We start from the raw sequence: 106,750 nt of genomic DNA on the forward strand, positions 1-106,750 counted from the left end.
CGCCAGACGAGCTCGCGCGGACCGTTCACGAGCCGGGTGATGCGCACGTGCGTGTCGTCGAGCAGCTCGACGCGGGTGCCCTTGCCCTCGGCGTACTCGCGCAGATCCTGCAGCACGGCGTCGATCTGGGCCATCGCCATCGTGGCGCCCTCGATCGCGCCCATCGAGATGATCTGCTCGAGCGCCTCGAGCGAGGTGAAGTGGCTGACGGTGACCATGCGCGTGCCGTCGGCGGTGGGCTCGAAGTGGAACTCCATCCGCATCGCCGGGAAGTCCTGGTTCGGGTTGCCCTCTTCATCCGCGAAGCCGTCGAGCACCTCGAATCCCTTGGGCTCGTCGATCGAGAGGAACTCCCAGTACCCCGACGACTTCTCGCCGCGCGGACCGGTCATCGAGTAGTTCGCGCGGCCGCCGACAGTGTGGTCCCAGGCGGTGAAGACGGCCGGCCATCCGGGAGGGCCCCAGAACCGCTCGAGCTGACGCGGGTCGCTGTAGGCGCTCCACACGCGCTCGACGGGCGCGGCGAAGTCGGCGGTGACGGTCATCGTCAGGTTCTCGGTGTCGGTGGTGACGTCGGTGACAGGCATTGCTCATACTCCTTCATTGGATTCAGCCAGCAGATCATCGAGGCGGGAGATGCGCGCCCGCCACAGCTCTTCGTATCGGGCCAGCAGCGCCCGAGCGCGCGCGATCATCTCGGGATTCGCGCGGACGAGCCGCTCGCGCCCCTCGGCGCGTTTGATGATGAGGCCGGCGGCCTCGAGGACGGCGACGTGCTTCTGCACCGCCGCGAAGGACATGTCGTAGTCGCCCGCGAGGGTCGACACCGACTGCTCCTCGGCGATCGTGCGGCGCAGGATGTCACGTCGTGTCGCCGTCGCCAGTGCGTGGAAGACACGGTCGATCTCCGTCTCGCTCAGTTCAGCTTGTGCAACCATTTGGTTGTACATTATGACGAGGCGGAGGGCCTGTCAAGGTGTCGGATGTCGGGAAAGTGTTCTCGTTGCACTAGCGGCCTTTTCGTTGCACTAGCTGATTTTCTCGCTGCACTAAATGCAACGAAATGCGCTGAGCCGCCGTCGCGGTGTCAATGGGAGGTACGATCGCGGTGACCCCGGACCCTGCTAGACGGTATGTAGCGACCTCCTTACTAGAAGAGGGCCACTACATATCGTCTAAACCGGCGGCCCGCGATGGACGGTCGGCGGCGCGGTCGCTCGTGTGGGCTACTGAGAGAGCTCACGATCTAGTCGGTCGAGGAGTACCTCGAGGGAGACTTCGAATTCTTCTTCACTGCGGTCCTCGCTGAGTAGAGACCGGAGCCGCTTCACCTCGGGAGCTTCGTCTAGTGAGACGTTGCCGTCCCGGTGGGGGATGGTCGCGTTACCCTCATCGAGTGGTTCTTCGACAGGCGCGGTTTGGGCTCCGCGGACGGAGGACTCGAGGAGGAGTTGTCCGAGGAGGAAGCTGCTGAAGGACCGGTAGGCGCCGACGGCCTGCGCGTCGGTGAATCCCTCCTCGATCAGTGCACTGAGGAACGTGTTGACGACTTCGATGCTGCGCAACGGCGGGCGCAGCCAGGGCGCTGCGGGGTGCCGGGTGGCGACCAGGGGGAAGGCGAGCGGGTGTTCGCTGGCGATCCGGCGCACCTCATGAGCGACCAGCTGCAGAAACGCTTGCCAGTGCTCCACCTTCTCCTTTTTCAACGTCGCGGTGAGGTCGCTCATCAGCAATGCCACCACACCCTCGAGAAGGTCTTCCTTGCCGTGCACGTAACGGTACAGCGACATCGCTTCCACGTTGAGTTGCTGTCCGAGCGCCCGCATTGACAGTCCTTGTGCGCCGGAGCGGTCGATGAGTTCGAGCGCGCTCTTCACGATCAGATCGCGGCTTAGCCGCGGTGATGACGATCCTGCAGTTTCTGTACTCACGCACGTACCTCCATGTCAATCCTCCTCCGGAATCAGCCCGCGACCACCAGCATTGTCGAACCAGAACGGCTTACGGTGTACGCTCAGACCAGGCTTACGACGTAAACACCCGATTGGCAAGTCCCACCCCTCACCTGCCGCTATCGCCGCGCGTCGGTGGGCGCACCCGAACGAGGAGACCTAATGCCGGATAGTCGCACACCCAACCCTTACGACCGCCCCGAACCGAACACGTCTTCCGGCACGGCTGGCGCTGCCGCGTACACCGTGACCGGTGGCGACACCACCCGGGAGCAGGTGCTGGCGCGGGAGAAGGAGCAGTTCGGTGGGATGAAGTTCGGTTCCGCGTTCTTCGGGTGGTTGACTGCCACCGGGACAGCGGTGATCCTGACCGCGCTGCTCGCCGCGACCGGCACCGCGATCGGTCTGGGAAACCAGGTCGACCCGAACCAGGCTGCCGACGCCGCCGCGGACAACGCCACCACCGTCGGCATCATTGGCTCCATCGTCTTGGCGGTCATTCTGCTCGTTGCGTACTTCTGCGGGGGGTACGTCGCCGGACGGATGGCGCGCTTCGACGGTGTCAAGCAGGGGGTCGCGGTCTGGCTGTGGGCGATCATCATCGCCGTGGTCCTCGCAATCGTCACCGCGATCGCGGGCGCCCAGTTCAACATCCTGGGGAACCTAAACAGCTTCCCCCGCATCCCGATCAACGAGGGCGACCTCACGGCCGGAAGCGTCATCACCGCCATCGTCGCCGCCCTCGTCGCCCTCGCCGGCGCCATCCTGGGCGGCCTTGCCGGGATGCGCTACCACCGCCGCGTCGATAAAGCCGGCCTCGGCCGCTAGCTCCCTGTCTCCATTCATCACTGATGTCCCGGGCGCCCGTCCCGGGGGAAGAGAGAACCAAAATGATTGACACCACCAACCTCAACGACCTCATCGGCGCCGACGTGTACGGCTCAGATGACCACAAGATCGGCTCCGTCGGTCAGGTCTACGTCGACTCCGAGGCGCAGACCCCCACCTGGGTGACCATCAAGACTGGCCTGTTTGGCACCTCCGAAACCTTTGCACCCCTCGATGACGCGTCCTTCGACGGCAACCAGGTCCGTGTCGCGTACACGAAGGACAAGGTCAAGGACGCCCCGCGGATCTCCAGCGACGGCACCATCAGCCACGAAGAAGAAGACGCGCTGTACGCCTACTACGGCAACGGCGCCCCCACCACCGCCTCTGACGCGCCCCTGTACGACCAAGACGCTAACCGCGGCGGCACAACCCCCGACACTCGCGAATCGACCGAGGGCTACGACGTGACAAATCCGACCACCGATGATGCGATGACCCGCTCCGAAGAGCAGCTGCACGTCGGCACCGAGAAGGTGGAGACCGGTCGGGCACGGCTGCGGAAGCACATCGTGACCGAGCAGGTCACCAAGACCGTCCCGGTCAGCCACGAAGAAGTCACCGTCACCCGGGAACCGATCACCGACGCCAACATCGGCGACGCGATGGCCGACGGGGACCTCACCTCGGAGGAGCACGAAGTGGTCCTCACCGGTGAGCGTGTCGTGACCAGCAAGGAAACCGTCCCGGTCGAGCGTGTCAGCCTCGGCACCGAGACGGTCACCGAGCAGCAGCAGGTCACCGAAGATGTGTCTCACGAAGAGATCGAGCTGGTCGACCCCGACACCGACAACCGTCCCTCGAAGTAGACCACCCCTGTCGTGCCGGTCAGTTCAGAGCGGGCTCCTGACCGGCACGGCCCCACCCCACTGAGCCCGCCCCGAGAAATGCAGTTCACTCCTGACCCCTCGAGCCCACTCGGTGTGTCAATCACCTATCTGAAAGAGAGTCATCACCGTGAATTTCCTCGAAGTGCTGCAGAACGGTTTGGCGGCAGTCGTCGCCTTCGTCCCGCTCGCCCTGCTGTTCCTGCTCATCCTGATCGTCGGCCTCATCGTCGCCAAGCTCATCTCCAAGGGCCTGGAAAAGCTACTGGAGAAGGTCGGGTTCGACCGGCTTGTCGAGCGCGGCGGTATCAAGAAGGCCCTCGCGAAGTCCAAGCTCGACGCCTCCGACATCGTCGCGAAGATCGTCTATTACACGCTGGTGCTGTTCGTGCTCCAGTTCGCATTCGGCGTCTTCGGACCGAACCCGGTCAGCGACCTCCTCGCCGGCATCATCGCATTCCTGCCGAAGATCATCGTCGCCATCATCATCATCGTCATCGCCGCCGCGATCGCCGCCGGCGCGAAGGGACTCATTCAGAACACCCTGGGCGGCCTGTCCTACGGAAAGATCCTCGGCAACATCGTCGCGATCTTCATCCTGTTCCTCGGGGTCACCGCCGCGCTGAACCAGATCGAGGTCGCTACGACCGTGACCACGCCGATCCTCATCGCGGTGCTCGCGATCATCGCCGGTGTGATCATCGTCGGTGCCGGTGGCGGGCTCATCAAGCCCATGCAGCAGCGCTGGGAAGCGATGCTGACCAAGGCGGAGGAAGAGGCCCCGAAGATCCAGCAGGAAGTCAGCAACGCGCCCAGCGTCGCTGAGCAGGCCAAGCAGGCAAAGGACCAGGTCCAGAACGCGACCCGCACCCAGCCGCAGCGTCCCCCGATGCCGCCGCGCGCCTGACCCTTTCCACACGACACCTGAGGCTGGTCCCGCCCCCCCGGCGGGGCCAGCCTCACCCCAACCGATGGGCCCCCATGCACAAGCTACTCCGCTTCCTCCCGATCCTTCTCCCGGTCGTGATGAAGTTTGTTCGTTCACGCCGCGGCGGAGACTCGTCCGGCACCACGTCTCGTCGACGCTGATGACCAGCCCGCCCGACGGTGCTGCCGGGATGGTGCGGCACGAGGAGCGCCTGGACGTCCACGTTGAGACTTTTCCGACGGAGACGGTGCGGATCGACAAGGTGGTCGTCACCGAGCAGCGCACCGTCACCATCGATGTGCGACGTGAGGAGCTGCGGATCACCCGCACACCCCTCGCCTCAGGCGGCTCCCCTCCCCATCCCGCGGCGCCGCGCACGACACCGCCGATCGTGATGATCCTGCGAGAAGAGCAGCCGGTCATCACCATGGCCATCGTTCCCGTGGAAAAAGTGACCGCGACTGTCACCGTTCACACCGCCGACCACCATCTTCGCGAATCGCTCCGCTGTGAGCGCATCGATGTGAGCACGCCACCCGCCTCCTGACTCCTTTCTCAGCTCACACGTCCCAGCGCTGCGCTCGAGCGGGAATCATCACCCCGGGTCCCCGCTCGACGCTACTTCGCGGTCGACCTGCAGCTTCTGTGCGCAAGGAGTGGGCGGACGAGTTAGCGGATGTGGAGGGCGGCCGGCTGCACGGTCACGGTGAACGCGTGGGTGTCTCCGATCTGCTCACCGTCGATCTCGAACGGGCGCGGTTCGGGGAGGGTCACTTCCAGTTTCCGGGCGCGTGCGTGGGTGACCGTGTCGGTGCTGGTGGTCTCGTCAGTGTTGCCGATCAGGCGCTTCAAACCGTTGTCCCACAGCATCGTCTTCACCGTTCCCGCCCACTGCGCGATCCCCTCCGCGCTGAGCAGCAGATAGTCCAGTTGCCCGTCGGAAGGGTCCGCGTCCGGGAGCAGGGTGAACCCGCCCTGCAGGGTGCCGCAGTTAGCGATCAGCAGTGTGTGGCCTTCCTCGTCGCGGCCGGGCTGGTCATCGGCGGTGATGTGGAACGGCACGATATCGGAGGCGGCGAGGGCGCGGCCGAGGGATTCGGCGTAGGCCAGCCAGCCGGCTTTGTCTTTGAGATCGTCGTTGGTTTCAGCGATCATGTGCGCGTCGATCCCGAATCCGACCATCACCACGAACCCGTGCCGCTCATGCCCGCCAGCGAGGTCTACGTCCACCCAGCCGATATCTACCGGGCGCGCGTGCCCTGTGAGAGCGCGGGTGAACGCGGCCGGGATGTCGTTTAACGGGATGTCGAGGTTGCGGGCCAGTAAATTCCCTGTTCCCAGGGGCACGATTCCCATCTCTAGGGAGGTGTCGATTCCGGCGAGGTGTTCGGCGACGGCGCGTACCGTGCCATCTCCGCCGGCAACCACCACCAGATCGGGATTCCATTCAACGGCCCGGCCGGTAGCGCCCCCGCCTGGGTCGTCCTCGGTGGTTTCCCACCAGAAAACCTCAGGTGTGGGGGCGTCGGTGAGGGCGGCGTGAAGGCCCTCGGTGAGGGTGTCCTGGTCGGTTTTGGAAGGGTTCCACACGATCGCCAGGCGACGCGTCATCGAGCACTCCTCTATGCGGACGACCGAGCGAGGGGCGGGACGCAAGATCGCATCCTCACCCCTCTCGTGCGGCCCGGGTGGTTGCCTATTCGGCGTGTTCGTCTTCTTCGGGTTCGAAGGTGGACGAGGTGCCCGTGTGGCCGGCGGCGACGCCGCCGGGGTGGTTAGGGATGGTGCCATCCGCACCGAGCCCGTCGGGCTTTGTGGTGCCCTCTGGGTCGTGGGTGGGCACTTCCACGTCCGGTCCCTCGAGCGAGTTCTCGTCCGAGAGTGGCTTGTCGTGGTCGGTCATGATCTGCTCCTTCGCAGGCGAGCGGGGGTGGGGTGTGGGAGGAAGGGAGCACCTTTCTCCCACGGGACGTATTACTTGACTTCGTCCTTGACGTTCTCCACGCCCTTTTTCACCTTCGCGTCGGCCTGGTCAGCGATACCCTCGGCAGCGAGCTTGTCGTTGTCGGTGGCGTTGCCGATCTTCTCCTTGGCCTTCCCGGTGGCGTCCTGGGCGGCGTTCTTGATCTTGTCGTCGAGTCCCATGAGCGGGTCTCCCTTCTTCTCGCGAGCTCGCGCCGCGGGTGCGGCGTGAGTGGTCACTTCTCGTCAGTGTCGATGACGGCGTCTTCTGCGGCGGCCATCGCCGCAGCCCCCTCTTCAGGCGATTCGGACCCGGCAGCGGCAGCGGTGTTGTCGTCCGTGGCGTCGTCGTGATCCTCGGATGCTTTTGAGCTGTTCTTGTCGTGCGATGCGTCGTGCATGCGTTCTCCTGACTAGGCGCTGTGCTATAGCCGAGGGCGGCGGATCCGCCGAGGCCGGGATTAGCGGTGTGTGAGGCGTCGCAGGAGCCCGGCGACGGGTCGCTGCTGTTCACCCTGCTGAGCGCCGAGCACGATGAGTACTCCGGTGAGGGCGGGGAGCACCCATTGCAGGATTCGCTGCTGACGCTGAACGGCAGCAAGTTCGTCCGATGCGTCCGGGTTCGGTTCGGTGACGCCTTTGCCGCCTTCGTCGGCGTGCTTGCTGATCTTCGTTCCAAGGATCCCCGCGTATAAGGTGGCGGCGGCCGCGGCGATGGTGACGGCGAGCTTCACCTTCGTGTTGGTTCGGGCTTCGGGTTGGGATGCCAGTCTGCTCTTGTTCCCGAGGATCAGGCCTGCCCCGCCGGTTCCGTGCACGAGGATCGCGGCGAGCTGGATTGGCGCCCACCGTGCCCAGCCGAGCGAGGAGAGACGGAGTCGTTCTGCGGGGTCTTTCGCTTTCGCGGTTGCACCATTCAGTCCCACCGCACCCATCAGGGTTCCGCCGAACCAGGCGGCAAGTCCGAGGTCGTGCATTGAGCGTACGAGCGTGTTGCGTCCAGCCATAGTGTGCGTCCTATCCAGGGGTGTGGGGTGTTGTGAGGTCAGGCTTTGGACTTGCGTCCGACGATGAGGCCGTAGATGAGCAGGACGAGGATCGATCCGCCGATGGCGAGCAGCCAGGTTTGCAGGGAGAAGAAGTCCTGCAGGGGGGCGTTGAAGATCAGTCCGCCCAGCCATCCGCCCAGAAGGGCGCCGACCACGCCCAGGAGGAGGGTGATCAGCCAGCCGCCGCCCTGTTTGCCGGGGAGGATGAGTTTCGCGATGGCGCCGGCGATGAGGCCGAGAAGCAGGAAGCCGAGGAATCCCATGATGTGTCCTTCGTGTAGGTGGTGGGGGTAGTTAGTTGCGGCGGGTGAGGGTGGTGATCAGGGCGAGGAGGCCAGCGAGGGAGGAGGCCGATGGTGACCGTCCGGGTGGGGTTGTGCGCGTACGTGTCCGCACCCAGCCGACCCCCGCCGCCACACCCTGCTGTGCCCGATCTACAGCTGCCGAAATGGCGGCGCTGATTTCTGCGGTCGTGGAGCCGACTGCTTCCGATGCTCGTTCCCCACTGTTGTAGTCGGGGTCGTTCTCGTCGTGGGTACTCATGGTTGTGCCTGCCTACTTGTTGAGCGCGCGAGTGAGCTTCCGGCTGCCTCGCCTACTTGTTGCGCGGGCTGTGCGGCGTGCGGAGCGCACCCCGGGGCTGTTCCACGCCTTCTTCGCGTTCTTTTTGATGGTGCGGTAGCGGCTGCGTCCGGCGCGCGCGCCGAAGGTGTACGCGCCGAACGCGATCGCCGCGACAAGCAGGATGCGTAGATAGGGCATCGGTGGTTCTCCTTTCCGGGGAGCCGAGGTCAGGCGAGGCGGCGTTCGTCGTGCGCGAGTTTGGCGCGCAGTCCGGAGTGCACGGAGATGTAGGTGGGGGTGTCTTTGCCGGTCAGGGTGGCGAGGTTGGTGACCAACTGGTCCACGTCCTTCACGACTTGCCGGGGTGAGGTGTTCTGCCTCGGGGTGACGCTGATGTGCATCACCGGCTGCTTGCGGATGTCGTTGGCGGTGACGGAGGAGAACAGGATCTCGTCCCGCTGGTTCAGGGAGTGCTTCAGCGCATCGGAGACGAACGATTCCTGCACGGTGACCCGTCCCAGAGGGGACTGGGAGCCGGTGGAGCGCAGGACCGTGTGGGTGCGGCCCCCGCCAATGCGGGTGAGAGCGACGATCAGCAGGATCACTAGGAAAACGATCAGCACCAGCGCGGCGATCGCGATCCAACTGACCGCGGTCGCACCGATCAGTGTCTGATCGACGACGCCCTCCAGCCAGGACTGTCCGGCCTCGGTCGCGCCCGTCCAGTACTCGGTCGCGGCCGGCCAGACGATGATGGTCACCAGCACGGCACCGATGGCGAGGAAGAGCAGCCCGACGATGAACAGGACAATCCTGTTCAGGGCGCGGTTGGTGCGGTTCATTGCTCGTCCTCGTTCTGTTTCGGGCGCACGACGCGGACCCGGGGCTTCAGTGTGGGGGTGAGCTCGTAACTGTCCACCTCGGTTTGCACGATCGACTTCAGCGGGGCGGCATCCAGCGGGATACCGAGGCCGGGCCGGAGGGTGACATCGACGGTGCGGTGGGACACGCCGACGGTGATGTCCTCCCGGGACAGTCCGGTCTCTTCGCTGAGGTGCTGCGCGACGGACGCGGCGATGACCCCGTTATCGACCAGGACCGCGCGTTCCCCGAACTGCATCTGGTGCTTGGAGAGACGCCCAGGGGCGAGGGCGAGGAACAGGAACACGAACCCGATGATCGCGAGGACCACACCGGCAAGGATGATGATCCAGCCGGGACGTTCGGTGGGCAGCCCGATCAGGAACCCGGCTTGCGCTGCCGGGCCGAGAAGCAGCGCCGGCTGGGCGAGGAGGTACAGGACGATCTCGGTGCCCAGGTAGGTCAGGACGAGGATCATCAGCACTACGGCGATGATCATCGCGACGGTGCGGGGGGAATGCGATTCCCGGCGCAAGACGCGCCGGAAGGCGGGGCTGCTCATCTCACTCGTTTCTGCTCGGCGATCACAGCGCCGGTGATGGTGACATTTACCCGGGTGACCTCGCGGCCGGTGATCTGCCCGATCCGGTCCCGTAGCTGCTCCTGGACCCGCGCGACACGCTCCAGTACCGGGGTGCCGGCGGTGATCGCGGCTGTGTCTTCCAGGTTCGGGATCGGAAGGGGGGTGCGGATGGTGACCGCCATCCCACCGCGCGCCTCGGCGACGTCAATGTTCACGTCGCTACGGTCCACCTTCAGGGTGGTCGCGGCGGTTTCTTCGGCGATCTTGACCAGGACGCGCTCTTTCACGGTGATCCGCCCCGGGGCCGCCCCGGCGGCGACCCGCTGGGGGTCTCCGCCGGGGTGACCGGCTCCTGCCGCGACCATTACGAGGTGCGCCGGCCGGAGAACGCGTTCGCGAGGCCGCGGACGTCGAGCTTGCCCGACACGACTCGGCCCACGAGCGCACCGATCCCCATGAACAAGGCGACCAGGAGGAATCCCCAGAACCCGAACAGCAGGATCGACACGGCAAGGATGACGCCCAGCAGGGCGCCGGTCACGGTCGGGCTCATGAGACGCGCGACTCTTCCTCGTTCTTGTCGTCCGAGGGCAGGTGCACGTCGTTGACCTCGACGTTGACCTCGACGACCTCGAGTCCGACCAGCGAGCTGATCGCGCCGGCGACTGCGGCGCGGACATTGGAGGCGACGTCCTGCACGGGCATCGGGTACTCCACGACGATGGTGATGTCGGCGGCGGCCTGGGTCTCGCCGACCTCGACCTTGACGCCCTGGGCCTTGTCGTCCGCGTTCACGACGTTACGGATCGCGCCGAGCGCGCGGGCTCCGCCGCCACCGAGCGCGTACACGCCGGGAACCTCACGGGCAGCGATACCGGCAACCTTGGCCACCACACCGTCGGCGATGGTGGTGGTGCCGGCGGCGGACTCGTCACCGGCCGGGCGGGGAGCGAAGGAACGGTCGACCCGGGAACCGGTGGCCGGCTTGGGCGCGGCGGGAGTGGTGGGAGCAGCGGGGTTCAGGTCTTCAGCCATGGGAATCCTCTAACGGTAGTGATGAGGCACACAACGGTCTGGTCGGCCGCTGTGTCAGGGCGATATGCTCGCGCTTACAATGTAAGAGTCGCCTCCGGGCACATTCGTCACAAATTGGTTGAAAGAATTTTTTGCGACATGAGTTCACGACGCGACATCCCCTCCCCCGACCTGGTCGAGGTTGCCGACGAGATCCTCGCCGAGCGGGCGATCGGCGGGGATGCGGACGCGTTCAAAGCCCTCATCGTCCGGTACGGGTCCCTAATCCGGGCGTATGTGGCGCGGATCGTGGGATCGCTCACCGACGCGGATGACGTCACTCAAGAGGCTCTCTACACCGCCTGGCGTCGACTGCCGGAGCTGCGCGACCCGGCCGCGGTGAAACCCTGGCTGATGCGCGTCGCGAGCCGGCACGCGTTCGCCCATCTCCGACACCGACCCCCCACCGAGCCACTACCGATCCTGGACGCGGCCTACCCCTCCACCACGGAGCCCGAGACCGTCGCCGTTCGCAACGCGCAGCTGACCGCGTTGTCCCAAGCCCTAGACAACCTCCCGGACCAAGAGAGACGCTGTTGGCTGCTCCGCGAAGTCGGAGAACTCAGCTACGACGACATCGCGAAAGAACTCGACATCCCTCGATCCACCGTTCGAGGCAAACTAGCCAGAGCCCGCGCGAGCATTCACGCGCAGATGGAGGGATGGCGGTGACTGATCACAGCACCACCCGCGCACTGGACTGCGGGAAAACCATCGACGAGCTCAGCGACTACCTCGCCATGGACCGGATCCCCTTCGACCCGACCATCGAAACCTGCCCGGAATGCCTCAACGCCCTACACGCCCTCGACCAGGTCGCCCAGCTCTCCCGCGATCTCCTCGACGATGATGCCGCCCACCTGACCCCACCCCCCGCAGGATGGTTGGACACGATCATGACCAGCATCCACCACGACGTCCGCGCGGGAAGATCGCTGCCCCTGCACCACCCCGACCCGAGGGTGCACCTCAGCGTCACCGAGGGTGCCGTGCGGGCGCTGCTGCGGTCTGTCGCCGACCAGATCCCCGGGACCGTGATCGGCAAAGCCCAGATCAACGGTGATGCTGAGAAACTCGGCGCACCCGTGACGATCAGTGTCACGCTCAGCATCGCCTGGGGCACCCCGATGACCCCGACCGCGCACGATGTCCGCCAGCGCATCTACAACGCGCTCAGTACGCACACCCACCTCAACGTCACAGCCGTCGACGTGACCATCGAAGACGTCCACGGCCACGACACCAGCCGTAGGGAGCAGCCATGAGCACCGAGACCCCCGCCTCTGATCACCAGCCGGCATCATTGCTCAATCCGAACGTTCTGACCGCCACCGTCCGCGACGTTGACGGTGTCACAGACCTGTTCGCGCCCGCATCAGCGATCACCCAGGTCCCACATCTGGTCAGCGCGATCGCCACCGGCCAAGACGAACGCTACAACCGTGTCGACATCGCCACCCGCGGCGTCACCACCGACATCACTGCTCGCATCGGTGTCGGAAGCAGAATCCCCGCCCCGGACACGGCACGCCGCGTTGCCGACACCATCCTCGACAGCATCGGCGACCACCCCGACACGATCATCACCGTGCAGATCTCCCGCATCGCCTGAGGGCAAACCCAGTGACAGGTACGGGCGGCGGCGCTTGCGTGCGCTGCGGGCACGACCCCGACGAACACCACAACACCTGCCGGGTAGACCTGCTCACCCGACGCCGCTGGGACAAATGCCCATGCCCTGGACACCTGGAGCTCGACGCTGACCAATAGCCACCCCAGCGGACACCTGCTCGCCCGCGCCGGTATGCGCGCGTCTATCGTGGGTGTCAAGGCCGGGATCGGCCCTCTCACATCCGGAGGTGCGCACCGTGGCGCAAACCAAGACAGACAAGAAAAAGACGGCGAAGAACGAGAAGAAGAGTTCCACGAAGGCCGCGAAAAAGGCCCTCGACCGCGCCGAAGAAGCCGTGCGGAAGGCCCGCAAGGCGGTAGCCCGATCATCCAAGAAGCTGCGCACCCGCGCCGCAGAGCTCGCCCAAGAATCCCAGGAACTCTCCGCCAAACACGCCAAAGCCCTCCGACGCAGCGTCACCTCCATCGAAGAGAAAGACACCCAGAACCCGTCACCCCCGCCGACCGCTACACCCCTGCCCCGCACGTCAACGCGAAAGGCCCGCTCCGCACAGGAAAGAACGTCTTCCACCCCCACGCTGAAAGAACTCCGCACCCAAGCAAGAGAGCAGAAAGTCACCGGGTACTACCGGATGAACAAAGCTACGCTCGTCGCCGCGCTCACCCCACCGCGCACCTAACTCACCAAGTCAGGATCCCCGACCACCGTGCCGCCATCCCGGGCCAGCAGACGACAGCTGGTGGCAAGAAGACGCCATCTCGTGACGGTGACCCGTTGGTCGCAATGGGCGCCCCCTTTCTCGCGAGTCGCAGACAATGCCCTGGAAGCAGGTTTGCTTGCAGGACTCGTCAGCTTGCGACGTGTCGAGAGATTCCCACGATGACAGTTGGCGCGGCCCCGCGTCGATCACGAAGAGGGTTGCTCGGCTTGGGGAGTTACTAGTGTTCCTTGGCGGCCCTATCGTCGATGACAAACGCCCGTCCAGGGCAGAAACATGTCACGGCAAAGTTGCCTCGGCCCGGCCGAAACCAGCCGATATGAGTGACATCTAGTGTCATCCGACGGCATTTCCGACATCGGAGGAAGATTCACCGTCTCCCGGCGCCGCCGAACACTGCGTGCGCGAGAGGCGCTGCCGAGACCGCCAGCAGCACGATCGCGAGCGGCGGAGCAGGCACGAGCAGCAGAGCACCACCGACGACGAACCCGGCGAAGATCACGGCCGAGACGGCGCGGCGACCGATGCGGATGAGCGCGTCCAGGCGTCGCTCGAGCCGCGAGGTGTCGAAGGTGAGCGTCCCCTCTTCGAGCTCGGTGACGACGGCGTCGATGCGGCCGGGCAGGCGAGCGGCCGTGGTGACCGAGTCCCAGGCCTGGTCGACCATCCCCCGCATCGTGCTGCCGCCCTCGTCGCGCAGCAGTTGAGCGGCGAACGGCTCGACGGCGTCCCACACGTTGAACGCCGGGTTCAGCCCGCTGCACATCCCCAATGTCAATGAGACGGCGCGGAACAGCAGCAGCATGCCTTCGGGCAACTGGAACGGCAGCGAACGCACGGTGTCGCCGAACTCGACGGCGAAGTCGCGGAACTCGCGCTGGTCGACCGAGGCGAGCTCGGCGAAGCCCATCCCACCGAACCGGGCGAACAGCGCGGTCAGCGCCCGCTCGAACTCCTTCGTGTCGGCCGAGGGCAGCAGCACGCCGACCTCCTGCGCGGCATCCACGAGCTTTCGCCCGTCGCGGGCGGCGACCGCGATCACCATCGCCCGCAGCCCGCTGCGCAGGCTCTGCGGAACCTCGCCCATCATCCCGAAGTCGACGAAGGTCAGCCGCCAACCACCCGCCGACGGTGTCACGAAGATGTTGCCCGGGTGCGGATCGGCGTGGAAGAAGCTGTGCGTGAACACCTGCTCGAACATGGCTGCGGCGAAGGCATCGGCCACGGCAGCGGGATCGATGCCGGCCGCTCGAAGGCCCTCGATGTCGTTGATCTTGATCGCGGTGACGTCCTCGAGCGTCAGCACCCGGCGGGTCGTGCGCTCCCACACGACGGCGGGGGTTCCGACGCGGGCGTCGTCGGCGAAGTTCTCCCCGAACCGCTCGGCGTTCTGCGCCTCGTGCAGATAGTCGACCTCCTCGAGGCTCGTCTGCGCGAACTCCTCGATGAGCGCGGGAGCGTCGACCCGGTCGGAGACGATGCGTACCCGCCTCAGCCACCCGGCCACCTTGCGCAGCGCAGACAGGTCGACCGCGACGATCTCGTCGATGCCGGGGCGCTGCACCTTGACAACGACGTCGCGCAGGCCGGTGTCGGCGGCATCGAGGTCCGCCAGGCGCGCCCGGTGCACCTGCCCCAGGGACGCCGCCGCAAGCGCCCGCTCGTCGACCCAGGCGAAGGCGCGCTCGAACGGGACGCCGAGCTCTGCTTCGGCGAGCGCCCTGATGTCGGCGAAAGGCACGGCGGGAACCTCGTCCTGCAGGCCCGCGAGCTCGTCGGTAACCTCGGGCGGAAGCACGTCGAGGCGGGAGGAGAGGAACTGCCCGACCTTGATCATGAGCCCGCCGAGGTCGACGGCGAGCGCGTGGAACCGTCGGGCGATGCGTCGCATCCGCTCGGGTCGGGTGCGCTCGGCGACCCGGTCGAGTCCGATGCGCGGCAGGAAAAGCTCGAACCACCACAGCTGCACGAGCTGGGCGGAGGCGAAGCGCATTATGCGCCGGTAGCGGGCGCGGTGCGGGTGGGGACGCGCCTCGGGCTCCCGGCCCTCGACCGCCCCCGGTCGTGACGTGGTCACTCCTGAGCGAGGATCGCGTACAGCTTGCGGCGGGCGTCGTCGAGCACCTCGATGGCGCTGTCGATCTGCGCAGAGCTGCCGCTGCGGGCGAACTGCGTGGCGGCGCCGGCGAGGTCGACGCCTGCCTTGGCGAGCGCGCGGTGCTTCTCACCGCCGAAGCGGATGCCGTCACCGGCACCCTCTGGGCCGCGGGAACCGCCGGGGCCGGAACCGGCGGCGGACTTCCACGCCGCCGGCGCCTCGGCTTCGTCGGCGACGGCGCGGCCGGCCTCGGTGAGCGCGTAGGTCTTGCGGCCGTTGTGCTCTTCAGCTTCGACGAGGCCCTCGTCGGCGAGCAGCTGCAGCGTCGGGTAGACGGAGCCGGCGCTGGGCTTCCACGAGCCGCCCGAGCGCTCTTCGATCTCGCGGATTATCTGGTATCCGTGCATCGGCTCGTCGGAGAGAAGCGAGAGGACGGCGGCGCGCACGTCGCCGCGCGGCATGCGCGGGGAGTTCGCCGGACGCTGGTCGAAGGCCCGGCGCAGCTGATCCACCGCATCGAAGAGGACGGATGCTCCGGCGCCGCCGAACCCGCCCAATCCGCCGGGTCCCCCTGAGCCGAAGCCGGATCCGCCCGAGCCGAAGCCGCCGAAGGGCGAGCCGGATCCGAAGCCGCCGCTGTGGTCTGAGCTGTTCATGATGTCCTCCTGGTTCGCGATGTGCGCCAGCCGGAATCCGCGCTGGAGTGCGTTAACGATATATCGCAATGTGTCGTTCGGGAAGGGTGAACGTCGCGATCCGGTTCGAGGCCGGCTCAGCGGCTCCGCAAGAACTCCGAGACCTCGTCCGCGGTCGGCGCCGTCGTCGGCCCACGACGGGTCACCTTGAGCGCCGCCGCCGCATTCGCCCGGCGACTCGCCTCCGCCCACCCGGTTCCGCTCGCGATCCCGGCCAGCAGCGCCCCGGTGTGCGTGTCTCCGGCGCCGTTCGTATCGACCGGCTTCTGGGGGAATCCGGGCACGTACGTCGACTCGCCGCGCGCGTGCACGGCGCATCCCTCGGCACCGTCCCGCACGATCGAGACGGCTCCTTCGCGCAGTAGCGGCGTCACCGCAGCGGCTTGCGCGACGATCTCGCGACCCGGCGACGGGGGCACCGCGATCGACGCCGCCGCCAGCAGGTCGGTGGTCTCCTCGGCGTTGCCCGTCCAGACGTCCGTGCGCGCGAGCATCGCGTCGCGCACCTCGGCGGGCAGCGTTGCGAACGCCGCGCCGGGGTCGAGCACGACGACGGCTTCCGGCGGCAGCATCGGCAGCCACCCCAGTAGCGGGTCGCGAGTCTGCTCGACGGCGAGCGAGTAGCCGGTCACGCACACGAGGTCGCCCGGAGCGACGGACGCCGTCGACAGCGACGCCGCCGTGATCTCACGCTCCGCGCCGAGGGTCGTCACGAAGGTCCGCTCCGCGGTCGGCTCGACGAGCACGACGCACACTCCGGTGTCGCCGTCCGGCACCGGAGGCGCGGATGCCGCGATCCCCTCGGCCGCGAGCGTCGACCGGATGAGGTCGCCGTGCGGGCCCGTGCCCACGGCGCCCGCGTGCACGCACGACGCCCCGAGCCGCGCGGCCGCGAGCAGCACGGTCACCGCTCCCCCGGCGTACTGCGCGTCGGAGGCGGCCATCACGTTCTGTCCGCGGGCGGGGAGCTCCGGCACCTCGATCACGAGGTCGACGAGCGCCTGGCCGGTGTGGATCACGCGTGGCTGATTCATGCGGTCAGCCTATCCAGCGCGATCGTTCGCCTGTGCGGCGCGAGCGCGTCCTCGATGACCCGGGATGCGGCATCCGTCGTCCGCGCCTGCTCGCGTGTTCCGCCCAGCATCGCCGTGGTCTGCGGGGCCGGCCCGACGCGGCCCAGGACGGGGATGCCTCTGGCGAACAGCGTCGGCGCACGCTCGGCGGTCGAGCAGGCGCGCGCGATCTGGCGGACGGTCACGCCGCGCGCGGCGGCACCGTGATGTCGAACCGCGCTCGACCGCCGAGTCGCGGCTTCTGCTCCGGGTCGACATAGGGCGGTGGGATGAACCACACCTTCGATGACGGCCCCGTGCCATCGACGCGGACTTCCCACCCGTTGTCGTGGATACGGTGGTGGCACGTCTCGCACAGCAGCACGCCGTTCGCGAGGTCGGTCGGCCCCGCGTCGCGTCGCCACCATCGGATGTGATGCGCCCTCGTCATCTCGGGCGGCAGAGCGCACATGGCGCACCCGCCGTCGCGCTCGACCAGTGCGAGACGCTGTGCCCGGGTGAACAGGCGCTTCTCGCGGCCCCACTCGAGAATCTCGCCGTCTCCTCCGAGCACGCACGGGATGACGCCCCCGTCGGCGGCCATGCGCCGGGCTGCGGCTATGCTGATCGGCTGGTCGAGGCCGTCGATCGTGGCCGCGCCGAGCCCGGACTCGAGATCCTTCACGTTCATCCGCACGACCACTGTCGCTCCGGCGAGCGGCAGGCGCTTCGCCTCGCACCCGAGCACGTGCGCGCAGAAAGCGACAAGCGCATCGGCCTGGATCATGGGAACCGTGCGCCGATCGGCATCGGGGGCGTCGGGGTCGACGGCATCCTTCCGCGCGACGAATGCGGCGCTGACCGAGCCGCGCAGCGCCGCGACGACCGGCGCAGCCGCCTCGGCGTCGAGCTTCGCATTGAGGTGCACGAACCCGTCGCGTTCGAACATCGTGAGCGAACGCTGCGAGCGCCGCTCTTCGTCGCGTGGTTCGACGCCGTCCGGGTCGAGCCACGTCTCGGCGCGCACGACGAGCCTGCGCACTTCGTCGAGCCCGAGCCCGACTGCCGACTCGACGAGCACGCGCTCACCTTCGGCCGTACGCTCGGCACCGGCTGCGATCCGGCATCGGTCGAGCATCGCGATGATGACCCCAGCCGCCCCGGCGCTGAGCTCACCCGCATCCAACGCCCGGCGCACGTGCGGATACTTCGCCGGCAGCCGCGCCCCCAACAGATCACTGCGCGATGCCGTGCTCTCGCCCACCTTGATCAGCCGCGCCGCGTCGCCGGTCGAGACGCCCATCGTCGTGGAGATCATCTTCGCGGGCGTGCGGAACCCCTGTTGCTTCGCCAGCGATTCCGCCCCGAGCTCCGGGCGCGATTCGCGCGCCAGCCCTGCGGCGACATCGACCTCGACGGCATCCAACCGGCGACGTACTGCCGCGAGCGCAGAGGCGACGAAGATCAGTTGATCCTTCGTAAATTCATTTGATTCCTCGGCATCACCCCACGCCGCGTCGAGGCTTCTGATGGCCTCGTGCAGAGCGGTGAGTTTGGACATGCCCCCAGCGTAGCGAGCAGCTCGGACATTATCGTGGCTTTGTTCGAATCTGTGGAGAGATCGGGCCGGGATCGCGCGACCTATTGCTACTCGGACGTGGATCTCCTCATCGCGCTCGGAGCTCGATGGGGCGGCGGAGCATGGGATCAGTTCGGTTCGTGGTGCACGCCCTCTGGCTGGGGATGCTGTTGTCAACCACCTTCGTGATCAACCGTGCCCGTGCCATGCTGGCGACTCGCTCACGATCGAGGAGGCAGCCATGACCGACCCCACACCGTTCCCCACCGATCCGCTCGAGCCCGAGGGCGTGGATCCCGATCTGAGCAGTGACGACGACGAGCGCCAGCAGTCGCCCGGAGCGGACGAGGAGCGCCCGGATGACCAGGCGCCCTCGTTCGACGAGCAGCAGAGCGATCGGATCGCCGCAGAAGAGCAGGCCCGCAACGAGGACTATCCGCCGGTGCCGTGAGGTCGCGCCGCATGCCTCCGACGGGTGTCAGGCCTCGAGGAGGGCGCGCACCTCGGTGAGCGACCGCCCGTAGGCGAGGCGGGCGGCGTCGGCCTGGTGGTCGGAGCGGACCTGGACGACGGTGGCGCCGTGCGCCACCCAGCGTCCGGCGGAGCGAGTGAGCTTGAGGCCCGGGAGTGGGACGGCGTCAGGGAATGCGGCCTGGCCGGTGCCGACGCGTACGACTGAACCGATCATCGCGACGAGCCAGGCTTCGCCGAGGTCGTGCGGTCGGATGGACGCGATGGGGCCGCCGGGTCCACGGAAGACCTGGAACATGGTGTCAGCGCGACGCACCGCCCAGGTCTCTCCCTCGTGGATGAAGTCGCAGGCGATGTCGGCGTGCAGGGTGATCTCGGCGCCGTAGTGACGGAGCGCCTCGATGCATTCAGGGCTCAGCAGCCGCTCGTCGATCTCACGCTCGCGCCGTCGGAGCTCGGCGCGGTGCTTCTCACGAGCGATGGGAGCGTACTCGGCTTCGAGTTCCTGCCGGTTCGCTCGCGCGCCCTCGGCCAATCGGCGGTGCAGCCACACGGGGTTGATCTGCACGAAGTAGCGGAAGTGGATGTCGACCGGCCCGCGAGTGAGCTTGCGGTCTTCGACGAGAAGCTGGACGCCGTGGTCGACCGACCAGACTGCGGCGACCTCACGGTCGACGACGGCGACCCACGACCAGCCCTGGAATCGGATCTCGGGCGAGGACTGCTCGAGCGCCGCACTGAGCAACGTGCCGCGGGGCACGGTCACCGACCGAGCGTGGGAGACGACGTCATCCCCCATCGCCACGCTGTCGCGGTCGACGCGGAGTTCGATGGGGCGGCGGAGCATGGGGTTGAGCCTAGTTTGGGCCGATCAGCGCCCTCCGGTGCTCTCTCGCACCACGAGCTTGTGCGGTGCGACGATTTCGGTCGATGGCGACTCCGGGTCTTCGATCCGCTCGATGATCCGGCGTACCGACTCGCGCGCGATGAACGGCGTGTCCAGCGAGATCGTGCTGAGCGATGGGCGCGCGAATCGTCCTTCTTCGACATCATCGATCCCGATCACTGCCACGTTCTCGGGCACGCTGAGCCCCGCATCGAAGACAGCGCGCATCGCGCCGATCGCCAGCAGGTCGGAGAAGCAGAAGATCGCGTCGGGGCGGGGGTCGAGCTCGAGCAGCGCGCGCGCCGCCGCGTAACCGTCAGTGCGACTGTAGTGCGCAGCGGTCGTGACGTAGTCCGGGCGAACAGCCATCCCGGCATCCGTCAGCGCCGCCTCGTAGCCGGCGGAGCGCTGCAGCGGAGTGGCGTACTCCTCCAGCGGCTGCGAACCGATCGCGGCGATCCTCGTGCGCCCGGTGGTGATGAGGTGGTTCACGGCATCCCGAGCGGCGGCGACGTTGTCTATCGCGACATGGTCGTAGCGGCCGTCGAAGTCGTGTTCGCCGAGCAGGATCAACGGCATCCGTGAGGCTCCGTGCATGTCGAGGAGCTCGGACTTCGTGACCAGCGGGCTGAACAGCAGACCGTCGAAGAGCATCGTCCGGTCTTCACCGGTGAGCAACTGCCGCTCGCGCTCATGATCGTGGCCGGTCTGATCGATCATCACTCGATAGCCGACCTCGGCCGCAGCTTCGATGACGTCGCGAGCGAGCTCGCTGAAGTAGGGCACGTCGATCTCGGGGACGACGAGAGCGAGCATCCCGGTGCGACCGGTCCGGAGCGTGCGGGCCACGGGGTTGGGGCGGTAGTCGAGCTCTTCGATCGCCGCCTGTACCTTTGCGCGCATGCGTTCGCTGACGTGGGTGTAGCCGCTCACCACGTTCGAGACCGTGCGCATCGACACCTGCGCCCTCTCGGCGACGTCGCGAAGTGTGGCTGGCATGTCGTCATCATACCGTTTGCAACGTATGCAAACGTCGGCTACAGTTTGCATACGTTGGCAAACACGAACTGCACCACACCCGACCGTGCCTTCTCAACACCCAGCACCGCAAACACAAAGGAGTGTCATGAACAGCAACCCGAAGCGGCCGACCCTGCGCTTGACCGCAGTCGGCGTCACCGCCGTCGCCGCATTGGCTCTGACCGCATGCGGCCCCGACATCACAGCCGGCGCCGACGACGAAGCAACGTCGGACCGCCTGCAGGCACCCTCGACTGAGCAGCCGGAAGGCGAGATCATCATCTGGGATCGCTCCGGCGATCTGTACGAGGTGTTCGACGCAGTGATCGATGACTTCAACAAGAAGTACCCCGGCATCAAGGTCAACCACGAGGCCGTCGACATCAACGCCAAGCTACAGAACACGCTGATCACCGGCACGGACGTGCCGGACGGCGTCTTCCTCGACGACGCGCTCGTCGGTGGATTCGCCGACCACCTCTGGGATCTCACCGATGTGCTCACTCCGTACGCCGACGACATCGCGCCGCAAAAGATCGATGCAACGACCGTCGGTGACGGCATCTACGGCGTTCCGTACGACCTCAACCCCGGTCTGCTGTTCTACAACGCCGCAGCGCTCGAGGCTGCGGGCGTGGATGCCACGACGATCGAGACCTACGACGACCTGCTCGATGCGGCCCGCGCGTACCAGGAGGCGAAGCCGGAGTCGCACCCGATCCATCTCGAGCAGAGCCCGTTCCTCGGCCAACTGCAGCTGGAGATGTACGCCAGCCAGCTGGGCACCTCGATCGCGGATGCCGACGGCGAGCTGCGCCTGGACAGCCCGGAGTACGAGCAGATCCTGACGTTCCTCGACACGGTGCAGTCCGATGGCCTCGGTACACGCGCCGAGTACCTGAGTCCCACGGACATCGCCGAGCTCGAGAACGGCAACCAGGTCTTCTACCCGTGGGCGATCTGGTTCGACTTCGCGCCGCAGCAGCTGCTTCCCGAGACCAGCGGAGACTGGCGTGCGATGGAGCTCCCTGCGTGGGAGGACGGCGGAGCGCGCAGCGGCGCGATGGGCGGCTCGTCGTTCGTCCTGCCGAAGGAGGGTGAAAACTCCGAGCTCGCCTGGCTGTTCTACGAGTTCCTCATGTACGACGAGGCCGGCTACAGCGCGGTCTGGGGCGAGAACGAGATCTACCCGACCGGACTGAACACGTCGATCCCCGCCTACCTCCCCGCCGCCGATCCGACCAAGCCCCTCTTCCAGCCCCTCGAAGCCCTCGGCGGACAGGACCTCTGGGAGGCCGCGACGACGGCCGGTGCCGAGATCCCGAGCGGCACGTCGATCCCGCCCTGGTGGAACGGCGCGGTCGACTACCTCGGCAACGACATCCAGAAGATGCTCGATGGCGATCTGACTCCAGCCGAGGTCATCAGCAGTTCGACCGACGCGATCCAGACCAACCTCATCGACAGGCAGTGACGGACCTTCGACGATGACGACCTCCACCCTCCCCTCCGCGGCACCACCGCGATCCGGCCGTGACGCGACCTCGTCGCGTACGCGGCGGAACGGAATGGCGAAGTTCCGACGACGCTCAGCGCCATATCTCTTCGTGCTTCCGTTTCTCGTGATCTTCGTCGCGTTCAGCGTTTATCCGCTGATCTTCACCGCGCGGCTGAGCTTCACGAACTGGCGCGGATCGGGTGCCGCGGAGTGGGTGGGCTGGGGCAACTACACGTACCTCCTCACCAGTGAGGCGTTCTGGAGCTCGCTGGGCAACTCGGCAGTCCTGTGGCTGCTGATCGTCCCGATCCAGATCGTTCTGGCGGTGATCGTCGCCGTCCTGCTCAACTCGGCGAAGCTCAAGCTGCGCGGGCTGTACCGCGTCGCGTTCATCGTGCCGTTCGTCACCCCGCTCGTCGCCGTCGCCCAGATCTGGGTGGTGCTGTTCGACCAGCAGTACGGAGCGATCAACGCGTTCCTCGGTGTGTTCGGCATCCCGGACATCGGCTGGCTCACGACCAGCGCTTGGGCGAAACCCACGCTCGCGCTGCTGTTCCTCTGGAAGACGACCGGCTTCATCATCATCATCCTGCTGTCGGGTCTGCAGTCGATCGACGGCTCCATGTATGAAGCCGCGGAGCTCGATGGCGCGTCGAAGCTCCGGCAGCTGTGGAGCATCACCGTGCCGCTGCTGCGCCGCACCATCATGTTCGCCGTCGTGCTGCAGACTCTCGCCGTCTTCCAGATGTTCGCCGAGCCGTTCGTCGTCACCCAGGGCGGGCCGTACAACTCCACGACCACGGCGGGTTACTACCTCTACAACCACATCACGCGCGGCGATCTCGGTACCGGAGCGGCGAACTCCTTCCTGCTCGTCATCCTCGTGATGGTGCTCTCGCTGTTCTTCGTCCGAATGCTGAGAGCCAAGGACTGATCATGACCGATACCTTGACCCGCCCCGAGACGGATGCCGCGGCATCCGCCCCTCGCGCCCGAGACGAGCGCCGCCCGAGTCTGCGAATCGGCTCGCACGTCTTCCTCATGCTGCTGCTGATCGCGTTCCTCGCACCCGTCGCGTGGGCGATCGTCTCGTCGTTCAAGCAGCCGAACGACATCATCCGCGACCCGCTGGGGTTCGACCCGACCACCTTCACGCTCGACAACTTCACCGCGATGTTCCAGGACGTCCCGGTCGCCCAGGGCTTCCTCAACACCGGAATCGTGCTCGTGGTGAAGGGCGGCATCACGCTGTTCTTCGCGCCGCTGGCGGCATTCGCGTTCGCGAAGTACAGCTTCATCGGCAAGAACCTGATCTTCGGCACCGTCCTCATCACGCTCATGCTGCCGACGATCGTGCTGATCATCCCCCTGCTGCTCGAGATGAAGGCGCTGGGCTGGGTGAACACCTACCAGGCACTGATCCTCCCCGGGGCGATCGACGCGTTCGCGATCTTCTGGATGCGCCAGGTGATCAGCGCCGTCCCGGACGAGCTGCTGGATGCTGCGCGCGTCGACGGCTGCAGTGAGTTCGGCATCTTCTGGCGCGTGATCGTGCCCGTGATCCGCCCGGGTCTGGCCGGCCTCGCCGTGCTCACGATCATGAACATCTACAACGACTTCGTGTGGCCGGTGATCGTCGCCAGCTCCGAGAGGATGTCGACCCTTCAAGTCGTCCTGTCGACGCTCGCGCAGAACATCACGGGCAACCGGATCGGCGCGGATTACGCGACGGTCACCGGCGAGCTCCTCGCAGCGAGCTCCATCGCCCTCATCCCCCTGCTGGTGCTCTTCATCGTGCTCCAGCGTCACTTCATCAACGGCATCCTCGCCGGCAGCGTGAAAGGCTGAATGTGTCACTCTCCATCACCGACCAGGCTCTCGTCTCCTCCGAGACCGGAGGCGTCCCGCGTCCCGAGTACCCCCGGCCCGATCGTGACCGCTCCGAGCGCTGGCTGACCCTCAACGGGCGTTGGGACTTCGAGGCCGATGGCATCCAGGCCGATATCACGGTGCCGTTCGCGTGGGAGAGCGAGGCGTCCGGCATCCGGCGCACGTGGCTCGAACGCGGCACGTATCGTCGACAGGTCGTCGCCCCGGTCGAGTGGGAGGGCCGTCGGGTCGTGCTGAGCTTCGGAGCCGTGCATCACCGCGCGGTCGTCCGCATCGATGGGTCGGTCGTCGGCGAGCATGTCGGCGGATACGAGTCGTTCGAGTTCGACGTCACCGACTTCCTGGTTCCCGGCGTCGCGTCAGAGATCGAGGTCGAGGTCGAGGCCCCGGCCGACAAGCGTGCGATCGCGCATGGCAAGCAGCGGTCGATCCCGCGCGACGACTACGACGGCGTCTCGTTCACACCGACCTCGGGTATCTGGCAGTCGGTCTGGCTGGAGGCACGCGGACGCACTTATGCCCGCGAGGTGGCGCTGCGCGGCGACAGCCTGACCGGCATCGACGTCTCGATAGCTCTGCAGGGTGACGAAGTCGACGGTGCCGTGGTGCGCGCACGGGTCGAGGGCATCGAGACCGAGCTGACGACGGATGCCGCGGGCCACGCGTCGGGCCGGATCGACCTGCCCGCGCCGCGACTGTGGTCGCCGGAGGACCCGCACCTGTACCGCGTCGAGATCTCGGTCGGCGATGACGAGTTCGCTGACCGTGTCGTCGCGACGACGGGGCTGCGGCGCATCGAGACGCGCGGCGAGGAGCTCCGGCTGAACGGGTCGCGGCTGTACGTGCGCGGCGTGCTCGACCAGGGCTACTGGCCCGACACTGGTCTCACCGCGCCCACGGTGGAGGCGCTGCGGCGCGACATCGCGCTGGCGGGTGAGCTCGGTTACAACCTCGTCCGCAAGCACCTGAAGTTCGAGGACCCGATCTGGCTGCACGAGGCCGATGTCACCGGCATGCTCGTGTGGGCGGAGCCTGCGTGCCCGAGCCGCTTCTCGGCGGCTGCAGCCGAGGCTTTCGAAGCGCAGCTGCCTTCGATGGTCGAACGCGACGGCAACCACCCGAGCATCATCATCTGGGGCCTGTACAACGAGGAGTGGGGTCTGGACTGGGACATCCCCGGCAGCGCTGCTCGCGCCGAGGCGGCCGAGCGCGCCTACGACGTGCTGCGCGCACTCGATGACACGCGGCCGATCGTGGAGAACTCCGGCTGGTCGCACGTGAAGAGCGACCTCGTCGACTGGCACTACTACGAGCCGGATCTGGCGACGTGGAAGCAGGCCGTCGCCGACCTCGCCTCCGGCGAGCGCGAGACATTCCCGGTGCGGCTCGGCCCGGATTTCACGGTCGACAAGTCGTTCTACGGTTCGGCATCGTTCCCGCGCACCGGTGTGCCGATCCTCAACAGCGAGTACGGCGAGGGTTTCACCAGCCTCGAGCGCGCCTGGCACCTGCGGTGGGAGACGCAGGAGCTGCGCCGCCACGACCGCTACGCCGGGTACGTGTACACGGAGTTCTCGGATGTCGAGCACGAGTGCGCAGGTCTTCTGACCGAGGACCGTCGGACGAAGGACTGGGGCGGACTCATCCCCTCCGACGTGAACGCCGACACGGTGCTCGTGCTGGACATGGTGCCGGCTCGGGCCGGCGCGGATGTCGCGACGCCGGTGGCCGGATTCGATCTCGGCGTGCAGATCTCGCATCACGGACGATCTGCACTGTCGGTAACTGTGCACGGCGCGTGGGTCACTGCTGGGTCGCCGACGGGCGTGGTTCCGGAACTCGGTGTCGTGTCGGCCGGGTCTGTCGAGGTTCAGCCGTTCCGGCTGTCAGATGCGGTGTCGCTCGCCGTTCCTGCCCGCACCGACGCCGGACGGTTCCTGATCTGGGCGACGGATGCCTCGGGTGACGTGGTGGCGCGCGCGTTCTTGGATGCCGCCGAGGTGGAAGCTCCGAACCGCCGCGGGGCTCGGGAAGGTGAGTTCGTCGGGGCAGAGGTTCCGGGGGAGGCATAGAAGAGGCGGGCGTCACGGCGACGGCCACCGGCCGAGCGGTGCGCACCGGTCAATGTCAAGGCCGCGGCGACGAATGCGCACGCGACGTATGGTCGAGGAGGGCGGACCGACCGAGAAGCTCTCCCGGTGCCGTGCTCGCCCTGGAGGGAGTCGTCATGGCTCAATACGACGTTTTAGACCGCTCGGCGATCGTCACAGGAGCAGGCAGTGGCATCGGCAAGTCCACCGCGCTGCTGCTGGCGCAGAACGGTGCGTCCGTGGTCGTGAATGACCTGAACGCCGAGGCGGCCCAGTCGGTGGTCGACGAGATTCGCGCCGCAGGTGGCGTCGCTGAAGCGTCCGCAGGCGACGCGACCGACGCCGAGTGGATCGCCTCATCCGTCGAGCAGGCGAACAGTCTTGCCCCTCTGCGCATCGGCGTGAACAATGCCGGCATCGGTGGTGCGGCTGCGCCGACCGCCGAGTATGCGGAAGATGACTGGGACAAGGTCATCGCGATCAACCTGAACGCGGTGTTCCGCAATATGAAGGCGCAGATCCCCTCGATCCTCGACAACGGCGGCGGCTCGGTCGTCAACGTCGCGTCGATCCTGGGCAGCGTCGGCTTCGCCACCTCTCCCGCGTACGTCGCGGCGAAGCACGGCGTCGTCGGAATGACCAAGACCGCCGCGCTGGAGTACTCGGCGCAGGGCGTGCGCGTGAACTCGGTCGGTCCCGGCTTCATCGACACGCCTCTGCTGGCGCAGATGGATGCTGAGGCGAGAGAGTTCCTCGTGTCGAAGCATCCGATCGGCCGGCTCGGGCAGGCCGACGAGGTCGCGAACCTGATCGTCTTCCTGGCGAGCGATGCCGCAAGCTTCATCACCGGCAGCTACCACCTCGTGGATGGTGGATACACGGCTCCTTGAGGGCGGGCGTACTGACAATCGTGGAGCTGTGAGAGTGGAATGAACTGAGCTCTCCCCAAGTTGGGAGACTGGTTGCTCAGGCGTACCGATCGGCAAGCCACGTCTCGCCCACGATCGGGATGCCATAGTCGCGCGCCTTCCTCGCCTTTCCTGACAGCGAATCCGGGTCGGCGGCGATGACCAATCGAGCGGCCTTGGTCACCGCCGGCTTAGGCACGATGCCGTGCTCGCGGAGCCGCTCTTCCCACTCGGAGCGAGGGCGAAGCATCTCCCCGGTGAGCACGACCACATCGCCGGCGCTGAGCGCGAAAGAGCCCATCGTCGGTGCAGTGACCTCAACCGGTCGAGCCAGGGCATCATCGACGACCGACACTGGAACCTCGAGGAGGTGCGCGACCGCGTAGAGGTCCGCGCGCTCCTCCTCGGTGGGGACCCCATCGGCCCATGCGACCGTGACGAGTGCCGACAGGTAATCGCGGTGCAGTCGCTCAACGGTCGCGCGGCCGAGCCCCGCGCGTTCGGCGAGCCCGACAAGCGCGTCCTTCTCGTGTTCTGACAAGTACCGGTCGAGAAGGCAGCGCTCGACGAGGGCGAGATACTCCGCCTGCTCATGAGTGTCGCTGACGTCGGGGACGCGGTCGATGATCCGCTCGAGGAAGCTGGGAGTATAGGCAGCCACGTCCGCACGCGGGAGCCAATCATGGCGCTCGCCTGCGTGTGGGGCGAGCATCTCCACGCTCCCGAGAAGTTGTTGCCACGATGCCTGGCCCGTGCTCCCGATATAGGCGGCGAACAGCTCCGCGGTCGCACGAGCGTCGACGGCCGCACGGTGCGCTCCGCCCAGCTCGATATCGAATGCAGCACAGCAGTCTGCGAGCGTAGTGCCGCTCCCGAGATAGGTGCGAGCCAGGCGCATCGTGCACACGCTGACCCACGGAGCGCTGCCCCAGTAGCCGGCGCGGCCGAGTTCTGCGTCGAGGAACCGAAGGTCGAACGACGCGTTATGGGCGACGATCACGCGTCCGGTCAGCAGATCTATGAGGTCACCGGCAATGCCCGCGAACTGAGGAGCGCTCAGAATCTCACGCGCGGTGATCCCGTGGATGTCCTGGCGGCCGAGGTCTCGCCCAGGGTTGACGAGCGTCTCCCACTGTCCGGTGATCGTCCCATCCGGATCCGAATGGACGACAGACACCTCGATCGCGCGATCGGTGCCCTCGGCATAGAACCCCGTTGTCTCAAAGTCGATGGTCGCAAAGCCCGGTGCGGGGGCGGGAATCGGCGTCATGCTCGCCACTGTAGCGGGCGGAAGCGACACTCCCGCCATTCCGTCTCGACCTTTAGCCAGGCCCTCTACGACCAATGTCCGAGCCCTTCTCTATGGTCTGATTCAGCCGGTCCGCACGGACCACGGAGCCCCACCCGGAGCTCCGAATCGCGCCCAGAGAAGGGCGATATTCGTCGTGCGTGCGGTCGGCGCCCTACGGCATCCGTCGTGGGGCAGGCCGGTGCTCCACGCACACTCCCAAGGGGAAAATCACATGTCCGTACCCAACCCGCCCGCAGCTCCTGCTCCGCAGCAGATGCCTCCGCCCATGCCGCCGGTCGACCAATCAGCGACGCCCGCGAAGCGCAACGTCCTGGCGCTCGTAGCGCTCATCACCGCCGCCGTCGGATTCATCTTCGCGTGCATACCGGGCGCGCTCATCGTCGGCTGGATCCTGTTGCCGATCGCCTTCGTGCTCAGCATCGTCTCGCTGTTCCTCAAGGGGAGCGGCAAGTGGATGGGCATCGTCGGCCTCGTCGCGTCGGTCGTGGGGACGATCGTCGGCTTCGTCGTGTTCTTCGCGGTGATGGCCGGCGTTGCCCAGGAGGCGTTCGAGGACGAGTTCGGCAGCGGCGACACAGTCGTGAGCGAGCCGACGGACGAGTCCGGCGAGGACGCCGAACCCGCCACCGAGGAAGGACCGGATGCCGCAGCCGAGGGCACGCGCGAGAACCCGTACCCGCTCGGTTCGACGATCAGCTCGTCCGACTGGACCGTCGTGATCAATAGCCACACGGCGGATGGCGCGGCTGCGGTCGCCGAGGGCAACCAGTTCAACGAGGCGGCGCCGGCCGGTTCGCACTACGAGATCGTGAACTACACGGTCACGTACACCGGCACGGACTCCGGGCTTGCACCCGAGGTCGGCGTGGATGTCGTCACCAGCGCCGGCAACGTGATCAACAGCTACGACGCCATGGTCGTCCTCGCGGACAACTTCATGACCGACGAGCTGTACAACGGCGCTTCGGCAACGGGCTCGCAGGCCTTCCTCGTGCCCGACGGTGAGACGGCACTGATCCGGGTGCGCCCGGGGATGTTCGCCGACGAGGTGTTCGTGCAGCCGTAGGCCGCGCGAACCGGCGGACGGCCATGGGGAGGCCGTCCATTTCGACGAGTAGCTGGGGCCTCGTCGAAGCGGGTGAGGTGCGTGCCGCACCTCACCCGCTCACGTTCGTGAAGGACGGCTTCCGCTAGCCTCAGGTCATGAGTCAGGAGTCACCAGCGGGTTGGTTTCCCGATCCGTACGGTCGATATGAACATCGATACTGGGACGCACTGCAGTGGACCCAGCATGTGGGAGCACTGCGGCCAACAGGTGATCGACGCACCTGTCGCCTCTCCCCCGTCAATGGCTACCGCGCAGACGACGGCCTCGACGGTGCCGGGAGCGGAGCCCACCCCGGCCGCTCCGGGCAACAAGAAGGTGCAACGGCAGCTCCGCAAGCTCGGCTTAACTGATCCAACACGCGTAGGCGGCGGCACATTGTTCACCGAGCGCGTGTTGGTCGTAAACCAAAAGGCAAAGCTCTTCGAGAAGAAGGCCGAGTACACGGTATTCGATCAGCACGGGCGAAGAGTCGGCGGTGTCCGAGAGTTCGGCGCGAGCATGTCATGGATCGCAGTTGGCCGCGACAACGCAACCAAGCGCCTGCAGATCGTCGACGCGGATGGCCGGCCGGTCGTGACGCTCACCCGGCCAGCGGTCGTCCTCAAGTCGAAGGTGACCGTCACGCGCGACGACGGCACGCTCGTCGGGCACATCGTCCAGGAGAGCCTTGGTGTCATGGCATCTGTGCTCGGAGGCCGGTTCAACGTGCGGTTCCGGATGGAGGCTGACGGCACCCCACTCGGCACCATCGACGCGGAGGACTGGCGAGCTTGGGACTTCAGCATTCTTGATACGAGCGGGTCCGAGATCGCACGTATCACCAAGACCTGGGCGGGCATCGGCAAGGAGAATTTCACCAAGGCGGACAACTATGTACTTGAGATGCACCGAACGCTGGAGGACCCTCTCCTGACGCTCGTCGTCTCCGCCGCACTAGTTGTTGATACCGTCCTGAAGCAGGATAGTGACGGCAACCGCCGCAATCGCTAGAGCGACTGAGCAGCGTATTGATCAGTCGTCGTCAGACGCTTCACGCTCCGACAGGTGATCGGATTGCTTGCGCTTGAAGAACGTACCGAATGCACCGGCGACCCCGTCCGCGGCGCCCTTGAGCGCAGCACCCGCCTCCTGAGCCGCTGCTGCCGCACGAGGCTTATCAGGGACTCCATCGCCGTCTAGGTCTACTGATCGGAATGCTTCCGTGGCCCGGTCGAAGGTCGACGTGCTGAACCGCGCGGCGGCGGTCGCCCCATCGGACGCCGACACGAACACCTTCTCGCCGGCCTCTGCCGCAGCTTGCCTCCAGCGCTTCGCATCTTTCGCCTCATGCCCCGACTCGATTCCGAGGCGACTACGGAAGTCGAGGACGCCTGAGGCCACGTTGTTGCTCGACTTCACTGCGGCCGGGGCGTCGAAGGGATTGAGCAGAACCTTGGCGTTTGCACGCTGGACAGTCGCGTCCATCTGCATCAGGAGCCGCGCACTGCTCCGGGCGATGAGTTCGACTCTGTTGTTGCGCGCGGTCCGCAGTCCAAGCCGGTGACTCTCGAGATCGTCTGGGGACGCGTCCAGCACGCGATCGAGTTCGAGCACCGAGATACCGTCCTGCAACTGGAAGGTTCGGGCGATGACCGCCAACCATTCGCGAACGCGTGGCTCCGCTTCCTTCGTTGCTTTGGCGATCTCGCCGAGGTCGGCCTTCTTCTCAAGCTTTTCCGCAATCGCATCGAGCTGACGCAGAGCGTAGGCCTGCGTGCGCGCGAGGGTCATGCCCGTCGCCTGCACCTTCGACCACGTGGTATCGGACACGCGCCCAACCTGGTCGCGGATCGTGAGAGCTTCCTCGATGACGAGATCGACACCGATCATGTCGGCAAGCACGGCGTCCTTCTGCGCGCGCAGAACATCATCGAGCTTCTCACTCACCTCCTGCAGATACTCGACGATGGCATCCATCTGCTCCTGCATCGCCCGTTGCTGCATCATCGTCGACAGTGCTGAAAGTGCGAACGGCCCGCTGAGCATCGCCGTTGACAAAGTGTCGATCTGCAGCCACCGTCCGATGTCTCCCGGTTGCCCGATCATCGCGTGCTTGACTCCGACAGGGCCATCCTTCACCGCCATCAGACCGAAGTCATGCATCGCCTTGGCCGAGTCGGCCGTGAGCTTCACCCACCGTCCGGAGTTGGCCGCAACGTCACCCGCGACACCGACAGCGGCGCCGGCGGTCGTGGTGAGCGATCGGAGCCGCTGAACGTCGAGCTCTCGAGCCGGAAGGCGATCCAACCCGCTCGCAAGAAAGAAGCGCTCGACATCCGACTCGTTACCGAGAACGGCAAGGCCATCGCCGTCGCTGACCAACTCGACTTCGTTGCCCATTCGTGCTCCTCCAGCAACTGGCGCACCCCAACGGCGCCTCTTCTGATGAGATTACTGGCCACGACGCGTGAACGCGGACTCGAAACCAACCACACGGGCGGACTCGAGTGACGGGAACGAGTGGGTCAGAGCCGAGGCCACCGTCAGTTCGCTATCACCACGCACCGATAGCGTGCACGAGTGAGCCCGACGTAGAGCAGGTCGAACCAGGCGAGGCCCTCGCTTCCGACGAACGCGAGGGCCTCGTCGCCGATGTCGGTGAGAATGACGGCTTCGGCATCCAGACCCTTGTACTTGAAGATCGACCCCCAGCGCACTCGTCCCGGCGGGGCCTTCGGAGTCGTGGGGGTGGGAACGTCGACGACCACGTCGGTGGTCGCAGCGTCCACCCGCCCCATGTCGACGGGCGCATCGACCTTGAGGCGGTCGCGCAGCCAGCGCTCCTCCTTGGTGAAGTGCTCCGCGGCGAGAACCTTGCCCGCGAGCGAGCGGCGGGCTCCGAATGGGCTGAGGATGACGATGTCGTGCGCCTGATGGTGCTCGAGCAGTCCCCTAAGCGCGGCGGCCAGCGCTCCGGATGCCTCAGCAGCATCCGCGACCGGCTTCACGGCGAGCGGCGCGCTGATCGTCGAGGTGGCGCGGTGACCGCGGTAGCCGAACCTGCGTGAGAGCAGGGCCTCAGCGGATTCGGCGAGCGCGCTCACCTGGCGCAGCCCGCGTCGCAGCGCGATGTGGACGAGGTCGGGAACCCGCTCGCGGGCGACGGCGTACGGGTCGACGTGCGCGTCTGCCGGCCGCAGGATCTGCTGCCGTGCGTCCCCGGCGAAGGCAAGGCGGGTGCCGGCCGCCGCTCTTGTTCCGGCGAGCGCGAAGAGCAGGTCGAGAACGGCCGGGAAGCCCGCGATGTCTTGGAACTCGTCGACGCAGATCGCCTCGTATGCACCGAGCGTCGGATCCTTCTGCAGGGCGGCGAGCGCGAGCTGCGGGAGTTCCGTGGTGTACCAGTCGCGTTCGGCATCCGCGGGGTTCTTCTGGATGCCGGCGATGCGGAGCATGATCGTGTTCAGATCGTCGACGTCGATGTCGCGGCCCGCGCGCAGCATGTCGCGCAGTTCGTCGGCCATGAGCACGTTCCAGCAGGTGACGAGCGTGCGAGCCTCGGACTTCCAGCGCTTCGCGAGCTGGGCGAGCAGGTAGCTCTTCCCGGTGCCGGCGGGTCCGTCGAAGTAGACGTGATCGTTGCGCTCGATCATCTCGAGCACGACACGCTGCTCTTTCAACAATCGGTTCTCGTCGTCGAGGCGTTCGAGTTTGCGATCGGCGAGCGAACGGCCGCCGGCGAAATCGCCCACGAGCGCACCCGCGATCTCTTCCACGTGCTCGGCCGTCGTGAGCTCTGGGGCGTGCTCGACCCCGTCGACGGCCGAGTACCAGGCGTCGTGCGCGTCGAGCACCTGTTCGATCGCCTTGATCGGATGCTGCAGATCGCCATGCCACGCGAGCTCCCACTCGAAGAACTGCATGTCGCCGGGTGTCGCGTTCTTGAACTGGAAGCGGTCGAGCGAGGTGAACCAGACAAGACGCGCGATCGGTTCGGACCCGTTCAGGATGTCGCGGTGCTTGAGGTAGCCGCGAAGGCTGCGGATGCTGCCGTCGAGCTGCTCGAACGGGCTCTTGCCGGGGTTCGGCACACGGTCGAGGCGCCACTGGCCGTCCTTGTACTCCACGTATTCGGGACTCTTCGCCTCGATCACGACGATTCCGCGGCCGGGCACGAGCACGATGAAATCGGCCTCGCCTTGGAACTGCGACGCGTGCCGGTGGATCTCGAGGCTGTGCAGGACGATCCAGTCGTCCGCACCGGTCGCGCCGGCGAACGCGTCGAAGATGCGCTTCTCGGAGACGTTGGCGCCGGGGCGAGGGCGCTGCGGGATCATGCGGGGCATGGTTGGGATGCTAGCGGGGTCTATGAAACGGAACGCGGCCGAGTGTCGCACGGTGACGCTAGGGTATGGCTAGTTTGCAAGGTCACGACGAAGGCGGTGAAGAATGCGCGAGGAAACGCTGATTCCAGGCGTTGAGCTCTTGGAGTCGATGCGTTCTGTCGGCTATTCATTCGAGGCGGCGACCGCCGACATAGTCGACAACAGCATTGCCGCGAATGCTACTCAGATCGACATCATCGCGGATGCCGTTGACGGTCATTACATCTGCATATGCGACAACGGAACCGGCATGTTTCCTGACGAAGCGCGCGACGCCCTCAAGCTGGCCGGAACGAGAAACGTCGAGCGGATGGCCCACGATCTCGGACGATTCGGCCTCGGGCTGAAGACGGCATCGCTCTCTCAGGGGCGGCGGCTGACGGTCGTCACCAAGCGTGACGGAATCTCAACAGGGTTGCAGTGGGACGTCGATTTTGTCCTGGAGACGGGCAACTGGGCGATTCGCGTTCTCGACCCCGACGACATCGTAGGTCTCCCCCACAGCGAACTCATCGACGAGGCCGAGCATGGCACGCTAGTCATCTGGGAATCGCTCGACTACTTCCTAGCCGGCGCGCACGACGTCGCGAGCTGGATGAGCAACCGGCTCAGCGAATTGCGGGCGCACCTTGGCCTCGTGTTTCAACGGTTCCTCGAGGGTCGCGGTGCTCTCCGCCTCACTGTCAACGGCATCGTCGTCGCGCCAATCGACCCCTTCCTCGAAGGCAATCCCCGAACACAAGTCGCGCCGATCGAGCGAGTCTCCATCGACGGACACGCCGTCGCCGTCGAAGCGTTCACCCTCCCTCACTCGAGTTACCTCAGCGCGAAGGAGCGGAAGCGGGAGGACTTGGGCACTCGCATGCGAGAGCACCAAGGCTTCTACGTGTATCGGAATCGTCGCCTGATCAGCGCGGGCGGTTGGTTCGGATTGTCGAAGCAGGACGAGCTGAGCAAGCAGACTCGCGTTCGGGTCGACGTGCCTCCGGAACTCGATCACCACTGGCAGCTCGACATCAAGAAGTCCCGGATCGAACCGCCGCAAGCTTTCCGCAGCAGGCTCCGGCAGATCATCGATCAAGTCAAGGCAAAGAGCACGCGTATGCATTCATTTCGCGGAAGACGTGCATCCACTAGCGAGTTCGCTTTCCTTTGGACGCTCGTTGAAGATCGCGGCGGGTTCCGCTACGAGGTCAATGCCGATCACCCTTCAGTACAGGCGATACGCAACAGTCTTCCCGTCGATCGCGTCGGTGGCCTCGAGAGTCTTCTCGCCGATCTCGCCGGCGGCATCCCCGCCTCTGACATCTACGCTCGCATGGCGGAGAACCAGCAGCGCCTGGTGCCGCAACTCGGTGACGACCAGGTCCGGCTACGTCTACGATCGCTCCGGAACAACGGGGCCGCGGCGACGGACCGCGACGCAATGTCGGCGGCCCTCGCCAAGATCGAACCGTTCAACGCTGTACCCAACTTACGAAGCCTCATCGAAGAGGTGTGGGAGGAATCAGATGACGCTCAGCCCTGATGCCGCGAGGCTCCGCGAGACCCTTGCGGTTCAGATCCGACATGACCCCGGTCATACGATCGAACTGAGCAGACTGCGGGAACTCGCCGAGGTATTCACTCCGCTGATGTCCCTCGAGTTGGCCGCCGGTGAGGTGGATGCGGTCATCGATGTCCTCATGGAACAGTATGACGTCGTAATGGCAGACGGATACGGGGTGGTCGACAAGAGCAACTTCACTCCGTGGCTCGCCGAGCGCAAGCGGGAGGCGAATCTGGCACGCTCGCACGCGTACAACGAACTCCTCCTGCAACGAGGCTGGTCCGGGAACGTGATTGACGCTCTCGACCGGCAGACCGACCGCATCTTGGACCTCACCGGCGATCCGACCAAGCCTGGAGAGTGGCAACGGCGAGGGATCGCAATCGGCGAGGTCCAGTCAGGAAAGACCGCGACGTACATCAGTCTGTTGGCGAAGGCGATCGACTACGGCTACAAGGTTCTCGTGGTCATCGGCGGGCACACGGAGGACTTGCGTCGGCAGACTCAGCGCAGGCTGGACTCCGATCTCACGGGAATCGATTCGTCGTACCTGGCTGACAACATCTCAAGCAATGATGTCGCACACGTCGGGATCGGCAAGATCGACAAGAAGCTGCCCCTGTCGATCAACGTCCTGACGACCACTCAGTCGGACTTCAGCGCACGGAGCAAGCGTGCAGGTCAGGTTGCACTCGGTGCCGGGACTCCGACGCTCTTCGTAGTCAAGAAGAACAAGTCGGTGCTGAACAATCTCGCGCAGTACCTCAGCGTGACCATACCCAAGGGTGGAAACCAGCCGCCGTTGCTCCTGATCGATGATGAAGCCGATTGGGCGTCGATCAATACGAACGACGAGTCCAACGTCACTGCTGTAAACGCGGCAATCAGGAAGCTGCTCGCCCAATCTGCCCGAAACAGTTACGTAGGAATCACCGCGACCCCGTTCGCAAATATCTTCATCAACGATGAGATCGAGGAGGACCTATTCCCTCGAGACTTCATCCAGGTGCTCGAGAGCCCTTCGAACTATCAGGGCGTCAGTTCCTATTTCGGAAGCGAAGAGAGCCCCGCACTCGTCGAGGACGTCGACGACACCCTCGCTGTCCTGCCCTACTCCCATAAAGTTGGGGCGCGCATCTCCGAGTTGCCGTACTCGATCCGGAGGGCGATCGCCGCCTTCTACATCGGGACGGCGATACGGCGTGTGCGTGACGCCGAAGAGAAGCCTGCCTCGATGCTCGTCAATGTGAGCAGGTTCAAGGTTGTGCAGGCACAGGTTTTCAACCTCGCGCAGTCGTGGGTTCAGGAGTTGTCGGCCACCATCCTCAGCGAGTTCGGTACGGCCGAATCCAGCCGGATCAGCCCGCGAGCGCAGATACTGCACGATGCGTACGCAGACTTCTATCCGAACGCGGACGTCACGTGGATGAGTGTTCGGACTGAGTTGATCGGGGTAGCCGACGAACTCCGCGTCCAGCTAATAAACGGCGACACCAAGGCGGAGCGCGATCGGTGGCTGAGCCAGACTCCGCGCCGCGTGAAGGAAGCGGATGCGCTCATTCCGACCGTCTACGTCGGCGGAGACGTACTCGCGAGAGGGCTGACCTTGGACGGTTTGCAGGTCAGTTACTACGCCCGTAGGGCGGCCGCAGCGGACACTCTGCTACAGATGGGCCGCTGGTTCGGATACCGGCCCGGCTATGACGATCTCGTGCGCCTGTGGATCGATCCAGCCACCGCTGAGCTGTTCCGATGGACTGCGGACCTTTCACAAGAACTCCGCGACTCGCTTGCTGAGATGGAGGCCAAGGAACTGACGCCGGAGCAGTTCGGGTTGAAGATGCGCCGACACCCGGAAGGGTTCCTGATCGCGAGCGCTCGCAAGATGCAGCATGCCAAGCCATTCGAGGGCTCGATCTCACTCAACAGCAAGAAGTGGGAGTCGCACAATCTCCCCAGCGCTCAGGCCGATCTCGCCGACAACCTCGACGCATTGATCCGTCTCCATGCGAGCCTCGAAGAGAGCACCCTCACCACAGGCACCGAACCGCTCATTTGGCGTGACGTCGATAGCGAAATCGTGGTCGACTTCCTCACCCGCTTCAAAGCCCACCCGTCCGACCCGACTTTCGGTGCGGCGCCGGGGCGACTGAGCCCTCTGGTCGACGGCTTCTCGGGTATCAAGGGCCATGAACGCTGGGATGTCGCGTTTATGCAGGGGGCGGGAAAGGCCATCGAGGTCGAGGGGCTTCCTCCGATCAAGGCCAGCGTCCGGAACAATCTCTTCACCGAGCGCGACGAACTTCATTTCACGAACAGGCGAGTTGCCGCGGGAGGCGACTTGTTCAAGACGCTCCCAATCGCGGTCCAATCGCGCTTGCGTGATCAGTTGAGCACTGGTCACGCAGCGGAGCATGTAGTCCGCGGCGCGATGGATCGTCCGCTACTGATGGTCTACACCGTCACTGGTGAGCCCGACGAGACCAAGGCACCGCTGCCCGGGAAGAAGCCGTACGCCGCAGACGGCACCGCTCCCGTTGTCGCCGTCATCGTCGTGCCACCGAAGCTCTCTGTCGAAGAGGAGATGGAAGAGATCGCCAATGACCGCGGTATCAAATGGGTCATCAACGGCGTATATGCGCGGCATGAGCTGGGGTGGCAGGAAGAGGACGATCTGGGGGACGACGAGGAATGACTATCGCGGAGAAGTTCGCTCTTGCTCTGGCCGGGATCAACTTCAAGGCAGTCCCACTGCACCACGACGTCCTGAGTGCATACGCCGTGAATGCGAATGGCAAGCCGGCCCTCCTAGTGAAAGTTCCTCTGGGTTTCGATCGCAACGTCGATGGAACCCGAGGCATCGATGTCCACGTCGATCCACCCAATGGTCCAGATCGATTCATCACGTTCCGGTCGGAATCTGTCGGCATGACGACAATGTTCGAGGCTGTGGTCGACTCATTGCTGAGTTCGAGCAGGTCGGCAACGGACTCCCGCGAGGCGATCGAACTGCTTCTCTCGAACTTCGAGCAACTTCAGACGATGTTCGCTTCGCGAGGTGGAGTCCTCACTGAGGGCTCAATCCGCGGTCTGTTTGCGGAACTGCTCCTGCTTCTCGAGCTGCGAGAAGTCGGCGTCAGCGCGGATGCTGCGATGAATGCATGGCAAGGCCCGTATCGGAGCGCGAAGGACTTCATCTTGCCAGGTGAGCAGTGCGTGGAAGTGAAGTCGCTGCGGCGCACGAATCACCACGTCCTGATCGCTAATACGGACCAACTGGATCCTCGCGATGAGGATCTCCGCCTCGCCGTCGTTCGCCTCGAGAGATGTGCGCAAGGAGACGGGCGAGGAATTCTCGATCTGGTGCATGAGGTGGGTGAGTGGGTGGCTGCAACGCCCGCGGCGCAGACTTCGTTCAACCAAGCACTGTTGGCGCTCGGATTCGACGTCGGGGATCCTCGCTACGAGCAATGGCGGTTCCAGGCCCGTGAGTGGGCATGGTTCAGCGTCTCGGAGGATTTCCCTCGAGTTAGGCGCGAGAATGTACCCGCCGCAGTTTCGAACGTGAGCTACAAACTCGATATCGATCAGATCGAGAGCTTTGTGTCGAAACCATTCTGGACAGCGAAAGACTGAGGAGCAAAGGTGCCGGACTTCGTCGAAGAGTTCGCGAACGCAATCACCATCCGAGCCGAAGGGAACGCAGCCTTCAGATTGGAAGCGTTCGGCGAAGAAGTGAAAGAGCGCCTTGAGTCCGCGGAGGTCGTGCAGGACCTGACGATCGTGCCGCTTCAATGCGTCGGCCGGAACAGGACGTCCCTCCGACTTCTGGGGTATGCGGAGGACACGGCTGACAGCTCTCTGGTCGTCTTGTGCTCGGCGTTCTACGATGACGCGGGAACCACCTTGACGTCAGCCGATGCGCGTTCGTCCTTCAAGGCCGGAACGGGGTTCATCGAGCAGTCGGTCGACGGGTATCTGATCGACAACCTCGAGATCAGTTCCGCGGAGGCCGAGCACGCACGATTCTTCCGCGACATCCTCGGGCGCGACCCGCGCAACTCGCTCGAGAAGATCGTGAAGCTCAAGTTCATCCTCGTAACCGACGGCGTGATGAGTGGCAGGTTGCGATCATTCGACGGCGATCGGGTCGCCAACTTGCCAGCGTCTTTTGCGATTTGGGACCTCGGTCGCTTCGAGGATCTCGCCCTGTCAGTATCCGGACAGGACGACTACGACGTTGACATAACGCGTTGGATGCCCGACGGCCTCCCCTGCCTCCCGGCGGCCTCCACGGACGCGTCGATGAAATCGTATCTGGCAGTCATCCCCGGCCGGCTTCTTGCCGAGGTGTTCGATGAGCACGGTAGTCAGCTGCTCGAGTCGAACGTCCGAACCTTCCTCAGCGCACGAGGCAAGGTGAATCGCGGGATACAACGCACTCTCACCAACGAGCCTGAGAAGTTCTTGGCGTACAACAACGGTCTCACCACGACCGCCACCGGCGTCGGCATCAATCACACGTCTGCGGGGCCGAAGATCGTATCTCTCCGCAATTGGCAGATCGTGAACGGCGGACAAACGACGGCTTCCCTAGCGCATTTCATCCGCTCGTCCCGCAACGCGGAAATCGACAGCGTGTACGTTCCCATGAAACTCGTGACGGTCGAGGCGGAGAACTCCGCTGACGTCGTCTCAGCGATCTCCCGCTACGCAAACAGCCAGAACTCAGTTAATGAGGCCGATCTGTTCTCGAACAGCCCGTTTCACGTGCGTCTCGAGCAGATCAGCAGGCGTCTTCTCGCGCCCGCACGCGAGGGCGAGAATCACCAGTCGAAATGGTTCTATGAGCGAGCTCGTGGCCAATGGGAGAACCAGCGCAACGCTGGCCCCGCTTCGCACGTTCAACGATTCGACCGCGAGTATCCGAAGAAGCAGCGGATCACGAAAACAGACTGGGCTAAGTACGCATTCAGCTGGAGCAAGCGACCCCACGAGGTGAGCCGTGGCGCGCAGAGCAACTTCATGGCCTTCGCCAAGCTCGCATCAGAGATGTGGGAGAAGGATGAGACTCAGTTCGGCGACGCGTACTTCCGCATCGGCATCGCCAAGGCGATCATGTACTCCGATACGCGGGCCGCGATCATGGCATCCGATTGGTACGAGAGCGGCTACCTTGCAAACATCGTCACATATGCGGTGTCCCGATTCGCACTGGAGCTCGAGGCGCGATTTCCTGGCAGAAAGTACGACTTCGAACAGGTCTGGAAGCGACAGACGTTATCGAGCCCGAGTCGAGATTCTCTTGTCAGCGCGGCTCGGGCGATGCACATGCTGTTGACCGACCCGTCACGGCCGCAAGCAAACGTTACGCAGTGGGCAAAACAGGAAGAGGCCTGGAAACGCGCGCAACGAGTTCCCATCACTCTCGCGTCCGGGATCGACGATGATCTGATCGATGCGTACGAGATTCGATCGCAACAGGTTGCTGCGAAACGGGAGCGTCAGATAGACACCGGACTAGAAACCGTTACCCGCGTCATGAAGGTTCAACGGACTGTGTGGGCGGATATCCTTCAAAACTCAAGCGGATCCGGAATCCTCAGTCCAACAGATCTCGGGATTATTCAAACCGTTGTTAGGGGAGATGTTCCATCGGATCGCCAGGCAGCACGCGCATGGCGTGTCCTCGAGCGCTGCGTGGACGAGGGGTTGATCACCATGGCCGATCTGTCCTGACGGTTCGCGATCCGTACGAGAGACTCACACCGCAACGCCTTCTCCTGAGCGCAGCATCTCCTCCAGATCTATGTTTGCGCGGATGGCCGGGTAGTCCATCCCCGCAAACGACCTGAAGAGTGCCGTGAAGATCGCTTCGGCGCCCTTCACCGGAACAGCCATCCCGACTTGCTTCCGAACGCTGTCCTTGCGTCCGTGGAACACGAAATCGTCGGGGAATGACTGCAGCCGCGCCCGTTCACGATTCGTAAGAGCCCGATTCTGTGTCCAGTGGTACATGTGGGATCCCCCGCCACCCGCACCTGTGACGGTGTACGCAGGTTTGCCCGGCTCGAGCCGCTTGTACGTCGTACTGATGGTCGTACGCGTCTTGATCTTGAGGTGATCGGGCATGATCTCGAGTGCACGCGGCGAAAAAGCGTGCTCACCAGGGAGGATATAGCTCAATCGCTCCACCACGTTGTCCGACTGCCGGGTGTACTCATGGTTCGGAGCATCTAGCGGAATTCGGGGCTCGGTGAGCGCCTTCCCTGCGGAGACATTATGTCCGGAATAGATCTCCGGAGACGGAACGCGGAACACGGTGTCGAGATCGTCGCGAATCCCGACGATCACGATTCGCTGTCGGCGCTGAGGAACAGCGTACTCATCAAAGGAATAGAGGTGAGGCACGAGGCGATAGCGCAAGCCGGGCGCCGGCTCCTGCAAGTGCGCGAGGATCTGTTTGAACGCTTCCCCTTCATTGGCGCCACGCAACCCGGAGACGTTCTCCGCTACGAACCACTTCGGGGCCTTAGTGGCGAGGACCTTCACCCCATAGGTGTACAACGGGCCATACTCGCCATGGAGGCCCTTCCACTCGCCTACCAGACTGTAGTCATTGCACGGGAAACCGAACGCGAATCCGTCGATGGGGCCAAGCGCATCGATGTTGAGATCATGAACGTTCTGATGAACCGTACCGCCACCGGTCTCGGGCAATTCGTCAGCAGATTCGACGACCACAGCATGATCGCCGTACGCGGGAACAAGAATGTTGTTCCGATATGTCATGCAGGTATCGCGGTCGTAGTCATTCGCCCATGCGTGCTTGAGCTCGACGCCTTCGACGATCGTCGCCGCCTGGCGAGCACCTAGTGCCATGCCGCCGGGCCCGCTGAACAGCTCGCCCATCCGGAAATGAAGATCAGACAAAGCTCGCTCCTCGATCATCGAACTCTCCTAAGCAGCCTATCGTGATTCCGCGGATGCAGCAGCTCCACCGCGCCGCGATGACTCTTCGTAGATTAGTTCGAGCGTTGGACATTGCGACTCAGATCTATTCCGAATCGCGCCGTATGCTCATGAGATGTCCTGGGCGAGCACCGAAGGCTCTCGTCGGTCGATGAGATCCAACCGACGTCGTGACACGAAGCCTGAATTGGCGATCCGCTCACTCCTTCACGCAGCTGGGCTCCGCTACCGGGTGGACTTCGCACCGATGGGCGGAAGGCGCCGCGCGGATATCGTGTTCACGCGGTGGCGAGTCGCAGTGTTCGTCGACGGATGCTTCTGGCACGGGTGCCCCCTTCACGCGACCCACCCCAAGCGCAATAGCGACTACTGGTTGCCCAAGCTCCAACGAAACATCGACCGCGATCGGGAAACCGACGAACAGCTGAGATCCTCTGGGTGGATCGTCGTCCGGTGCTGGGAGCACGAGGCTCCGGTCGAAGTCGCGAAGCGAATCGAGCACCTCATCCGCCGGTTACGTACGTAGGTTGCCAGCACGGACGGCGAGATCCTCGTTGCGACGAGACTTCAGTTCCTCATTGCCCCCTCGCTAGGTTGAAGTCATGGCCCGCATACGAGAGTTCATCCAAGGCGACCGTGAAGTCAAGCCACCGCAGTCCGAGGTCGATGCGTACGTGCAAGAGGTCCGCGATGCAGAGGGGAACCTCTTCGTCTACCTCTATAACTACAGACAAGGCGGACCTCGCCCGGGTGACAGCCCGACGCAAAGCATCCATTTCGACGCGAGGGCGGTACGCGAGTTCAAGAAGCTCCTCGAAGACGCGTTCGGCCCGCTGTAGCGGTCCCATGCCAACCCCCGCAACTCTGCAAGCCCTCCGCGCCTTCGTCGAGGCCCGCGACTGGGACCAGTTCCACACCCCCGAGAACCTGGCGAAGAGCATTTCGATCGAGGCTGCGGAACTCCTCGAGCTCTACCAGTGGGGCGGCACGCCTGACCAGCAGCGCGTCGAGGAGGAGCTCGCCGATGTCGTCACGTACTGCATCCACCTCGCGAACAAGCTCGGCGTCGATCTCGACGACATCGTCATGCGCAAGCTTGAATCCACGGAGCAGAAGTACCCGGTCGAGCTCGCCAAGGGCCGCATGACGAAGTACACCGAGTTGCAGCCGCACAGTGAGGAAGAAGAGTGACTGGCTTCAGCATCCAGCACGTCGCCTTCGACAAGAACGCGGTCGACACCTGGGCGGCCGAGCACCCGCGCCACACGAACTGGCCCGTCGTCTACGTCATCGACCGCGCGGGCAACCGGCGCAAGCTGTATGTCGGCGAGACCACGAGCACGCAGAAGCGCATGCGCCAGCACCTCGCCGGCTCCAAGAAGAACGAGGGTCTCGACTCGATCCGCGTGGTGATCGACGAGCGCTTCAACAAGTCGGTGTGTCTCGACCTCGAGTCGCACCTCATCCGCTGGTTCCACGGCGACGGGCAGTACGAGCTCCTCAACGGCAACGACGGGCTCACCGACGCCCAGTACTACGACCGCGATCTGTACCGCGAGTCGTTCCGCGATGTGTTCGAGGCGCTGCGCGCCGAGGGACTGTTCTCGCGCAGCATCCCGCAGATCGAGAACTCCGACCTGTTCAAGCTGTCGCCGTTCAAGGCGCTCAACGACGACCAGGCCATCGCGATCACCGACATCGTCGACGGACTGCTCGAAGACCTGCAGCATCCCGACGCCCGCTCGACCCTCGTCGTGCAGGGCGAACCGGGAACCGGCAAGACGATCATCGCGATCTTCCTCATGAAGCTGCTCGCTGACATCCGCGACTTCCAGGATCACGACGATGTGCAGCCCGACTCGATGTTCGCGGAGTTCTTCGTCCCCGAGAACCGTGCACTCCTCGCCGATCTGCGCATGGCGCTGGTGATCCCGCAGCAGTCGCTCCGAGAGTCGGTCAAGAAGGTGTTCAAGAAGACTCCCCGTCTCGACCCGTCGATGGTGCTGACGCCATTCCAGGTCGGCGAATCGGATGCTGCGTTCGACCTCATCCTCGTCGACGAGACCCATCGGCTCGGCCAGCGCGCGAACCAGGCGTCGGGCGTGCAGAACAAGAAGTTCCGCGAGATCAATGAGTCGCTGTTCGGCGAGGATGCTGCGCACTACACCCAGCTCGACTGGATCAAGGCGCGCAGCAAGCATCAGATGCTGCTCATCGACGGCGACCAGAGCGTGCGCCCGCACGACCTGTCGCCCGCGGTGCTCTCGCGCGAGGTTTTGGAGGCGCGCGACCTGCACCGCCACTACCGGCTCACGACCCAGATGCGCGTGCAGGCGGGTGCGGACTACGTCGAGTACGTCCGATCGCTGCTGCGCGATGAGCATCCTGCGTTGCCCTCACTGGGGAGCTACGACTTGCGCTTCTTCAATGATCTCGGTGAGATGCAGGCGGCGATCCGCGAACGGGATGCCGAGGTCGGTCTGTCGCGTCTCGTCGCGGGCTACGCGTGGGACTGGAAGTCGCGGCGTGACCCGTCGGCGTTCGACATCGAGCTCGACGGGGTACAACTGCGCTGGAACAGCACCGACAAGGACTGGATCAACTCCGCCCGCTCACTGGACGAAGTCGGCTCGATCCACACCGTGCAGGGATACGACCTCAACTACGCCGGGGTGATCATCGGGCCGGACCTGCGCGTGTCGACGACAACCGGGCGGATCGTCGCCAATTGGGACGCGTACCGCGACAAGAAGGGCAAGGAACGGACGGGCCACCTCGCCGAGACGTTCGACGACGAAGACCTGCTCATCTTCATCCGGAACATCTACGGGGTGCTGCTCACTCGCGGGATGCTCGGGACGTATGTGTATGTGTGCGATCCGGGGTTGCGGGAGCGGCTGCGTGCTCGACTCTCGGCCGCGATCTGACTGATCGAACTCTCCACAATCGCGGGCACGCCACGGCTTCTCCACACCCACGCTTCCGACGCTCCGCCGGAGCGCTCGGTGCTGCACACTGATCACGCAGGAATACAGATCTACTACTTCTACTAGTTCCGGCGTATCCTGGAGAGGTGGCAACCGTGACGAAGACCGAACTCAACCAGCAGACCGCGCGTGTACTGGCGAGAGTCGCCGCGGGTGAGCGCCTGACCGTCACGGATCGCGGGCGCCCGATCGCCGAGCTGACGCCGCCGGCCGCCGACGTCTGGTCGCAGCTCGTCGCGAGCGGGCAGGTCCAGTTGCCGGCGACGACCGGCGCATTGTCGCGCCCGAGTGTGAAGGCGACGAAGACGACCCGCGAGATCCTCGACGACCTCCGAGCCGATCGACTGTGATCTACCTCGACACGTCGGCCGCAGCGAAAGCGATCATCGAAGAGCCCGAGAGCGAAGCCATCCGGAAGCTCTTCGCCGATGGCACCCTGTTCGTGTCATCGAAGCTTCTGGCCGTCGAACTCCATTCCGTCGCGGACCGGCGCGTGATCGACCCGGCCGATGCCGACGACCTGCTCGATCGGGTCGCCCTCGTCACGCTCGACGCTGAGATCATGGACCGGGCGATCACGATGCACAGCGGTCTGCGGACGCTCGATGCGCTGCATCTGGCCACCGCTGTCCACGTGGGCACCGCGATCACCGGCATCCTGACCTTCGACAATGAGCTCGCGGCCGCGGCCGAGCGCCACGGGATCCCGTCGGTCTCTCTGCCTGCCTGAACGGCTAGATCATTACCAGCGGAGCGCGGCTTACTCCTGGGCCAGACGCACGGTCATCGTGGTGCCCAGCGCGGTCACCTCGTACGACAGTTCCCCGTCCTTGTACGTGAAGGTCTTCGTCTCGTCGCTCGAAGCCAGCAGCGCGCCGTCGGTCTTCGAGGTGTCGTTCACCGAGTCCCAGGTGAAGTCGGTAGATCCGTCCTCGGGAACCTCGACGGTCCCCGCCCAGTAGAGCGACTTCTGATCGGGAGCCACCCACTGGACCTCGATCGTGTCGCCCGTGATCGTCGCTTCCTGGAAGCTGTCGGGAGAGTTGGAGTTCGTCTGCTTCCACGTTCCGGTGAGGTCCACGGGCTCAGGCGCCGCGGCCTCCTCAGTCTGCGGTGCGTTCGCTGTGGAGTCGTTCGGCGGGCCTGCCGGTGTGCTCCCTCCACCGCATCCGACAAGGCCGGTTCCGACGAGAGAGAGGAAGACGAGAGCGGTCGCGAGCTTCAGGGGTGACTTCGTCATGGGGTCCTTCGAGTTCATCAGCACCGGCCATCATCGCGGTGCTCAATCGTGAAACCTAGCAGAGCATTCGGCGGCGCGATCGCGCCGCCGGGACGATCGCATCCGGATCTGCTTCGTCCAGCGATACTAAGATCCGGTTAGCCCCCGTGCACGCGATCAAGGGCGGCAAGGAGTGACCAGTGAAGACCGACCTGACGACGCCACAGGGCATCTTCGGCATGCCGCAGCACCTGACGGTGCCGATCTATCAGCGCCCATACGTCTGGAACGAGGAAGAGCAGTGGGCTCCTCTGTGGGCCGACATCCGTCGTATCACCGAGCATCGGCTCGACAGCCCCGGAGTATCCGCGAAGCACTTCCTCGGCGCCGTCGTCACGCAGGATGCCGAGGCCGGCCCGGTCGGCGTGCAGGAGTTCCACATCGTCGACGGGCAGCAGCGCCTCACGACGCTTCAGATCGCGCTCGATGCCGCAGCTGCCGCGTTCCAGCAACGCGATGCCTCAGCGCTCGCGGCACGGCTCACTTTTCTCACGCACAACGACGCGATGTTCGCCGGACACGATGACTCGCGCCTCAAGCTCCGCCACACCAATCGCGACCGCGCGGCCTTCGATGAGGTGATGCTGGCCGAGCCGCCCATCGACTACGCGCACCTGGATCACGGAGACTCTCTCATCGCGCGAGCGCACGAGTACTTCACCTCGCACATCGGCGCATGGCTCGACGCCGACCCCGAGAACATCACGGCTCGCGCGGATGCCCTCGCGATGTCGTTGCAGCACTCCCTCGAACTCGTGATCATCCGTCTCGCTCCGGATGAGGACTCGCAGGAGATCTTCGAGACCCTCAACGCCCGTGGTACTCCGCTCACGGCGGCGGATCTGATCAAGAACTACGTCTTCCAGCGCCTGAAGGCAGAGGGCCAGGACACGATCGAGGCGTATCGCCGCTGGCCGTTCGAGACCAAGTTCTGGGAGGCAGAAGTCAGCGTGGGTCGCTTTGCGACTACGCGCAGCGCCCTGTTTCTCGGCCAATGGCTCGTCTCTCAGGTCGGCAAGGAGATCAGCCCGAGGTCGACGTTCGCGCGGTTCAAGTTCTTCACCGAGCACGAGGCCGGGCGCTCCATGTCCGCCCTTCTCGATCTCATCACCGCACAGGCCGCGACGTATCAGCAGTTGACCGAGATCGCGGCGGACTCGCACGCCGATCTCGATCGCGCCGCGCTGCACTTGTACCGCATGAGCGTCGCTCAGGTCGAGATGACCAAGCCGATCATCCTGTGGCTGACCTCACCCGAGACCTCGTATCGTCCGACCACCGTCGCAGCTGTGATCGACGCCGTCGAGAGCTGGATCATCCGACGCCGCCTGCTTCGCCTTCAAAGCAGCGACCTCGGGCGCGTGGCGGCCGAGATGATCGCGGCGGTGCGCGGAGCGTCGGACGCCGACGTCGTGGATCGCGTGCAGCACTACCTCACCAGTCTGCAATCCGCGAGCACATACTGGCCGGGCGACGAGGAGCTCCGGTCGACGCTGCGCTCGATGCACTTCTATCGGCGGTTCTCCCAGCCGATGCAGCGCATGCTGCTGCAGGCAGTCGAGGACTGGTACCGCGGCTACACCTCGAGCGGACCGTCCAAGACCGGCATCCGGATCCATCGCGACAAGCACCAGGTCGAGCACATTCTGCCGCGCAGCTGGCGCGCCCACTGGCCGGTGATGGATGCCGCAGCCGAAGCCGAGCGCGACGATGTCGTGCACCGGCTCGGCAACCTCACCCTGCTGACCGGATCGCTGAACGCCTCCGTCTCGAACGGCGCGTGGCTCGGCAAGGACGGGAAGCGCGCTGCGCTCGAGCGCCACGATGCCTTCCTGATGAACCGGCCGATCGTCACGTCCTCCGCGGACGGATGGGACGAGGCGTCCATCGCGCGGCGGACGGACGAACTGATCGATGCACTGCTGTCGACGTGGCCCGTTCCTGCGGGCCACGAAGGCAAGACGGTAGATCGCGTCGTGCGTTTCAGCAAGGCGACGACGTCGTACGCGAATCTGGTCGACGCGGGTCTGCTCGCGGTCGGCACCGCGCTGGTCTGCATGGATGGCCGCTGGCCAGACGCATGCGGAACGGTTCTTGCCGGCGGCCAGATGCTCTACGACGGGAAGACATACAGCTCTCCGGCAGCGGCGGCGCGGGTAGTACGCGGCGGACGCAGCGGTAACGCCTGGTACTTCTGGAAAGTCGAGGGAGGACCGTCGCTCAACGATCTGCGGGAGCAATTGCTGCAGCAGGGCTGACGCGCTGAGTCGATAACAGGCTTCTCCCGGGGTTTGCCAGATCGGCTCCCGGGCCACACCGACCTCGGGAGCCGCTGGTCAACGCATCCGGATCCCACGCATCAGCCCATCCACCACAGCATCCACCCGCTTCTCATCGAGCGGCCTGCCAAGCAGCGCGGCGTACGACGACATCGCGATGAACTGGTCGGCGACGGCCGCGGCATCCACGTCCGCGCGAACCTCGCCGGCGGCCTGCGCCGCCGTCAGCCGCGCGACGATCTGCTCGATGATCGGCCCAGCGAGCTTCGCGTTGAGGGCGGCGCCAAGCTCGGCATCCGTCGCGGTCACCGCGATCAGCGCCCGCGCGACCTCGACGCTCGTCCCGTGTCCGGCCTGAACGGACATGGCCGAGAACCAGGCGCGGAGATCCGCCGCCAGATCGTCCGTGACCGGCAGCGAAGGCATCGGCAGCGCGCCCTCGAGCAGCGCCTCCCCGAGGATCTCCGCCTTCGACGGCCACCAGCGGTAGATCGTCTGCTTCGACACCTCGGCCTCGGCGGCGAGGCCCTCGATCGTGACGGCGGCGTACCCGTCCGCGGCGAGCGCGGCACGCATCGCCGCCAGAACCGACTGGCGGGCTTTCTCACTGCGAGGACGAGGCATCCACTGAGCGTATCGAGGCGTACACTGATCCATAACGAGACGCACCGTCGCGAAACGATCTGCAGGAGGAACCATGGCACTGACCGCACACTCCACCATCGGCGAATGGCTCGAAGACCCCACAGGTGGCGAGCTCGTCCGCGGAATCCTCGCCCAGTCCGGCGCCGACCCCGAATCCCTCACCCCCGTACTCGGCCTGCCGCTGCAGCAGCTCGTCACCCTCAGCCAGGGCGCCATGCCGCAGTCCGTCGTCGACGACCTCGTCCGTGCCGCGAACGGCGGCGAGATCCCCGAGGACGCCGAGGCGGCCGGCTGGACGGAGCAGGTCACCCCCGGACGCTTCGCCGGCAAGACCGTGATCGTCACGGGGGCGGCATCCGGCATCGGCAAGGCGACGGCATCCCGCATCGCCCGCGAAGGCGGACGCGTCATCGCGTCCGACATCGCCGCCGACAAACTGGATGCCTTGAAGAGCGAGCTTCCCGACATCATCACCGTCGCCGGCGACCTCACCCGGCAGGATGCGATCGACGCCGTGCTCGCCGCCGCCGGCGACCGCATCGACGGGCTCGCCAACGTCGCCGGAATCAACGACGACTTCTCGCCCGCGGGCGAGACGACGGATGCCGTGTGGGACCGCGTCATCGCCATCAACCTCACCGCCCCGTTCAAGCTCATGCGCGCCGTGCTTCCGCTCATGGAGAAGGCCGGCCGCGGGTCGATCCTCAACGTCTCGAGCGAAGCCGGCCTGCGCGGCAACGCGTCCGGCAACGCCTACACGGCGAGCAAGCACGGCATCATCGGCGTCACGAAGTCCGCGGCGTTCATGTACGGGCCGAAGGGAATCCGCGTGAACTCCGTCGCTCCGGGCGGCGTGGCCACCGGCATCCCGATGCCGCCTCAGATGTCCGAGGCGGGGTCTGCGCGACTGGCGCCGTTCCAGCAGGCGATCCCGACCGTCGCGACGGCCGAGCACCTGGCGGCGTCGATCACGTTCCTGTTGAGCGATGACGCCGTGAACATCAACGGTGCGGTGCTCGCGTCAGACGGCGGGTGGTCGGTGCAGTAGGGCGCATCAACCGCGCTACCGTCTTGGTATGCCTGCCGTCCCCGAGTACGAGGTCGAGTTAGGCTGGAAGGAGCAGGTCTTCTACTGGGAGGGAGATCGAGGACTGTATCTCGACGTCGGCTGGGGTGTGAAGCCCTACGTGACGTACTTCCCCAGCGCCGAACGATGGCGGGAGGTCGCTCCCGACTGGGCCATGGATAAGCGCGAGCTCGTGCTGCAGCGGCTCATCGACCACGGACCCGTGCACCGCGTCGAGGAGACGGACGTCGACAGCTATCCGATCGGCGTCACCCGCTGAGGCACCGAGATCGGTGCAGGAGACAACCGGAACGTCGGAGACCATCGGTAACCTCCGACGCATGGCGCGCAAACAAGAGCGGATGCAGAACGCAAAGCGTGCGCGCGCGGTAGGCCGAAGCCAGCGCGAGGCCGAGCTCTACGAGACGCCCTCCGGCGAAAACCACCGCGAAGAGACGTACCCGACGGATCTCATCTGCGGATGTCGAATCGTGCAGCGCTTGATCTACGCGGACTTCGCGCTGATCTACTTCGCGATCGTCTGGGCGAAACGAGTAGACCTCGACGGGTGGGAAGAGCAATACTCCTGCGACACAGGTCACGGCTACTTTTATGAGCACGTAACGGGTCATCGCAAGCCCCATGATTCCCGGAATCTACGGCCCTTGTACTCCCAAGTCGACGTGCAAGAATGTTTCGACCGGGGCTACGACCTGGTTCAGGATCGCCACGATCAGAACTGCGGGGGTGAACACTGATGGATGTGCGCAATATCGCGACTCGTCGTGTGATGAAGACCGTCGCACGTCGGTCCGCCGTTGAACCCCTGCCTGTGGTTGCTCAGGACGGCACCCGCCCCATCGTGGTGGCGCTCCCTGATGACGACCTCACGGTCGTATTCGAACGCGTCGCAGCATTCGGCGGGCGCGCGAACGTCTTCGTTGCGTTCCCCGACTGGCTGGCGCTGATCGAACTCACCGCTGGAACGGGTGCTCAAGAGGCGTCCCCAGTGCAACCCATCCATGAGGCCATCTCGATGGCGATGTACGTGGAATTCCTGAAGCTGCACGACAGTCCCGTCACCGTCACACTCTCCGCCTCAGAGCGCGCGACCGCCCGACACGGTCTCCATCAGGTCGCCTACGCGTTCTGAGCGTCGAAAAGAGGTCGGTTGGTCAATGCAGACATCGCATGAGCCATTCGACGGCGAGTTCGGGTTCGGCACTTGGCTCGCCGAAGCCTTCGCGGGAAGCGGCGCCCCCACGCTCGCCCCACGCGTGGAGCTGCCGGAACCGCTCTCGTTCGCCGACGACGCTTGATGGATTGATGCTTCCAACACGTCGCCCTGACTGAATGTGATCAGTCACCGTGAGCGATCGCCCACCCGAACGTCCGACCCCGGTGCGACAATCTCTCCATGAAGCTCTCGGAGCTCGTCGACACCACGCGCGAGGTCGCGGCGACCACGTCGCGCCTGGCGAAGATCGACGCGCTCGCTCGTTTGCTGCGGGATGCTGCGCCCGACGAGCTGCCGGCCCTCATCGGGTTGCTGCTCGCCTCGCCGCGGCAGGGGCGCCTCGGCGTCGGTTGGCGCGGTATCGCAGCGCTGGAGGTCACGCACGCGACCGACGCGACCCTGACGATCGCAGACGTCGACCGAGCGCTCGATGAGCTCGCGCACGCCTCCGGCGCCGGATCCGCCGGCGCGCGATCAGAGACGCTGCGTGCTCTCGCGAGCGCAGCCACGGCGGACGAGTGGGACTTCCTCGCCCGCGCCATGCTCGGCGAGCTCCGCACCGGGGCGCTCGGCGGTGTCCTGCTGGACGCGATCGCGAAAGCATCCGATCGTCCGCCTGCAACCGTGCGACGGGCGGCGATGCTGTCCGGCGACCTCGGCACCACCGCGGTCCTCGCCTTGACCAGAACACCCGAGGACCTCGAGAACGTCGGTCTCGAGGTGATGCGTCCCGTCCTCCCCATGCTCGCCGGCACCGCCGCGACAACGACCGCCGCACTGGAGCTCACCGGCGAAGCATCCGTCGAATACAAGCTCGACGGCGCCCGCATCCAGGTGCACCGCCACGGCGACGACGTCGGCGTCTACACCCGCAGCCTCGCCGACATCACCCATCGCGTGCCCGAGATCGTCGACATCGTGCGCGCCCTGCCCGCCCACGACCTCATCCTCGACGGCGAGACGCTCGCGCTCGACGAAGACGGCGGACCGCGCCCGTTCCAAGAGACCATGTCGCGCTTCGGCGCCGACGTCTCGCGCGAGATCGCGCTGCGCCCCTGGTTCTTCGACGTGCTCCACGTCGACGGACGCGACCTGCTCGACGAGCCCCTCTCGACGCGGCTCGAAGAGCTCGACCGCGTCGCCGGCGAGTGGCGGATGCCAGGAACCGTCACCGCCGATCCGGATGCTGCGGAAGAGCTCTCCCGCGAAGCCCTTGCCGCCGGACACGAGGGCGTGCTCGTCAAGGCGATCGACTCTGCCTATACAGCCGGGCGTCGCGGAAAATCCTGGATCAAGGTCAAGCCGGTCCTCACGTACGACCTCGTCGTGCTCGGCGCCGAATGGGGATCAGGGCGGCGACGCGGCAAGCTCTCGAACCTGCATCTCGGCGCGCGCGACCCGTCGGGGGAGTTCGGCGAGCCGGGCGCCTTCGTCATGGTCGGCAAGACCTTCAAGGGGCTCACCGATGCGCTGCTGGAGTGGCAGACGTCGACGTTCCCCGAGTACGAGACCTCGCGGTCCGACTACGCGGTGCTCCTGCGACCCGAGCTCGTCGTCGAGATCGCGATCGACGGCGTGCAGCGCTCGCCCCGCTACCCCGGCGGCATCGCCCTGCGCTTCGCCCGCGTCAAGGGCTACCGGCCCGACAAGACCGCCGCCGAGGCCGACACGATCCAGACGCTGCGGGGGTTGCTGCGGGAGTGAGCACCCGTTTCCGACCCCGCGCCTACCGTCGGCCTCATGTCTCATGAACCCCTCGACCATTTCAGTCTAGAGAGATAGACTGAACCGATGACCACGTACGACGCGACCGCCACTCGCGAAGGCAAGTGGTGGATGGTGAGCATCCCCGCAATCGACGGTCTCACCCAAGCCCGCCGACTCAGCGAGGCGACCGAGATGGCACGCGAATACATTGCTGCGTCGCAGGATCTCCCGCTCGACGATGTGACGGTGAACCTCTCGTTCGATCCCATCGGCAAGGTCCACAACCTCACCGAGCGCGTCGCGACGATCGCCGACGAACGCGCCCGAGCCGCAGAGCTGGAGAGGTCGGCATCACGCCACGCGCGCGAGCTCGCCCATGTTCTGTCCGAGGCCGACGTTCCCGTGCGCGATATCGGCGCCATCCTGCACGTGTCGCATCAACGAGCGCATCAACTGGTCTCTTCGCGCTGACACCGGCCCGCTACTCGCGCGAATATCAGCCCACCAGCATCCGCACGACGACGCCGATCACGCCGATCACGAGCGCGACCACCGCCGGCTGCCACGACACCGCCAGCACCTGCGGGAAAACCTGTGTTCCCGCAGGTGCCATCACGCCGAGGTCACCGTCGAACACCGGTGATCCGAGCGCGTACGACCGCGAGGCGCCCCCAGTTCGAAGCCGGAACCGCCGCGAGCACGATCCCGAGAGCCGGCATTACCGACGCCCGCGAAGTCAGCCACAGTCCGAGCTGCGCGAACAGGATGCCGACGGCCACCCCGCCCAGCACCCCACCGAAGTAGAGCACCTGGCGCGCGTCCGCCGAACCGTCCCCGACGCCGAGGCCGCCGGCAAGCACCACGAACGCCTGAACCGACACCATCCCGTGCACGAGCAGCACTCCCAGCGCCGCGGCGCCGGTTCGCGGCATCCATCGACGGCGCATCAGCCGCATCGCAAGTCCCGCGATCACGCCGCCCATCACGAGCATGGCGAACACATTGATCGCGAAGTACTGGCTCAGCGGCAGCAAGGCGAACGGCATGTCCTCCGGTTCGGTCACCTGGCTGTTCCACGGGTTCTGCAAGGGCAGCCGTAGGCCGTAGGAGAACGCCGGGAACAGCATCACAGCTGCAGCCGCGACCCCGATCAGCAGGGACGGCCAGGATCGCGCGCGCATGGGCGGAGCTCGGGTTCCATGCGGCAAGCGTGGCAGAAGTGCGGGTCAGCCGCATATCCGATCGTAGTTTTCTTCGAATGTCGGTGGCCCTCGCGATACTGGAGACATGACCTTCGCAGCCGAGATCACAGCCCGCGCGACAGCGCTGGTCGCAGTGCTCGGGGCTGACGTCGAGTCGCACGACGTCGCGACTCGCATCGCGCTGCTGAGCGATGCGGATGCCGTCACGCTGGCCGAGACGGCGGCAGCGCTGATGCGCTGCGCCGAGCTCGTGCAGGTGGCGGCCGTCGGGGTGATCGCGACGCGTTCGACACGGGATGCCGGGCACTCGGGCCTCGCGCAGTCGCGCGGGCACCGCACGGCGCTGTCGCTCGTGCAAGAGCTCACGGGCGCGGGCAAGGCGGATGCTGCGCGCAAGGTGCGCGTCGGGGAATCACTGTTGAGCGTGCCCGAGCCAGTGGTCGACGAACTCCTCGGCACTGCAAGCGAGAAGTCTCCGCCGCTGGCATGGGATGCTGCGCTCGGCGCGGCGCTGCTCGCGCAGACGATCACCGCGGCGCAGAACGACGCCATCCGGCAGGGGCTCGGGGAGCCCGTGGTTGCGGAGGGTGCTGATGATTCAGCGGCCGAGGCAGCGGCTGCGGCGTGGACACTCGCGGCAGAGCAACTGATCGCGGAAGCTGTGACGGTGTCGCTGGATGAGCTTCGACAGACCGCCAGGTCCGTGCGGGATCGACTCGACCCGGACGGCGCGCATCGCCGTTTCCTGGAGAGGTTCGAGCGCCGAAGCGTCCGGCTGTGGATGGATGCCGACGGCAACCGGCGCGGCTCGTTCCTCTTCGACGACGAGGGCTGGCTGCTGGCGCAGACGATGCGCGACAATGCTCTGCGCCCGCGGCGCGGCGGGCCGCGTTTCGTCGACTCAGCGGAGCGCGAACGCGCCGCCGACCTCACCGCCGACGAGCGGACCAATGACCAGCTCACGTACGACCTGTTTCTCGATGTTCTGAGGGCCGGAACCCTGGCAGACGCCGAGACGGTGTTCGGCACTCGGCAGGCCGGCGTCAGGCTCGTGCGCGTCGTCGACGCGACGACATCGCACACCGAGGATGGCCTGACGACTCTGCCCGCCGCTGTCGCCGATCAGCACGCCTGCGACAGCGGCTACGTCCCGGTCACGGTCGACGGATGCGGCAACCCTCTCGATGTCGGTCGCGAGCAGCGCCTGTTCACGACACGACAGCGCATCGGGCTCGCCCTGCGCGACGGCGGCTGCATGTGGCGAGGGTGCGACCGGCCGTCGTCGTACTGTGAATCGCACCACATCGACGAATGGAGTGCGGACGGTGGGCGGACCGACATCGATCGCGGGATCCTGCTGTGCCGGTTTCATCATATGAACCTGCATCACCACGGGTGGCGGATCACACGCGACGGGAAAAGCAACTTCGCTCTCCATCCACCCGGTGACAGGTTGGGCGAAAAGGCGATCATTCTGCAAAGGCCCCTTCCGCTCACATATGCGTGGGCGGGGATCGATCCGCCGCCGCGAAGATTCCGCCCGGCAGGGTGAGCCGTGGCTGGCGGGGCGTGAACGCGTCGTCGACGTTGCCGTGCGGCCGGCCAGGTGGCGCGAATGGTCGCCCCGGCCGTCCTGAGACAGCACAACGCGACACCTCGCGACCGGAATCGGGTTCAGCATCCGACGCAGGTGACGCAATGCGTCGCCTTCCGTGCGCCGAGGCAGCACAACGCGACACCTCGCGTGAGACTGTGGATGCGGCATCCGTGGCATCCGGCACCAGCACACCCCGGAGCCGAGACTGGTAACGTTCCCTCATCGGAGCGGGAGGCAGGGCATGAGCGCACGGGCACACCGCCCGACCATCAAAGAGGTCGCGCAGCACGCCGGCGTGAGCCCGATGACCGTCTCGCGAACTCTCTCCGGCGGACTCAACGTCAAACCCGACGTGCAGGAACGCGTCCTCGCGGCCGTCGCCGAACTCGGCTATCACCGCAACGAGAACGCTCGCAGCATCCGCCCCGGCCACTCCAGCGGACTCATCGGCGTCGCCATCACCAACATCGCCAACCCGTACTACAGCACCTTCGCGCTCGGCGTCGAAGAGGAGGCGGCGCTCACCGGCCGGCGCATCCTGCTCGGCAACACGTCCGAGGATGCCGCACGCGAGAACGCCCTTGTCAGCGACTTCCTCGGGCGCCGAGTCGAGGGGCTCATCGTCGTCCCGGCGAGCACCGACCCCGATCATCTCGCCGCCTCGCAGGCTCAGGGCGTCCCGGTCGTGCAGGCATCGCGCCGCATCGACGGACTGGATGCCGACAGCGTCGTCCTCGCCGACGACGACGGAGCCCACCGCGGCACAGCGGCGCTGCTCGACTCCGGCCACACCCGCATCGGCTACCTCGGTAACACGCTCTCGATCTTCACCGGGCAGCGTCGGCACGCCGGATTCATCCGGGCACTCGAGGAGCGCGGCATCGCGATCGACCCGGCCCTCATCGCCGCAGGGCAGCAGACCGTCGACCAGGCCCGCGAGGCCACCCGCGCCTTGCTGCGGATGAAGAACCCGCCGACAGCCCTCTTCTGCGCCAACAACCGCAACGCCATCGGTGCGCTCAAAGAGATCAGCCGTCAGCTCGGCGCCGGGCTCAAGCCCGCGTCGGCATACCCGGAGATCATGAGCTTCGACGACTTCGAGCTCGCTGAGCTCTCGCCGGTGCCGATCAGCGTCATCGATCACGACCCGCGGGAACTCGGGCGCACGGCCGCGCGCCTGCTCCTGGACCGATTGGATGCCGAAGGCGACGGCGGCGCGACGCGTGAAGTCGAGCTGCCCGTGCAGTTGCGGATGCACCTGCGGTAGACGGGCGGAAAGGTGTTGACACCCCTTGCAGGTGTTGGTAACGTTACCAATCAATCAGATGGGAGTGTGGCGATGGAGCTGTGCATCGACTTCGGTGGCACCGAGATCAAGCTCGCCGTCATCGAGGGCGCCAGCATCCTGGCATCCGACCGCATCTCGGTCACCGGCACCACCGCCGATCTCGACGCCGCCGTCGCAGCATCCCGCGCGCTCATCGAGCGCACCGGCGCCCCGACCGCGGTCGGCATCGCCGTCCCGGGCGTCGTCGACCCGGCATCCGGCCGCATGCTGCACGCCAACGACAAGTACGGCTTCCTGAACGACTTCGACCTGCGGGGTTGGGCACACCGCGAATTCGGTCTCCCTTCCGTCATAGAGAACGATGCCCGCGCAGCCCTCATCGGCGAGACCTCCACCGGCTCGGCATCCGGCGAGCGCGACGCCGTGCTCATCACGCTCGGCACCGGCATCGGCACCGCCGCCATGATCGACGGCATCCCGCTGCGCGGCGTCACCGGGCATGCCGGCATCCTCGGCGGCCACACCACCGTCGACATCCACGGGCCTGTGTGCCCGTGCGGGAACGTCGGGTGCGGGGAAGCGCTGGCGTCGAGTTGGGCGTTGCAGGGGAGTGCCCCTCACCCTTCGACAGGCTCAGGGATCGGCACGGTCAAGGACCTGTTCGCCTCCGACGCCCACGCCGAGACCCGCGACGCATTCCTCCGGGTCTGGGGCGCGACCGTCGTCACCCTCTGCCACATGTACGACCCGAGCGTCGTCATCCTCTCCGGCGGCATCCTGCGCGCCGGCGACGCCGTCCGCACCCCGATCGAGACCTACGTGCGCGAGCACCTCTGGCCGTCCATGACCGCCCCGCGCTTCGTCGTGCCGCCCGAGCCCGAATACTCCGTCGCCCGCGGACTCAGCGTCCTCGCCCACCAGAACCACCAGGAGAACCCGTGACCGAGTCCAGGCAGCCGATCAGCGACATGCACGAGGGGCACACCCAGCGCGGCCGCTACGACACGCAGCCCACCGTGCCCCTCCCCGCCGGCGAGCGCATCCTCCGCGGCGCACCCGCGTGGCAGAAGGCGGCCGAGAACACGAAGATCCTCCTCGTCGACACCTACCCCGGCGTCGACGTCCCGGCCCTCACCGCACAGATCAGCGCGGCGCTCCCCGACTGGACGATCGTCGACGTCGAGGATGCCGCCCGCCCCGTCGCCGAGATCGAGCAGCTCATCGCGCCGAACCTCACCGACGACCGCGTCTTCGGCGTCATGAGCCACTTCACCCTCACCGACTTCTACGACGCCGGAAAGCTCGACGAGCTCGCCGGCCGTGTCACCGACCACACGATCGTGGTCGGCTGGGGGGCTGGACTCCTGGCGGGCCTCATCCACGACACCGCCACGGTGCTCGTCGACATGGCCCGCTGGGAGATCCAGCTGCGGCAGCGCGCCGGCGCCACCAACTGGCGCGCCGACAACGCCGACGAGGACAACCTGCGCAAGTACAAGCGCGGATTCTTCGTCGAGTGGCGCGGCGCCGACCGCCACAAGCGCTCCCTCTTCGACACCGTCGACTTCGTCCTCGACGGCAACGCCATCGCCCCCGCCGAGCCGCACCCCGACTCGCCGGAGGCCGGCATGATCACGGGCGACGCGTTCCGCGCGGCCCTGCAGGATGCCGCCACCCGCCCGTTCCGCGTCGTGCCGTTCTTCGACCCCGGTATATGGGGCGGCCAGTGGATGAAGTCGCTCATCGGCCTCGACCCCTCCAAGGACAACTACGCCTGGTGCTTCGACTGCGTCCCCGAGGAGAACTCGCTGCTGCTCGAGGCCGAAGAAGGCGGCGTCATCGAGATCCCGTCCCTCGACCTCGTCTTCGCGCAGCCCGTCGACCTGCTTGGCGCCAAGACGTTCTCGCGGTTCGGGGCGGAGTTCCCGATCCGCTTCGACTTCCTCGACACCATGGACGGCGGCAACCTCAGCCTGCAGGTGCATCCGCTCACCGACTACATCCAGAACACGTTCGGGATGCCGTACACGCAGGACGAGAGCTACTACCTGCTGGATGCCGGTGACGACGCGGTCGTCTACCTCGGCACGAAGAACGGCATCGACCAGGATGCGATGCTCGCCGACCTCGCCACCGCGCAGCAGGGCGAGACGCCCTTCCCCGCCGAGAAGTACATCAACTCCTACCTGGCCCGCAAGCACGACCACTTCGCGATCCCCTCGGGCACGATCCACTGCTCCGGCGCGAACTCGATGGTGCTCGAGATCTCGGCCACGCCCTTCATCTTCACGTTCAAGCTGTGGGACTGGGGCCGCGTCGGGCTCGACGGCATCCCGCGCCCCGTGCATCTCGACCACGGCGCCCGCAACATCCAGTGGGACCGCGACACCGACTGGGTGAACGAGAACCTCATCGGCCAGGTCGAAGAGATCAGCCGCGACGGCGACACGATCGAGGAGCGCACGGGCCTGCACGAACTCGAGTTCATCGAGACGCGCCGGCACTGGTTCACCACCGGCGCCGACCACGACACCGACGGCACGGTCAACGTCCTCAACCTCGTCGAGGGCGATGAGGCCCGCGTGATCAGCCCCACCGGCGCGTTCGACCCGTTCGTCATCCACTACGCGGAGACCTTCATCATCCCGGCATCCGTCGGGGCCTACCGGATCGAGCGCACCGAGCACACCCGCAGCGAGCGCCTCGCCACCCTCAAGGCGTACGTCAGAGGATCCCGCACGAGCGACGACTGAATCCCGAAACACCGACAACAGCATGAACAAAGGAGTTCCCATGATCTCGCGACGCAAGATCGCCATCACCGTCACCGGCCTGGTCCTGGCCGGAGCAGCCCTGGCCGGCTGCTCCGGCGGGTCCGGCGGAACGGGCGGCGGTGGAGAGACCACCGGCACGCTCAACTTCTACACGGACAAGGCCGCGTGGAAGCCCGACTTCGAATCCCTCAACGAGACGAGCTCGGCCGACGTCGACATCGACCTGAAGACGACCGGCTACTCGGACGCCAATCAGTACGACGCGTTCATCAAGCAGTCCTTCCGCACGAACAAGTCCCCAGGCCTGTTCACCTGGCACACCGGCCAGTCGCTCAAGGAGCTCGTCGACGAGGGCCTGATCGCCGAGACCACCGACATCTGGTCCAAGGCGATCGACGAGGGCTGGGTGAGCGAGGACCTCGCCAAGGGGTACACGTTCGACGGCAAGCAGTACTGCGTGCCGATGAACATCGCCTACTGGATCATGTTCTACAACAAGGCCGCGTTCGCCGACAACGGCATCGAGGTGCCCACCACCTGGGATGAGCTGAACACCGCAGCGGAGACCCTGAAGGATGCCGGCGTCACCCCGTACTACCAGACGAGCACGCTGTTCACGTTCCAGTGGTTCCAGCACCTCGTCGCCTCGACCGACCCCGAGCTCTACCAGGGGCTCACGACCGGCGAGGTCAAGTACACCGACCCCGAGATCGTCGACGTCATGAACCTGTGGCTCGACGAGCAGAAGGACGGCTGGTTCAGCGACCCGGGCAGCACGACCGACCCGGCCGTCGCGCTCAAGCAGGGCGACTTCGCGATGATCAACTTCGGCACGTTCTTCGCCGGCAACCTCGCCGGCGCCGGCATGAGCGCCGACGACTACGGCATGTTCGCCATCCCGGCCGTCAACGGCGACCTCGACAAGACGCCGGTCGCCGTCGAGTCCGGCCCGATCTGCGTGGCCGAGAGCTCGTCGCAGAAGGATCTCGGACTCGCCTACTCCGAGTGGTGGATGTCGGACGGCGCGCAGACCGCCTGGAACGCCGCCCACGGCGACGTCGCGTTCAACCCGAAGGCCGAGGTCGCCGACCCCGCCCTCGCCGAGCTCGGCACCGAGATCGCCGGAGACGACTACCAGCTCTACGACCGCTTCTTCGAGGCGATGCCGACCGAGATCGTCACGACGGCGATCGAGCAGTTCGGCGCGTTCAATGCCAACCCGGGCGACCCGATGCCGTTCCTGGAGAAGATCCAGGCCACGGCTGACAAGTACTGGGCAGAGCAGGAGTAACGCCGCCGATGGCGCATCAGAAGACGCCGTACCAGTGGTCCGCCCGGGGCTTCGTGGCCCCGGGCGTGCTGCTCATCGCGGTTCTGCTCTACCTGCCGCTGCTGTGGACGGTCTACCTCAGCTTCACCGACTACAACGGCCTCGGCAGTCCCGACTGGATCGGCCTCGACAACTACGTCGAGATGTTCACCGACGGCGACTTCCTCGCCTCGTCCCTGAACACGGTGCTCTGGGTCGTCGGAACGCTCATCATCCCGGTCGGGATCGGACTCGCGGTGGCGCTGCTCACCTGGAACCTCGGCGGCGGACTCTGGCTGCGCCTGCCCTTCCTCATCCCCTACGCGCTCTCCGGCATCGGGGTCGGCGTGGTGTGGTCGTTCATCCTGTCGTCCGGCGGTGCGCTCGATCAGGCGCTCGCCCTGTTCGGCATCATGGATCCGCCTCGGTGGCTTCTGGATGCTCCGCTGAACACGGTCGTCATGATCATCGCCGCCGCGTGGCAGGGCGTCGGCGTCAACGCGCTGCTGTTCACGATCGGCCTGCAGGCCATCCCGAAGGAGCCGCTCGAGGCCGCCCGCATCGACGGCGCGAACGGCATCCGCCTGTTCACGAGCATCCTGTGGCCGATGCTACGCCCGCTCACCGCCGTGGTCGTCGGACTCTCGATCGTCGCGAGCCTGAAGACCTTCGACATCGTCTGGGGTATGACCAAGGGCGGCCCCGGAACCGTCTCGGAGACCCTGGCGCTGACGATGTACAAGGAGACCTTCGTCAACAGCGACTACGGACTCGGCTCCGCGATCGCCGTGTTCCTGACCGTCATCACGCTCGTCGCCTCGGTGACGTATCTGCGCCAGCAGCTGTCGCCGAAGAAGGAGTTCTGACATGAAGACCCTCCGCTACGGCATCCTCGTGATCCTCGGCCTCATCTGGCTGATGCCCGCCTACCTGCTCGTCGTCAATGCCGCCAAGGATCCGCTCACCTTCACCTCGAAGGAGTCGTGGATCCCGACCGACTTCCACCTGTTCGAGAACTTCGCAGCGGCCTTCGAGCTCTCGGGCCTGGGCAGCAGCATCGTCAGCACGCTGATCTACTCGATCGTCTCGCCCACGATCGCCGTGCTCATCGGTGCAGCCGCCGGGTACGCGATCGTCGCCCTTCGGCTCAAGCACGGATTCACCTGGTTCGTCGTGATCTTCGGCGGATCGGTGTTCCCGCTGCAGATGATCCTGCTGCCGCTGTTCGACGCATATTCCCGCACCGGCATGTTCGACACCCGGGTGGGCATGGTCATCATCTACACGGTCATCTCGATCCCGTTCTCCGCCTTCGTCATGCGCAACTTCTTCACCGGGGTCGCGCACTCGACGTTCGAGGCGGCCGTGCTTGACGGCGCCACGACCTGGCAGATCTTCACCCGCATGTACCTGCCGATGGCATCCAGCGCGCTCGTGGCGATCTTCATCCTGCAGGCCACGTTCATCTGGAACGACCTGCTGCTGGGTCTGACCCTCAGCCAGTCCGACGACATCCGGCCGATCGTGACGACTCTGTCGGGCATGCAGAGCACGTACGGCGGAGCTCAGATGTCGACCGTGCTCGCTGCGGCCGTGATCGTCTCGCTGCCGACCGTCGTTCTGTTCCTGTGCACGCAGAAGTTCTTCAACAAGGGTCTGGCCCTCGGCCAGTACTGAAAGGAACCTCTTGTCCGCTCTCATCCCCACCGTCGACGACCTCGCGGCCGACCCGATCACGCACCACTTCGACGACATGATCGCGCCGGCGGGCCTCACGAACATGCTCGGCACCGTGCGCGTCGATCACGACCTCACCGCGCTGTCGGCGGTGCAGTTCCCGCCCGTCTCGCAGGGGCTGACGCAGACCGCCGTGCTCTTCGTCGACGGGCGCCTGTTCGCCTCGTACGGTGTGCCGGTCACGCACGAGTGGCGGCCCGACCGGGTGGTGCGGCGCGCGACGCTCGGCGATCTCGACATCGAGACGACGACGGTGTGCGTGCCTGGGTCGATGGCCGTCGCGATCGACATCGTCGTGTCGTCGGCGACCACGCGCACGGTGACCATCGGCCTGTCGGCCGCAGCGCGCGTGACCAGGTCGGCGTCCGCGTGGATGGATGCCGAATCGCCCTCCGGCACGGATGCCGCGGCGGTCGTGGACAGCACGATCGAGTTCTCCTCGGTGGATGCCGCGGCCTGGAGCGTGCAGGGGCTCGTCGAGGGAGAGGCGGCGCTCAGCGGGGTGGCCGCGCCTTCGCCTGCTGAGCCTGTCGAAGCATTCGAGATCGGCATCGGCGGCAACGGCCGCGGCGGCGACCTCACGGTGGCGCTCGACGTCCCCGCGGGCGGATCGGCCCGCACCGGTTACGTGCACGCGATCGGCACGTCGGCGGATGCCGCGCGCGAGACGTTCGCGCGAGTCGCAGCCGACGTCCCGGGCACCGTCGCGGCGGCCGAGGAGTTCTGGAACCGCCAGCTCACCGCCGCCTTCACCCCGGACGACGACGAGTTCTCCGGTGCGCTTCCCGTGCTCGAGACGGCATCCGCGCCGTTGCGCCGCATCTACTGGTGGGCCGTGCTCGGCGTCATCTGGTTCCGTCGCGACTGGGAGGGCAACGTCCTCGGCCGCTCCTACGACACCCTCATGCCGAACTACTGGGGCACGACGACCTTCATCTGGGATTACAGCCTCAGCTCGGTCAGCCACGCGCTGCTCGACCCGGCCGAGATGCGGAGCCAGATCCGACACTGGATCTCGCTCGACATCCACTCGCACTTCGGAACCTCGTCGCTCACCGGTGGCCCGGTCGGTCGCTGGTACTCGGTCAACGATTACGCCATGATCCGGCTCGTGCACGACTACGTGCGCATCACCGGCGACGTGGGCTTCCTCGCCGAGAAGGTCGGCGAGGCGACGATCGCCGAGTCGGTGCAGGAGTGGGCGACTGCGTGGAAGGCGCTGCGCCACGACACGGATCTCGCCGACTACGGCGAGATCGACAACCTGCTCGAGTGCGTCAGCTCGTACACGCACGAGGTCGCGGGCCTCAACGCCGCGAATGTCTGGAACATGCGGACCGCCGCGTCGCTCATCTCGATGCAGGAGCAGGATGCCGCGGCATCCGCCCTGCGCACCGAGGCCGAAGAGCTGCTGCCGTCCGTCGTCTCGCGCTACCTGCCGGGCCAGGGGATCTTCGCCGCCGGACAGCCGGACGGCACGATGCTGCCCGTGCGGCACTGCTACGACTTCAGCGTCGTCGGCACGACGATCGCCGATAACCTGCCCGAGACGGTGCGCGCCGAGATGGTCAAGTTCTTCCAGCGCGAGCTGCAGACCGACAACTGGATGCGGGCGCTGTCGCCGTGGGATCCGGACGCCAGCTACAGTGTGCGCCCCGACCACCAGTGGAACGGCGCGTACCCGGCATGGCCCGCGGATGCCGGGCGCGCCCTCGCCGCCCTCGGGGCGCCGGGCGTGCTCACGGACTGGATCTCCGGGCTCGCCCGCACGGCGAACCAGGGACCGATGGGGCAGGCGCACTTCGTGGAGGAGGCCGTGCCCGGCATCGGCGGCGGCGCGCGCAAGGCTCCGCCGCAGCTGCCGTACATCACCGACTGGGCGTGCTCGTCCTCGGGGGCGTGGATCGAGCTCGTCATCGAGTCGCTGTTCGGAGTGTCGGTGGCGCTGGACGGCACGGTTACGGCATCCGGATGCGTGGCCGCACTCGACCCGTCGGCGGTCCTCCGCGGCTTCCGCGTCGCCGGCGCAACGTACGACGTCCACGCCGACGGCCAGGTCACGGCATCCCCCTCCCCCTGAAAGAAGCAACATCACGAAGGAGTGGTCATGAAGAACATCAGAACGATTGCGGGAACAGTGGCCGCGGCATCCCTGCTGGCGGGCGCGCTCATCGCGGCTCCGGCGAGCGCGACCGTCGCACCGGCCGGGCACGGACAGGGGCACGGCGACGGCCAGTGCTCGCTGGCGGGCAAGACGCTGACGGCGACGGCATCCGTCAATCAGCCGCTGACCGCGAAGTTCACCGACTACGCCGAGACCGGCGGGGCGTGGACCGGCGCGGACAGCACGTATTCGCTGCCGCTCAAGGGCGGCAAGACGGGCTGGTTCTTCTCCGACACGTTCCTCGGCACCGTGAACCCCGACGGGTCGCGGCCCACCGACTCCGCATTCGTGAACAATTCGATCGTCGTCGAGTCGCGCCGCGGCATGCAGACGATCACCGGCGGGACAGCGGATGCTCCGGAGGCGATCGTGCCGCCGGAGGACGACGGCCGCTGGTACTGGATCGGCGACCCCGCGACCGGCAAGCACCACACCGTGCAGGTTCCGCTGCTGCAGTTCACCCGCACGGGCACCGGCCAGTGGGACTGGGGCTGGAGCGCGAACCGGCTCGCCACGCTCGACGGCGACACGCTGCAGCTCGAATCGATCACGGATCTGCCGTCGGCCACCGGCATCAACTGGGGCTCGTGGACGCTCCAGGAGGGACGCACCACGTACATCTACGGCATCGCCGACCCTGGCGGCATCCGTTCGGCGCACGTCGCCCGCACCACCGACGGGTCGGGCCTCGCCGGCACCTGGACGTACTGGGACGGCACCGGCTGGTCGACGGACGAGGCGGATGCCGTGCCCGTGGCCCCCTACGTCGCCAACGAGTTCAGCGTCGCGAAGTACCGCGACGGGTACCTGATGATCACGCAGGACACGTCCGAGCTGTTCAGCACGCGGATCGTCGCGCGCACCTCGTGCTCGCCGACAGGCCCCTTCTCGGACCCGGTCGAGGTGTACCGCACACCCGAGACGGGCGCACTCGGCTCGTATGGCGACGCCGACGTGTTCACGTACAACGCGCACGAGCATCCCGACCTTCGGAAGGGCAACCGGCTCCTCGTGACGTACAACGTCAACACGTTCGATAACGTCGGCGATGTATACGACGATGCGTCGATCTACCGGCCGCGGTTCATCGACGTCGAACTGAAAGTGGGCAGATGACCGACGCGTCGAGACTGCAGGATCTGCTGGCATCCGGCCGGCCGCTGACCTGGGTGATGACGGGCGACTCGATCACCCACGGTCTGCTGCACACGCGGGGCGCGCGCAACTACGTCGATCACCTGCACGAGCTGATCCGCGGGGATCTCGGACGCGTGCAGGATGCCGTGATCAACACGGCGATCTCGGGGTGGCGCATGCCGCTCATCCTGGAGGACTTCGAGCGCCGCGTCGCGACCTGGCAGCCCGATGTCGTCACGATCATGATCGGCACGAACGACTGCTCGACGACCTGGGTGGATCCGGTCGTCTCGTCCGCCGAGTTCGGCACCGGTCTCACCGAATTCATCGCGCGCGTGCGCGAGATCGGGGCGGTTCCGGTACTGCTGACGCCGCCCTTCGTCGACCTCGACCATGCTCCGGATCGGGATCGGCTCGGGGAGTTCGCCGACACGATGCGTGCGGTCGCCGCGGCTGAGGATGCGATCCTCGTGGATATCCATGCTGCATTCGCGGAGTTCTCGGCCGGCACGGGCCCGGGCAACGAGGGGACGCCGTGGGGTCTGCTCGACGACGCGTTCCACCCGAATGCGGCCGGACACGCGCTGATGGCGCTGGAGATGGCGCGCGCACTCGGACTGGATGCCGAGGAGTCGCGGGTGGTGGCCGACCTCACCGGTCGGATCGCCGTGGCGCGGCATCCTCAGTGGCCGCTGGCCTGAGTCGCAGGCGGTATGGGTTCTGTCGGTTCTGATCGATCGAACCCGACGAAACCCATACCGCGTGGCGCGAAACCGAGCGGCGCAGCGGCGTCAGCGCCGCGTGGATGCCGCGGCGCGCACGCCGGCAACGACCATCGCGAGTCCGGCCTCGAAGTCGTCGCCGCGCCGGTCGACGTCGGACGGGGAGAGGTCGGCCGAGGCATCCACAGCGCCGACGACGGCGGCGTGCACGCGCTGCTGCTCATGGAACGTGTAGCCGATGACGTAGTGCACGATCGTGTCGGCAGCGACCTGCGAAGCCGCCTCGTCCAACCCGCCGGCCCGAGCCGCGGCCGCCAGCGCGGTGCGAGCCGGGAGGTCGAGCAGCTCGAGCGCGAGCGAGCTCGAGACGATCTCGGCGCCGTCCTGATGGGCGAGCAGCCGATCGCGCAGAGCACGGGCGACAGCATCCATCTCGCCGCCGGGTAACCTGGCGCCGACGATCTGCGCACTGACGGCCGCGAGCAGCGCCTGCTTGTTCGGGAAGTGCCAGTACAGCGCGCTGACCTGCACGTCGAGCTCGTCGGCGATGCGGCGCATCGACAGCCCGGGCAGTCCGTTCTCGGCGAGCACGCGCATGGCGGCGGCAAGGACAGCGCTCTTGTCGTTGCGGGCGGATGCTGACGCGGCGTTCATCCTGCTATCGTACAGAACACCGTTCAGGTGAACAGTGTTCAGGATCGTTCTGGAGGAACCCATGTCCGCACCCGCAGCCCGCATCGGCCGCGTCCCCGTACTCGCCGATCTCATCCCCGCCGACTCGCGGCAGCGGGCTCTCGTCCGCGACGTGCTGCTCACGCTCGCCGGCACCGCATTCATCACCGTCGCCGGGTACATCGCCATCCCGCTGTGGTTCACTCCGGTGCCGATCTCGCTGGCGACATTCGCCGTGCTGCTCACCGGAGCGGCGCTCGGCCCGCTGCGCGGAGCATCCAGCGCCGGGCTCTACCTCGCGCTCGGCGTCGTCGGGGTGCCGCTGTTCGCGAACGGATCCGCGGGCTGGGCATTCGCCTCGTTCGGGTACATCCTCGGTTACGTCGCGGCTGCGCTCCTCGTCGGCATCCTCGCCCGTCGCCGCTCCGACCGGAACGTCTGGAAAACCCTCGGGCTCGCCGCCCTCGGCTCGCTCACGATCTACGCGTTCGGCGTCCCGTGGCTGGCCGCGTTCGTCGGCGTCGACTTCGCGACCGCGCTGACGCTCGGAGTCGTTCCGTTCCTCATCGGCGACGCGATCAAGATCATCGCGATGTCCGCGCTGCTGCCGGCGACCTGGCGGATCGTCCATCGCACCCGCGGCTGAGCGTTCAAGTAACGCAATTGCCCCCATCTCCCGACGGAATGGGGTCATTTGCGTCACTCGAAAGGCGGGGAGCCCTCCCCGAAGCGCTCGGCCGACGCCACCTGCTGCGCCACGCGCCGCAGCGCCAGCAGCAGCGGTTCGACGAGCGCGGATCCCAGCACGACGTACTGCACCGCCGCCTCGGCCGACGAGGTGGGAACGCCGGCGATCTCGGCATCCGCGATCTCGCGCATGCCCTTCAGATACGCCGGCATGACATCGCGGGGAACGTCGAAGCCGGCCGACTTTAGTCCGTCGAGCGCGCGGGCGAGGGCGTGCAGCACGGCGTCGTCGCAGAGCCCGGGCCGCCATCCGAGACCGGCGGCGACCTCTTCCGCCAGGGTCAGGTCGAGCTCGTCGTCCACGGGCGGCGTGATCGCCGCGTGCGCGGACCCGAGCAGCAGATGCGCACTCTCCGGCGGGTTGTCCAGCGTGTCGAGAACGCGGCGCACCTCGGCGATGCTCACGCCGGCGGCGATGAGCGCACGGATCACACCGAGCCGCTTCACGTGCGCCTCACCGTAGGACGCCTGCGTCGGAGAACTGCGCTCGCCCTCCGGCAGCAGCTGCTCGCGCAGGTAGTACTTGATCGTCGGCACCGCCACGCCGGTCGTCGCCGAAAGCTCTGAGATCTTCATGGTCACCTCTTGACATCGATAGTAACGCTATCCATTATGGATAGTGACGCTATCCAACCAAGGAGGAACCATGTCGAAGGTCATCATGGGCCGTATGACGCATCATCACGAGGGCGAGCTCGTCGTCTTCCACATCGGGATGCAGATCAACCGCTGGTGGCGGCCGGACGTGTGGATGCCGGCATTCCTGGCGATGCCCGGGATGCTGCGCGAACTGTCGCAGGACAAGGACTCGGGCTTCCTCGGCTACGAGCTGCTCTTCGGCCGCGGCGGCCCGTACGTCGTGCAGTACTGGTCATCCGCCGACAAGCTGTACGCGTACTCGACGGCCCCGGCGCAGAAGCACCGCGCGGCGTGGACGGCGTTCAACCAGGCGGCGCGGAAGTCGCCGGGCGTCATGGGCGTCTGGCACGAGACGTTCCGCGTCGAACGCGCCGAGAGCATCTACGTCTCCACGCGCGAGATGGGCCTGGCGAAGGCGACAGAGCGCATCGCGGTGGGCAGCCGGGTGGATCGCGCGCGGGCGCGATTCGACGAGGGGCGTACGGTGGCGGATGCGGCATAGATCCGCGGCAACGCAGCCGAATCGACTACCCCGCGAGCGGTGCGAAGTCCGTCCGATGCACCTGCTCCTCCAGCGCCGCCGCGACCGACAGCACGTTCATGTCGGCGAACGCCGGACCGACGATCTGCACCCCGGTCGGGATGCCGTGCTCGGACGTGCCCGACGGCACGCTGAGAACGGGCAACTGGCTGAGCATGTTGAACGGATACGTCATGAACCAGGCCTCGGCGATCTTCGGCGGCACGACCTCCCCGTTGATCTCGATGCCGAGATCGAGTGGCGAGCGGTCGGCGCCCACTGACGGCAGAGCCGTCGTCGGGCAGAGGAACGCGTCATACCGATCCAGGATCGGTCCCATCGTGCGGTACATGTCGACGTGCGTCTCGAGAGCGTCGCGCAGATCGTCGACGCTGAGCCCGCGCCCGTGCGCGATCATGTCCTCGGTGTAGTCGGCCAGTGCATGACGGTCTCGCTCGAACTCCGGCACGAAGCGTGCGGCGGACCCGCGGCTCGAGTTCGTCGCCAGCCACCCGTCGAAGACGCGCGTGTCCCAGTCGAGCTGCACCTCTTCGACCGTGCAGCCGAGCGCGCGCAGTCCTTCGACCATGCGCATCAGGTTCGCGCGCACCTCGTGGTCCACCGGGAAATAGCCCAGATCGACGGAGTATGCGATGCGCCAGCCCTTCACGTCGCGGATGTCGGTGTAGTCGACCTTCTCCGCGACGGTGTCGATATCCAGCGGATGCCGGCCGGAGATGAACGACTGCATCAGAGCGATGTCCGCAACTGTGCGCGCGAGCGGTCCATAGTGCATGTAGGGATCGAAGGTGTTGGGCAGATCGTTCGGATTACGCCCGAAGGGCGCCTTGTACCCGTAGACACCGCAGCAGGATGCCGGGATGCGGATGGACCCGCCGATGTCCGAACCGTCCGCGATCGTCGTCATCCCCGCCGCGAGCGCCACCCCGGCGCCCGACGACGAGCCGCCGGGTCCGAACTCGGTGTTCCACGGATTGCGCGTCACGCCCCACAGCGGCGTGTAACAGTTGCCCGCCTCGCCGAACTCGGGCATCACCGTGCGGGCGTGCACGATCGCCCCCGCCCCGATCAGCCGCTCCACTCCGGGGTGTGTGTCGCTGACGACGTTGTCCTTGTACAGCACCGATCCGTACGTCACCGTGTGCCCCGCGATCGGCACGTTGTCCTTGACCGCGAGCGCGACCCCCTCCAGGGGGCGGGCCGTGCCGTCGGCGTAGCGCTCGTCGGCCGCGAACGCCTTCGCGAGCGCATCCTCCGCGTAGATCGCGGTGAATGCGTTCAGTGCAGGGTTGACCCGGTCGATCCGCTCGAGGATCGCCGTCATGAGCTCAGACGGGAGCAGCGTCCCCGCCCGGAAGCGCGCCAGGGCCTCCGTCGCCGACAAGTATTCGATCGCGGTCGTCATGCGTGTCCCTTTCCGGAGGTCTCGTCGTTCGAGGATGCCGTGCGCGGCGCTATCGCGGAGATCAGCTCGTAGACCACGTGCGACGCGGCGACGGCGGTGAGCTGGGCGTGATCGTACGGCGGGGACACCTCGACCACGTCCGCACCGACGAGGTTCGTCCCCGCCAGCGCCCGCACCATCGCCAGCAGCTCCCGGCTGGTGAGGCCGCCGGCCTCGGGAGTGCCCGTGCCGGGCGCATGCGCAGGATCGAGCACGTCGATGTCGATGCTCGCGTACACCGGGCGGTCGCCGAGCCGCGCCAGCATCCGGTCGATCGCGGCGCCCAGGCCGTCGTCCTCGAGCTCGACCGACGAGATGATCTGGAATCCGAGTCGCTCATCGTCAACGAGGTCCTCGCGCCCGTACAGCGGGCCGCGGGTGCCGACGTGGACGCATGACGTGAGATCGAGCAGGCCCTCCTCGGATGCCCGGCGGAACGGCGTGCCGTGTGTGATCGACGCCCCGAAATAGGTGTCCCAGGTGTCCAGGTGCGCGTCGAAGTGCACGACCGCGACCGGCCCGTGCTCGCGCGCGACGTTGCGCAGCAGCGGCAGCGCTATCGTGTGGTCGCCGCCGATCGTCACCAGGCGTGCTCCGCCGGCGCTGAGCTCGCGCGCCGCCGCCTCGATCTGGCCGACCGCCGCGTCGATGTCGAACGGGTTGATCGACATGTCTCCGGCATCGACGACCTGCTGCGTCGCGAAAGGCTCGACGTCGGCTGCAGGGTTGTACGGTCGCAGCAGTCGCGACGCCTCGCGGACATGGGCGGGTCCGAACCGTGCGCCGGAGCGGAAGCTCACACCCGCATCGAACGGGGCACCCACCACCGCGACATCCGCGTGCGAGACCTCGTCGATCCGCGGCAGAAGCGCGAAGGTCGCCGGTCCGGAGAACCGCGGCGTCAGACTCGAGTCCACCGGACCGATCCGGCCACCGGTCGCCACCCGCTGAGGGTTTGTCCGATCGGGATGCCGGGCGGCATCCGGCGCTGCGGCATCCGCTCGCACATCATCGGCGTCCACGGCGGTCACCTCATCCCCACGAAGTACTTGCGGGAGGGTTCGATGGTCTCCCACGTGCCGCGGAAGCCACGGGGCACGACGAACGCATCACCGGCGCCGAATTCCCGGCGCCCGCCCTCGGCATCGACGACGGCGACTCGGCCCTCGATCATGACGCAGAACTCGGTGTACGGCCACGAATCGGACGAGACGCTGCCCGGTTCGCCGTGCCAGAGCCCGCCCAGGGAGTCCTCGGCGAGCTCGACCGCACGGAACTCCGCCTCCGACCAGGTCGCACTCACCGAGTCGTACTCGCCCGGGTCGGGAACGTGCCGCCTGGACGGGTCGTCCGTGACGGAGATGACGTCGTCGATGGTGGTGGTGCTCACTGCGTTGCGCCTTTCAGATCGTGGGGTGTGCATGGGGTGTTCAACGGGCATCCGCCAGTCGCGCTCGCAGCGCCGCGGTCGCCTCGTCGAACGGACGGGTCAGGAACGCGAGGTGGTCGCGCTCGCCGTGCCGGTGCTGAACCGCGCCAGGCCATTCGATGCGCGCATGATCGGTGACGTGCCGGCGCGCTCCCCCGACGATGTCCAGCATCATGCGCGTCACGTCGTCGTCGAACCGCACGTACTCGTCGTCGACGGATGCGTAGACGGGCGAGGTGTGAGCGAACACCGGTCGGCTCCAGGTATCGGTGTGCCGCAGGAACCCGGCGCCTGCGCCGACGCAGCGCGCGGCGATCCAGTCAGACCCGGTGATCTCCACCTCGACCTCGAACCTGTGGGAGCGCGCGCCCTCCGGAACCCGACGCCGCTCGATGACGACTCCGGACCGGATGATCTCGATCGTCTCGACCGGGAACAGCGACTCCAGCTCGACCGCGACGCCGACGCGACGCCGACCGAGCAGAGTCGAGCCGGGACGCTCGCCGTCGACGGAGAGCCACAGCATCGGGCCGCTGGAGACCATCGTGTCGCCGCGCTTGATCCCCTCGCACCACGCCCAGTAGTCGACATCCCGTCCGGGGGTGCCCGCGTACGTGCGCATGAGGCCGATCGGCACCTCGCTGGTCATCTTGTCCGTCCCTGCCGCCAACGGGATCCGGTAACCGGCGTTCAGGTACCGGTAGTACTCGCCGATGTTGTACTCGTCGTAGGCGATCGTCTCCACCGCGTCGAGCCGGCCCGTCGCGAGCAGCGCCGCCGTCTCGCCGTAGGGCACCGGGAAGTGCGCCAGCACCACCGTTCCTCCCTGTTCGTGGCATTCGTCGGCCCAGTGCGACAGGGTCGTGGCCAGTCCGCCGCCGATCTCGGCCTCTTCCGAGCCGCCGGTGCACCAGGGCATGATCGGCTTGCGCAGCCCCAGCAAGTTGATGTGGCCGAGCATGTTCGTGCGGTTCTCCTGGCCGGCGAACACGACGGCGTCTCGATCGAGCGAGTACTGCGGCCGCCCGACGAATTCCTCTGTGCTGGTGAACAATTGCCCCCACTGCGACAGCAGCAGGTTCGTGACCTGCACGTCCTCGGCGCGCGCCTCGAGCTCAGCACCCTGCGTCGAGACGAAGTGCACGTGGGTGTCTCCGCTGAGATAGCCGCGCTCGCGGGCATCGAAGACCCGCTCGAGCACGAGGTTCAGCTCGGTCTGACCCGGCTCGATCACCACGCGCTCGCGCAGTGGCCGGTGCTCGAAGCCGCGCGACACCTCGACGGTGACGGGGCCGACCGGCAACCATCCCTCGCACGCGCCGTCGATGAACCCGTAGGTGTACGCCCCGAGCCGGACGTCTCCGCCGATGTCGAGGTTCCACGTGCCGCCATCCGAGTTGATGTGCGCATGGTGACCGTACGGCGCGATCGGGATGCCGGCGTCGCTCTGGAACCTGATGCGACAGGGCAGCAGCTGTCCGTCGCGGTCGCGCACCGTCGTGCGAACCCAGTTCTGCTCCCCCGCCGGCAGACGGACCGAGAGCCCGTCCGCCACGTCGAGGCGGCCGTGCTCCAGCAGGTCACCCCACCGGAACCGGCCGAGCTCGGTCTCGCCGTCGAAGACCGCGACGGTCGCCGACGGCGAGGCCGAGATCTTCGCGTAGCCCGTCGGCCAGGACTCGTCGAGCGGATGTCCCCACCCGGCGGGCAGTGCGACGCCCTCGTCATCCGTCCCGGCCTCCGGCGCGGTGCGGTAGACGTAGGTCGAAGACCCGCGGTCCACCTCCACGCGGACTTGTTCCGTCATGGGGCGGGCGCCGAGGTCGAGCACGACGTCGCGCGCGACCGACCGTGTGAACGGCTCTTCTTCCAGGGTGCTGCGGGTGATCGCGCCGATGAGGATCGAACCGCCGGAAGCGTCGACGCGCACGGCGCGCACCTCGCGATCGGGATGAGGGTTGGGCAGCGCCCACAGGTAGAACCGGTACGGGAGCACGTAGGGGACGCGCGACTGGGGATCCTCGACCTCGACCAGGCGGGCGCCTGCCTCGTCGTAGCGTCCGCACATCCGATCCATCAGTTCGTGCTCGGCGTCGTTGCGGGCGAGGAATGGCGTCTGTCCCCAGTCCAATGGCAGCGGACGACCGTTCCACCGTCGCGGCGTCGGCCCGATCTCGTACCGCTGATGGATCGTGTGCGACACCTCCTCGTTGTCCGCGTACTCAAGTCGATAGCATCCGATCTCGTCGCCGACGGCGCCGCCCTGGAACAGGTCGGGCTCGAGTACGGCGTGCGCGATGACGAGCCAGCGGGCGGGCGCCTCGATGGGAATTCGCGCCGATCCTCCCGGCTGCACGCGCAGCACGGCCCGTTCGGCGTCGCCGAACCGGAACGGCAGCCCGTACAGGGTGCGCGCACCGAGGCGGACATCCTGCGGATCCTCGAAGATGTCGACCGGGACGTCGGCCACACCGCTCAGGTCGATCGGAACGTATTCGGACGGACTCACGGATGCTGCCTCTCAGTTTCCGAGCGCTGCGACGCGGTCGTGCTCGGGCAGGTCGTTCTCGTCGGCGACGTTGACGCTGCCGAGCCGGGCGTAGCGCTCGGGGGAGCGGGTGCGCAGGTACAGGGCGCGGGCGATCCCGACCACGACGGCGATCACGGCGAGGCCGATGAGGATCTCGTTCACGAAGGGTGCGCCGCCCGAGAAGAGATCGAAGTTCGCCACGACGAGCACGAGCACGAGGGACAGCGCGACGAACGAGATCGACGGCGCGATCGTCGTGCGCCAGAGTCCTGCCTCCGGATGCTCGCGACGCAGGTACACCACGACCGCCAGGGAGCACAGCGCCCAGAGCCCGATGATGCCGAGGAAGCCCAGTGCGCTGCCCCACAGGAGCAGGCCCAGGTACGGGTCGATGTTCAGCACGACGCACAGCACGAGGACGACCAGGGCGAACAGCGACTGCGCCGTCCCGGCGACCCACGGCGATCGCGTCCGGGGGTGCACGGAGCCGAACTTCGCGGGGAGCAGTCCCTCCCGACCGAGGGCGTAGAGGTAACGGTTGCTCGCGTTGTGCAGCGCGAGCAGTGCCGCGAAGGCGCTGAGCAGCAGCAGCACCAGCGTGACGTCGACCAGCCACGCGGGCGTGTGCTTCTCGAACAGCGACAACGCGAGTCCCGCCGTGTCGGCAGCGGCTGCTTCTTCGATGTTCTCGACGCCGTAGGCCGTGACGATCGCGTAGGCCATGATCGCGTAGAACACCCCGATGAACGCCACGACGGCGTACGTGGCGCGGCGGACGGTCTTGACGCCTCCCTTGACCTCTTCGGAGTAGATCACGGTGGATTCGAAGCCCATGAAAGCGCCGAAGATCAGTCCGAACATCGCGCCGTTCTCGAAGGTGAACACGACCGAGGGAGCGACGGGCTCGAGGGAGAGCGCATCCCCGCCGCTGCTGACGAAGATCGACACGGCGAGCACGATGAGCACGGTGATCTCACAGGCCAGGACCACGGTCAGGATCTTCGCGCTGGCGGTGATCCCGCGGTAGCCCAGGAACGCGACGGCGGCGAGCGCCACTGCCGCGTACAGCCACCACGGAGCCTCGATCCCGAAGAACCGGCCCACCGTGTCGCCCACGTAGAGTCCGAGGGCGCCGTACGTCGACACCTGCAGAGCGTTGTAGGCGATGACCGCCAGGAGCGCCGCCGCCGACCCGACCTCTCTGCCGAGACCGCGCGTGATGATCGCATAGAACGCCCCGGTGTTGCGGACGTAGCGCATCATCGTCGTCAAGCCGACCGAGAACAGCGCCATCACGATGGCTGCCACGAGGTAGCCGCCGGGAACCGCCGAGCCGCCGACGAAGAAGTGCAGGGGCATCACCGCGACCACGAGGGTCAGAGGAGCGAGGGTTGCGAGTGCGGTGAAGATGAGTTCGGTCAGGCTGAGGGCGTTGCGTGCCAGACCGTCGTTCGGGGATGCGGGGGATGCTGTCGATGAGGTGGACGGTGACGAACCGAGGGATTCGGGTGAGCGATTCATCGGGGCTCCTTCGGGGGGCGGGCGTTTCAGGTCGTCGGTGATCACAGGAACGGCATTTCCATCAATATGACACATTTGTTGCCTATTGAGAACCCCTCGATTCGATCTGTGATGATTGACGACGCGCCCCGGCGTCGGCGGCGCAACACAGGGCCATGCTTGAGAATGCCCCGTCGAACGGAGATCCCATGCGTCCGCTGCGACCCGCACCGTCCCGCGACCCGCTCGCGATCGGCGCCAAGCTGCGCTCGACCCGCACCGCGCAGGGTCTCACGATCGCCCACGTGGCCGAGGCCAGCGGCGTCACCAAGAGCTTCCTCAGCCGGGTCGAACGCGACGAGACATCGCCGAGCGTCGCAACGCTGCGGTCGCTGTGCGATGTGCTCTCGCTCCCGATCGGCGCGCTGTTCGAGCCGCCGGAGGTTCAGCTCGTCGCCCTCGATGAGGCCCCGCTGATCAACATGGGCGGCACCGGTGTCGTCGACCGACTGCTGAGCCCGCGCTCGGAGGCACGGGTGCAGATCCTGCGGTCGACGCTGCAGCCCGGATCATCCGGCGGAGAAGAGCTCTACACCGTCAACTGCGATGTGGAAGTCATCCATGTCGTCTCGGGAACAATGCGCATGCGCGTCGGCACCGACACGCACGATCTCAACCAGGGAGACACGATGTCGCTTCCCGGGAGGGAGCCGCACACCTGGACGAACGAATCGGATGATGTGACCGAGATCGTGTGGGTACTGGTCCCGGCCGCCTGGAGCGGCGCAGCCGGCGCGGGGTCGTAGGACGGCGCCGGATAGACTGGCAGGGCCCCGCCGAACCTCTCTCACTTGGAGCGCGCGTGACCACCGCCCCCGAAGCATCCGCTCGTCAGCACGTCCCCGACTCCGTCTCGAACGCCGAGGCGACCCCCGAGAAGGAGCAGCCCTACGGCGCGCTCGGCCTCAAGGACGACGAGTACGCCCGGATCCGTGAGATCCTCGGCCGCCGCCCCACCAGCGGCGAGCTGGCCATGTACTCGGTGATGTGGTCAGAGCACTGCTCGTACAAGAGCTCGAAGAATTACCTCAAGAGGTTCGGCCAGAAGGTCTCCGACGAGATGCGCGAGCGCCTCATGGTCGGCATGGGCCAGAACGCCGGCGTCATCGACGTGGGGGAGGGCTGGGCCGTCACCTTCAAGGCCGAATCGCACAACCACCCGAGCTTCATCGAGCCGTTCCAGGGTGCAGCGACGGGTGTCGGCGGCATCGTCCGCGACATCATCTCGATGGGCGCCCGGCCGGTGGCCGTCATGGACGCCCTCCGTTTCGGGGCGATCGACCACCCCGACACCGCCCGCGTCGTGCACGGCGTCACCGCCGGCATCAGCTTCTACGGCAATTGCCTCGGCCTGCCCAACATCGGCGGCGAGACCGTCTTCGACTCCGTCTACCAGGCCAACCCGCTGGTCAACGCCCTCGCGGTCGGCGTCCTCCGCCACGAGGACCTCAAGCTCGCGAACGCCGAGGGCGTCGGCAACAAGGTCGTCCTGTTCGGCGCGCGCACCGGCGGCGACGGCATCGGCGGAGCCAGCATCCTCGCCTCCGACTCCTTCGACGACGGCGGCCCCACCAAGCGCCCCGCCGTGCAGGTCGGCGACCCGTTCGCCGAGAAGGTGCTCATCGAGTGCTGCCTCGAGCTGTACAAGAAGGAGCTCGTCGAGGCCATCCAGGACCTCGGCGCGGCCGGCATCTCGTGCGCCACCAGCGAGCTCGCCGCCAACGGCAACTCGGGCATGCACGTCTCGCTCGACAACGTCCTGCTGCGCGACCCCACCCTGACCGCTGAGGAGATCCTCATGTCGGAGTCGCAGGAGCGCATGATGGCGATCGTCGCCCCCGAGAAGCTCGACGCCTTCATGGAGGTCGTCACCAAGTGGGACGTCGAGACGAGCGTGCTCGGCGAGGTCACCGGCGACGGCCGCCTCGTCATCGACTGGCAGGGCGAGCGCATCGTCGACGTCGACCCGTCGACGGTCGCAGTCGACGGGCCGGTCTACGACCGCCCGGTCGCCTACCCGACGTGGATCGACGCTCTGCAGGCGGATGCCGCCGAGCTCCTGCCCCGCACGGATGACCCCGACGTGCTGCGCGAGCAGTTCCTGCGGCTCGTCGCGAGCCCGAACCTCGCCGACACCCGCTGGATCACCAACCAGTACGACTACTACGTGCTCGGCAACACCGCCCTCGCCTTCCCCGACGACGCCGGCATGATCCGCGTCGACGAGGAGTCCGGCCTGGGCTTCGCGATCTCCACCGACGCGAACGGCCGGTACTGCCAGCTCGACCCCTATGCGGGCGCGCAGCTGGCCCTGGCCGAGGCGTACCGCAACGTCGCCGTCACCGGCGCCGAGCCCACCGCGATCACCGACTGCCTGAACTTCGGATCCCCCGAGAACCCCGAGGTCATGTGGCAGTTCGGGCAGACGGTCGACGGCCTCGCCGACGGATGCTACGAGCTGGGCACCCCGGTCACCGGCGGCAACGTCTCGTTCTACAACCAGACCGGCGACGTCCCGATCCACCCGACGCCGCTCGTCGGCGTGCTCGGCATCATCGACGACGTCTCGCGCCGCATCCCGTCGGGCTGGCAGGACGAGGGCCAGAACATCTACCTGCTCGGCACCACCCAGACCGAGCTGTCGGGCTCGGCCTGGGCCGACGTCGTCCACGACCACCTCGGCGGTCTCCCGCCGAAGGTCGACCTCGCCGCCGAGAAGACCCTCGCCGGGCTGATCGGCGCGGCCCGCGACGAGTGGCTGATCTCGTCCGCGCACGACGTGTCCGAGGGCGGCCTCGCGCAGGCTCTCGCTGAGGGAGTCATGCGCTTCGGCGTCGGCGCGCGCGTGTGGCTCACCGAGCTTATGGAGCGCGACGGGGTGGATGCCGCATCCGCTCTCTTCTCGGAGTCGACCGGCCGCGTCATCGTGACCGTGCCCCGCGAGGAGGACGTGAAGTTCCGCGGCCTCTGCGAGGGACGCGGCTACCCCGTGCTGCGCATCGGCGTGACCGACACCGTCGCCGACCTCGAGGTCACGGGGCTGTTCACGGTGAGCGCCGCCGAGCTGCGCGAGACGTCGCAGGCCACGCTGCCCGCCGCCTTCGGCCCGACCGTCGCGGAGCCGGTGGCGTGAGCATCGAGCCCAGCGAGGACTACGGCGACCTCGGGGAGCGGCGCAACCGCCGCATCCGCGTGGTCGCGTGGATCGCGATCATCTCACTGATCCTCGTCGGCGGCGGCGCCACCGTGCTGAGCCTGCTCTTCGGCTGACGCGCTCCCGGCACCAGTCCCCGTTCAGCGCGCGAACAAGAACCGCGCGAGGCTCAGGATCGCGTCGCGATCCTGAGATCCACGCCCCAGCGACTCCACGATGATCGCCCCGAGGATCGCTCCGCCGATCTGCTCCACGGGCGCGTCGGCGGCGAGCTGACCGTCGCGGATGCCGCCGCGCAACCGGTCGGACAGATGCTCCTCCACGCCCAGGCTCTCACCGAGATGCGCACCGACCGCTGCATCTTCGGTCGCCGCAGCGACGAGCGATCGCAGCAGCGCACCGCCCTGTGGAGCATCCAGGATCGACAGCACGCTGCGCGGCGGGCCGTACGCTGGGGTCATGACCGATCCCGAGCTGCGCACCCTGCTGGAGGAGCTCCGCCGCCAGGCGAGCGAGCGGAGCGCGGCGCTCGAGACCGCCCTCGCGCAGCTCACCCACGACCGCAGCAGCCAGAGCGATGACGACGAGCACGACCCGGAGGGCGTGCCGCTGTCGGCGGAATGGTCGCGTCTGAGCGGACTGCTCGACGGCGCCCGCGAAGAACTGCAGCAGGTCGACGCAGCGCTCGCGCGAATGGATGCCGGAACCTACGGCTTCTGCACGAACTGCGGTCGTCGCATCCCGATCGAGCGGCTGCGCGTGCGTCCGTTCGCCGAACTCTGCGTGCCGTGCGCCGAGAAGCTCGGGCGCTGATCGGAATCTCGCCCGAGCGCGTCGAGCCCGTTGGGGTCTCGAGGATGGTCATCGTGTCGATGTAGTCGTCCAGCGGCATCGCGTGCGGATCGTCGGCGCGACCGGGCATGAGGTCGGTCTGCACGGACGGCGGCACGAGCTCGACGATCCGCACGCTCGTGCCGGCGAACTGCAGGTCGACTGCCAGGTGCTGTTCACCGAGGACCGCGGGCAGGCGCTCCTCGTGCTCACCGCGGCACCCCGCAGCGACGACGAGGAGAAGATCCGGCTGCTGCGAGTGGTCGGCGCCCAGCGGTTCTGAGCGGCTACTCCGAGTCGGCCTTGCGCGCACCCGCTTCGAGCACGTCGCCGGCGGGCAGCTCCTGGTGACCGCCGAACTGCAGCCGCATCGCCGAGAGCACCTGGTTGGCGAACTGGTCCTCGTCGCGCGAGGCGAATCGCTCGAACAGAGACGCCGCGAGGACCGGAACCGGCACCCCGACGTCGACGGCGGCTTTGACCGTCCAGCGGCCCTCACCCGAGTCCGAGACGCGGCCGGCGAGCCCGTCGAGGGTCGGGTTCTCGGCGAGCGCCGCCGCCGTGAGGTCGAGCAGCCACGATGAGATGACCGATCCGCGACGCCAGAGCTCCGAGACCGCGGCCGTGTCAATCGGGAACTGGTAGAACTCCGGCTCCTCGAGCGGAGCGACCTCGGCGGAGTGCTCGGCCTCGCGCACGCCGGCATCCGCGTTGTGGAGCAGGTTCAGGCCCTCGGCGATCGCGGCCATGATGCCGTACTCGATGCCGTTGTGCACCATCTTGACGAAGTGCCCCGAACCCGCGGGACCGGTGTGCAGGTAGCCCTGCTCCTCGGGGGCGAGATCGCCGGTGCGGCCGGGGGTGCGCTCGATCTCGCCGGGGCCGGGTGCGATCGTCTTCAGGATCGGCTCGATGTGCGCGTAGGCTCGCTCGGACCCGCCGACCATGAGGCAGTACCCGCGCTCGAGACCGAAGACGCCGCCGCTGGTGCCGATGTCGACGTACTCGATGCCCTTCTCGCCGAGCGCTTTCGCCCGCCGCACGTCGTCGCGGTAGTTCGAGTTGCCGCCGTCGATGAGGATGTCGCCCTTCTCCAGAACCGCGGCGACCTCGTCGGCCACCTTCCCCGTGAGGGAGGCGGGCACCATCATCCACACGACACGGGTGGGCTGCAGTTTCGTGGCCAGATCGGCCATGCTGTCGGCGCCCGTCGCGCCCTCCGCGACGAGTGCGGCGACGGCGTCCTGATTCACGTCGTAGACGACGCACTCGTGACCGTCGCGCATCAAGCGCCGGACGATGTTCGCGCCCATCCTGCCGAGTCCGATCATGGCCAGTTGCATGTCTGCTCCTCTCAGTCAAGGCTCACCGAGAGCCGATCCGTGGTCATCCTGGCACGGCATCCCGGGCGACGCCACCAGCTTGCCGGGCGTTGCCGCACTTCCCTCCGCGCGGGACCCGCCCCCGCTAGGATGAACGCATCATGGACGAGTTCCTCCCGGGTTTCTGGAACTTCGCGGGCAACTTCTGGTGGTTGATCTTCCCGATCATGGGGATGGCCGGAGGCATCGCGAAGGCCTGGGAGCGCGGCTCGAAGCGCCGGCACGAGCGCCGGCTCGAGACGTTGCGCCTCAAGGGCGAGATCAAAGCCGCGCAGTACGCCGCGCGAGGCCAGTCGGTGCCTGCGCGCGCCGCGGCGAAAGAGGTGGCATCCGGTGCGCAGCTCTCGTCGAAGGAGCTGCTGGAGCGCCTGTTCGCCGAGCACGACGAAATCACGGCGCGGTGGCTGGACTACGAGCTCGACGTCGCGAAGCTCATCGCCTACCCCGCCATGAGCGACGGCCGCCAGCCGCTGACCGCCGCGTTCCTGCGGGCGAAGAAGACCGCCGACAACCTGCGGCCGTCATCGTCGAGCGCGAAGGTCAGTGAGCAGCAGGTCAGCGAGTACCTGGATGCCGTCGGCAACGCCGCCGTCGCGTTCGAGATCGCCGAGAAGGATGCCCGGCGGCTGCGGAACTCCACGTTCTCCGAGGCGGAGCGCAAGAAGCTCGACCGGGCGCAGAAACTGCTGAAGGTCGCCGTCGACGAGTCGGCCACGCAGGCCGAGCGCAATGTCGCCTACAAGCGCGTACGGGAGGAGCTCGATGGTCTCATCGTCCTGAGTGACCAGGCCGTCGAGGTGCTCGAGAAGCAGGTCGCTCGCGAGATCACGGCGCCGGCCCAGGCAGCGCCGGCTCACGCGGCGTCGGCACCTGCGCAGGAGCCGGTCCCCGAGCCGATGCCGGTTCGCGACCGTCCTGTCCCGAACCGTGAGGAGCAGCGCTGACGTGAAGATCGATCTGAGCGGCAGAACCGCGCTCGTCACGGGATCCACACAGGGCATCGGTCGGGGCGAGCTGCGGGATGCCGGCGATCAGTGCCGCAGCGACAAGGATCCCCGTTGTGCGGGTGAACCGAGCGGAAACGCGACGCGGGCACGAAGGAGCCCCGGCCGATCCGCCCGCAAGGGTCGGCCGGGGCTCGGTTGAGTCGAAGGCTTACTCGACGACCCAGTCGAACTGGTCGCCGTTCTCCTCGAGCCACTTGTCGACGGCGTCGGCCTCCTTGCCCTCGCCGAACTCGTTCACGACGAGGTCTTCGAGCGAGCCGTACTGCGCGTCGTCGAGCTTGATCTGCTCGACGAGCTCGGCGGCCTCGGGGAACTCCTCGGCGAAGCCCTTGTGACCCATGAAGTTCAGGGTCTCAGGGGTGCCCATGGCGCCCTCCGGGTCCTCGAGCGTCTTGACGTCGTACGAGCTGTTGGCCCAGAACGGCTTCCACAGCGTGACGACGACGTCCTCCTTGTTGTCGATCGCCTCGCCGAGCACGGTCAGCATGGCGGCGGTCGACGAGGTCTCGAGCGTGTACTCGTCCTCGAGGCCGTAGGTGGGGATCATCGAGTCCTGGGTGACACCGGTGAGGCCGGCGCCCGGCTCGATGCCGATGATCTTGCCGTCGAACATGTCGGCGTTGCCCTTGAGGTCGGCGATCGAGTCGATGTCGGTGTAGCTGGGCACCGCGATCGTCAGGACGGCGTTCTCGTAGTACGCGCCGAGATCCTCGAGGTCGTCGCCGTACTCGTCCATGTACTTCGCGTGGGTGACCTCGGGCCACGCCGACGGGTACATGTCGACGTCGCCCTGGGCGAGGCCGGTGTACAGCGGGCCCGCCTCGGTCAGCGTCTGCATCTCGACCGTGTAGCCGAGCTTCTCGAACTGGTCCTGGAGCAGGTACGCCATGCTCAGGCCGTCCGTCCAGGAGGGGAGGAACCCGAGCGTGATGGTGCCCTTGCTCTCCTCGCCGCCGTCGCCTCCGGCGGTGTCGTTGCCCGTGGCGCACCCCGCGAGGGCGAGGGATGCCGTGAGGCCGAGTGCTGTGATGGCTGTGATGTGCCGGAACTTCTTCATGATGCTTCCTTTCGTATGTTCTGCTGCGTTTCGTATGGGTTCAGGGGTGTCAAGCGACGTCGCCGCCGATCGGTGCGCGAAGGGGAGACGCCTTTGCGCGCTCGGCATCCCGCCGAGCATCCGCTGCATCGTTGCGCTGTGCAGCCCGACGGCGCGACAGCATCCCGAGCAGCGACGACGGGTAGTCCCCCGGCGTGCCGAGCGCCGCCGTCACGCGGTCGAGGAACACGGCCAGCAGCACGACGCCGAGGCCCGCCTCGACGCCCTTGCCGATGTTGACCGTCGAGATCGCCTCGACGACGAGCTTTCCGAGACCGTCGGCACCGGCCATGCCGGCGATGACGGCCATCGACAGGGCGAGCATGATCACCTGGTTGATGCCGGCCATGATCGTCGGCATCGCGAGCGGAAGCTGGATGCCGCGCAGGATCTGCCCCGGCGTCGCGCCGAACGCGTGTCCGGCCTCGACGGTCTCGGAGTCGACGCCGCGGATGCCGAGCTCGGTCATGCGCACGCCCGGAGGCAGCGCGAAGATCACCGTGGCGACGAGGCCCGGCACGACGCCGATGCTGAAGAACACGATCGCCGGGATCAGGTACACGAACGCCGGCATGGTCTGCATGAAGTCGAGCAGCGGCTTGAGGATCATGCGCACGGTGTCGTTGCGCGCCGACCAGATGCCGAGCGGGATCGCGATGATCACGGCGACGAGGGCCGCCACGATCACCAGCGCCAGCGTCTGCATGGCCGCGACCCACAGCCCCATGCTGAGGATCAGCAGGAACGAGACGACCGTGCCGATCGCCATCCAGATCGAGCGGACCGCCCACGCGATGAGCGCGGCGATGATGATCACGACGACCAGCGGCGTGCCGGTGAGGATGTCGGTGAGCCCGTCGACGAGGAACCGGACGATGAAGGCGATGAAGTCGAGCAGGCCCTCGAGGTTGTCCTTGATCCAGTCGACGCCGGCCTTGACCCACTCTCCGAGCGGAATGCGGAAACCGTCCATCAGCGCACCTCCTCCTCGGTCGCGGCGGCTTCGCCGGTGGCGGCATCCGCCTCTCCGAGCACGGCGTCGATCTCAGCCTGCGGAACCGGCAGGTGCGGCAGGGTGATCTCCTCGGTCGAGTTCGGGCCGGGGCCGAGTGCGGCCAGCAGGGTGATGCGCGGGATGACGCCGACAAGGCGCCCCTCGGCATCCACCACGGCGAGCGGCAGCGGCGACTCCACGGCGGGCACGAACAGGTTCATGAGGACCTCGTCCTCGGAGACCGACTGCGGCACGGGCTTGATGACCGAGCCGAGCGCCGCCTCGCCCTTTCGGACGAGCTTGACGGCATCCCGGTCGGTGACCATGCCGAGGAGCTTCCGGTCCTTGCCGGTGACGTACGCGGCCGACATGTACGCATCGCGCATCTGGCGCAGCGCCGTGCGGGGGCCGGCCGACTCGGCGACGACGGGGCGCGGGCGCTCCATGACGTTGGATGCCGTGAGCACGCGTGCACGGTCAACGTCCTGCACGAACTGCTCGACGTAGTCGTTGGCGGGGTCGGTGAGGATGTCCTCGGGGGTGCCGATCTGCACGATGCGGCCGTCGCGCATCACGGCGATGCGGTCGCCGAGGAACATGGCCTCGTTGAGGTCGTGGGTGATGAAGACGATGGTCTTCTGCAGCTTCTCCTGCAGCTCCACCAGCTGCTCCTGCATCTCGCGGCGGATCAGCGGATCGAGGGCACTGAACGCCTCGTCCATGAGCAGGATCTCGGTGTCTGCGGCGAGCGCACGGGCGATACCGACGCGCTGCTGCATGCCACCGGAGAGCTCGCTGGGCAGCTTGTCGCCCCAGCCGTCGAGCCCGACCATCGCGAGCACCTCATCTGCCTTCGCGCGGCGCGCGGTCTTGCTGACGCCCTTCAGCTCGAGCGGGTAGGCGACGTTGTCGGCGACCGTGCGGTGCGGCAGCAGCGCGAAGTGCTGGAACACCATCGACACGTTGTCGCGGCGGATCTCGCGCAGGCGGGATGCCGGGACGCCGGCGATCTCGTCGCCGCCGACCACGACGGAGCCGTCTGTGATGTCGTGCAGCCCGTTGAGCATGCGGATGATGGTGGACTTGCCCGAGCCGGACAGGCCCATGATGACGAAGATCTCGCCCTTGTTGACGGTGAAGCTCGCGTCGATGACGGCAGCGGTTCCGGCATCCTGCACGTCGGTACGGGACGCTCCGGACTTCAGCTTCTGGACTGCCTGCTTCGGATTCCGTCCGAAGACTTTGAAAAGATGGCGCGCTTCAAGTGCGGTTTCGGTCACATTTCCCCCGCGGCCGCCGATTATTCGGGTCTCGGAAGCCGGCTTCGATTTGCGCCCGGGTGATGTTCGCATGACCGTTTCGACAAGCTGCGCTGGCGGCGCTGACGGCGGGTTTCGGCCCCACCGCACGAACATCGACCATACGTCCACGCCTCTTCGCAGCACAGCACATTCGAAAGAAGGACGCGGCCGCGGACTGGTCCCAGACCAAAAGGCCTGCATTTCAACGTAACAACTCTGTCGACCTTTGTCTAATGTCGACAATCTGCGGAGCAGACAGAAGTCAGCGTCGGATGCTGCGCGTCACGGTGAACTTGGGGGTGCGGTGCAGCTGCTCGGTGGGCCCGACGAGCTTGCTGAGTTCCGGCTTGTAGCCGAGGTGCGAGTTGTAGACGGTGAGCAGCTCGCCGCCGGGCTTGAGGATGCGGGCGGCGGCCTCGAAGAGCTTCGTCGCCGCTCCCGCGTGGATGCTCGCGCCGAGATGGAACGGCGGGTTCAGCAGAATGAGATCTACGGACTGATCGGGGATTTCCGAACCCGCATCGTCGTGGATGACTTGGGCGTCGATGCCGTTCGCGGCAAAGGTGGCTCGGGCGGATGCCACGGCCGCGGCCGAGCGGTCAGTGGCGATCACCCGGGCACCGGGGTGCGTCAGCGCGTAGGTGGCGGCGAGGATGCCGGTGCCGCAGCCGAGATCGACGACGCTTATCGGACGTGGAGAGTCCGATCCCTGACGCTTCGACAGGCTCAGCGGTCGAAGGGGCGGACGCCCCAGCACCTCGAGCAGCACGCGCGTGCCGATGTCGAGCTTCGCTCCGGCGAATGCGCCGCCGTGCGCGACGATCGCGAGCGGGCGGTCGAGCCCCGGAACCGAGAGGGATGCCGACACCGGATACGGCGGCTGCGCCGGAGCATCTCGGACTCCGCTCGCCACGATGAGCCGCGACTTCCGCTCCGCGCGCTGCGGTTGCACGGTCTCGAAGCTCCGCCCGAGCACCTCGTTCTGCGTCAGCGTCATGTACTTCACGCGCCCGCCGGCGATCAGCGTGACGCCCGGCGCCGCCCACCGCGCGACGGCATCCGCGATCTCCTCGAGCTCGGCGAGGGACTTCGGCAGCTGCAGCAGCACGAGCCGCGCGCCCGTCAGCAGGGCGGGCCCGAGTTCGCACTCCACGAACGCCGGCCCGTCGGTGCCGATTCCCAGACGAGCAGCGCCCGTGTCTGCGCGCTGCTCGTCGACACGCCGTTCTTCCCCCGCATCGTGTGAGACTCGGGACGGCCGCCCGAGCCCGAGCGCCTCGGCGTTGCGGGCGAGTGCCCGGCGCCCGGTCGCGAGGTCCTGGTGCACACGGATACCGCGCATGCCGGCATCCGTCAGGGCCAGCGTGATCGCTCCGTACTCGTCGCCGATCACAGCGATCTCCTCGCCCGGGAGTCCGGCGGCGAGCGCGGTACGGACGAGGAGCTCGTCCGTGGCATCCCACGCCTGCAGATTCGGCGCCTCGACATCGGGGAAGCGGCTCAGCGCGGCGTAGGAGAAGTCCACCTCCCCAGCGTAGGTTCAGCGCCTCTTGACAGCTACTGAACGGCGACCTCCGCGGCTGACGCCCGCACCCTCTCCGGCCCCCCTTTCCCCCCGGGCACAACTTCGGATCCGGCATCCGACACGCCGGTGCGCACGGCGCCGGCCCGGCGCGTCGCGTCCCAAATCCGAAGTTGTGCCCGTGCGCGACGAGGGCTTGACACGTTCCAGGTTTAGTGGTTCATTGGTCGAGTAACTAACCACCTAACCCGCGGAGGCACCGTGATCGAAGAAGGCAAAGCGCTCTTCATCCAGATCGCCGAGCAGATCGAGGACCAGATCCTCGACGGTTCGCTGACCGAGGAGTCCAAGGCGCCCTCGACCAACGAGCTCGCCGCCTTCTACCGCATCAACCCCGCCACCGCCGCCAAGGGAGTCGCCATGCTCACCGACAAGGGCGTGCTGTACAAGCAGCGCGGCATCGGCATGTTCGTCGCCACCGGCGCACGACAGTCGCTGCTCACCGAACGGCGATCCGCCTTCGCCGACCGCTACATCGACCCCCTGCTCGCCGAGGCCCGAACGCTCGGGCTCGGCGCCGACGACCTGGCCGCCCTGCTGCGCGAACGCGCAGTCGCGGCATCCGCATCAGAAGGGAACCCCGCATGACCGCCGTCATCGAGGTGCAGAACCTCACCAAGCGCTACAAGGACACCGAGGCGCTCGCAGGCGTCTCGCTCAGCATCCAGCGCGGCGCCATCTACGGCCTGCTCGGACGCAACGGCGCCGGCAAGACCACGCTCATGTCGATCCTCACCGCACAGAACTTCGCCACCTCCGGCGAGGCGCGGGTGTTCGGCGAGAGCCCGTACGAGAACCCGCGGGTGCTGAGCCGGATGTGCTTCGTCCGCGAGAGCCAGAAGTACCCCGACGACGCGACGCCCCGACACGCCTTCGCAGCGGCGCGGCTGTTCTTCGCGAACTGGGACCAGGCGCTCGCCGACCGCCTCATCGAGGACTTCCAGCTGCCCATGAAGCAGACCATCAAGAAGCTCTCGCGCGGCCAGCTCTCGGCCGTGGGAGTCATCATCGGTCTGGCATCCCGGGCCGAGGTGACGTTCTTCGACGAGCCGTACCTCGGACTCGACGCCGTCGCCCGGCAGATCTTCTACGACCGCCTCATCGAGGACTACGCCGAGCACCCCCGCACGATCATCCTCTCGTCGCACCTGATCGACGAGGTCGCGAACCTCATCGAGCGCGTCATCGTGATCGACAAGGGCCGGATCCTCCTAGACGAGGAGACGGATGCCGTGCGCGACCGCGCCGTGACCGTCGTCGGCGACGCGGCGAAGGTCGATGCCTGGGCCGCCGGCCGCGAGGTCCTCCACCGCGATGAGCTCGGCCACGTGGCATCCGTCACGGTGCTCGGCCATCTGACCGCCGAAGAGCGGGCGGAGGTCGCGGCATCCGGCCTCGATCTCGCCCCCGTCTCGCTCCAGCAGCTCATCGTCCGCCTCACGCAGAAAGCCGGCGCCTCGTCCGAGAGCGCCGCCGACACCCAGGAGGTCCGCTGATGTCCCGCACGCTGAACGTGATCCGCCTGCAACTGATCAACAAGCAGACCTTCATCTGGGTGCCGCTGATCGTCCTCGCATCCGCCGTGCTCGTGTCGGTGCTCATCTACGCGATGATCCCGACCTCCGGGCCCAAGTACGGCGGCGGAGGCCAGGCGCCGCTCTGGGTGTTCTTCGCTGTGGGCCTGTCGGCCATGACCATGACCTTCCCGTTCTCGCAGGCCATGAGCGTCACCCGGCGCGAGTTCTTCCTCGGCACCCTCATCACCGCGGTGCTCGCCAGCGCCTTCATGGGCGTGCTGTTCCTCATCGGCGGCGGCATCGAGATGCTGACGAACGGCTACGGCGTGAACGGCTACGTGTTCCATCTGCCGTGGCTGTGGGAGGCGGGCCCGTTCGGAGCCTTCATCGTCTACTTCGCGCTCGCGCTGTTCTTCTTCGTCGTCGGCTTCACGGGTGCGACGGTGTACAAGCGCTGGGGACCGGTCGTCCTGACGGTCGCGTCGCTCGCGCTGGCGCTCGTCCTCGTCGGGCTCGCCTTCCTCGTGACCCGCCTGGAGATGTGGGAGCAGGTGTGGGCCGGCATCCTCGATCTCGGCGCCCTGGGCCTGGCGCTGTGGGGACTGGTCGTGGTCGCCCTGCTCTCGGTCGTGTCGTTCCTCGCGTTCCGGAGGGCGACGCCGTAGGACTCTGTTCACAACTCCTCAGGAATCGGCCCGATCGCGCAGGCCAGTGCCGCGACCGGGCCGATTTCACGCCTTCTCCGAGGAGTTGTGGACCCTGCTCGTGCCGCGCCGCCCTCAGATCGTGTCGTCGGCGGCGATGATCTCGAGGCTCCAGAAGCGCGAGACGGGGTCTTGCGGGTCGTGCGCCTCGGTGATCTCGCCGATCGCCAGATTGACTCGGCGGATCATCTCCACGAACTCGGCCTCGGTCAGCCGCAGATTGCGCTGCGAGAACCCACCGTGCGCCGCGGGGTCGCGTCCGGAGACCTACTCCCCCGCCCAGACAGCACCTCGTCCTCAACCGGCTCCTCCGGGGAGCCAACCCGCCACGCGACGATCATCAACCTCGGCTTCAGCGTCGCGATGACGACCGTCATCTACGCGCTGAAGCAGCAGGGTCACTCGCCTGTGACGATCGGATTCCTCGCGACCGCCGCCGGTGTCGCCATGCTCGTCGGAGCCCTTTTCACGCCGCTCATCGTCTTGCGCGTGCGCGCCGGAGTCGTCATCATCGGCGGCCTCGCGGTCTCGGCCATCGGGGTGTTCGCGCTGATTCCGGTGCACGCACCGCTGATGCTCACACTCGTGCTCGCCGGCATCGTCCTCTTCATCCCCGCCGTCAACGCCGTTCTGATGGGCTACTTCACGGTCGCCACTCCCACCGAGTTGCTGGGCCGCGCCAACAGCGCCTCCGCCGTGCTCGGCATGGGCGCGATGCCGCTCGCACCGCTCGTCGCCGGGGTCGGATTGTCGCTGATCGGGCGGGAGGCGACTCTGTTCGTCGGCGCCGGCCTGTGCGCCGTCTCGGTGCTGCTCGCGGTCTCGACCGCCGCGCTGCGGGCACTGCCGGCCGAGTCCGGCTGGTCCGCTCACGCCGCCCAGTCCGCAACGCGCTGACCCGCACGGTGATGGCAACCATGCACAACTTCGGACGGCGCAGAGGACGCGCCGCAGCATCCGGCCCGCCGTCGGCGTGTCGCGTCTGGGATCCGAAGTTGTGCACGGCGGCAGGCCGAGGCGGGCGCGATACTTGACCCTGACACTGTGGGAGGCGGTCGAGTAGAAGCATGTTGTCCATCGGAGCGTTCGCGCAGATCGGCCAGGTGACCCACCGGATGCTTCGGCACTGGGACACCGCCGGCCTGCTCGTGCCCGCTCACGTGGATGAGTTCAGCGGCTACCGCTCGTACGATCCTTCGCAGCTCGCCAGGCTACACCGGATCGTGGCTCTGCGTCAGCTGGGTTTCGGCCTGAATGACATCGCGGTGATCCTCGAGCAGAAGATCGACGCCGAACGCATCGGCGCCCTGCTGCGCGTGCGCCGCGCCGAGGTCGAGGAGGAGCATCGGATCGCAGCCGACCGGCTCATCGACGTCGAGCGGAGGCTCCACCTCATCGAGAAGGAGAATCAGATGTCTCAGATCGAAATCATCGACAAGGCTCTTCCCGCCGTCCGCCTGGCCGGCCGCCGCGCTGTCGTCGCAACGCAGCCCGAGGTCGCCGGCGTCGTCGGGCCTGCGTTCGACGCCATCGCCGACATCATCGGAGACGAGCGGGGCGCCCTGTCCACCCCGACCGCGCAGTACGACGCCGTCGAGGACGGCATCTCGATCGTCGTCGGGTACGAGTACGCGGGCCCGGCGCGCGACGGATTCGAGGTCGTCGAGCTTCCGGCCGTGGATGCCGCAGTGTGCGGCATCCACCTCGGATCGATGGCGGGAATCGCCGCCAGCTGGCACGCGATCCACTCGGAGATCGTGGCGCGCGGCCTCGTGCCGGCGGGACCGTGTCGCGAACTGTACGTGCGCGCCGTCTCCGACGATCAGTCCGACTGGGTCACTGAGCTGCAGCAGCCCGTCGCGCGCGCCTGATCACGAGAGGCTCGTCGGTCGCCCACCTGTCGCGCTGTCGATTCCTGCTGGCGCTGCGGAAGTCTCTGCCGCGCCAGCAGGAAAGAGCAGCGCGAGCAGGAAAGGGCAGCGGGAGCAGGAAAGAGGAGCGCGACCCTCTGGTCTACAGCGCCCCGGTGAGGGCGGCGATGCCGGCAAGCACCGAGACGAGCGCGAGCACGAGGGCGACGGCGATGAGCACCGCATGGACCGTGAGGAACGCGGTGGGCTTGCCGGCGGCATCCCGGGCCCTGGGGTCGCGCGCCACCCGCTTGTAGAACTGGGGCCAGACCACCGCGTTGAAGGCGGCGTTGACGAACAGCAGCACGGCGAGAGCGATCACCCCTCCAGCGTAGGCGCCCGCGCCGGCCCGTCGAGCCCGGGCTGAGATCCGAAGTTGTGCGCGGGGAGGAAGTTGTGCACGGCGAAGGTGAGGCGGGTGAAGGCGCTCAGCTCAGTTCGCGTGCGTGCAGCGCCGCTCCGAGCAGGCCGGCATCGTCGCCCAGCTGAGCGGGCACGATCTGCGGCATCCGGTGGAAGCTGAGTCTGCCGGCCAGTCGCGTGCGCACCTCGTCGAACAACACATCGCCGGCCCGCGAGAGCCCGCCGCCGATCACGATCGCCTGCGGACCCAGCACCGCCGTCAACTGCGCGAGCGCCAGAGAGAGGGCATCCAGCGCCTCGTCCCAGATCCGCGCGGCCACGGCGTCGCCCGCACCGGCCAGAGCGATGACCTCGCGGGCGCCGTCGGGCGTCGCCCCGGTCTCGGCGGCGTAGCGGCGGGCTATGGCCCCGGCCGATGCCACGGTCTCGAGGCATCCGTACGCTCCACACGCGCAGCGGACCGCATCGCCGCGCGGCGGCGCCTCGGCGATCGGCGCATGCCCGATCTCGCCTGCGTACCCGCCCGCGGCATAGGGCCGGCCGCCGACGAGGATGGCACCGGCGATCCCCGTTCCGATGATCAGCACGACGACGTCATCGTGCTCACGGGCGCCGCCGAGCTCATGCTCGGCCCAGGACGCCGAACGCACATCGTGGTCGAGGGCCACCGGCAGCGACAGCCGCTCGGATGCCAGGGCGCGCAGCGGGGCGTCCCGCCATCCGAGGTTGCTCGCGAAGACGCCGATCCCGGCAGCCGCGTCGACGATCCCCGGCACGACGAAGCCCGCCGCCTGCGGCTCGATGTGCGGATGCTCCGCCCGCAGCTCTGCGGTGATCCGGGCGAGCGCCTCGATGAGCGTCCCTGCCGGGTCGGCTCCCAGCGGCGGGGTGGGCGTGCGCCGCAGCCCGATCGCCGTGCCGTCGGCATCGAAGAGCGCCGCCTTGATGTCGGTGCCGCCCACATCGAAGGCGATCACGGGCGTACCCGGCCCGATCGTCTGCTGTGCCATTCGCTCCGTCCCGATTTTTGTTCATGCGCTTGACAAATAAGAGTAGTGCGCCGACCGGCTATGCAGAAGTCCTGGGTTCAGGATCCCGCGCCCGATCCCGCCATAGGATCGAAAGCATGCGCATTCTGGTCATCGGAGCAAGCGGACACATCGGCAGCGTCGTCGCCTCGACCTTCGAATCGCACGGACATGAGGTGCTCGCCGCGTCCCGCAGCGGCGAGCACACGGTCGACATCACCGACCCGGCCTCGGTGCGCGCCCTGTTCAACGGCATCGGCGAGCTGGATGCCGTGGTCGTCGCAGCCGGATCCGTGCCGTTCGCGCCGCTGACCGAACTCACGCGCGACGACTACGTCACCGCCTTCACGTCCAAGGCGCTCGCACAGATCGACATCGCGCGCACCGCCCTCGAGCACGTGCGAGACGGCGGCTCGATCACCCTCACCTCCGGTGTGCTCGCCCGCGAGCCGATCGCCACCGGCGCCGCCGCCGCCGTCGCCAACGGCGCCATCGAGTCGTTCGTGGTCACCGCCGCCGCCGAGGCGCCGCGCGGCATCCGCATCAACGCCGTGTCGCCGAACGTCCTCGAGAGCTCGGCCGACCTGCATGCGCTGTTCGCCGGCCAGCGGCCGGTTCCGGATGTCGAGATCGGCCGCGCCTACGCCCTCGCCGTGGAAGGACTCGTCCGAGGGCGCGTCATCACGGCGTAGGCCGCGGGGCGCCCGCCCCTTCGACGGGCTCAGGGATCGGGAACCGGGCCCGGGCCCGGGATCCCCGGGCGTCATGTATCAGAATTCGCTTGCCGTGCTCCTGGTAGATGTGAGCACAATGATCTTCATGACCGACGCTTCCCGCGGGGGCGCCGTCAGCGATGGCTCGGCGCGGTGGGAACGCGCCGCCGATCTCTTCGCCGACTGGCGCGCCGGAGAGACGCGCGCCATCGACGATCTGGTGCGCCTGATGACACCCGTGCTCTGGCACGTCGTGCGCGCCTACGGCTTGGAGCGCTCCCTCGCCGAGGACGTCGTGCAGTCGACCTGGCTCGCCCTCGTGCGCGCGAGCGAGTCCGTCGCCGATGCCCGCGCGATCTCGGGCTGGCTGACGACGACGGCCCGTCGCGAGGCGTGGAAGGTGGCGAAGGGGCACAGGCGAGCGGATGCCACCTCCGACGAGATCCTCGAGCCGATGCTGCCCGCACAGGAGTCGGCCGAGGCGGAGGTCGCGGCATCCGACGAGTCCCGCCGGCTGTGGGCGGCGGTGGGAACGCTCGACGAGCGGTGCCGCCGGCTGCTGCGCGTCATCGCCTTCGACGACCGACCCGACTACGCGAACCTCGCCGGCGAGCTCGAGATGCCGATCGGCAGCATCGGGCCGACGCGTCGGCGCTGCCTGGTGAAGCTGCGCGCCGAACTCGTGCGCACCGGAGCGGCGACAGAGGGGGACGGCGATGGCTGACGCCGATGCAGAGCTGTTCGCCGGCATCCGCACGGCCGCCGAGCGGTTCGATCCGCCGCCCGCTGATCTCGCCGATCGTGCGATCGCGGCGATCGCCGTAGCTGACATCTCGCGCGAGTACGCGATGCTCACCCTGATCGAGAACGCTGAGGCGCCCGTGCGCAGCCGCGGCGACGGCGAGACGACGACGCTGCAGTTCAGCGACGGGGCGGCGAGCATCCTCCTGCACGTCAGCCGGACCGAGCGGGGGCGGCGCCGCGTGGACGGCTGGGTCGACCCGGCCGCCGTCGAGGTGCAGCTCACGCAGGGCGAGCGGACCCGGACGGCCGCCCCCGACGACCAGGGGCGGTTCGCGTTCGACGACGTCGCCCCGGGCCTCACTCACGTGCGCCTCGTCGCAGGCGGGGAACAGAAGGACCTGCTCACGCCGCATTTCGAGGTGTGAGAGCTGAAGCGTCGAGCCGAAGGGGAGAGCGATGGCGCAACCCGAGAAGTGGAGTTGGCAGGACAGGGCGGAGGGGTCGATCCCGCGCGGATCGGCTCTGGATCCCTCCGTGGAGCCGGTGGAGGGCATCCGCGCCTTCCCCACCGCCTACCTGCCGGATCGGATGCTCATCTCCGAGCGCAAGGACGGTGAGAACGGCGCCTACGACCGCGACCTGCGCGCGCTGACGCAGGCGGCGGGGTCGTTCGGATGGGAGCTGAGGGTCGAGAGCGAAGACGTGGTCCGCGCGGGGCTGACCGAGCGGGTGCTGCCCGGCATCCCCGGCGCCCGGCGCGCCATCCTGCCCACCCCCGACATTCCGCGCGAGGGCGAGTCCCCTGTGCCACCCGACGCGTGGCGCGTGCTGCAGCGAGCGCGGCGCATCGTCGGCGGGCCGATGCCGCGCGCGAGCCTCGAGCACGTGCTCGCGCTCGACCCGGTCGGGCTGAATCCCTTCACCCGCACGAACCCGTTCACCCGCACCAACCCGTTCACCCGCACGAACCCGGTGCGCGGGGCCGGCGCCGTCGGCAGCGACGACTACCTGGAGCCCGGACGCGGCGGGCGCCAGCCGATCTGCTGGATCGGGGCCGCCCCCGTGCGGAGCAGGCTCGCGCGCAAGCAGCGCAGAGCCGTCGTCGCCGTGCTCGACACGGGATGCGGCGAGCACGACTGGCTGCCGGACTCGATCGTCACGCGCGGCGCCGACCTCGACGGCGTCCCGATCGGTCTCACCGGCGACGACGACCCGGAGCGCTACCCCGATCTGTACGGGCAGCTCGACGGCGAGATCGACGCGGTGGCCGGGCACGGCACGTTCATCGCGGGGATCATCCGGCAGACGGCTCCGGACGCCGACGTCCTCGCGATCCGGGTGGCGAACTCGCTCGGCGTGGTGGACGAGAGCACGTTCCTGCAGGCGCTCGCGGCGGTCATCGAACTGCAGCGCCGATTCGTGCACGGCGAGGACGGCGGACGCCCGATCGACGTGCTGAGCCTGTCGCTCGGCTACTACCACGAGACGCCGATCGACGGGCACTTCTCGCTCGTGCTGCACGAGATGCTGCAGACCGCCAGATCACTGGGGACAGTCGTGGTCTGCTCCGCCGGGAACGACGCGATCGATCGTCCGTCGTTCCCGGCATCGCTGTGGGCGTGGCCGGGCGCTGACAACGGGATCGTGGCAGACAAGCACCTCCCGCTCGTGTCGGTCGGGGCCCTCAATCCGTCGCAGCGCTCGCTCGCGCTGTTCTCGAACGTCGGGGCGTGGGTGCGCACCTACGCGCCGGGGGCGATGGTCGTCTCGACGACGCCGGCGTTCACGGGCGGCACGCAGGCCGTGACCCGCGCCGACGTCGACGGGTTCGAACGGCAGACGGTCGACCCGGACGACTACCGCGGCGGCTTCGCCGCGTGGAGCGGGACGTCGTTCTCCGCGCCCTACGTCGCCGGCAGGGTGGCGGCGCTGCTGGGGGCGCTGCCGGCGGATGCCGCGGCGACGGATGCTGCAGCGGCCAAGGCCGTCGAGGCGGTGCTGGCGGCGCTGCCGCCGGATCGTCCGCTGAGCTGAAGCGGCGCCCCGGACTTCCGCGCCGGCCCAGGACACGGCATCCTGAACGGATGGGGACTTCGGCGGCGGAGCTGTACGAGCGCGGGCGCGCGGCGTCCAACGCGCAGCGCTACCCCGAGGCACGCCGCCTGCTCGCCAGGGCAGAAGCGGCCGCGGACGGCGACGCGGATCTGCGCGCCCGCATCCACGGCACCCTCGCATACGTGCTCGCGCACACCGGCGAACCCGCGCGCGCCGAAGCACTGGGCCGCGCCGCCCTCGAGCGGGACGGCGTGAACGAGGAGACCAGGGCGATCCTCGCCGGGCAGCTCGGCGTGCTGTTCACCCGCGCCGGCCGGCTCGACGAGGCCGAACACATGCTCACGCACGCGGTCGACGTCCTCGAGGGCACGGCGCTTGCGAACTGCCTCCTCAACCGATCTCTCGTGCACATGCACCGCCGCGCGTTCGACGCCTGCACGGCGGATCTCGAACGCGCCACCGCGCTCTACGAGCAGTCCGGCGATGTCGACGCCGCCGCCGAAGCCCGCCACAACCTCGGCTACGCCGCCCTGTTGCGCGGCGACCTCGTCGAAGCCCTCGACCTCATGGCGCGCTCGCGCCCGGTGATCGCCGCAGGATCCCCCGTCGGTGCGGCGATGAGCGACCTCGACCGCGCCGAGGTGCTGCGCGACGCCGGCCTCGTCGACGAGGCCGAGAACCTGCTCGAGACCGTCGCCGCCACCTTCGGCGCCGCCCGCATGACGCAGGCGCGCGCCGAGGCCGAGTACCACCTCGCGCGGTCGCTGCTGCAGCACGACCCGGAGCGCGCGCGGCAGATTGCACGCACGGCCGCGCGCCGGTTCCGCCGACTCGGCGCCGACAGCTGGGCCGCTCGCGGCGATGCCATCCGACTCGACGCCGAACTGGATGCCGGCACCGCCCCGCCGGCCGCGGATTTCGCCGCCACGGCCGCCGAGCTGCGCCGAGCAGGGTTTCCGAGCGAGGCGAGCGCCGTGCGGCTGAGCTCCGCGCTGGCGGCGACCCGTCGCGGCGACGCGCCCCCGCCGATCCGGCTGTCCGCCGACGCGCCGGTCCCCCTGCGATTGCGGGCGGCCGAGGTCCGCGCAGCCCGCGCCGGCTCCCGGTCGAGGCACGCGGAGTCGCGCCGCCACGCCGCCGCAGGTCTCGACCTGCTCTCGGGCTGGCAGCGTTCCTTCGGCGCGCTCGACCTGCAGGCATCGCTCGCCATGCACGGCACGCGCCTCGTGCTTGCCGGGCTGTCGGCCGCCTCGCACAGCCGCGACCCCGAGGTGCTGTTCGACTGGTCGGAGCGCGCCCGCCACCTCAGCCAGCAGGTCGCCCCGGTGCGCCCACCGCACGACGACGAGCACGCCGCCGACCTCGGCGAATTGCGGATGCTGCGCGCCGAGCTGACCGGGCAGGAGTGGACGACGCATCCACGCGTGCGTCTGCTCCGCGACCGCGTGCGCGAGCATCAGTGGACGGCGACCGGAGCCGGAGACACCCGCCCTCGGATCACCCTCGAAGCACTCCGGGACGAGTTGCGCCAGGAGCGACGCGACGACGCGCGCACCGAGCTCGGCGAGGATGCCGGCACGGCCGCCCTGTCGTTCGTGTACTCCGGCGACAGCATGCTGTGCGTCGTCACCACCGATGCCGACAGCACGATCGTGACGCTCGACCGCGCGGCGATCGGGGCGGCGACGGACGGCCTGCGCGCCGACCTCGACGTCTCGGCATCCATCCGCAGCGGGCCGATGGCCGCGATCGTCGCGCAGGCGCTGGACGAGCGGATGCTACGGCTCGACGACCTGCTGCTCGGACCCGCCCGACCACTCCTCGGCGACCGGAGGATCGTGCTGACCGTGCCGGGCATCCTCGCCGGCATCCCGTGGGCCATGCTGCCGACGATGGCGGGCCGCCCGTTCACGATCGCGACCTCGATGTCGCGCTGGGCGCAGGAGCGCCGCATCCGCCGTGAGCTCACGCGAGCAGGGCTCGCCGCCGGTCCGCGCGTGCCACGCGGTGCCGGCGAGGTGCACGCTGCGGCATCCGTCTGGGGCGAGGCGACGGTTCTGACCGGAGAGGATGCGCGCGTGGATGCCGTGACGGCGCTGGCCGCGGACGTCGACGTGCTGCACATCGCCGCGCACGGCCGGCATGCCGCCGACAACCCGCTGTTCGCCGGGTTCGAGCTCGCCGACGGCGCGCTGTTCGGCTACGACGTCGACCTGATCCCCCGCGTGCCCGACACGGTCGTGCTGTCGGCATGCGAGCTCGGCCGATCATCGGTGCGCTGGGGCGAGGAGGCGCTGGGGATGACCCGCGTCTGGCTGCACGCGGGAACCCGCAGCGTGATCGCCGCGCCGGCCGTCGTCGCGGACGACGTGGCGAGCGACCTGCTCAGCGCGGTGCACTCCGGCCTCGCCGGCGGCCAGTCCCCGGCTGCGGCGCTGGCCGCGGCATCCGTGCAGACCGGATTGCGCACCCCGTTCCAGTGCCACGGAACCGGGTTCTGAAACTTCTTCGGGCCGGATGTATCAGAACGGCGGTACCCCGCTCTTGATAGTCGGAAGGTGTCACGCGGAATGCCTGACGGGCATGAGGAGGCGCGGTCGCGCTTGGGGATGCGTTGGGGGACGCAGCGACAGACACCGACCGCTTCAGGAGGGCGTCGTGGATGCATCCACGGCGCCCTCCGCCATGCCCTTCGACCTGCTCAGGGGTCAGGGCGCGCGCTCAGCGCCGTTCGGCCGCCTCGGTGTGGTGGCGGATGACCTCGGCGACGACGAAGTTGAACCACTTCTCCGCGAACTCGGGATCCAGATGCGCCTCTTCGGCCAGTGCTCGCAGGCGCGCGACCTGCTGCTCCTCACGGGCCGGGTCGGAGGCGGGCATGGCGTGCTCCGCCTTGAGGATGCCGACTTCCTGCGTGGCGCGGAAGCGCTCGGCGAGCATGTAGATCAGGGCGGCATCGATGTTGTCGATCGTGCCGCGCAGGCGCTGAAGTCGTGCGGTGGCATCCTGGTCGGTCATGGCTCCCCCTGTTCGTCGGCCCTCTGACGATATCGCGACGGCACCCCCTAGAGTTGGCGCATGACCAACGATCTGCCGGAGGAATCCGAAGTCGCCGTCGAGACGGAGCCGCCGACGCGGAAGGCTTCGAAGGCCCCGAAGCCGATGAAGACCAAGGAGCCCGAATCGGTCGATCAGCCGATCACCCCCAAGCCCGTGGTCGAGCCGGTCCCGTCGACGAAGTCGTTCTGGACGCGCATCGACAAGCCGTTCGTGTTCGGGTTCCTCGTCACGCTCGGCGGTCTGGCCGCGATCCTGCTCGGACTCGCGCTGTCGAATCTGTCGACGGTCATCATCTACATCGCGCTCGCCCTGTTCGCCGCCCTCGGCCTCGACCCGGCCGTGCGCTTCCTCGAACGCCGAGGGCTGGGCCGCGGATGGAGCGTCGTCGTGGTGCTCGTCGCCCTGATCGCCGCGCTCGCCCTGATCCTGTGGATCATCATCCCGGTCGTCGTCGAACAGATCACGCTGTTCGCCAAGAGCGTGCCCGGGCTCATCGCCGACTTCACCGGCAGCGACCTCTACGCGACGCTCGAGGCGCAGTTCGGCGATCAGTTCCAGGAGCTCGTCTCGGACGTGCAGGGCTTCCTCACCGACCCGAACAACATCGCGGCCATCGGCGGCGGGGCGCTGCAGGTGGGCGCATCCATCGCGAACGCCATCTCGGGCGTCGTCATCGTGCTCGTGCTCGTCATCTACTTCGTCGCGACGCTGCCGACCATGAAGCAGGCGATGCTGCGACTGGTGCCCCCCCGCGGCCGCGAGAACACCGCCATCATCACCGATCAGATCACCGACTCCGTCGGCGGCTACGTCATGGGCATGGTCACGCTGGCATTCATCAACGCCGTCGTCGTGCTGCTGCTGTACACGGTGATGTCGCTGCCGTTCCCGCTGCTGCTGGCAGTGGTGGCGTTCCTGATCACGCTGATCCCGCTCGTCGGATCCCTGATCTTCTGGGTGATCGGCACGGGCATCGCGCTGTTCGCCGACCCGGTCCTCGCGCTCGTGTTCGCGGTGATCTACCTGGTCTACATGCAGCTGGAGTCGTACTTCCTCACGCCGCGCGTCATGAACAGGGCGATCTCGATCCCCGGTTCGCTCGTCGTCATCGGCGCCCTCGTCGGAGGAACGCTGCTCGGGCTCCTCGGAGCCCTCGTCGCCGTGCCGGTCACGGCATCCATCCTCATCATCATCAAGAAGGTGTGGATCCCGCGCCAGGACTCCCGGGTGTGACCGGGAGCCCTGTGCGGGCGCGCTCGGATCAGCGCGGGATCAGATCAGGCCCTTCTCGGTGAGCCATTCGGTCGCGATGTCCTCGGGCGACATCTGATCGACCGTGCTCTGCACGCCCATCGCGACGAGGTCGTCGACACTGAGCTCGGCGCTGATGCCGTCGATGACATCGGCGATCTCATCGGCCACGTCGCTGGAGGCGATCGGCACGACGTTCGAGGCGAGGATCAGGCTCTCCGGGTCCTCGAGCGCGACGATGTCCTCGGTCTGGAAGCGCGGGTCGGCCGAGTAGATGTCGGCGACCTGGATCTCGTCGGCCAGCAGCGCGTCGAACGTGGTGTCGCCGGTCGCCGAGAACGCGAGGTCCAGACCGTAGACGGTCTTCGCACCCGACGGGCCGTACGGGCGCTGCTCGAGCTCGGGCGCGCCGCCGAGGGTCACGGTGCCGTCGACCTTCGAGAGGTCCGCGATGCTCTTCAGGCCGTTCGCGTCTGCGAACGCCTTGGTGACCGTGTAGGTGTCCTGATCGGATGCCTCGGCGTAGTCGAGCGCCGTGAGCCCGTCGGGCAGCGCCTCCTGCAGCGCGGCGTAGACGTCGTCGGGGCTGGTGGCCTCGGAGCTGTCGTCGAAGTACTGCAGCAGGTTGCCGGTGTACTCCGGGAACAGATCGATCTCGCCGGACTCGACGTCGGGCATGTACGCGTCGCGCTGGCCGATGTTGAACTCGCGGTCGACGGTGTGCCCGGCGTTCTCGAGCGCCTGGGCGTAGATCTCGGCGATGATCTCGTTCGAGTAGTAGGCCTGCGAGCCGATGACGATGGTGTCGGAACCACCGCCTGACGTATCGCCGGACGGAGTGTCGAGCGGGTTGCTGCTCGCGCAGCCGGCGAGGACGAGGGCTCCGGCGAGCGCGACGCCGGTCGCGAGGGTGAGACGTGTCGTGCGTGCTGTGAACATGATGTTCCTCTCTGGTGGGGGTCAGGCGGATGCTGTGGATGCTGATGCGGTCGCGCGGCGTGCGGTCCGAGCGGACGTGCCGGGCTTCGCGACGCGGATGCCGGCTGGAACGGCCAGACGCTGGGCGAGGGCGAGCAGCAGGTCGGCGATGAGGGCGACGACGGCGACGAGGATGGCGCCGCCGAGTACCTGGTCGAAGCGGCGCAGCGGGATGCCCTGGATGATCGGCCAGCCGAGGCCCCCGAGGTTCACGTAGGCGGCGATCGTGACCGTCGCGATCACCTGCAGGGTGGCCGAGCGCAGACCGCCGACGAGAAGGGGCAGCCCGAGCGGCACCTCGACCTTCCAGAACACCTGCCACTGGGTCATGCCGGTGGCGCGGGCCGCGTCGATCACGCGGCGGTCGATCGCCTCGAGCCCCGTGTACGCGCCGGCCAGAAGCGACGGGATCGCGAGCAGCACGAAGGTGATGGTCGCAGCCTCGGGAACCCTGAGCACGCCCATGAGCAGCACGAGCAGCACCATGAGGCCGAACGACGGCACGGCGCGGGCGGCGCCCGAGATCGCCACGGCGGCCTCGCGGCCACGACCGGTATGACCGATCGCCCACCCCGCCGGCACGGCGATGGCTGCGGCGATGAGAACGGACACCACGGTGTAGAACAGGTGCTGGCCGAGCAGCACGGGGAGGGCGTACTGGCCCTCCAGCCGCTCGGGCGAGAACAGCCAGGCGAAGGCTTCGGCGAACAGGTTCATGCGGCCGCCCTCATCGAGACGATGCGGCGACGGGCGGTCGCCGCCGACGCGGTGCGCGTCCACGGCATGATCGCGCGGCCGGCGAGCATGAGGAGCAGATCGATCACCAGGGCGATCACGACGACGGCGAGGACGCCCGCGAACACCTCGGGGATGATGCGGCGCTGCAGACCGTTCGTGAACAGGTAGCCGAGGTTCTCGACGCCGACGAGGATGCCGACCGTGGCGAGCGAGATCGTGCTGACCGCCGCGACCCGCAGACCCGCGAGGATCACGGGGCCGGCCAGCGGAAGGTCGATGGTCCAGAACCGGCGCGCCGCGCCGTAGCCGACCGCCGTCGCCGCCTGGCGGATGTCGGGGTCGACCGAGTCGAGGCCGTCGGCGACGGAGCGCACGAGGATCGCGACGGCGTAGATGGTGAGTCCGACGATGAGGTTCTCCTGGCTGCGCGCCGAGTATCCGATGACGGAGGGCAGCAGGATCAGCAGGGCGAGCGACGGGATCGTGTAGAGCAGGCCGGTCAGCACGACGATGGGGCCGCGCACCAGACGGTACCGCCAGGCGACCCAGCCCAGCGGCAGCGACAGCACGAACCCGCAGACGATCGCGATCGCGCTCTGACCGAGGTGGGTGAGCGCGAGACCGAGGATCAGGTCGAGGTTGTCGGCGACCCAGTTCACGGGGTGGGACCGGACCCTTCGACGGGCTCAGGGGCCGGCGCGCGCTCAGGGGCCGGCGCGCGCTCAGGGGCCGGCGCGGGCTCAGGGGCCGGCGCGCGCTCAGGGGCCGGCGCGCGCTCAGGGGCCGGCGCGCGCTCAGGGATCGGGGCGCCGATCGCTGAGCCTGTCGAAGCGCTCGACGGCTCATCGTCCGCGTCATCGAGGAGCACGCCCTGCGTGCGCCCCTCGGAGTCGACGACGAACCGGCCGCGCGGGGTCTGCTTGATGCGCAGCGCCCGGTGGCCGCGCTCGGCGCCGATGAACGCCGAGACGAAGTCGTCCGCCGGGTTCTCGATGATCTCGCTGGGGCTGCCGACCTGGACGATCCGGGCGCCCTTGTCGAGGATGACGACCTGGTCGCCGAGCAGGAACGCCTCGTCGATGTCGTGAGTGACGAAGACGACCGTCTTGTCGAGGTCGCGCTGCAGGCGGATGAGCTCCTGCTGCAGGTCGGCGCGCACGATCGGGTCGACCGCGCCGAAGGGCTCGTCCATGAGCAGGATGTTCGGGTCGGCTGCGAGACCGCGAGCTACGCCGACGCGCTGCTGCTGGCCGCCGGAGAGCTGGCTCGGATAGCGCTCGGCGAGGGCGCGGTCGAGCCCGACGGTGTCGAGCAGTTCGAGGGCGCGCTGGTTCGCCTGCTTCTTGGGCGTGCGGTTCAAGCGCAGCACGGTGGCGACGTTGTCGATCACCGAGAAGTGCGGCATGAGCCCGGAGTTCTGCATGACGTAGCCGATCCTGCGGCGCAGAGCCACCGGGTCGCCCACCAGCACGCTCTCGCCGTCGATCTCGACGTCGCCGGCGGTCGGCTCGACCATGCGGTTGATCATGCGCAGCAGCGTCGTCTTGCCGCATCCGGACGATCCGACGAACACGGTCGTCTTGCGCGAGGGCAGCACGAGGCTGAAGTCCTCGACGGCGAGGGTGCCGTCGGGGAATCTCTTGGACACCGAGCGGAACTCGATCATGAGCTGACCCGCGCCCCGGCTATGGCCCGACCTCTACCTGGCGAGGGTCGAACGCGATGTGGGCGGAGATGTCCTTTCCGACGCGCTCGAAAGCCGAGGGGTACGGGTTCGGGTACCCCCAGGCCGCGTCGGCGTGGGTCTCGCCGTCGACGACGGCCGAGTAGTACTGCGCCTCGCCCTTCCACGGACAGGTGTACGGCGTCGGGCTCGTGATGAGCACGCCCTCGGGAACGGACGAGAGCGGGAAGTACCAGTTGCCCTCGATGGAGATGAGGTCGGCGTCGTCGGCTTCGGCGATGACGGTTCCTGCGAGTACAGCCTTCATGGTGGTGTCTCCTCGGATCAGGTTTCGAGCGTAGGGGATGCCGCGGACAAGCGATGCAGATTCAGCGGGTGTTGACAGCTCAGCGTGTTCGGAGCGGAGCCGTGAACGGATGGGTCACGCGGACTCCCGACCATACGCCTCCAGCAGCCGCAGCCAGATCTCGTTCATCGTCGGGTACGCGGGGACCGCGTGCCACAGCCGCGAGATCGGCACCTCGCCGACGATCGCGATGGTGGCGGCCTGGAGCATCTCGGAGACGTCGGGGCCGACGAATGTCACTCCGAGGATGACGTCGCGCTCAGTGTCCACGACCATTCGCGCCGTGCCCGTGTAGCCGTCCTCGTGCAGGCTCGATCCGGCCACCGCTCCGAGGTCGTAGTCGACGACGCGGACGGGGCGCCCGGCATCCTGCGCCTGCTGAGCCGTCAGGCCGGCGGAGGCGACCTCCGGCGACGAGAACACGACCTGCGGAACCGCCGCCTCATCGGCGGTCGCGACGTGGCGGCCCCAGGCCGCATCGTCCACCTCGAGGCCCTGAGCGCGGGCGGCGATCACGTCGCCCGCGGCACGCGCCTGGTACTTGCCCTGGTGCGTGAGCAGCACGCGGCCGTTGATGTCGCCGACGGCGTACAGCCAGTCGTGGCCGGGCACGCGCAGGGTGTCGTCGGTGGTGACGTACGTCCCGGGTTCGAGGCCGATCGTGTCGAGCCCGATGTCGTCGGAGCGCGGCTGCCGGCCGGTGGCAGCGAGCACCTCGGCGGCCCGGATCTCGCTGCCGTCGTCGAGCGTGACGGTGACGCCGTCGGCATCCCTGGCCACACGAGACGTCCCCCTGTTCGTGCGGACATCGACGCCATAGGCCGCCAAACCGGCCGCGACGCGTTCGCCCGCGACGGGCTCCATCTTGGCGAGCAGTTCGCCGCGCGCGATGACGGTGACGGCCGCGCCGAGCGACGCGTACGCGGTCGCCATCTCGACCGCGACCACGCCGCCACCGATGATGGCCAGGGATGCCGGGACCTCGGCCGCGCTCGTCGCCTCGCGGCTCGTCCAGGGCTCTGCCTCGGCGAGGCCGGGGATCGGGGCGATCGCGGCATCCGTTCCGGTGGCGATCGCGACCGCATGGCG

General features: G+C 67.2%; 115 protein-coding genes and 1 pseudogene (1 of these 116 cut by a window edge). 64 read left to right on the top strand and 52 right to left on the bottom strand.

Annotation, left to right across the window (positions count from 1 at the left end; translation table 11 throughout):
• From HWX58_RS09135 to HWX58_RS09145, 3 genes are all read right to left on the bottom strand, one after another.
• On the bottom strand, positions 1 to 587 hold the 5' portion of the coding sequence (locus HWX58_RS09135) for an SRPBCC family protein (protein ID WP_175987188.1). Its footprint begins 400 nt before the window's first position; 587 of the gene's 987 nt are visible here — the first part of the coding sequence; its start codon is at positions 585 to 587; its stop codon lies off the left edge, out of view.
• Positions 588 to 590: 3 nt separating this feature from the next.
• Positions 591 to 938 (bottom strand): ArsR/SmtB family transcription factor, encoded by a 348-nt coding sequence (locus tag HWX58_RS09140; protein ID WP_175987190.1) that lies wholly within the window; start codon positions 936 to 938, stop codon positions 591 to 593.
• Between the two features lie 288 nt (positions 939 to 1,226).
• The gene (locus tag HWX58_RS09145) at positions 1,227 to 1,877 is read right to left on the bottom strand and encodes a TetR/AcrR family transcriptional regulator C-terminal domain-containing protein (protein ID WP_227529837.1); all 651 of its coding nucleotides are present in this window, start codon (positions 1,875 to 1,877) and stop codon (positions 1,227 to 1,229) included.
• A gap of 237 nt (positions 1,878 to 2,114) precedes the next feature.
• Here HWX58_RS09145 and HWX58_RS09150 point away from each other — a divergent pair, with 237 nt between their 5' ends.
• The 4 genes from HWX58_RS09150 (at position 2,115) to HWX58_RS09165 (ending at position 5,142) form a co-directional block, all read left to right on the top strand.
• Positions 2,115 to 2,780, top strand: coding sequence for a hypothetical protein (locus HWX58_RS09150; RefSeq protein WP_227529836.1), 666 nt, complete (start codon positions 2,115 to 2,117; stop codon positions 2,778 to 2,780).
• 62 nt (positions 2,781 to 2,842) lie between these two features.
• Entirely contained in the window at positions 2,843 to 3,649 is an 807-nt protein-coding gene (locus tag HWX58_RS09155; RefSeq protein WP_175987194.1) for a DUF2382 domain-containing protein, read from the top strand.
• A gap of 148 nt (positions 3,650 to 3,797) precedes the next feature.
• On the top strand, positions 3,798 to 4,574 hold the full coding sequence (locus tag HWX58_RS09160; protein ID WP_175987196.1) for a mechanosensitive ion channel family protein: 777 nt from the start codon (positions 3,798 to 3,800) through the stop codon (positions 4,572 to 4,574).
• Between the two features lie 181 nt (positions 4,575 to 4,755).
• The gene (locus HWX58_RS09165) at positions 4,756 to 5,142 is read left to right on the top strand and encodes a YsnF/AvaK domain-containing protein (protein ID WP_217702967.1); all 387 of its coding nucleotides are present in this window, start codon (positions 4,756 to 4,758) and stop codon (positions 5,140 to 5,142) included.
• A gap of 122 nt (positions 5,143 to 5,264) precedes the next feature.
• On the opposite strand, the gene HWX58_RS09170 is transcribed toward HWX58_RS09165, so the two are convergent.
• The 12 genes from HWX58_RS09170 to HWX58_RS09225 form a co-directional block, all read right to left on the bottom strand.
• Positions 5,265 to 6,206, bottom strand: coding sequence for a diacylglycerol/lipid kinase family protein (locus tag HWX58_RS09170; protein ID WP_175987200.1), 942 nt, complete (start codon positions 6,204 to 6,206; stop codon positions 5,265 to 5,267).
• A gap of 85 nt (positions 6,207 to 6,291) precedes the next feature.
• Positions 6,292 to 6,498: a hypothetical protein gene (locus HWX58_RS09175; protein ID WP_126893728.1), complete on the bottom strand. Its 207-nt coding sequence runs from the start codon at positions 6,496 to 6,498 to the stop codon at positions 6,292 to 6,294.
• 71 nt (positions 6,499 to 6,569) lie between these two features.
• Entirely contained in the window at positions 6,570 to 6,740 is a 171-nt protein-coding gene (locus HWX58_RS09180) for a CsbD family protein (RefSeq protein ID WP_126893758.1), read from the bottom strand.
• 53 nt (positions 6,741 to 6,793) lie between these two features.
• Complete coding sequence (locus HWX58_RS15105) at positions 6,794 to 6,958, bottom strand: hypothetical protein (protein ID WP_153245000.1); 165 nt, start codon at positions 6,956 to 6,958, stop codon at positions 6,794 to 6,796.
• Positions 6,959 to 7,018: 60 nt separating this feature from the next.
• Positions 7,019 to 7,564 carry a hypothetical protein gene (locus HWX58_RS09190; protein ID WP_175987202.1) on the bottom strand — a complete coding sequence of 182 codons (546 nt, stop codon included), beginning with the start codon at positions 7,562 to 7,564 and terminating at the stop codon, positions 7,019 to 7,021.
• A 38-nt stretch (positions 7,565 to 7,602) separates the two neighbouring features.
• A complete protein-coding gene (locus HWX58_RS09195) occupies positions 7,603 to 7,869 on the bottom strand; it encodes a GlsB/YeaQ/YmgE family stress response membrane protein (protein WP_175987204.1) in 267 nt (88 codons plus the stop codon).
• 292 nt (positions 7,870 to 8,161) lie between these two features.
• Complete coding sequence (locus tag HWX58_RS09200) at positions 8,162 to 8,368, bottom strand: hypothetical protein (protein WP_175987206.1); 207 nt, start codon at positions 8,366 to 8,368, stop codon at positions 8,162 to 8,164.
• A 29-nt stretch (positions 8,369 to 8,397) separates the two neighbouring features.
• Positions 8,398 to 9,012, bottom strand: a complete 615-nt coding sequence (locus HWX58_RS09205) for an Asp23/Gls24 family envelope stress response protein (protein WP_175987208.1) — start codon at positions 9,010 to 9,012, stop codon at positions 8,398 to 8,400.
• Positions 9,009 to 9,593 carry a DUF2189 domain-containing protein gene (locus tag HWX58_RS09210; RefSeq protein ID WP_175987210.1) on the bottom strand — a complete coding sequence of 195 codons (585 nt, stop codon included), beginning with the start codon at positions 9,591 to 9,593 and terminating at the stop codon, positions 9,009 to 9,011. Before HWX58_RS09210 ends, HWX58_RS09205 begins: the two co-directional genes overlap by 4 nt.
• On the bottom strand, positions 9,590 to 9,901 hold the full coding sequence (locus HWX58_RS09215; protein WP_175987212.1) for an NTP pyrophosphohydrolase: 312 nt from the start codon (positions 9,899 to 9,901) through the stop codon (positions 9,590 to 9,592). Before HWX58_RS09215 ends, HWX58_RS09210 begins: the two co-directional genes overlap by 4 nt.
• Before the next feature lie 77 nt (positions 9,902 to 9,978).
• A complete protein-coding gene (locus tag HWX58_RS09220) occupies positions 9,979 to 10,167 on the bottom strand; it encodes a DUF2273 domain-containing protein (protein WP_058632868.1) in 189 nt (62 codons plus the stop codon).
• Positions 10,164 to 10,649, bottom strand: a complete 486-nt coding sequence (locus HWX58_RS09225) for an Asp23/Gls24 family envelope stress response protein (RefSeq protein ID WP_126893720.1) — start codon at positions 10,647 to 10,649, stop codon at positions 10,164 to 10,166. Before HWX58_RS09225 ends, HWX58_RS09220 begins: the two co-directional genes overlap by 4 nt.
• 138 nt (positions 10,650 to 10,787) lie before the next feature.
• On the opposite strand from HWX58_RS09225, the gene HWX58_RS09230 reads away from it, so the two are divergent.
• The 4 genes from HWX58_RS09230 to HWX58_RS09245 all read left to right on the top strand — a co-directional run bounded on the left by HWX58_RS09230 (position 10,788) and on the right by HWX58_RS09245 (position 13,000).
• A complete protein-coding gene (locus tag HWX58_RS09230) occupies positions 10,788 to 11,360 on the top strand; it encodes an RNA polymerase sigma factor (protein WP_175987214.1) in 573 nt (190 codons plus the stop codon).
• On the top strand, positions 11,351 to 11,953 hold the full coding sequence (locus HWX58_RS09235; protein WP_126893718.1) for an Asp23/Gls24 family envelope stress response protein: 603 nt from the start codon (positions 11,351 to 11,353) through the stop codon (positions 11,951 to 11,953). Before HWX58_RS09230 ends, HWX58_RS09235 begins: the two co-directional genes overlap by 10 nt.
• Entirely contained in the window at positions 11,950 to 12,300 is a 351-nt protein-coding gene (locus tag HWX58_RS09240) for a hypothetical protein (RefSeq protein ID WP_126893717.1), read from the top strand. The genes HWX58_RS09235 and HWX58_RS09240 overlap by 4 nt, the downstream gene beginning before the upstream one ends.
• A gap of 256 nt (positions 12,301 to 12,556) precedes the next feature.
• Complete coding sequence (locus HWX58_RS09245; protein ID WP_126893716.1) at positions 12,557 to 13,000, top strand: Rho termination factor N-terminal domain-containing protein; 444 nt, start codon at positions 12,557 to 12,559, stop codon at positions 12,998 to 13,000.
• A gap of 409 nt (positions 13,001 to 13,409) precedes the next feature.
• Here HWX58_RS09245 and HWX58_RS09250 read toward each other — a convergent pair whose 3' ends face one another.
• From HWX58_RS09250 to HWX58_RS09270, 5 genes are all read right to left on the bottom strand, one after another.
• Positions 13,410 to 15,116: an ABC1 kinase family protein gene (locus tag HWX58_RS09250; RefSeq protein WP_372456227.1), complete on the bottom strand. Its 1,707-nt coding sequence runs from the start codon at positions 15,114 to 15,116 to the stop codon at positions 13,410 to 13,412.
• Complete coding sequence (locus HWX58_RS09255) at positions 15,113 to 15,793, bottom strand: PadR family transcriptional regulator (RefSeq protein WP_175987216.1); 681 nt, start codon at positions 15,791 to 15,793, stop codon at positions 15,113 to 15,115. The genes HWX58_RS09250 and HWX58_RS09255 overlap by 4 nt, the downstream gene beginning before the upstream one ends.
• 116 nt (positions 15,794 to 15,909) lie before the next feature.
• The gene (locus HWX58_RS09260; RefSeq protein WP_175987218.1) at positions 15,910 to 16,866 is read right to left on the bottom strand and encodes a PfkB family carbohydrate kinase; all 957 of its coding nucleotides are present in this window, start codon (positions 16,864 to 16,866) and stop codon (positions 15,910 to 15,912) included.
• Positions 16,863 to 17,090: a 3-methyl-2-oxobutanoate hydroxymethyltransferase gene (locus tag HWX58_RS09265; RefSeq protein ID WP_175987220.1), complete on the bottom strand. Its 228-nt coding sequence runs from the start codon at positions 17,088 to 17,090 to the stop codon at positions 16,863 to 16,865. The genes HWX58_RS09260 and HWX58_RS09265 overlap by 4 nt, the downstream gene beginning before the upstream one ends.
• Positions 17,087 to 18,445 carry an HNH endonuclease signature motif containing protein gene (locus HWX58_RS09270; protein ID WP_175987222.1) on the bottom strand — a complete coding sequence of 453 codons (1,359 nt, stop codon included), beginning with the start codon at positions 18,443 to 18,445 and terminating at the stop codon, positions 17,087 to 17,089. The genes HWX58_RS09265 and HWX58_RS09270 overlap by 4 nt, the downstream gene beginning before the upstream one ends.
• 259 nt (positions 18,446 to 18,704) lie before the next feature.
• Here HWX58_RS09270 and HWX58_RS09275 point away from each other — a divergent pair, with 259 nt between their 5' ends.
• Entirely contained in the window at positions 18,705 to 18,914 is a 210-nt protein-coding gene (locus HWX58_RS09275) for a hypothetical protein (protein ID WP_175987224.1), read from the top strand.
• 27 nt (positions 18,915 to 18,941) lie between these two features.
• Here the strand turns inward: HWX58_RS09275 and HWX58_RS09280 are convergent, their stop codons facing one another.
• Together HWX58_RS09280 and HWX58_RS09285 are read right to left on the bottom strand one after the other, a co-directional pair.
• Positions 18,942 to 19,781: a hypothetical protein gene (locus tag HWX58_RS09280; protein WP_175987226.1), complete on the bottom strand. Its 840-nt coding sequence runs from the start codon at positions 19,779 to 19,781 to the stop codon at positions 18,942 to 18,944.
• Between the two features lie 24 nt (positions 19,782 to 19,805).
• Positions 19,806 to 20,819, bottom strand: a complete 1,014-nt coding sequence (locus tag HWX58_RS09285; protein WP_175987228.1) for a LacI family DNA-binding transcriptional regulator — start codon at positions 20,817 to 20,819, stop codon at positions 19,806 to 19,808.
• 127 nt (positions 20,820 to 20,946) lie between these two features.
• On the opposite strand from HWX58_RS09285, the gene HWX58_RS09290 reads away from it, so the two are divergent.
• The 5 genes from HWX58_RS09290 to HWX58_RS09310 all read left to right on the top strand — a co-directional run bounded on the left by HWX58_RS09290 (position 20,947) and on the right by HWX58_RS09310 (position 27,208).
• Positions 20,947 to 22,314 (top strand): ABC transporter substrate-binding protein, encoded by a 1,368-nt coding sequence (locus HWX58_RS09290; RefSeq protein ID WP_175987230.1) that lies wholly within the window; start codon positions 20,947 to 20,949, stop codon positions 22,312 to 22,314.
• Between the two features lie 133 nt (positions 22,315 to 22,447).
• Entirely contained in the window at positions 22,448 to 23,272 is an 825-nt protein-coding gene (locus HWX58_RS09295; protein ID WP_217702968.1) for a carbohydrate ABC transporter permease, read from the top strand.
• 2 nt (positions 23,273 to 23,274) lie between these two features.
• Positions 23,275 to 24,186: a carbohydrate ABC transporter permease gene (locus HWX58_RS09300; protein WP_175987234.1), complete on the top strand. Its 912-nt coding sequence runs from the start codon at positions 23,275 to 23,277 to the stop codon at positions 24,184 to 24,186.
• 2 nt (positions 24,187 to 24,188) lie between these two features.
• Complete coding sequence (locus HWX58_RS09305; protein WP_217702969.1) at positions 24,189 to 26,300, top strand: glycoside hydrolase family 2 protein; 2,112 nt, start codon at positions 24,189 to 24,191, stop codon at positions 26,298 to 26,300.
• 155 nt (positions 26,301 to 26,455) lie between these two features.
• Positions 26,456 to 27,208, top strand: coding sequence for an SDR family NAD(P)-dependent oxidoreductase (locus HWX58_RS09310; RefSeq protein ID WP_175987236.1), 753 nt, complete (start codon positions 26,456 to 26,458; stop codon positions 27,206 to 27,208).
• A 76-nt stretch (positions 27,209 to 27,284) separates the two neighbouring features.
• Here the strand turns inward: HWX58_RS09310 and HWX58_RS09315 are convergent, their stop codons facing one another.
• Entirely contained in the window at positions 27,285 to 28,496 is a 1,212-nt protein-coding gene (locus HWX58_RS09315) for an exonuclease domain-containing protein (RefSeq protein WP_217702970.1), read from the bottom strand.
• A gap of 253 nt (positions 28,497 to 28,749) precedes the next feature.
• Between HWX58_RS09315 and HWX58_RS09320 the strand changes: the two genes are divergently transcribed.
• From HWX58_RS09320 to HWX58_RS09325, 3 genes are all read left to right on the top strand, one after another.
• Positions 28,750 to 29,604, top strand: a complete 855-nt coding sequence (locus HWX58_RS09320) for a hypothetical protein (protein ID WP_250646180.1) — start codon at positions 28,750 to 28,752, stop codon at positions 29,602 to 29,604.
• Positions 29,605 to 29,741: 137 nt separating this feature from the next.
• The gene (locus tag HWX58_RS15425) at positions 29,742 to 29,996 is read left to right on the top strand and encodes a DUF2510 domain-containing protein (protein ID WP_217702971.1); all 255 of its coding nucleotides are present in this window, start codon (positions 29,742 to 29,744) and stop codon (positions 29,994 to 29,996) included.
• Complete coding sequence (locus HWX58_RS09325; RefSeq protein ID WP_250646181.1) at positions 29,887 to 30,636, top strand: LURP-one-related/scramblase family protein; 750 nt, start codon at positions 29,887 to 29,889, stop codon at positions 30,634 to 30,636. The genes HWX58_RS15425 and HWX58_RS09325 overlap by 110 nt, the downstream gene beginning before the upstream one ends.
• 21 nt (positions 30,637 to 30,657) lie before the next feature.
• Here HWX58_RS09325 and HWX58_RS09330 read toward each other — a convergent pair whose 3' ends face one another.
• Positions 30,658 to 32,025, bottom strand: a complete 1,368-nt coding sequence (locus tag HWX58_RS09330) for a hypothetical protein (protein WP_175987240.1) — start codon at positions 32,023 to 32,025, stop codon at positions 30,658 to 30,660.
• A gap of 143 nt (positions 32,026 to 32,168) precedes the next feature.
• The gene (locus HWX58_RS09335; protein WP_175987242.1) at positions 32,169 to 33,971 is read right to left on the bottom strand and encodes a nuclease-related domain-containing DEAD/DEAH box helicase; all 1,803 of its coding nucleotides are present in this window, start codon (positions 33,969 to 33,971) and stop codon (positions 32,169 to 32,171) included.
• Between the two features lie 103 nt (positions 33,972 to 34,074).
• Between HWX58_RS09335 and HWX58_RS09340 the strand changes: the two genes are divergently transcribed.
• From HWX58_RS09340 to HWX58_RS09355, 4 genes are read left to right on the top strand one after another with little or no spacing between them, the layout of a single operon-like run.
• Complete coding sequence (locus tag HWX58_RS09340; protein WP_175987244.1) at positions 34,075 to 35,538, top strand: ATP-binding protein; 1,464 nt, start codon at positions 34,075 to 34,077, stop codon at positions 35,536 to 35,538.
• Positions 35,522 to 38,254, top strand: coding sequence for a Z1 domain-containing protein (locus tag HWX58_RS09345; RefSeq protein ID WP_175987246.1), 2,733 nt, complete (start codon positions 35,522 to 35,524; stop codon positions 38,252 to 38,254). Before HWX58_RS09340 ends, HWX58_RS09345 begins: the two co-directional genes overlap by 17 nt.
• The gene (locus HWX58_RS09350; protein ID WP_175987248.1) at positions 38,251 to 39,195 is read left to right on the top strand and encodes a PD-(D/E)XK motif protein; all 945 of its coding nucleotides are present in this window, start codon (positions 38,251 to 38,253) and stop codon (positions 39,193 to 39,195) included. The genes HWX58_RS09345 and HWX58_RS09350 overlap by 4 nt, the downstream gene beginning before the upstream one ends.
• 9 nt (positions 39,196 to 39,204) lie before the next feature.
• On the top strand, positions 39,205 to 41,298 hold the full coding sequence (locus HWX58_RS09355; RefSeq protein ID WP_175987250.1) for an AIPR family protein: 2,094 nt from the start codon (positions 39,205 to 39,207) through the stop codon (positions 41,296 to 41,298).
• Between the two features lie 24 nt (positions 41,299 to 41,322).
• Here HWX58_RS09355 and HWX58_RS09360 read toward each other — a convergent pair whose 3' ends face one another.
• The gene (locus HWX58_RS09360) at positions 41,323 to 42,510 is read right to left on the bottom strand and encodes a DNA cytosine methyltransferase (RefSeq protein ID WP_175987252.1); all 1,188 of its coding nucleotides are present in this window, start codon (positions 42,508 to 42,510) and stop codon (positions 41,323 to 41,325) included.
• A gap of 136 nt (positions 42,511 to 42,646) precedes the next feature.
• Between HWX58_RS09360 and HWX58_RS09365 the strand changes: the two genes are divergently transcribed.
• The 6 genes from HWX58_RS09365 (at position 42,647) to HWX58_RS09390 (ending at position 46,248) form a co-directional block, all read left to right on the top strand.
• Complete coding sequence (locus HWX58_RS09365) at positions 42,647 to 43,057, top strand: very short patch repair endonuclease (protein WP_175987254.1); 411 nt, start codon at positions 42,647 to 42,649, stop codon at positions 43,055 to 43,057.
• A gap of 76 nt (positions 43,058 to 43,133) precedes the next feature.
• Positions 43,134 to 43,370: a hypothetical protein gene (locus tag HWX58_RS09370; protein WP_175987256.1), complete on the top strand. Its 237-nt coding sequence runs from the start codon at positions 43,134 to 43,136 to the stop codon at positions 43,368 to 43,370.
• A 7-nt stretch (positions 43,371 to 43,377) separates the two neighbouring features.
• A complete protein-coding gene (locus HWX58_RS09375; protein ID WP_175987258.1) occupies positions 43,378 to 43,722 on the top strand; it encodes a nucleotide pyrophosphohydrolase in 345 nt (114 codons plus the stop codon).
• Positions 43,719 to 45,458, top strand: a complete 1,740-nt coding sequence (locus HWX58_RS09380) for a DUF2075 domain-containing protein (protein WP_175987260.1) — start codon at positions 43,719 to 43,721, stop codon at positions 45,456 to 45,458. The genes HWX58_RS09375 and HWX58_RS09380 overlap by 4 nt, the downstream gene beginning before the upstream one ends.
• A 146-nt stretch (positions 45,459 to 45,604) precedes the next feature.
• Positions 45,605 to 45,868, top strand: coding sequence for a type II toxin-antitoxin system Phd/YefM family antitoxin (locus HWX58_RS09385; protein WP_175987262.1), 264 nt, complete (start codon positions 45,605 to 45,607; stop codon positions 45,866 to 45,868).
• Positions 45,865 to 46,248 carry a type II toxin-antitoxin system VapC family toxin gene (locus HWX58_RS09390; protein ID WP_175987264.1) on the top strand — a complete coding sequence of 128 codons (384 nt, stop codon included), beginning with the start codon at positions 45,865 to 45,867 and terminating at the stop codon, positions 46,246 to 46,248. The genes HWX58_RS09385 and HWX58_RS09390 overlap by 4 nt, the downstream gene beginning before the upstream one ends.
• Positions 46,249 to 46,278: 30 nt before the next feature.
• On the opposite strand, the gene HWX58_RS09395 is transcribed toward HWX58_RS09390, so the two are convergent.
• On the bottom strand, positions 46,279 to 46,758 hold the full coding sequence (locus HWX58_RS09395) for a hypothetical protein (RefSeq protein ID WP_175987266.1): 480 nt from the start codon (positions 46,756 to 46,758) through the stop codon (positions 46,279 to 46,281).
• A gap of 179 nt (positions 46,759 to 46,937) precedes the next feature.
• Here HWX58_RS09395 and HWX58_RS09400 point away from each other — a divergent pair, with 179 nt between their 5' ends.
• Positions 46,938 to 49,055 carry a GmrSD restriction endonuclease domain-containing protein gene (locus tag HWX58_RS09400; RefSeq protein WP_175987268.1) on the top strand — a complete coding sequence of 706 codons (2,118 nt, stop codon included), beginning with the start codon at positions 46,938 to 46,940 and terminating at the stop codon, positions 49,053 to 49,055.
• Positions 49,056 to 49,133: 78 nt separating this feature from the next.
• On the opposite strand, the gene HWX58_RS09405 is transcribed toward HWX58_RS09400, so the two are convergent.
• A complete protein-coding gene (locus HWX58_RS09405) occupies positions 49,134 to 49,700 on the bottom strand; it encodes a TetR/AcrR family transcriptional regulator (RefSeq protein WP_250646182.1) in 567 nt (188 codons plus the stop codon).
• A 73-nt stretch (positions 49,701 to 49,773) separates the two neighbouring features.
• Here HWX58_RS09405 and HWX58_RS09410 point away from each other — a divergent pair, with 73 nt between their 5' ends.
• The 7 genes from HWX58_RS09410 (at position 49,774) to HWX58_RS09440 (ending at position 54,202) form a co-directional block, all read left to right on the top strand.
• Positions 49,774 to 50,769, top strand: a complete 996-nt coding sequence (locus HWX58_RS09410) for an SDR family NAD(P)-dependent oxidoreductase (protein WP_175987271.1) — start codon at positions 49,774 to 49,776, stop codon at positions 50,767 to 50,769.
• 28 nt (positions 50,770 to 50,797) lie between these two features.
• On the top strand, positions 50,798 to 51,067 hold the full coding sequence (locus HWX58_RS09415; protein WP_175987273.1) for a hypothetical protein: 270 nt from the start codon (positions 50,798 to 50,800) through the stop codon (positions 51,065 to 51,067).
• Between the two features lie 61 nt (positions 51,068 to 51,128).
• On the top strand, positions 51,129 to 51,545 hold the full coding sequence (locus tag HWX58_RS09420; protein WP_175987275.1) for a hypothetical protein: 417 nt from the start codon (positions 51,129 to 51,131) through the stop codon (positions 51,543 to 51,545).
• A gap of 32 nt (positions 51,546 to 51,577) precedes the next feature.
• Positions 51,578 to 51,940: a hypothetical protein gene (locus tag HWX58_RS09425; protein ID WP_217702973.1), complete on the top strand. Its 363-nt coding sequence runs from the start codon at positions 51,578 to 51,580 to the stop codon at positions 51,938 to 51,940.
• A 25-nt stretch (positions 51,941 to 51,965) separates the two neighbouring features.
• The gene (locus HWX58_RS09430) at positions 51,966 to 52,106 is read left to right on the top strand and encodes a hypothetical protein (protein ID WP_175987280.1); all 141 of its coding nucleotides are present in this window, start codon (positions 51,966 to 51,968) and stop codon (positions 52,104 to 52,106) included.
• 98 nt (positions 52,107 to 52,204) lie between these two features.
• Complete coding sequence (locus tag HWX58_RS09435; RefSeq protein WP_175987282.1) at positions 52,205 to 53,728, top strand: ATP-dependent DNA ligase; 1,524 nt, start codon at positions 52,205 to 52,207, stop codon at positions 53,726 to 53,728.
• Positions 53,729 to 53,815: 87 nt separating this feature from the next.
• Positions 53,816 to 54,202 (top strand): HicB family toxin-antitoxin system, encoded by a 387-nt coding sequence (locus HWX58_RS09440; RefSeq protein WP_175987284.1) that lies wholly within the window; start codon positions 53,816 to 53,818, stop codon positions 54,200 to 54,202.
• Positions 54,203 to 54,227: 25 nt separating this feature from the next.
• Here the strand turns inward: HWX58_RS09440 and HWX58_RS09445 are convergent, their stop codons facing one another.
• Both HWX58_RS09445 and HWX58_RS09450 read right to left on the bottom strand, forming a co-directional pair.
• Positions 54,228 to 54,368 (bottom strand): hypothetical protein, encoded by a 141-nt coding sequence (locus HWX58_RS09445; protein ID WP_175987286.1) that lies wholly within the window; start codon positions 54,366 to 54,368, stop codon positions 54,228 to 54,230.
• Positions 54,355 to 54,912, bottom strand: a complete 558-nt coding sequence (locus tag HWX58_RS09450; protein WP_175987288.1) for a hypothetical protein — start codon at positions 54,910 to 54,912, stop codon at positions 54,355 to 54,357. Before HWX58_RS09450 ends, HWX58_RS09445 begins: the two co-directional genes overlap by 14 nt.
• Positions 54,913 to 55,018: 106 nt before the next feature.
• Here HWX58_RS09450 and HWX58_RS09455 point away from each other — a divergent pair, with 106 nt between their 5' ends.
• The 10 genes from HWX58_RS09455 (at position 55,019) to HWX58_RS09500 (ending at position 67,640) form a co-directional block, all read left to right on the top strand.
• Positions 55,019 to 56,485 carry an HNH endonuclease signature motif containing protein gene (locus HWX58_RS09455; RefSeq protein ID WP_175987290.1) on the top strand — a complete coding sequence of 489 codons (1,467 nt, stop codon included), beginning with the start codon at positions 55,019 to 55,021 and terminating at the stop codon, positions 56,483 to 56,485.
• A 286-nt stretch (positions 56,486 to 56,771) separates the two neighbouring features.
• Positions 56,772 to 57,797, top strand: coding sequence for a LacI family DNA-binding transcriptional regulator (locus tag HWX58_RS09460; RefSeq protein WP_175987292.1), 1,026 nt, complete (start codon positions 56,772 to 56,774; stop codon positions 57,795 to 57,797).
• A 72-nt stretch (positions 57,798 to 57,869) separates the two neighbouring features.
• On the top strand, positions 57,870 to 58,760 hold the full coding sequence (locus tag HWX58_RS09465) for an ROK family protein (RefSeq protein WP_175987294.1): 891 nt from the start codon (positions 57,870 to 57,872) through the stop codon (positions 58,758 to 58,760).
• Entirely contained in the window at positions 58,757 to 60,571 is a 1,815-nt protein-coding gene (locus HWX58_RS09470; protein ID WP_250646183.1) for a class I mannose-6-phosphate isomerase, read from the top strand. The genes HWX58_RS09465 and HWX58_RS09470 overlap by 4 nt, the downstream gene beginning before the upstream one ends.
• A gap of 40 nt (positions 60,572 to 60,611) precedes the next feature.
• Complete coding sequence (locus HWX58_RS09475) at positions 60,612 to 61,883, top strand: ABC transporter substrate-binding protein (protein WP_175987296.1); 1,272 nt, start codon at positions 60,612 to 60,614, stop codon at positions 61,881 to 61,883.
• Positions 61,884 to 61,891: 8 nt separating this feature from the next.
• On the top strand, positions 61,892 to 62,767 hold the full coding sequence (locus tag HWX58_RS09480) for a carbohydrate ABC transporter permease (protein ID WP_175987298.1): 876 nt from the start codon (positions 61,892 to 61,894) through the stop codon (positions 62,765 to 62,767).
• Position 62,768: 1 nt separating this feature from the next.
• A complete protein-coding gene (locus HWX58_RS09485) occupies positions 62,769 to 63,578 on the top strand; it encodes a carbohydrate ABC transporter permease (protein ID WP_175987300.1) in 810 nt (269 codons plus the stop codon).
• A gap of 10 nt (positions 63,579 to 63,588) precedes the next feature.
• A complete protein-coding gene (locus HWX58_RS09490) occupies positions 63,589 to 65,718 on the top strand; it encodes a glucosidase family protein (protein WP_175987302.1) in 2,130 nt (709 codons plus the stop codon).
• A gap of 27 nt (positions 65,719 to 65,745) precedes the next feature.
• On the top strand, positions 65,746 to 66,918 hold the full coding sequence (locus HWX58_RS09495) for a DUF5005 domain-containing protein (RefSeq protein WP_175987304.1): 1,173 nt from the start codon (positions 65,746 to 65,748) through the stop codon (positions 66,916 to 66,918).
• Positions 66,915 to 67,640, top strand: a complete 726-nt coding sequence (locus HWX58_RS09500) for an SGNH/GDSL hydrolase family protein (protein WP_175987306.1) — start codon at positions 66,915 to 66,917, stop codon at positions 67,638 to 67,640. Before HWX58_RS09495 ends, HWX58_RS09500 begins: the two co-directional genes overlap by 4 nt.
• Positions 67,641 to 67,730: 90 nt before the next feature.
• Here HWX58_RS09500 and HWX58_RS09505 read toward each other — a convergent pair whose 3' ends face one another.
• Positions 67,731 to 68,315 carry a TetR family transcriptional regulator gene (locus tag HWX58_RS09505; protein ID WP_175987308.1) on the bottom strand — a complete coding sequence of 195 codons (585 nt, stop codon included), beginning with the start codon at positions 68,313 to 68,315 and terminating at the stop codon, positions 67,731 to 67,733.
• Positions 68,316 to 68,376: 61 nt separating this feature from the next.
• On the opposite strand from HWX58_RS09505, the gene HWX58_RS09510 reads away from it, so the two are divergent.
• On the top strand, positions 68,377 to 68,979 hold the full coding sequence (locus tag HWX58_RS09510; protein WP_175987310.1) for a biotin transporter BioY: 603 nt from the start codon (positions 68,377 to 68,379) through the stop codon (positions 68,977 to 68,979).
• Positions 68,980 to 69,032: 53 nt separating this feature from the next.
• On the opposite strand, the gene HWX58_RS09515 is transcribed toward HWX58_RS09510, so the two are convergent.
• Complete coding sequence (locus HWX58_RS09515) at positions 69,033 to 69,656, bottom strand: MerR family transcriptional regulator (protein WP_175987312.1); 624 nt, start codon at positions 69,654 to 69,656, stop codon at positions 69,033 to 69,035.
• 70 nt (positions 69,657 to 69,726) lie between these two features.
• Between HWX58_RS09515 and HWX58_RS09520 the strand changes: the two genes are divergently transcribed.
• On the top strand, positions 69,727 to 70,221 hold the full coding sequence (locus HWX58_RS09520) for a DUF4188 domain-containing protein (RefSeq protein WP_175987315.1): 495 nt from the start codon (positions 69,727 to 69,729) through the stop codon (positions 70,219 to 70,221).
• 25 nt (positions 70,222 to 70,246) lie between these two features.
• Here HWX58_RS09520 and HWX58_RS09525 read toward each other — a convergent pair whose 3' ends face one another.
• The 5 genes from HWX58_RS09525 to HWX58_RS09545 all read right to left on the bottom strand — a co-directional run bounded on the left by HWX58_RS09525 (position 70,247) and on the right by HWX58_RS09545 (position 77,184).
• On the bottom strand, positions 70,247 to 71,665 hold the full coding sequence (locus HWX58_RS09525; RefSeq protein ID WP_175987316.1) for an amidase: 1,419 nt from the start codon (positions 71,663 to 71,665) through the stop codon (positions 70,247 to 70,249).
• A complete protein-coding gene (speB, locus tag HWX58_RS09530) occupies positions 71,662 to 72,648 on the bottom strand; it encodes an agmatinase (protein ID WP_175987401.1) in 987 nt (328 codons plus the stop codon). The genes HWX58_RS09525 and speB overlap by 4 nt, the downstream gene beginning before the upstream one ends.
• 83 nt (positions 72,649 to 72,731) lie before the next feature.
• Positions 72,732 to 73,094: a cupin domain-containing protein gene (locus tag HWX58_RS09535; protein ID WP_217702974.1), complete on the bottom strand. Its 363-nt coding sequence runs from the start codon at positions 73,092 to 73,094 to the stop codon at positions 72,732 to 72,734.
• Positions 73,095 to 73,134: 40 nt separating this feature from the next.
• Complete coding sequence (locus HWX58_RS09540) at positions 73,135 to 75,642, bottom strand: CehA/McbA family metallohydrolase (RefSeq protein WP_175987320.1); 2,508 nt, start codon at positions 75,640 to 75,642, stop codon at positions 73,135 to 73,137.
• A gap of 12 nt (positions 75,643 to 75,654) precedes the next feature.
• On the bottom strand, positions 75,655 to 77,184 hold the full coding sequence (locus HWX58_RS09545) for an APC family permease (protein ID WP_175987322.1): 1,530 nt from the start codon (positions 77,182 to 77,184) through the stop codon (positions 75,655 to 75,657).
• 188 nt (positions 77,185 to 77,372) lie between these two features.
• On the opposite strand from HWX58_RS09545, the gene HWX58_RS09550 reads away from it, so the two are divergent.
• Genes HWX58_RS09550 through HWX58_RS09560 form a run of 3 tightly spaced genes read left to right on the top strand, consistent with a single transcriptional unit; the run spans position 77,373 to position 80,493 of the window.
• Positions 77,373 to 77,969, top strand: coding sequence for a helix-turn-helix domain-containing protein (locus tag HWX58_RS09550; protein ID WP_175987324.1), 597 nt, complete (start codon positions 77,373 to 77,375; stop codon positions 77,967 to 77,969).
• A 56-nt stretch (positions 77,970 to 78,025) separates the two neighbouring features.
• Positions 78,026 to 80,356 (top strand): phosphoribosylformylglycinamidine synthase subunit PurL, encoded by a 2,331-nt coding sequence (gene purL / locus HWX58_RS09555; RefSeq protein ID WP_175987327.1) that lies wholly within the window; start codon positions 78,026 to 78,028, stop codon positions 80,354 to 80,356.
• Positions 80,353 to 80,493: a hypothetical protein gene (locus tag HWX58_RS09560; RefSeq protein ID WP_175987329.1), complete on the top strand. Its 141-nt coding sequence runs from the start codon at positions 80,353 to 80,355 to the stop codon at positions 80,491 to 80,493. The genes purL and HWX58_RS09560 overlap by 4 nt, the downstream gene beginning before the upstream one ends.
• A gap of 24 nt (positions 80,494 to 80,517) precedes the next feature.
• Here HWX58_RS09560 and HWX58_RS09565 read toward each other — a convergent pair whose 3' ends face one another.
• Positions 80,518 to 80,838 (bottom strand): TetR/AcrR family transcriptional regulator C-terminal ligand-binding domain-containing protein, encoded by a 321-nt coding sequence (locus tag HWX58_RS09565; RefSeq protein ID WP_175987331.1) that lies wholly within the window; start codon positions 80,836 to 80,838, stop codon positions 80,518 to 80,520.
• On the opposite strand from HWX58_RS09565, the gene HWX58_RS09570 reads away from it, so the two are divergent.
• Entirely contained in the window at positions 80,837 to 81,190 is a 354-nt protein-coding gene (locus HWX58_RS09570) for a TraR/DksA family transcriptional regulator (RefSeq protein ID WP_175987332.1), read from the top strand. The two genes, HWX58_RS09565 and HWX58_RS09570, sit on opposite strands and share 2 nt — an antisense overlap.
• A gap of 82 nt (positions 81,191 to 81,272) precedes the next feature.
• Positions 81,273 to 81,491 (top strand): MmyB family transcriptional regulator, encoded by a 219-nt coding sequence (locus HWX58_RS09575; RefSeq protein ID WP_175987334.1) that lies wholly within the window; start codon positions 81,273 to 81,275, stop codon positions 81,489 to 81,491.
• A 4-nt stretch (positions 81,492 to 81,495) separates the two neighbouring features.
• Here HWX58_RS09575 and gnd read toward each other — a convergent pair whose 3' ends face one another.
• Positions 81,496 to 82,551, bottom strand: coding sequence for a phosphogluconate dehydrogenase (NAD(+)-dependent, decarboxylating) (gene gnd, locus HWX58_RS09580; protein WP_175987336.1), 1,056 nt, complete (start codon positions 82,549 to 82,551; stop codon positions 81,496 to 81,498).
• A gap of 140 nt (positions 82,552 to 82,691) precedes the next feature.
• Between gnd and HWX58_RS09585 the strand changes: the two genes are divergently transcribed.
• Positions 82,692 to 83,534 (top strand): hypothetical protein, encoded by an 843-nt coding sequence (locus HWX58_RS09585; protein WP_175987338.1) that lies wholly within the window; start codon positions 82,692 to 82,694, stop codon positions 83,532 to 83,534.
• Positions 83,535 to 83,745: 211 nt separating this feature from the next.
• On the opposite strand, the gene HWX58_RS09590 is transcribed toward HWX58_RS09585, so the two are convergent.
• The 4 genes from HWX58_RS09590 to HWX58_RS09605 all read right to left on the bottom strand — a co-directional run bounded on the left by HWX58_RS09590 (position 83,746) and on the right by HWX58_RS09605 (position 88,513).
• Positions 83,746 to 84,654 carry a glycine betaine ABC transporter substrate-binding protein gene (locus tag HWX58_RS09590; protein WP_175987340.1) on the bottom strand — a complete coding sequence of 303 codons (909 nt, stop codon included), beginning with the start codon at positions 84,652 to 84,654 and terminating at the stop codon, positions 83,746 to 83,748.
• Between the two features lie 49 nt (positions 84,655 to 84,703).
• Positions 84,704 to 85,666 (bottom strand): ABC transporter permease, encoded by a 963-nt coding sequence (locus HWX58_RS09595; protein ID WP_175987342.1) that lies wholly within the window; start codon positions 85,664 to 85,666, stop codon positions 84,704 to 84,706.
• Positions 85,666 to 86,967 carry a quaternary amine ABC transporter ATP-binding protein gene (locus HWX58_RS09600; RefSeq protein WP_217702975.1) on the bottom strand — a complete coding sequence of 434 codons (1,302 nt, stop codon included), beginning with the start codon at positions 86,965 to 86,967 and terminating at the stop codon, positions 85,666 to 85,668. The genes HWX58_RS09595 and HWX58_RS09600 overlap by 1 nt, the downstream gene beginning before the upstream one ends.
• Before the next feature lie 283 nt (positions 86,968 to 87,250).
• Positions 87,251 to 88,513 (bottom strand): class I SAM-dependent methyltransferase, encoded by a 1,263-nt coding sequence (locus tag HWX58_RS09605; protein ID WP_175987346.1) that lies wholly within the window; start codon positions 88,511 to 88,513, stop codon positions 87,251 to 87,253.
• Between the two features lie 258 nt (positions 88,514 to 88,771).
• On the opposite strand from HWX58_RS09605, the gene HWX58_RS09610 reads away from it, so the two are divergent.
• The 5 genes from HWX58_RS09610 to HWX58_RS09630 all read left to right on the top strand — a co-directional run bounded on the left by HWX58_RS09610 (position 88,772) and on the right by HWX58_RS09630 (position 92,662).
• Positions 88,772 to 89,158 (top strand): GntR family transcriptional regulator, encoded by a 387-nt coding sequence (locus HWX58_RS09610; RefSeq protein WP_175987348.1) that lies wholly within the window; start codon positions 88,772 to 88,774, stop codon positions 89,156 to 89,158.
• Positions 89,155 to 90,066: an ABC transporter ATP-binding protein gene (locus tag HWX58_RS09615; protein ID WP_175987350.1), complete on the top strand. Its 912-nt coding sequence runs from the start codon at positions 89,155 to 89,157 to the stop codon at positions 90,064 to 90,066. The genes HWX58_RS09610 and HWX58_RS09615 overlap by 4 nt, the downstream gene beginning before the upstream one ends.
• The gene (locus HWX58_RS09620; protein WP_175987352.1) at positions 90,066 to 90,752 is read left to right on the top strand and encodes a hypothetical protein; all 687 of its coding nucleotides are present in this window, start codon (positions 90,066 to 90,068) and stop codon (positions 90,750 to 90,752) included. The genes HWX58_RS09615 and HWX58_RS09620 overlap by 1 nt, the downstream gene beginning before the upstream one ends.
• A 402-nt stretch (positions 90,753 to 91,154) precedes the next feature.
• Positions 91,155 to 91,688, top strand: a complete 534-nt coding sequence (locus HWX58_RS09625) for an MFS transporter (protein ID WP_175987354.1) — start codon at positions 91,155 to 91,157, stop codon at positions 91,686 to 91,688.
• 170 nt (positions 91,689 to 91,858) lie between these two features.
• Positions 91,859 to 92,662, top strand: coding sequence for a MerR family transcriptional regulator (locus HWX58_RS09630; RefSeq protein WP_175987355.1), 804 nt, complete (start codon positions 91,859 to 91,861; stop codon positions 92,660 to 92,662).
• A 142-nt stretch (positions 92,663 to 92,804) separates the two neighbouring features.
• On the opposite strand, the gene HWX58_RS09635 is transcribed toward HWX58_RS09630, so the two are convergent.
• Positions 92,805 to 93,023, bottom strand: a complete 219-nt coding sequence (locus HWX58_RS09635; protein WP_175987357.1) for an SCO4848 family membrane protein — start codon at positions 93,021 to 93,023, stop codon at positions 92,805 to 92,807.
• 106 nt (positions 93,024 to 93,129) lie between these two features.
• A complete protein-coding gene (locus HWX58_RS09640; RefSeq protein ID WP_175987359.1) occupies positions 93,130 to 94,074 on the bottom strand; it encodes an ROK family protein in 945 nt (314 codons plus the stop codon).
• A 116-nt stretch (positions 94,075 to 94,190) separates the two neighbouring features.
• Here HWX58_RS09640 and HWX58_RS09645 point away from each other — a divergent pair, with 116 nt between their 5' ends.
• The 5 genes from HWX58_RS09645 to HWX58_RS09665 all read left to right on the top strand — a co-directional run bounded on the left by HWX58_RS09645 (position 94,191) and on the right by HWX58_RS09665 (position 100,105).
• Positions 94,191 to 94,784: a short chain dehydrogenase gene (locus HWX58_RS09645; RefSeq protein WP_175987361.1), complete on the top strand. Its 594-nt coding sequence runs from the start codon at positions 94,191 to 94,193 to the stop codon at positions 94,782 to 94,784.
• A gap of 127 nt (positions 94,785 to 94,911) precedes the next feature.
• Positions 94,912 to 95,529: an RNA polymerase sigma factor gene (locus HWX58_RS09650; protein WP_175987363.1), complete on the top strand. Its 618-nt coding sequence runs from the start codon at positions 94,912 to 94,914 to the stop codon at positions 95,527 to 95,529.
• Complete coding sequence (locus tag HWX58_RS09655; RefSeq protein WP_175987365.1) at positions 95,522 to 95,974, top strand: hypothetical protein; 453 nt, start codon at positions 95,522 to 95,524, stop codon at positions 95,972 to 95,974. Before HWX58_RS09650 ends, HWX58_RS09655 begins: the two co-directional genes overlap by 8 nt.
• A 31-nt stretch (positions 95,975 to 96,005) precedes the next feature.
• Positions 96,006 to 97,583: a S8/S53 family peptidase gene (locus tag HWX58_RS09660; RefSeq protein ID WP_175987367.1), complete on the top strand. Its 1,578-nt coding sequence runs from the start codon at positions 96,006 to 96,008 to the stop codon at positions 97,581 to 97,583.
• Positions 97,584 to 97,633: 50 nt separating this feature from the next.
• Positions 97,634 to 100,105 (top strand): CHAT domain-containing protein, encoded by a 2,472-nt coding sequence (locus HWX58_RS09665; RefSeq protein WP_175987369.1) that lies wholly within the window; start codon positions 97,634 to 97,636, stop codon positions 100,103 to 100,105.
• A 220-nt stretch (positions 100,106 to 100,325) separates the two neighbouring features.
• Here the strand turns inward: HWX58_RS09665 and HWX58_RS09670 are convergent, their stop codons facing one another.
• Positions 100,326 to 100,622 (bottom strand): chorismate mutase, encoded by a 297-nt coding sequence (locus tag HWX58_RS09670; RefSeq protein ID WP_175987371.1) that lies wholly within the window; start codon positions 100,620 to 100,622, stop codon positions 100,326 to 100,328.
• Between the two features lie 60 nt (positions 100,623 to 100,682).
• Here HWX58_RS09670 and HWX58_RS09675 point away from each other — a divergent pair, with 60 nt between their 5' ends.
• Positions 100,683 to 101,897: an AI-2E family transporter gene (locus HWX58_RS09675; RefSeq protein ID WP_250646184.1), complete on the top strand. Its 1,215-nt coding sequence runs from the start codon at positions 100,683 to 100,685 to the stop codon at positions 101,895 to 101,897.
• A gap of 39 nt (positions 101,898 to 101,936) precedes the next feature.
• Here HWX58_RS09675 and HWX58_RS09680 read toward each other — a convergent pair whose 3' ends face one another.
• The 6 genes and pseudogenes from HWX58_RS09680 to HWX58_RS09705 all read right to left on the bottom strand — a co-directional run.
• On the bottom strand, positions 101,937 to 102,854 hold the full coding sequence (locus tag HWX58_RS09680) for an ABC transporter substrate-binding protein (RefSeq protein WP_175987373.1): 918 nt from the start codon (positions 102,852 to 102,854) through the stop codon (positions 101,937 to 101,939).
• 21 nt (positions 102,855 to 102,875) lie between these two features.
• Positions 102,876 to 103,610 carry an ABC transporter permease gene (locus HWX58_RS09685; RefSeq protein ID WP_175987375.1) on the bottom strand — a complete coding sequence of 245 codons (735 nt, stop codon included), beginning with the start codon at positions 103,608 to 103,610 and terminating at the stop codon, positions 102,876 to 102,878.
• Complete coding sequence (locus HWX58_RS09690; protein WP_175987376.1) at positions 103,607 to 104,290, bottom strand: ABC transporter permease; 684 nt, start codon at positions 104,288 to 104,290, stop codon at positions 103,607 to 103,609. Before HWX58_RS09690 ends, HWX58_RS09685 begins: the two co-directional genes overlap by 4 nt.
• Before the next feature lie 143 nt (positions 104,291 to 104,433).
• Positions 104,434 to 105,297 (bottom strand): annotated as a pseudogene (locus HWX58_RS09695) (ABC transporter ATP-binding protein); the annotation flags it as partial.
• A 19-nt stretch (positions 105,298 to 105,316) separates the two neighbouring features.
• The gene (locus HWX58_RS09700) at positions 105,317 to 105,622 is read right to left on the bottom strand and encodes a DUF427 domain-containing protein (RefSeq protein ID WP_175987378.1); all 306 of its coding nucleotides are present in this window, start codon (positions 105,620 to 105,622) and stop codon (positions 105,317 to 105,319) included.
• 114 nt (positions 105,623 to 105,736) lie between these two features.
• Positions 105,737 to 106,750: dihydrolipoyl dehydrogenase family protein (locus HWX58_RS09705; RefSeq protein WP_175987380.1), on the bottom strand; the 1,014-nt coding region annotated here is incomplete at its 5' end.

It is taken from the genome of Microbacterium tenebrionis (genome assembly GCF_903645325.1).
Taxonomy (GTDB): domain Bacteria; phylum Actinomycetota; class Actinomycetes; order Actinomycetales; family Microbacteriaceae; genus Microbacterium; species Microbacterium tenebrionis.

What these genes read in the sequence shown, in the direction of transcription:
- HWX58_RS09140 (WP_175987190.1), bottom strand. Translation starts at nt 938, where the DNA reads ATGGTTGCACAAGCTGAACTGAGCGAGACGGAGATCGACCGTGTCTTC.
- HWX58_RS09150 (WP_227529836.1), top strand. Translation starts at nt 2,115, where the DNA reads ATGCCGGATAGTCGCACACCCAACCCTTACGACCGCCCCGAACCGAAC.
- HWX58_RS09155 (WP_175987194.1), top strand. Translation starts at nt 2,843, where the DNA reads ATGATTGACACCACCAACCTCAACGACCTCATCGGCGCCGACGTGTAC.
- HWX58_RS09165 (WP_217702967.1), top strand. Translation starts at nt 4,756, where the DNA reads ATGACCAGCCCGCCCGACGGTGCTGCCGGGATGGTGCGGCACGAGGAG.
- HWX58_RS09170 (WP_175987200.1), bottom strand. Translation starts at nt 6,206, where the DNA reads ATGACGCGTCGCCTGGCGATCGTGTGGAACCCTTCCAAAACCGACCAG.
- HWX58_RS09175 (WP_126893728.1), bottom strand. Translation starts at nt 6,498, where the DNA reads ATGACCGACCACGACAAGCCACTCTCGGACGAGAACTCGCTCGAGGGA.
- HWX58_RS09180 (WP_126893758.1), bottom strand. Translation starts at nt 6,740, where the DNA reads ATGGGACTCGACGACAAGATCAAGAACGCCGCCCAGGACGCCACCGGG.
- HWX58_RS15105 (WP_153245000.1), bottom strand. Translation starts at nt 6,958, where the DNA reads ATGCACGACGCATCGCACGACAAGAACAGCTCAAAAGCATCCGAGGAT.
- HWX58_RS09190 (WP_175987202.1), bottom strand. Translation starts at nt 7,564, where the DNA reads ATGGCTGGACGCAACACGCTCGTACGCTCAATGCACGACCTCGGACTT.
- HWX58_RS09195 (WP_175987204.1), bottom strand. Translation starts at nt 7,869, where the DNA reads ATGGGATTCCTCGGCTTCCTGCTTCTCGGCCTCATCGCCGGCGCCATC.
- HWX58_RS09200 (WP_175987206.1), bottom strand. Translation starts at nt 8,368, where the DNA reads ATGCCCTATCTACGCATCCTGCTTGTCGCGGCGATCGCGTTCGGCGCG.
- HWX58_RS09205 (WP_175987208.1), bottom strand. Translation starts at nt 9,012, where the DNA reads ATGAACCGCACCAACCGCGCCCTGAACAGGATTGTCCTGTTCATCGTC.
- HWX58_RS09210 (WP_175987210.1), bottom strand. Translation starts at nt 9,593, where the DNA reads ATGAGCAGCCCCGCCTTCCGGCGCGTCTTGCGCCGGGAATCGCATTCC.
- HWX58_RS09220 (WP_058632868.1), bottom strand. Translation starts at nt 10,167, where the DNA reads ATGAGCCCGACCGTGACCGGCGCCCTGCTGGGCGTCATCCTTGCCGTG.
- HWX58_RS09225 (WP_126893720.1), bottom strand. Translation starts at nt 10,649, where the DNA reads ATGGCTGAAGACCTGAACCCCGCTGCTCCCACCACTCCCGCCGCGCCC.
- HWX58_RS09230 (WP_175987214.1), top strand. Translation starts at nt 10,788, where the DNA reads ATGAGTTCACGACGCGACATCCCCTCCCCCGACCTGGTCGAGGTTGCC.
- HWX58_RS09235 (WP_126893718.1), top strand. Translation starts at nt 11,351, where the DNA reads ATGGCGGTGACTGATCACAGCACCACCCGCGCACTGGACTGCGGGAAA.
- HWX58_RS09240 (WP_126893717.1), top strand. Translation starts at nt 11,950, where the DNA reads ATGAGCACCGAGACCCCCGCCTCTGATCACCAGCCGGCATCATTGCTC.
- HWX58_RS09255 (WP_175987216.1), bottom strand. Translation starts at nt 15,793, where the DNA reads ATGAACAGCTCAGACCACAGCGGCGGCTTCGGATCCGGCTCGCCCTTC.
- HWX58_RS09260 (WP_175987218.1), bottom strand. Translation starts at nt 16,866, where the DNA reads ATGAATCAGCCACGCGTGATCCACACCGGCCAGGCGCTCGTCGACCTC.
- HWX58_RS09270 (WP_175987222.1), bottom strand. Translation starts at nt 18,445, where the DNA reads ATGTCCAAACTCACCGCTCTGCACGAGGCCATCAGAAGCCTCGACGCG.
- HWX58_RS09275 (WP_175987224.1), top strand. Translation starts at nt 18,705, where the DNA reads ATGACCGACCCCACACCGTTCCCCACCGATCCGCTCGAGCCCGAGGGC.
- HWX58_RS09280 (WP_175987226.1), bottom strand. Translation starts at nt 19,781, where the DNA reads ATGCTCCGCCGCCCCATCGAACTCCGCGTCGACCGCGACAGCGTGGCG.
- HWX58_RS09285 (WP_175987228.1), bottom strand. Translation starts at nt 20,819, where the DNA reads ATGCCAGCCACACTTCGCGACGTCGCCGAGAGGGCGCAGGTGTCGATG.
- HWX58_RS09290 (WP_175987230.1), top strand. Translation starts at nt 20,947, where the DNA reads ATGAACAGCAACCCGAAGCGGCCGACCCTGCGCTTGACCGCAGTCGGC.
- HWX58_RS09300 (WP_175987234.1), top strand. Translation starts at nt 23,275, where the DNA reads ATGACCGATACCTTGACCCGCCCCGAGACGGATGCCGCGGCATCCGCC.
- HWX58_RS09310 (WP_175987236.1), top strand. Translation starts at nt 26,456, where the DNA reads ATGGCTCAATACGACGTTTTAGACCGCTCGGCGATCGTCACAGGAGCA.
- HWX58_RS09315 (WP_217702970.1), bottom strand. Translation starts at nt 28,496, where the DNA reads ATGACGCCGATTCCCGCCCCCGCACCGGGCTTTGCGACCATCGACTTT.
- HWX58_RS09320 (WP_250646180.1), top strand. Translation starts at nt 28,750, where the DNA reads ATGTCCGTACCCAACCCGCCCGCAGCTCCTGCTCCGCAGCAGATGCCT.
- HWX58_RS15425 (WP_217702971.1), top strand. Translation starts at nt 29,742, where the DNA reads ATGAGTCAGGAGTCACCAGCGGGTTGGTTTCCCGATCCGTACGGTCGA.
- HWX58_RS09325 (WP_250646181.1), top strand. Translation starts at nt 29,887, where the DNA reads ATGGCTACCGCGCAGACGACGGCCTCGACGGTGCCGGGAGCGGAGCCC.
- HWX58_RS09330 (WP_175987240.1), bottom strand. Translation starts at nt 32,025, where the DNA reads ATGGGCAACGAAGTCGAGTTGGTCAGCGACGGCGATGGCCTTGCCGTT.
- HWX58_RS09335 (WP_175987242.1), bottom strand. Translation starts at nt 33,971, where the DNA reads ATGCCCCGCATGATCCCGCAGCGCCCTCGCCCCGGCGCCAACGTCTCC.
- HWX58_RS09340 (WP_175987244.1), top strand. Translation starts at nt 34,075, where the DNA reads ATGCGCGAGGAAACGCTGATTCCAGGCGTTGAGCTCTTGGAGTCGATG.
- HWX58_RS09345 (WP_175987246.1), top strand. Translation starts at nt 35,522, where the DNA reads ATGACGCTCAGCCCTGATGCCGCGAGGCTCCGCGAGACCCTTGCGGTT.
- HWX58_RS09350 (WP_175987248.1), top strand. Translation starts at nt 38,251, where the DNA reads ATGACTATCGCGGAGAAGTTCGCTCTTGCTCTGGCCGGGATCAACTTC.
- HWX58_RS09360 (WP_175987252.1), bottom strand. Translation starts at nt 42,510, where the DNA reads ATGATCGAGGAGCGAGCTTTGTCTGATCTTCATTTCCGGATGGGCGAG.
- HWX58_RS09365 (WP_175987254.1), top strand. Translation starts at nt 42,647, where the DNA reads ATGTCCTGGGCGAGCACCGAAGGCTCTCGTCGGTCGATGAGATCCAAC.
- HWX58_RS09370 (WP_175987256.1), top strand. Translation starts at nt 43,134, where the DNA reads ATGGCCCGCATACGAGAGTTCATCCAAGGCGACCGTGAAGTCAAGCCA.
- HWX58_RS09375 (WP_175987258.1), top strand. Translation starts at nt 43,378, where the DNA reads ATGCCAACCCCCGCAACTCTGCAAGCCCTCCGCGCCTTCGTCGAGGCC.
- HWX58_RS09395 (WP_175987266.1), bottom strand. Translation starts at nt 46,758, where the DNA reads ATGACGAAGTCACCCCTGAAGCTCGCGACCGCTCTCGTCTTCCTCTCT.
- HWX58_RS09405 (WP_250646182.1), bottom strand. Translation starts at nt 49,700, where the DNA reads ATGCCTCGTCCTCGCAGTGAGAAAGCCCGCCAGTCGGTTCTGGCGGCG.
- HWX58_RS09410 (WP_175987271.1), top strand. Translation starts at nt 49,774, where the DNA reads ATGGCACTGACCGCACACTCCACCATCGGCGAATGGCTCGAAGACCCC.
- HWX58_RS09415 (WP_175987273.1), top strand. Translation starts at nt 50,798, where the DNA reads ATGCCTGCCGTCCCCGAGTACGAGGTCGAGTTAGGCTGGAAGGAGCAG.
- HWX58_RS09420 (WP_175987275.1), top strand. Translation starts at nt 51,129, where the DNA reads ATGGCGCGCAAACAAGAGCGGATGCAGAACGCAAAGCGTGCGCGCGCG.
- HWX58_RS09425 (WP_217702973.1), top strand. Translation starts at nt 51,578, where the DNA reads ATGAAGACCGTCGCACGTCGGTCCGCCGTTGAACCCCTGCCTGTGGTT.
- HWX58_RS09430 (WP_175987280.1), top strand. Translation starts at nt 51,966, where the DNA reads ATGCAGACATCGCATGAGCCATTCGACGGCGAGTTCGGGTTCGGCACT.
- HWX58_RS09435 (WP_175987282.1), top strand. Translation starts at nt 52,205, where the DNA reads ATGAAGCTCTCGGAGCTCGTCGACACCACGCGCGAGGTCGCGGCGACC.
- HWX58_RS09440 (WP_175987284.1), top strand. Translation starts at nt 53,816, where the DNA reads ATGACCACGTACGACGCGACCGCCACTCGCGAAGGCAAGTGGTGGATG.
- HWX58_RS09450 (WP_175987288.1), bottom strand. Translation starts at nt 54,912, where the DNA reads ATGCGCGCGCGATCCTGGCCGTCCCTGCTGATCGGGGTCGCGGCTGCA.
- HWX58_RS09455 (WP_175987290.1), top strand. Translation starts at nt 55,019, where the DNA reads ATGACCTTCGCAGCCGAGATCACAGCCCGCGCGACAGCGCTGGTCGCA.
- HWX58_RS09460 (WP_175987292.1), top strand. Translation starts at nt 56,772, where the DNA reads ATGAGCGCACGGGCACACCGCCCGACCATCAAAGAGGTCGCGCAGCAC.
- HWX58_RS09465 (WP_175987294.1), top strand. Translation starts at nt 57,870, where the DNA reads ATGGAGCTGTGCATCGACTTCGGTGGCACCGAGATCAAGCTCGCCGTC.
- HWX58_RS09475 (WP_175987296.1), top strand. Translation starts at nt 60,612, where the DNA reads ATGATCTCGCGACGCAAGATCGCCATCACCGTCACCGGCCTGGTCCTG.
- HWX58_RS09480 (WP_175987298.1), top strand. Translation starts at nt 61,892, where the DNA reads ATGGCGCATCAGAAGACGCCGTACCAGTGGTCCGCCCGGGGCTTCGTG.
- HWX58_RS09485 (WP_175987300.1), top strand. Translation starts at nt 62,769, where the DNA reads ATGAAGACCCTCCGCTACGGCATCCTCGTGATCCTCGGCCTCATCTGG.
- HWX58_RS09495 (WP_175987304.1), top strand. Translation starts at nt 65,746, where the DNA reads ATGAAGAACATCAGAACGATTGCGGGAACAGTGGCCGCGGCATCCCTG.
- HWX58_RS09500 (WP_175987306.1), top strand. Translation starts at nt 66,915, where the DNA reads ATGACCGACGCGTCGAGACTGCAGGATCTGCTGGCATCCGGCCGGCCG.
- HWX58_RS09505 (WP_175987308.1), bottom strand. Translation starts at nt 68,315, where the DNA reads ATGAACGCCGCGTCAGCATCCGCCCGCAACGACAAGAGCGCTGTCCTT.
- HWX58_RS09510 (WP_175987310.1), top strand. Translation starts at nt 68,377, where the DNA reads ATGTCCGCACCCGCAGCCCGCATCGGCCGCGTCCCCGTACTCGCCGAT.
- HWX58_RS09515 (WP_175987312.1), bottom strand. Translation starts at nt 69,656, where the DNA reads ATGAAGATCTCAGAGCTTTCGGCGACGACCGGCGTGGCGGTGCCGACG.
- HWX58_RS09520 (WP_175987315.1), top strand. Translation starts at nt 69,727, where the DNA reads ATGTCGAAGGTCATCATGGGCCGTATGACGCATCATCACGAGGGCGAG.
- HWX58_RS09525 (WP_175987316.1), bottom strand. Translation starts at nt 71,665, where the DNA reads ATGACGACCGCGATCGAATACTTGTCGGCGACGGAGGCCCTGGCGCGC.
- HWX58_RS09545 (WP_175987322.1), bottom strand. Translation starts at nt 77,184, where the DNA reads ATGAATCGCTCACCCGAATCCCTCGGTTCGTCACCGTCCACCTCATCG.
- HWX58_RS09550 (WP_175987324.1), top strand. Translation starts at nt 77,373, where the DNA reads ATGCGTCCGCTGCGACCCGCACCGTCCCGCGACCCGCTCGCGATCGGC.
- HWX58_RS09570 (WP_175987332.1), top strand. Translation starts at nt 80,837, where the DNA reads ATGACCGATCCCGAGCTGCGCACCCTGCTGGAGGAGCTCCGCCGCCAG.
- HWX58_RS09565 (WP_175987331.1), bottom strand. Translation starts at nt 80,838, where the DNA reads ATGACCCCAGCGTACGGCCCGCCGCGCAGCGTGCTGTCGATCCTGGAT.
- gnd (WP_175987336.1), bottom strand. Translation starts at nt 82,551, where the DNA reads ATGCAACTGGCCATGATCGGACTCGGCAGGATGGGCGCGAACATCGTC.
- HWX58_RS09585 (WP_175987338.1), top strand. Translation starts at nt 82,692, where the DNA reads ATGGACGAGTTCCTCCCGGGTTTCTGGAACTTCGCGGGCAACTTCTGG.
- HWX58_RS09590 (WP_175987340.1), bottom strand. Translation starts at nt 84,654, where the DNA reads ATGAAGAAGTTCCGGCACATCACAGCCATCACAGCACTCGGCCTCACG.
- HWX58_RS09595 (WP_175987342.1), bottom strand. Translation starts at nt 85,666, where the DNA reads ATGGACGGTTTCCGCATTCCGCTCGGAGAGTGGGTCAAGGCCGGCGTC.
- HWX58_RS09615 (WP_175987350.1), top strand. Translation starts at nt 89,155, where the DNA reads ATGACCGCCGTCATCGAGGTGCAGAACCTCACCAAGCGCTACAAGGAC.
- HWX58_RS09620 (WP_175987352.1), top strand. Translation starts at nt 90,066, where the DNA reads ATGTCCCGCACGCTGAACGTGATCCGCCTGCAACTGATCAACAAGCAG.
- HWX58_RS09625 (WP_175987354.1), top strand. Translation starts at nt 91,155, where the DNA reads ATGACGACCGTCATCTACGCGCTGAAGCAGCAGGGTCACTCGCCTGTG.
- HWX58_RS09630 (WP_175987355.1), top strand. Translation starts at nt 91,859, where the DNA reads ATGTTGTCCATCGGAGCGTTCGCGCAGATCGGCCAGGTGACCCACCGG.
- HWX58_RS09640 (WP_175987359.1), bottom strand. Translation starts at nt 94,074, where the DNA reads ATGGCACAGCAGACGATCGGGCCGGGTACGCCCGTGATCGCCTTCGAT.
- HWX58_RS09645 (WP_175987361.1), top strand. Translation starts at nt 94,191, where the DNA reads ATGCGCATTCTGGTCATCGGAGCAAGCGGACACATCGGCAGCGTCGTC.
- HWX58_RS09650 (WP_175987363.1), top strand. Translation starts at nt 94,912, where the DNA reads ATGACCGACGCTTCCCGCGGGGGCGCCGTCAGCGATGGCTCGGCGCGG.
- HWX58_RS09655 (WP_175987365.1), top strand. Translation starts at nt 95,522, where the DNA reads ATGGCTGACGCCGATGCAGAGCTGTTCGCCGGCATCCGCACGGCCGCC.
- HWX58_RS09660 (WP_175987367.1), top strand. Translation starts at nt 96,006, where the DNA reads ATGGCGCAACCCGAGAAGTGGAGTTGGCAGGACAGGGCGGAGGGGTCG.
- HWX58_RS09665 (WP_175987369.1), top strand. Translation starts at nt 97,634, where the DNA reads ATGGGGACTTCGGCGGCGGAGCTGTACGAGCGCGGGCGCGCGGCGTCC.
- HWX58_RS09670 (WP_175987371.1), bottom strand. Translation starts at nt 100,622, where the DNA reads ATGACCGACCAGGATGCCACCGCACGACTTCAGCGCCTGCGCGGCACG.
- HWX58_RS09675 (WP_250646184.1), top strand. Translation starts at nt 100,683, where the DNA reads ATGACCAACGATCTGCCGGAGGAATCCGAAGTCGCCGTCGAGACGGAG.
- HWX58_RS09680 (WP_175987373.1), bottom strand. Translation starts at nt 102,854, where the DNA reads ATGTTCACAGCACGCACGACACGTCTCACCCTCGCGACCGGCGTCGCG.
- HWX58_RS09685 (WP_175987375.1), bottom strand. Translation starts at nt 103,610, where the DNA reads ATGAACCTGTTCGCCGAAGCCTTCGCCTGGCTGTTCTCGCCCGAGCGG.
- HWX58_RS09700 (WP_175987378.1), bottom strand. Translation starts at nt 105,622, where the DNA reads ATGAAGGCTGTACTCGCAGGAACCGTCATCGCCGAAGCCGACGACGCC.